A 115343-nucleotide genomic window follows, 5' to 3' on the forward strand; every position below is an offset into this window, starting at 1 on the left:
CCGCCTGCACCCGCGCATCGGCAACCGCTACATCGACCTGGAAGAGCTGGCCGCCGAGAATGCGCAGTGATCCAGCCTGGGCAACCACAATAAAAAGGCATGCAGGAGCGCTCCATGATTCGGCTCACCGCTGAACTCACCCCGGCCGGCACCAGCTACCTGGCAACCGGCCAAGGCCAACCCGTGGTCTTGATCCATGGCGTGGGCCTGAACAAAGAAATGTGGGGTGGCCAGGTCGTTGGCCTGGCCACGCAATACCGGGTGATTGCCTACGACATGCTCGGCCATGGCGCCAGCCCCCGTCCGCAAAGCGGTACCGCGCTGCTGGGCTACGCCGACCAGTTGCTGGAGCTGCTCGACCATTTGCAACTGCCCCAGGCAACGGTGATCGGCTTTTCCATGGGTGGCCTGGTGGCCCGTGCGTTTGCCTTGCATTACCCGCAGCGCCTGCAAGGCCTGGTAGTGCTCAACAGCGTGTTCAACCGCAGCGCCGAACAGCGCGCCGGGGTCATCGCCCGCACCGCCCAGGCCGCCGAGCATGGGCCGGACGCCAATGCCGAGGCGGCGTTGTCACGCTGGTTCAGCCGTGAATACCAGGCCGCCAACCCGGCACAGATTGCCGCGTTGCGCCAGACCCTGGCGCAGAATGATCCCCAGGGCTACCTGACCACCTATGAATTGTTCGCCACCCAGGACATGTACCGCGCCGATGACCTGGGCAATATCCAGGTGCCGACGCTGATCGCCACCGGCGAACTGGACCCTGGCTCGACACCGGAAATGGCCCGGCAATTGGCCGAGCGCATTCCCGGCGCCAGCGTTGCCGTGCTCGCCGAACAACGGCATATGATGCCAGTAGAGTCGCCGCGCCTGGTCAACCAGCTGTTGCTGGAGTTTCTCGACACCGCAAACGCCCGGCAAAACCAAATAAAGGGGATCGTTGCATGACACTCGCACGTTTTTCGATGTGCATCGGCGGTGAATGGGTAGATGCGCTCTCCGGCAAGACCTTCGAAAGCCTGAACCCGGCCCTGGCTCAACCCTGGGCCGAATTGCCCGACGCCGACGAAGCCGATGTCGAGCGCGCCGTCCAGGCGGCACAGAGCGCTTTCGAAAACCCGGCCTGGCGCGGCTTGACGGCCACCGCACGGGGCAAGTTGCTGCGTCGACTCGGAGACCTGATCGCCGAGAACAAGGAACAATTGGCCCAATTGGAAAGCCGCGACAACGGCAAACTGATTCGCGAAACCCGCGGCCAGGTCGGCTACCTGCCGGAGTTCTTCCACTACACCGCAGGCCTGGCCGACAAGCTCGAAGGCGGCACCCTGCCCCTCGATAAGCCGGACCTGTTCGCCTATACCGTGCACGAAGCCATGGGCGTGGTCGCGGCGATCATTCCCTGGAACAGCCCGCTGTACCTGACCGCGATCAAGCTTGCCCCGGCCCTGGCGGCTGGCAACACCATCGTGATCAAACCGTCCGAGCACGCCTCGGCCACGGTCCTGGAGCTGGCCCGTCTCGCCTTGGAAGCCGGCATTCCACCGGGGGTGGTCAACGTCGTCACCGGTTACGGCCCCAGTACCGGCGCGGCCCTTACCCGCCATCCGCTGGTGCGCAAGATCGCCTTCACCGGCGGCGCTGCCACGGCGCGACATGTGGTGCGCAGCAGCGCCGAAAACTTCGCCAAGCTGTCACTGGAACTGGGTGGCAAGTCACCGAACATTATCTTTGCCGACGCCGACCTGGACAGTGCGATCAACGGGGCGATTGCCGGGATTTATGCGGCATCCGGCCAAAGCTGCGTGTCCGGTTCGCGCTTGCTGGTGCAGGACGAAATCTATGACGAATTCGTCTCGCGCCTGGTCGAACGGGCCCAACGCATCCGCATCGGCAACCCACAGGAAGACGCCAGCGAAATGGGCCCCATGGCCACCGCGCAGCAACTGGCCGTGGTCGAAGGCCTGGTGGCCGACGCCATCGCCGAAGGGGCGCGCCTGCGCCTGGGTGGCAAGCGTCCACAGAACCTGGGCGACGGCTGGTTCTATGAACCGACCCTGTTCGAATGCGACCGCAACTCGATGAAGATCATGCAGGAAGAAGTCTTCGGCCCAGTGGCCTCGGTGATTCGATTCAAGGACGAAGCCGAAGCCCTGGCGATCGCCAACGACTCGCAGTTCGGCCTCGCCGCCGGCATCTGGACCCGCGACCTGGGCCGTGCCCATCGACTGGCCCGGGATGTGCGCTCCGGGATCATCTGGGTCAACACTTACCGTGCGGTGTCGGCCATGGCACCCATCGGTGGTTTCAAGAACAGCGGCTATGGACGCGAGAGCGGCATCGACTCGGTGCTGGCCTATACCGAACTGAAAACGGTGTGGATCAACCTGTCCCAGGCGCCCATGCCTGATCCGTTCGTGATGCGCTAGGAGTCCTGAGAAATGATCGAACCCGGCATCTACAAAGAAGTCATGAGCTCCTTCCCATCCGGCGTCACGGTGGTCACCACCTTGGACCCGGACGGCAATATCGTCGGCATCACCGCCAGTGCGTTCAGCGCGCTGTCGATCGACCCGGCGCTGGTGCTGTTCTGCCCCAACTACGGCTCCGACACCTACCCGGTCCTGCGCGACAGCAAACAGTTCGCGATCCACCTGCTATCCGCCGACCAGACCGCCGAAGCCTATGCCTTTGCCGGTAAAGGCAAGGACAAGGCCAAGGGCATCGATTGGCACCTGAGCGAACGGGGCAATCCGTTGCTGAGCAAAGCCACGGCGATCATCGAGTGCGAACTGTGGCGCGAATACGACGGCGGCGACCACGCGATCATCGTCGGCGCAGTGAAAAACCTGATCCTGCCCGAGCAGCCGGTGACGCCGATGATCTACCACAAAGGCAAGCTGGGCCCGCTGCCCACGCTGGCCTGATGGCCATACCCTCTCCTGTGGGAGCGAGCTTGCTCGCGATAGCGGTGTATCAGTCACAGCCTTGTTGGAGGTGCTGCCGCCATCGCGAGCAAGCTCGCTCCCACAGGTCCATCAACTTTTCAGGGAGCCCCCATGAGCAATGAAAAATACGAACAAGGCCTGAAGATCCGCACCCAGGTACTGGGCCAGGACTACGTCAACCGTTCCATCGAGAACGCCGACGATTTCACCCGGCCACTGCAGGAAATGGTCACCGAGTATTGCTGGGGCCACGTCTGGAGTCGCGAGGGCTTGTCGCTCAAGGAGCGCAGCATGATCAACCTGGCAATGATCTCGGCGCTCAATCGCCCGCATGAACTCAAGCTGCATGTGCGCGGCGCCTTGCGTAACGGCCTGAGTCGTGAGCAAATACGCGAAATTCTGCTTCAGGTCGGTATCTATTGTGGCGTCCCCGCTGCCGTGGACAGTTTCCGGCTTGCCCGTGAAGCCTTCGCCGAAGCCGATGCCGATGCCGAGGCCCCCAGTCAACCCTCGGCTGTTTGATCTGAACGTGCACGGATGTTGCCCGTTTGGCATGGACAGCCATATTACAGAGCGGACCCCATGAAACGCCTGCCACTCGACGACAGCTTCAAGGTCAATCGCAACCCCGTTACCCTGCGCGAGATCGTGCTGGATAAACTGCGAAGCGCCATCATGAACTTCCAGCTTCTGCCGGGCGATCGCCTGGTCGAACGCGATCTGTGCGATCGCCTGGGTGTGAGCCGCACGTCGGTACGCGAAGCGCTGCGCCACCTGGAATCCGAAGGCCTGGTGGAGTTTGCCGATGCCAAGGGGCCGCGGGTCGCCATTATCACTTTGGCCGACGCCGTCGATATCTATGAGCTGCGTTGCGTGCTCGAAGGCCTGATCGTCCAGCTGTTCACCCTGCGCGCCAAGGCCAAGGACATCAAGGCCCTGGAAAAAGCCCTCGCGGAGAACCGCAAGGCCCTCAAGGAAGGCGAACTGCAACAAGTCATCGATTCGGTACAAGGCTTCTACGACGTGCTGCTCGAAGGCTCCGGCAACCATGTCGCCGCCACCCAGCTGCGCCAGTTGCAGGCACGCATCAGCTATTTGCGGGCGACCTCGGTGTCCCAGGAAAACCGTCGCGGCGACAGCAACCAGGAGATGGAACGCATGGTCGAGGCGATCAAGAGCGGCGATCCCCTGGCGGCCCACCAGGCCTGCGTCGATCACGTGCGCGCCGCGGCCAAGGTCGCCCTGGAATACCTCAAGCGCAAACAGGAAGAGACCGGTGAAATCCCCGAGATCATCCCGCCCATCGCCCTCAAAGAACCGCGCATAGGTCGCTAGCCATGTTCAGCCCGAGCTTTTGTCCAAAGTGCGGCGGCAGTGACCTCGATCACCGCCTGCCAGCGGGCGATACCCATGAGCGACTGATGTGTGGCGGTTGCGGCTACATCCACTACGTCAACCCGAAGATCATTGCCGGCTGCATCATCGAGCAGGACGGCAAGTACCTGCTGTGCCAGCGCGCCATCCCGCCACGCCCGGGCACCTGGACTCTGCCGGCCGGCTTCATGGAAGGCGGTGAAACCACCGAACAGGCGGCGCTGCGCGAAGTCTGGGAAGAAACCGGCGTACGCGCTGAAATCGTCTCGCCCTACTCGATCTTCAGCGTGCCGAAGATCAGCGAGGTGTACATCATCTTCCGCGCCACCGCGGTGGAGATCACCGGTCAGTTCGGCCCGGAAACCCTCGCCTGCCAGTTCTTCGCCCCCGAGGATATTCCTTGGGACAGCATCTACTACCCGGCCATCCGGCAGATCCTCGAACGTTATATCGAGGAACGCCAGGCCGGGGTCTATGGCATCTACATGGGCAACGACGACAGCGGCAAGATTCACTTCATCCGCTGACGGGCGCCACGCCCTCGACAATGATCACCTCGGCCCGGGCCACGCCTTCGCGATGATGCCTGGCCGCCTGATACTGCGCCGAGTGATAGCAGGCCAGCGCCTGTTCGTAAGAGTCGAACTCGATCACCACGCTGCGCTGCGGCGTGGCCCGGCCTTCCATCGCTTCGCTGCGCCCGCCCCTGGCCAGTATTCGTCCGCCATATAACGCGAAGGCCGCCGGTGCCCGCTGGGTGTATTGGCTGTATTGATCGGGGTCGGTGACATCCACGTGTGCAATCCAGTACGCCTTCATAGTGACCTCTCGGTTTATTTTGTATTATGGTATACCACAATAGATCTCCAGCAAGCCTTCATCAAAACACAGAGAGCCCGTCATGGCCTTTAACAGCATTCAGGAAATCATCGAAGACTACCGCCAGGGCAAGATGGTATTGCTGGTGGATGACGAAGACCGGGAAAACGAAGGCGATCTGCTGCTGGCCGCCGACTGCTGCGACGCCCAAACGATCAGCTTCATGGCCCGCGAAGCCCGTGGGTTGATCTGTCTGACGTTGACTGACGAGCACTGCCAGCGCCTGGGGCTTGAGCAGATGGTGCCGAGCAATGGCAGCGTGTTCAGCACCGCGTTCACGGTTTCCATCGAGGCCGCCACTGGCGTGACCACCGGTATTTCCGCCGCCGACCGGGCTCGCACCGTCGCCGCCGCCGTGGCCATCGATGCGGGGCCCAACGACATTGTGCAGCCGGGGCATATCTTCCCGCTGCGGGCCAAGGAAGGCGGTGTCCTGACCCGTGCCGGGCACACCGAAGCCGGTTGCGACCTGGCGCGCCTGGCAGGTTTCACGCCGGCGTCGGTGATCGTCGAAGTGATGAACGATGACGGCACCATGGCCCGCCGGCCGGACCTGGAGATTTTCGCCCGCAAGCACGGGATCAAGATCGGCACCATCGCCGACCTGATCCACTATCGCCTGAGTACCGAGCACACCGTGGTGCGTATCGGCGAACGGGAACTGCCCACGGTACACGGCACCTTCCGCCTGTTCACCTTCGAAGATCGCATCGAAGGCGGCGTGCACATGGCGATGGTGATGGGCGACATTCGCCGGGAAGAACCGACCCTGGTGCGGGTGCATGTGATCGATCCGTTGCGGGACCTGGTGGGTGCCGAATACAACGGCCCGTCCAATTGGACGTTGTGGGCGGCCTTGCAGCGGGTGGCCGAGGAAGGTCGCGGCGTGGTGGTCGTGCTGGCCAACCACGAATCCTCCCAGGCGCTGCTCGAGCGCGTACCGCAACTGACCCAGCCGCCACGACAATTCAGCCGCTCCCAGTCGCGCATCTATTCTGAAGTGGGCACCGGCGCGCAGATTCTCCAGGACCTGGGCGTCGGCAAATTGCGGCACTTGGGACCACCACTCAAGTACGCGGGGCTGACGGGGTATGACTTGGAAGTGGTGGAGAGCATTCCCTTCACCGGATAAGCCTGAGGCCCACCCAAATCTCCTGTGGGAGCGAGCTTGCTCGCGATAGCAATGGACCTGCCAGCCTGAATGTTGACTGACACACCGCTATCGCGGGCAAGCTCGCACCCACAGGGTTCGCCCCAGCAATGACAAGGAAAAATCTGCCCTCGGACAGATAGCCGGTACGGCAAAATGCTTGCAGAAAGTTTGGAATACCATAATATGATATTCCATAGACCGAATGATTCAGCCAAGTGCGCCCACAAGGGAAAGCACCAATAACAGCCCTTGGCACGGTCGCCTTTAGAGGCCAGATGGACCTACTGCTCCCGATAGGCGGGCATTACCAAGCCCGCTCAAAAACACAACAAATGAGGGCGTGAAAATGGTGTTGAAGAAAAGTGCAGCCGCAATTCTTTTTGCCGGCTTGCTGAGTGTCACCAGCCAGGCGACGATGGCCGCTGAAAGCGTCAACTTCGTCAGTTGGGGCGGCAGCACCCAGGACGCGCAGAAGCAGGCTTGGGCCGACCCGTTCAGCAAGGCCAGCGGCATCACCGTGGTCCAGGACGGCCCCACCGACTACGGCAAGCTCAAGGCCATGGTCGAAAGCGGTAACGTGCAGTGGGACGTGGTCGACGTCGAGGCGGACTTCGCTCTGCGTGCCGCGGCCGAAGGCCTGCTCGAACCCCTCGATTTCTCAGTGGTGCAGCGCGACAAGATCGACCCACGCTTTGTCTCTGACCATGGCGTCGGCTCGTTCTACTTCTCTTTCGTCCTCGGTTACAACGAAGGCAAGCTCGGCGCCGGCAAGCCGACGGACTGGTCCGCGCTGTTCGACACCAAGACCTATCCCGGCAAACGCGCCCTGTACAAATGGCCAAGCCCAGGCGTGCTGGAGCTGGCGTTGCTGGCCGACGGCGTCGCGGCAGACAAGCTCTATCCGCTGGACCTGGACCGCGCCTTCAAGAAACTCGACACCATCAAGAAAGACATCGTCTGGTGGGGCGGCGGCGCTCAGTCCCAACAGTTGCTCGCGTCCGGCGAAGCCAGCATCGGGCAGTTCTGGAACGGCCGGATCTATGCCTTGCAACAAGACGGCGCTCCGGTCGGCGTAAGCTGGAAGCAGAACCTGGTCATGGCCGACATCCTGGTCATCCCGAAGGGTTCGAAAAACAAGGCCGCCGCCATGAAATTCCTGGCCAACGCCAGCAGCGCCAAGGGCCAGGCCGACTTTTCCAACCTGACCGCCTACGCCCCGGTCAACGTCGACAGCGTTGCACGCCTGGATTCGGTGCTCGCCCCCAACTTGCCGACCGCCTACGCCAAGGATCAGATCACGCTTGATTTCGCGTATTGGGCCAAGAACGGTCAGGACATCGCGACACGGTGGAACGAATGGCTGGTCAAATGAAAATGTCGGCAACGACCTCCCCTCGCACCGGGAGCGCCATTGGCGCTGCCGGTGCGGTACAGGCCAAGGCGGCGACGCAAACCCCGTCGCTGGCACAGCGCTGGCGCGGGGCCGGTAACCTGGTCCCTGCCCTGCTGTTCCTCGGTCTGTTCTTCTTGGCGCCGTTGATCGGCCTGCTGCTGCGCGGTGTGCTGGAGCCGGTGCCCGGGCTGGGCAACTACGAGCAATTGTTCGCCAACTCGGCCTATGCCCGAGTGCTGTTCAACACCTTTTCGGTGGCCGGGCTGGTCACACTGTTCAGCCTTCTGCTGGGTTTTCCCCTGGCCTGGGCCATCACCCTGGTGCCCCGTGGCTGGGGGCGCTGGATGCTGAACATCGTGCTGCTGTCGATGTGGACCAGCCTGCTGGCCCGCACCTACTCCTGGCTGGTGCTGCTGCAAGCCTCCGGAGTGGTGAACAAGGCGTTGATGGCGCTGGGCATCATCGACCAGCCGCTGGAGATGGTGCACAACCTCACCGGCGTGGTGATCGGCATGAGCTACATCATGATCCCGTTCATCGTCCTGCCGCTGCAGGCAACCATGCAGGCCATCGACCCGATGATCCTGCAGGCCGGCTCCATCTGCGGCGCCAGTCCCTGGACCAACTTCTTCCGGGTATTCCTGCCACTGTGCCGGCCGGGGCTGTTCTCCGGCGGGCTGATGGTGTTCGTGATGTCCCTCGGTTACTACGTGACCCCGGCACTGCTGGGCGGTGCGCAGAACATGATGCTGCCGGAATTCATCATCCAGCAGGTGCAATCGTTCCTCAACTGGGGCCTGGCCAGTGCCGGCGCCGCCTTGTTGGTGGCGATCACCCTGGTGCTGTTCTACTTCTACCTGAAGCTCCAGCCGGAATCCCCGGTGGGCGCCAGCAACTCGAGGTAAGCCGCCATGCTCCTGACTCCCAATGCCATGAGCCGGCGCATGCGGTTCGGCCTGTATTTCACCACCGGCCTGATCGCGCTGTTCCTGCTGTTGCCCATCGTGTTCATCGTGCTGCTGTCGTTCGGTTCGTCCCAATGGCTGGTCTTCCCACCGCCGGGCTGGACACTCAAATGGTACGGCCAGTTCTTTTCCAACCCTGACTGGATGAACGCGGCACTGACCAGCCTCAAGGTCGCGGTGCTGACCACCGTCTGCGCCGTGGCACTGGGCCTGCCGACAGCGTTTGCCCTGGTGCGCGGGCGCTTCCCGGGCCGGGAAATGCTCTATGGCCTGTTCACCCTGCCGATGATCGTGCCGCTGGTGATCATCGCCGTGGCGGTGTATGCGCTGTTCCTCAAGCTCGGCTACACCGGGACGATGTTCGCGTTCGTGGTCAGCCACGTCATCGTCGCACTGCCGTTCACCATCATCTCGATCATCAACTCGCTCAAGCTGTTCGACCAATCCATCGAGGACGCTGCAGTGATCTGCGGCGCCTCACGCCTGCAAGCGGTGTTCAAGGTGACCTTCCCGGCCATTCGCCCGGGCATGGTCGCCGGTGCCCTGTTTGCGTTCCTGGTGTCGTGGGACGAAGTGGTGCTGAGCGTAATGATGGCCAGCCCGACCCTGCAAACCTTGCCCGTCAAGATGTGGACCACCCTGCGCCAGGACCTGACGCCTGTGATCGCCGTCGCTTCGACGTTGCTGATCGGCCTCTCGGTCTTGGTGATGGTGATCGCCGCCGCCTTGCGTCGGCGCAATGAAATCAGCGCCTGAGCGCCTAGGAGAACACGATGAGTGCCGTCAAAGACCCCGCACAACAGAACAACAAGACCCTGGTCAGCCTGCGCAACCTGAACAAACACTACGGCGACTTTGCCGCCGTGGACGATATTTCCCTGGAGATTCAGGACGGCGAATTCCTGACGTTCCTCGGTTCCAGCGGCTCGGGCAAGAGCACCACGCTGTCGATGCTGGCCGGGTTCGAAACCCCCAGCAGCGGCGAGATCCTGGTGGGCGGCAAATCCCTGGTCAACGTACCGCCGCACAAACGCGACATCGGCATGGTGTTCCAGCGCTACTCACTGTTCCCGCACCTGTCGGTGCGCGACAACATTGCCTTCCCTCTGGCGATCCGCAAACTGGCCAGCGCCGAGCGCGAACGCCGGGTCGACGCCATGCTCAAGCTGGTGCAACTGGGAGAGTTCGCTCATCGTCGCCCTTCGCAACTGTCCGGCGGTCAGCAGCAGCGCGTGGCGATTGCCCGGGCACTGGTCTATGAACCCCGCATCCTGCTGATGGACGAACCCCTTGGAGCCCTGGATAAAAAGCTCCGTGAAGACTTGCAGGATGAACTGCGCCAATTGCATCGGCGCCTGGGCATCACCATCGTCTACGTCACCCATGACCAGGAAGAGGCCATGCGCCTGTCCCAGCGCATCGCGATTTTCAGCCACGGCAAGATCGTCGGTCTGGGCAGCGGCTACGACCTCTACCAGAATCCACCGAACGCTTTCGTCGCCTCGTTCCTGGGCAACTCCAATTTCCTCAAGCTCAAGGCCCGGGGCAACGCAGTGGCGACCTTCGAAGGCCAGTCGCTGTCGATCCGCCTGACTGCCGGCCTGCAAACGGACCAGGACGTGCTGCTGATGGTGCGCCCGGAAAAAGCCCTCGCCCTGAGCGTCGAGCAAGCGGCCCAGGAACCCTTGGCGGCCGGTTGGAATGAGGTGTCGGCCAAGGTCGTCGAAGTGCTGTTCCTCGGTGAAAGCCAGACTTGCAGCGTGGTGACGTCCGGCGGCACGGCCATGACCGTCAAGGCGCTGTCCGCCGCCGGCATGCCGCTCAAGGCCAGCGACCCGGTGCGCGTGCGTTGGGCCACCGCCGACGCCTGTGTCTACACCCAATGGGCCGAGAGCGACCTGAACAAGGCCGCGGGAGCTCATTGATGAACATTGCGCGCCCACAACCGATAAAACCCGAGGATCGTCCGATGATCGATGCCAGCGTCTACAAACAAGTCATGGGCTCGTTCCCGTCCGGCGTGACGGTGATCACCACCCTCGATGACGACGGCCAGGTAGTCGGCCTCACCGCCAGTGCCTTCAGCTCCCTGTCGATGGACCCGGCCCTGGTGCTGTTCTGCCCCAACTACAGCTCCGACTCCTATCCTGTGCTGATCAAGAACAAGCGCTTCGCCATCCACCTCCTCTCCGGCGGCCAGCAGAACGAAGCCTACGCCTTCGCCCGCAAAGGCAAGGACAAGGCCCAGGGCATCGCATGGACTTTGAGCGAACGGGGTAACCCGTTGCTGAGCAACGCCACCGCCATCATCGAGTGCGAACTGTGGCGCGAATACGAAGGCGGCGACCACGCCATCATGGTCGGCGCCGTGAAGAACCTGATCGTTGCGCAGCACACACCGGGGCCGCTGGTTTATTGCCACGGCAAGATGGGCGCCCTGCCCGTCCTCGCCTGAACCGATCGTCAACAATAAAGAGAAAGCGCCATGAAATTTTCCCTGTTCGTACACATGGAGCGCTGGGACGAAAGCGTCAGCCATCGCCAGTTGTTCGAAGACCTGAGCGAGTTGACCCTGTTGGCCGAGGCCGGCGGCTTCAGCACCGTGTGGATCGGCGAACACCACGCCATGGAATACACCATTTCGCCAAGCCCGATGCCGCTGCTGGCGTACCTGGCCGGCAAGACCACCACCATCCACCTGGGCGCCGGCACCATCATCGCGCCGTTCTGGCACCCGCTGCGGGTCGCCGGTGAATGCGCGCTGCTGGACGTGATCAGCAATGGCCGCATGGAAGTCGGCCTGGCCCGGGGCGCCTACCAGGTGGAGTTCGACCGCATGGCCGGCGGCATGCCAGCCTCCTCCGGCGGCCAGGCCCTGCGGGAAATGGTCCCGGTGGTGCGCGCCCTATGGCAAGGCGACTACGCCCATGATGGCGAGATCTGGAAATTCCCCACCTCCACCTGCGTGCCCAAGCCAATCCGCAAGCCTCACCCGCCAATGTGGATCGCCGCCCGCGACCCGGACTCCCACAACTTCGCCGTCGCTAACGGCTGCAACGTAATGGTCACGCCGCTGATGAAAGGCGATGAGGAAGTCCTCGACCTGAAGAACAAGTTCCAGGCCGCCCTGGACAACAACCCCGACGTGCCACGCCCGCAACTGATGGTGCTGCGGCACACCCATGTCCATGCGGTGGACGATCCCGAAGGCTGGAAAGTCGGCGCCCAGGCCATCTCGAAGTTCTATCGCACTTTCGATGCCTGGTTCGGCAACAAGCAGGTGCCGGTCAACGGCTTCCTGGCGCCAAGCCCGGAAGAGAAATTCGCCGAGCGTCCGGAGTTCCAATTGGAGAACATCCGCAAGAACACCATGATTGGTACACCGCAGGAAATCATCGAGCGGATCAAGTACTACCAGGAACTGGGCGTGGATGAATTCAGCTTCTGGTGCGACAACAGTTTGCCCCATACCGAGAAGAAAAAATCCCTGGAGCTGTTTATCCAACAGGTGGTGCCGGCGTTTCGGTGATCCGTTGCACCGCCATCGCAAGTTTGCTCGCGATGGCGGTGTGTTTGTCAAAAAGATTGGGCATGTATTGGCCCAATCGCGAGCAAGCTCGCTCCCACAAGGCTTTCGTTCACCTGAAACATATGTGTCAAATGTGTCAAATGTGTCAAATGTGACAATTGCCCCCACTACCTCGCCGCTGCCCCGCAAACCACTATTAACGGCTCGCAAAGCCGCATAACGTACCGCGCAAAAGGATCAACTCTGATTAAGGATGATGCGCGTGGGGGTTTATCGGTTGCTGCTGGCCATGTTGGTGGCAGTTTCTCATATGGGTGTGACGTTCATGGGTTTGAACCCCGGCGTCGTTGCCGTGGTGTCCTTTTTGATCATCAGCGGCTTCGTGATGACCTCGCTGATCGAGAGGACCTACAACACCCCGGGCCAGATCGGCCTGTTCTACATCGATCGACTGTTGAGGCTGTACCCGCAGTTCCTGGTGTATTTCGTCATGTCCTGCGCGGTGATCCATTTCCTCTTGCCTGGAACGCCCCAGGCAGCCGCCCTGACCCTGGAAAACATCGCCACCAGCCTGCCGATCGTGCCGTTGGGCTTCTACATGTTCGGCATCACCGTGCCCGAGATCCTGCCTCCCGGTTGGTCCCTGGGACTGGAAATGTGCTTTTACCTGCTGATCCCGTTCCTGATCCTCTACAAGACAAGGGGTGTCGCCTTTGCCGTGTCCGTGACGGTGTTCATGGTCGCTTCCCTGGGCTACCTCGACACGGACATCTACGGCTATCGCCTGCTGCCGGGCGTGCTGTTCATTTTCCTCTGCGGCAGCTACCTGTATCGGGCGCAGGCCAAAGGGCTGTGGATCGTGTCCATCACCCTGTTCGTTGCCGCCTTGATGTTCCTGGCCATTGTCGTCGGGATCATTCCCCGTCGGCCGTTCAACGCCGAGGTAACCCTGGGCATCGCCCTGGGCCTGCCGGCGGTGTTTCTGCTCGGCAGAATGAAGCATCACCGGCTCGATGAGTTCCTGGGCAACATCAGCTATGGCGTGTTCCTCAACCATTTTGTGGTGATGTATGTGTTGCGTGCGTTCTGGCCGGTGGAGTACAGCGCCCTGATCATCACAGCAGTGCTGGTACTGTCGTTCGCGTTGAGTGGCGTTTCGTACTATGGGTCGAGCGACCGGCGCTGAAGCTTCGTCATGCCCTCAGGGCGGGCGTTAAGTACGGTGCCACGGCTCCCGTTGGCAGCACGGTGGCTTAGCCTCTGGCTGCCGTACAAAAAATGCCCGGGACGCAGGTCCCGGGCATTTTGTATTCCAGCGCAGCCGAATTAGAACGTCACGCTGGCGCTCAGCTTGGCGGTACGCGGCTCGCCGACGTTGACCTGCAACTGGCTACCGGTGGAGGACGGGTAGTACTGCTTGTCGAACAGGTTGTCGACGTTCAACTGCAACGAGGTCTTGTGCCCCATCACCGGCGCCTCCCAGCGCAGGAAGGCGTCGGCGACGGTGTAGCTGCTGAGCCAGAATTCGTTGGCCTTGTTGGCGGCGCGTTCGCCGACGTAACGCGCACCGGCACCGGCGTGCCAGGCGCCGAATTCGGCTGGAATGTTCAGGTGGTGAGTGAGGTACAGGCTCGCGGTGTGTTTGGGAGCGTCGGGTAGGCGATGACCTTCGTCGTCCGGATCGTCCAATATTTCTGTGTGGGTGTAGGCGTAAGTGCCGATCAAGTCCCAACGGTCGGCCAGGCGGCCAGTGATGTCGAGCTCCAGGCCTTGGGAACCCACCTTGCCAGCGGCTTCTGCGATGTTCTTTCCGCCGACTACAGTGGTTGTTACTACATTCTTTTTGACGATATCGAACAAGGCGAGGTTGATATTCAGCCCAGGCATCGGGTCGTATTTGGCACCCACTTCATAGCTACGCCCTTCTTCCGGTTTGAAGGTGCTGAGGTTGTCGTCGACGGTATCGTTGGGCTTGAATGAACGGCTGTAATTACCATAAAGAGAAAGGGTCTCGGCAGCTTTATAAACCAATCCGAGGAATGGAACGAAGGCGTCGCCATTATCGTCGCGAACCCCCTCTCGCTTGATCATGCCTTGTTCGGCGAATTGGTCGTAATGCTGGTAGCGACCACCGAAGACCAGTATCCAGCGATCATCCAGATGCCAGTTGTCCTTGAGATAAATGGAGCTGGAGGTCAGTTGGTTACTCAGGTTGCTCTGTTTTGCATTCAGCTTGCTGGGTTCTGCCAACCCACCATAAACCGGCGCAGTGATGTCGAACCCTCCTTGCGCATCCCCACGGTAGGTCTTGCCACGAAACTGATCGGACACTTGATTATCGACGCCAACCAACAGGTCATGGCGCTGGCCGAACAACTCCTGCTTGCCGATGAAATCCCAACTGGCGTAGCGCGTTTCGTCATCGTAATGAGCGCCGTTGGATTTTCTGCTCAGTTGATTTCCCGTCAAATCATCGGGCTGCGCAATCGAAAGACTGTACCGATCATTGTTCCAACCATAGGTAACCCGCGTTTTCCACGCATCGCTCAACTCATACTCGAACCGCGCCGTCGCCGTTTCGCGAATCCCCACGCTCTTGGCCCAAGGCTCATCAAGACGCTTGTCGTAATCGATGTCAGCCGGATGCCCGTTGGTGAACACCGTACCCCGGTCAAACGGATTGGAGTATTCGTTGTACTCATAACTCAGGTTCAACGAGGCCCGCTCACCCGTCCAAGCCAGGGACGGCGCCACCAGCGTGCTCTCATTGACCCCATAGTTGCGCCAGTAGTCCTCGTGGCCGCGCTCGGCGATCAGGCGATAGGCCAGGCCGGTATCGCCCAGCGGCCCGGTGGTGTCCAGGGCCATGGTGCCGCCACCTTCGCTGTAGGCCGAGCCGCTCAGCGTGGTGCTTTGGGTGTATTCCGGTTTCTTGCTGATGACGTTGATCAGGCCGCCGGGCTCCAGCGCGCCATACAGCATCGAGGCCGGGCCCTTGAGCACTTCGACGCGGTCGGTGGTGGCGCTGAAGTTGTGGCCCAGGTTCGAACGCACGCCGTCGCGCAGGATCGAGCCGTCGTCGTTGGTGCCGAACCCGCGTTTGACCAACGAGTCCCTCGAGCCGCCCAGGGTATTGCCCTGGCTGACGCCGCTGACAAACTTCATCGCGTCGTTCAACGAGCGCACCTGGTAGTCCGCCAGGGTCTGCTGGGTCACCACGTTGATCGACTGCGCCTCTTCCTTGATCGGTACATCGCTCTTGCTCGCCGTGCTGGCTTGCGACGTCGTATAGCCCTCGTCCTGAGTGACACGACTGCCCTGGATATCCGTGGCCGGCAGTTCGACAGTGTCCTGTGCCCACAACGGGCTTGCAATGAAGCAGCAGGACAGGGTTGGCAACACACACTTGATGAAGACGTTGCGATTTGCGAGGGGGGTGGAACGATTCAAGACGCGCACTCATGGAAGGGACGTTAATGAGAGCAAATATACTTTGAGAATCATTCCCAGTAAATCTTTTGATCCAGTGATGATCACCCCAAACCTCTGTGGGGCTTGCTCCCAAAGGTGATATCAAATCGCCCCGCCGCCCTAAAGCTTTGCCGCTCGCGGTCGAATGTATTCCATTAAGAGATTTTTTTGCCCAGGAGCAGCGGCATGCAGACGTTAAAGGACTTGTACGAGTCTATCGAGATGCAGTTTTTCGATACCCTCACCAAAAAGCTCTCGAGTCTTTTCCTGTTGGTGCTGGTCAGTGGCTTGTTGTACTGGGTGGCCGTCAGCGCCCGCGCCGAGATCCTGCTGCTGTTGCGCAACGCGCAGTTGGACGGTGCCTTGCTGGGGCAGATCGAAGGCCGGCTCGACAGCCTTACCCATGCCCTGCTCTTCGGTGCGGTCCTGACGCTGGGCATGATCAGTTTCATGGTCTGGTATTTCCGCCACCTCATCGTGCGCCCCGTCACCGCCATGACCAAGGCCCTGGAAGAGATCGCCAACGGCGAAGGCGACCTGTCCAAGGACCTGCCACTGGTGACCCACGACGAGATCCGCGTGCTGGCCGGCACCTGCAACCGTTTCCTGGCCAAGCAGCGGGAGATCATCAGCAATGTCCAGGCGCTGACTGTGCACATCGCCGTCGAGTCGGCCCGCTCGCTGAAGAACATCAGCGACTCCAGCGACAGTGCCACCCACCAGGCCCGCTTCGCCAAGGAAGTGATGGACCAGAGCAACACCGCCGTGGGCCGCATCGAAGAAGTCTCGCGCCAGACCCAGGGCATCTCCAGCACCACCGCCCAGAACCTGAGCATGGCCCGCGACTCCTACGCCGAGCTACTGGAAGTAACCGGCAACATCAGTGAGATTTCCAGCAACCTCGGTGAATTTGCCACCTTGGTGAGCGCCTTGAACCAACGTTCCTCGAGCATCAAGTCGATTGTCGGGTTGATCCAGCAGATCTCTGCCCAGACCAACCTGCTGGCCCTCAATGCCGCCATCGAAGCCGCCCGGGCCGGCGAAAGTGGCCGCGGCTTCGCGGTAGTGGCCGATGAAGTGCGCACCTTGGCACAGAATGTCAGCCGGGCCACCGACGATATCTCGCGCAACATCGACGCCATGCTCGAGGAAGTCAGCTCCACCCACGAGCAGACCACGCAGATCAGCCACAGCGCCCGGGAAACCCAGAAAGTGGTGGAACGCGCTTCCGGCCATTTCGAAAGCATGATCGTCGACTTCGAATCCACCAACGGCAAGCTGGCCGACATCGCGACCCACATCCAGCAGTTCGCCGACAGCAACACCGGGATCAACGACCGGGTGACCCAGATTCACGCCGACAGCCAGTTGATCGACCAGCGCATGCAGCATTCGGCAACGGCCACCCGCGACCTGTCCGGCGTGGCCGAAAAGGTCCAGACGCTGCTGGGCCGGTTCGTGCTCGGCCACGGCAAGCTGGACGCCGCCATCACCCGTGCCAGCGAGTGCCGCGACACGCTCCAGGTCCGCCTGGAGGCGCTGCAACGCGAAGGCCTGAACCTGTTCGATCAGAATTACCAACTGATTCCCGGTACCGATCCCAAGCAGTACATGGCCAGCTACACCGAACGCTTTGCCCAGGTCTGCCAGGAAGAATGCGACAAACTCACCCGCAGCACGCCGGGGGCAAGGTGTCGTTCATTGTCGACAGCAAGGGCTACTGCCCGGTGAACAACAGCTGGGTCTCCAAGCCGCCAACCGGCGACCGGGCGGTGGATTTGCCGGTGTGCCGCAACAAGCGAATCTTCAACGACCCGATCGGCCTGCGCGCGGCGGGCAACGTCCAGCGCTTCCTGCTGCAGACCTACCTGCGCGATACCGGGGAAATCATGACCGAGATTGACGTACCGTTCTTCTTCGGCGGTCGCCATTGGGGCAACTTGCGGGTGGGCTTCGATGCGGCGGTGTTGTTGGCGGAGTGATCAACAGCGGAATCAAGCCAGACAACTACCCTGTGGCGAGGGAGCTTGCTCCCGCTCGGCTGCGCAGCAGTCGCAAAACCGGCTGATACGGTCGGCCTGAAGAACCGCCGGGGCCTGCTTCGCACGCCAGCGGGAGCAAGCTCCCTCGCCACAAGGGATTTTGTGGCGCATACAAATTCTGAGCCCCCCAAAAACAACTGTGGGAGCGAGCTTGCTCGCGATGGCGGTGGATCAGCGACATCATCGTCAACTGACCCACCACCATCGCGAGCAAGCTCGCTCCCACAGGACTACCTCAACCCAAGCGGTGCTTCAACAGCACTTGGGCCCACCCTTGCCGCCGTAACGGGCCTCCTGGCGTTCGCGAAAGAACGCCTCGTAGTCCATCATCGGTTTGTCCGGGTGCTTGGTTTGCATGTGCTCGACGTAGTTGTCGTAGTCGGGCATGCCGACCATCAGGCGGGCGGCCTGACCGAGGTATTTACCCAGGCGACTCAAGTCATTGAACATCGTTGCAATCCTCTATCAAGCGTCCGGCAGGGCCTGGAATGGCGCTTCTTTGTCCGTGCGTTCCTTGGTGCCCCAGGCGGCGATGCCGACCTTGAGCGCGTAGAACAGGATGCTGAAGACCACGAACAGGAACAACACCGTCAGCGTCGCGTTGGTGTAGGCGTTGAACACCACGTGCTGCATCTGCTCGATGCTCTTGGCCGGGGCCAGGATCTGGCCGGCGGCCAGGGCATCGTTGTATTTGCGCGCCAGGGCCAGGAAGCCGATCGCCGGGTTGGCGTCGAATAGCTTGATCAGGCCCGCGGTGGTGGTGCAGATCAGCAGCCAGGACGCCGGCAGCAGCGTGACCCAGACGTAGCGCTGGCGCTTCATCTTGATCAGCACCACGGTGGCGAGCATCAGGGCGATACCGGCCAGCATCTGGTTGGAGATGCCGAACAGCGGCCACAAGGTGTTGATGCCGCCCAGCGGATCGATCACGCCTTGGTACAGCAGGTAACCCCACAGTGCCACGCAACCGGCGGTGGCGATCAGGTTGGCGGTCCACGATTCGGTGCGCTTGAGGGCCGGCACGAACGAGCCGAGCAGGTCCTGGAGCATGAACCGCCCGGCACGGGTGCCGGCGTCCACGGCGGTGAGGATGAACAACGCTTCGAACAGGATCGCGAAGTGGTACCAGAACGCCATGGTGTTCTCACCCGGCAGCACCGAGTGCAGGATCTGCGCGATCCCCACCGCCAGGGTCGGCGCACCGCCGGCACGGGCCAGCACGGTGGTCTCGCCGATGTCCTTGGCCACCGCTTGCAGCGCCTCGGGCGTGATGGCAAACCCCCAACTGCTGACGGTCTGGGCCACGGCCACCACGTCACCGCCGACGATGGCCGCCGGGCTGTTCATGGCGAAGTACACGCCCGGCTCGATCACCGAAGCGGCGACCATGGCCATGATCGCCACGAAGGACTCCATCAGCATGCCGCCGTAACCGATGTAGCGGGCGTTGGTTTCATTATCCAAAAGCTTGGGCGTGGTGCCCGAGGAGATCAGCGCATGGAAGCCCGAGACCGCGCCGCAGGCGATGGTGATGAACAGGAACGGGAACAGCCCGCCCTTCCACACCGGCCCGGTGCCGTCGGTGAACTGGGTCAGCGCCGGCATTTTCAGCTCGGGCATGGTGACCAGGATGCCGATCGCCAGGGCGACGATGGTGCCGATCTTGAGGAAGGTCGACAGGTAGTCCCGCGGGGCCAGGATCAGCCACACCGGCAGTACCGCCGCGACGAAACCATAACCGATCAGCATCCAGGTGATCTGGATCCCGGTGAAGGTGAAAGCCTTGGCCCAGACCGGGTCGGCGGCGATTTGCCCGCCCAGCCAGATCGACCCCAGCAGCAACAGCACGCCGATGATCGAGATTTCACCGATGCGGCCCGGGCGGATGTAGCGCATGTAGATGCCCATGAACATCGCGATCGGGATGGTCGCCATCACCGTGAAGATGCCCCACGGGCTCTCGGCCAGGGCCTTGACCACGATCAGCGCCAGCACCGCGAGGATGATGATCATGATCAGGAAGCAGCCGAACAGCGCGATAGTGCCGGGGATGCGGCCCATTTCCTCGCGCACCATGTCACCCAGGGAGCGACCGTTGCGGCGGGTGGACAGGAACAGGACCATGAAATCCTGCACCGCACCGGCCAGCACCACGCCGGCGATCAGCCAGAGCGTGCCGGGCAGGTAGCCCATCTGCGCCGCCAGCACCGGCCCGACCAGCGGCCCCGCACCGGCAATGGCCGCGAAGTGGTGGCCGAAGAGGATGTGTTTGTTGGTCGGGACGTAGTCCAGGCCATCGTTGTTGAGCACGGCGGGGGTGGCCCGGCGCGCATCGAGTTGCATCACGTTGTTGGCGATGAAGAGGCTGTAGTAGCGGTAGGCGACCAGGTAGATGGCCACGGCGGCGACGACGATCCAGAGGGCGTTGATGGGTTCGCCGCGGCGCAAGGCCACGACACTCAACGCACAAGCTCCCAGAACAGCCACGGCAAACCAGGCGAGGTGTTTAACCAGACGGGTTGTCATTGCGTGTCTCCTGCCGATATCCAGTGGATTGCGGCGATTGTTTTTATAGTGTGCCCCGGCTATTCGGAGCCGGCCCAATATCCCTGCAAGTCGTCAATAAATAAATGCGCAGTACTACGTACGGGCCATCTACGTAGTTCTACGTAGACACCCATCCCCTGTGGGAGCGAGCTTGCTCGCGATGGCATTGTGTCAGGCGACATCCCCGCTGGCTGATCCGACGTCATCGCGAGCAAGCTCGCTCCCACAGGTTTTATGCCTCACCCATGGGTTTGGCATATGATGCCGCCATTCGCCTCCCCGCCGAGCCCGGACAGGAGTACAGATGCTGCTCAAACACAAAATCGTCGCCCTCGGGATTTTGCCGCTGGTCCTGGCCATCGCCGTCATCTGCGCCCTGGTGATCTCGCTCAACCGCCAGCTGGGCGATCAACAGGCACAACTGATCGAAGACAGCATCCTGGCGAGCAAGCGCGCCGAGTTGAAGAACTATGTCGAGATGGCGCAGAGCCTGATCGCCCCGCTGTATGACAACGGCCAGGGAGACGCGCGGGCGCAACAGCAGGTCCTGGAAGAACTGCGCAAACTCAGCTTCGGCATCAACGGTTACTTCTTCGTCTACGACCGCCAGGGCCGCAGCCTCATGCATGCCCGCCAGTCGGAGTTGGTGGGGCAATACCTCTGGGACATGAAGGACCCCCACGGCCTGCCGGTCATCCAGGCGCTGATCAAAAGCGCCGAGTCAGGCGAAGGGTTCCAGCGCTATGCCTGGAACAAGCCCTCCTCCGGCCAGGTGACCGACAAGCTGGCCTATGTCGTGATGCTGGACAAATGGGGCTGGATGCTCGGCACCGGGATTTACCTGGAAGATGTCGAGCGCGCCACCCAGCAGGCCCGTGACGAGGTCGCCCATGGCATCCACACCACCATGCAAGCCATCGCCGCGATCGCGTTGGTGGCGGTCCTGTTGGTGTTTGCCGGCGGCATGACCCTCAATGTCAGCGAACATCGCCTGGCCGACAAAAAACTGCAGCGCTTGAACCAGCGCATCGTCAGCTTGCAGGAAGAAGAACGCTCGCGGGTTTCGCGCGAGCTGCATGACGGCATCAGCCAACTGCTGGTGTCGATAAAATTCCAGTTCGAGCTGGCCAGCCACGTGTTGGAGAATGGCCAGGAAAACGGCCTGGGCATCCTGAAGAACGCCACTGACCGGCTCGGCGAAGCCATCGGCGAGATCCGTAATATCTCCCACGACTTGCGCTCGTCCCTGCTCGACACCTTGGGCCTGCCCGCCGCCATCGGCCAGCTCGCCACCGAATTCCAGCAGCGCAGCGGGCTGGAAGTGTCCTATCGAAGCAACGAATTCGATTGCCGCCTCGAAAATGGCGCCCCTGTCTCGCTGTTTCGCATTGCCCAGGAAGCCCTGACCAATATCGAGCGCCATGCCGGGGCGAAAAGCGTCGGCATTACCCTGTTCGGTTCCAGCCAGTCCTTGCGACTGACGGTGGTCGACGACGGGATGGGGTTCAACGTCCCGCAAGTGGAACGCGGCCATGCCGGCATCGGCCTGCGTAATATCCGCGAACGGGTCGAGCATTTCGGCGGACGCCTGGAAGTGACGTCCGTACCGGGCCGCAGCGAACTGGACATCCTGCTGCCCATGAACCTCTCGGTCACGGAAAACTGATGCACGCCCACGCCAACAAGAGCACTCGTCGATGAACCTGCCTCCCGTGATTCGCGTCGCACTGGTCGATGACCATTCCCTGGTCCGCGACGGCATCAGGGCCCTGCTGTCAGTGATGCCGCAACTGGATGTGGTGGGTGAAGCCGAGAACGGTGCGCAAGCGATCGAAATGGTCGGTCGCTGCCAACCGGACCTGCTGCTGATGGACATCGGCCTCAAGGATAAGAACGGGCTCGAGCTGACCCGGCTGCTGGGCAAGCAATACCCCAGCCTCAAGATCCTGATCCTCAGCATGTACGACAATTATGAGTACGTGAGCGAGTCCGTGCGTTCCGGCGCCAGCGGCTACGTGCTCAAGAACGCGCCATCGCGGGAGATCATCGCGGCCATCGAAGCCATCATCAGCGGCGGCACCTTCTACAGTGCCGAGATCGCCCAGCGGCTCGCCACCGACCCACACACCGACAACGAGCTGACGCCACGGGAAAGCCAGGTGCTGTACAAAATGGTCCAGGGCCTGAACAACAAGGAAATGGCCCGTGAACTGGACATCAGCGTACGCACCGTCGAAACCCATCGCCTGAGCATCCGCCGCAAGCTGAACATCGACAAGCCCGCAGCCCTGGTGAAATACGCGATCGACCACGGGATCATTTCCCGCTAGAGAAACCATTGTGGCGAGGGAGTTTGCTCCCTCGCCACAGGTGCCCCTTATCCAGCGTAATAACCAGGGTGTTCAAGGTCATCCAACAATCCCGGGCCGCTTGGCGTCCAGCCCAGCAAGGCACGGGTGTATTCGCTGGACACCGCCATGTTCGCCCCCGCCATGTGGGCGAACCAGCCGAAATGCTCGCGCTCCCGGGATTCGACCGGCAACCCCAGGCCACGACCGATCGCCTGGGCAATGTCCTTGAACGGCACGGCCTCGTCGGCGACGGCGTGGTAGACGGATTGCGTCACCCCCTGCTCCAAGGCAAGCCGATAAACCCGCGCGGCATCCTGTCGACACACACCCGACCAGCAATGGCTGCCGTCGCCTGGGTAAGCCGATACGCCGCTTTCCCGGGCAAGGCGAATCAGGATCGGCACGAAGCCATGGTCGCCGAGGCCATGGACCGAGGGCGCCAGTCGCACCGTCGCCACACGTACTCCACGCTCGGCCAGGTCCCGGGCGGCGGCTTCGGACTTGCGGGGCGAAGCCGGGCTCACCACTTCCAGTTCACTCGCGCCCCGCGTCAATCCAAACAGGCCCGACGTCACCAGCAACGGCCGGTCGGAGCCGCGCAACGCATCGCCCAACGTTTCGATGGCGCGGCGGTCCTGCTGGGCATTTTCGGCAAATCGCGAGAAGTCATGATTGAACGCCGTGTGGATCACCGCGTCCGCCGCCGAGGCTGCGCTGTGCAAGATCTCGAGATCATCCAACGTGCCTGGAATCACCTTCGCGCCTGTCGCAGCCAGTGTCGCGCCTTTTTCTTCGCAGCGGGCCAGGCCCGTGACCCGATGCCCGGCGGCGATCAGATCCTGTACCACGGACGCCCCAACCCAGCCCGTGGCACCGGTAACGAATACGTGCATATGCAACGCTCCTGTTCTAAAAAACCGAGACCAAAAATCTTCTATAACCCAGCGAAGACTCAGGATTTGTATTGAACTTGTGCTTGCCGTCCTCTGAGCAGCATCAAGGCCACTCCGAAAGACAGCCCAACGGCAATGGCGCCGCCCAGGTAAACCGCACCGATGCCCCAGCCACTGGCCAACAAACCGGCCAGCGGACTGGTGATGCCCAGGGAAATATCAAGAAACGCGACGTAGGCCCCCATGGCGAGACCGCGTGCCTGCGGTGGCGCACGCCGTACCGCTTCCACGCCGAAGCCGGGAAACGCCAGGGAGTAACCGAAGCCGGTGAAAGCCGCGCCCACATAAGCCATGGTCGCGGTGTCGGCGCTCCAGATCAGCAGCAACCCAACGGTTTCGATCAATACGCAGACCAGGGCGACGCGAGCGCCGCCAATCTTGTCCGGAAGGTGCCCGAAAAGCAGGCGCGCAGCGATGAAAGCCACACCGAACGCCGTGAACGCCAAGGAAGCGTTGCCCCAATCCCTGGCCGCGAACAACAGGGCAATGAACGCCGTGAGGACACCAAAGCCGACGCTGCAAAACGCCAACCCCATGCCGGGAACCCATACAGCACCGAGCATCGTGTAGAACGGTGTACGCCGGGTCGCCGTAGGGGCGACAGCGCGCACGCCCGCGACAATCGGCAAGGCCAGCAGCGGAATGAACATCGAGGCCATGGCAATGCCGGTGAACCCCCAGGCGCCGTTGAGCACCACGCCGAGCGGAGCACCCAGTGCGTAGGCCCCGTACATGGCGATGCCGTTCCAGGCCATGACCTTGCCGGCATGCTGCGCACCCACCAGGCCGATGCCCCACCCCAGCGCACCGGTGACAATGAGGCTTTCGCCAATTGCCAGCAGTACCCGACCGCCGGACAAGAGCCAGACCGACATGACCGGCGCGGCAACGAACGCCAGGGAAAGCAGATAAACCAGCCCTGAAACCGCGGCGGTCACCAACCCGGTCATGACCGCGCGTTTGCCACCGCGCATATCGGCAAAATTGCCGGCCCAGGCCCGTGACAACAGCGCCGCGGCGAACTGTGCCCCGATCACCAGGCCAATCACCAGCGTGCCCATGCCCAGCGTGTCATGCAGATGGAGGGGCAAGACGGGCAGTTGCATGCCGATCGTGAGAAAACCGATGAATACGGTCAATGTGAGCGGCAACAGCTTGAGTGCCGGATGGGCCTCGACGGCTGCCTGAGGCGCCGAAGAAGCGCCGAGATGAATATTGTCTTGTGTCATAACCCTACCCACGGAAAGGATGCGATGTGACGTTGAACGCTGCCTGCGGAGGCGACTAGAATGCGATCAATTCGTCGCATTCAAGATACGAATAATCCGTCGCATTTCCTATTCGCATTCCCTGCCGAGGTTCAAGCCCACATGTCCGAACGCCCAAGCCCGCAGATTTCCTCGCGTAAACAGCCGAAACAGGCACGCTCCACCGAGCTCGTCGCCGCGGTTCTGGAAGCGGCTGTTCAGGTTCTGGCGACCCAGGGCGCGGCACGTTTCACGGTGGCCCGGGTTGCCGAGCGGGCGGGCGTCAGCGTCGGTTCGGTGTATCAATACTTTCCGAACAAAGCGGCGATCCTGTTCCGCCTGCAAAGTGATGAATGGCGGCAAACCAGCGACATGCTGCGCGAGATTCTTGAAGACACCCTCAAGCCGCCCTTCGAGCGCCTGCGTACCCTGGTGCAGGCGTTCATCCAGTCCGAATGTGACGAAGCCCAGATACGCGTCGCCCTCAACGACGCCGCCCCGCTCTACCGCGACGCTCCCGAGCACCAGGCCGCGCGGATGTCGGTGCAACAGTCGGTGGACGCTTTCATGCTGCAAGCATTGCCAGACGCACCGGCCCAAACCCGTACCCTGGCAGGTGACCTGGTCATCAGCACGCTCAGTGCCGTGGGTAAGCGCTTTTCATCAGCGCCCCGCTCTCCCGTGGACGTTGCCATCTACAGCGACGCCATGGCCGATATGTTCTGCGCCTACCTGGGAAGTTTGCAGCGACGCCCCTTTGAGACCGCTGTCTGCTGACGGTTCGTCAGCCATGCTCCAGTGACAGCCTGCCAACACTTTTACTACACTCCCCGATCTTGTTTCCCTCCGCTACGAGACGTCCCCTCACAATGAAAACCATAACAAGCTCGATGACGTTCTGTGGCCTGTTGGCGCTCTCTTGCGGCGCCTTGGCCGAACCGGCACCTTCGCTGCTGGACCAGGTCCTGCAACGCGGCGAACTGAAGGTGTGCACCACCGGCGACTACAAGCCCTATACCTTTAAAACCGAAGCAGGCGAATACGAAGGCATCGACATCGACATGGCGCGCTCCCTGGCCGCCAGCCTCGGCGTCAAGGTGCAATGGGTGCAGACCACCTGGAAAACCCTGATGCCGGATATGGTTGCAGGCCAATGCGACATCGGCATGGGTGGGATTTCGGTGACGCTGGAGCGTCAGAAGAAAGCCTATTTCAGCACCACCCTGGACGTGGACGGCAAGATCCCCCTGGTGCGTTGCGAAGACAAGGAGCGTTACCAGACCCTCGAGCAGATGAACCAGCCTTCGGTACGCCTTGTCGAGCCGGCCGGCGGCACCAACGAAGCCTTCGTCCGGGCATTCCTGCCCAACGGCCAGCTCAGCTTCCATGACAACGTGACCATCTTCCAGCAACTGCTGGACAAGAAAGCCGACGTGATGATTACCGACGCCTCGGAAGCGCTCTACCAGCAAAAACTCAAGCCCGGCCTGTGCGCCGTCAACCCGACCCGCTACCTGCAATATGGCGAGAAGGCCTACCTGCTGCCACGGGATGACAACACCTGGAAGATGTACGTGGATCAGTGGCTGCACCTGAGCAAGGCCAATGGCAGCTACCAGAAGGTGATTGGCCAATGGCTGGCCGTTCCAGCCGCCCAGTAACCATTGGCTGAAACACCCCCCCTGTGGGAGCGAGCTTGCTCGCGATGGCGTCAAGTCAGCCGCATCGATGTTGACTGACCCACTGCAATCGCGAGCAAGCTCGCTCCCACAGGGGAGTTGTGGCGTATGCGCATCCTGGGACCACCCCAAAACAACTGTGGGAGCGAGCTTGCTCGCGATGGCGTCAAGTCAGCCGCATCGATGTTGACTGACCCACTGCATTCGCGAGCAAGCTCGCTCCCACAGGGGAGTTGTGGCGTATGCGCATCCTGGGGCTACCCAAAACAACTGTGGGAGCGAGCTTGCTCGCGATGGCGTCAGGTCAGCCGCATTGAGGTTGGCTGACACACAGCAATCGCGAGCAAGCTCGCTCCCACAGGGGAGTTGTGGCGTATGCGCATCCTGGGGCTACCCCAAAACAACTGTGGGAGCGAGCCTGCTCGCGATGGCGTCAGGTCAACCGCATTGAGGTTGGCTGACACACCGCCATCGCGAGCAGGCTCGCTCCCACGGAGGACCTCCTGTGACGGGGTCTGTTCCGGACAGACCCATTCACCTCACTGTGCCGCGCGCACCTTGGCGATTTCCTCGTACATCGTCTTCACCAGGTCGCCATCCAAGGATTTGGCGAACTTGTCGACCACCGGTTTCACCCGCTCACGCAAGCGATCTTTCTCGGCTGGGGTGATTTCATTGACGGTCATCGCGGCGGCCAACGTGGCCTTGGCCTTGTCCATGCTCGCCGCCGTGACTTCACGCTGGAATGCTTGCGCCTCGGCCGCGGCCGCGCGAATCATCGCTTTTTCATCGTCGTTGAGGCGGTTCCAGGTTTTCTGGCTGATGATCAACGATTGCGGATTGAAGATGTGCCCCGTGACGGAAAGGTACTTCTGCACTTCGTAGAACTTGTTGCCCTCAATCACCGTGAAAGGGTTTTCCTGGCCGTCGATGGTGTGCTGCTCAAGGCCGGTGTAGACCTCGGGGAACGCCATCGGCACGGGGTTGGCGCCCAGGGCGGAGAAGGTCTCCAAGTAGATCGGCGACTGGATCACGCGAATCTTCAGGCCCTGCATGTCTTCAAGCTTGGTCACCGGATGCTTGCTGTTGGTCAGGTTGCGAAAGCCCAGGTCCCAATAACCCAGCCCTACCAGCCCTTTGCTGTCCAGTTGCGCCGCCAGCTTCTGCCCGACCGGCCCATCGATGACCGCATGGGCTTCCTCGACGTTGTTGAACAGGAACGGGAAATCGAGCATGGCGTAATCCGGTGCCTGGGCGGCCAGGATGCCGGAGTTGAGCACCGTGATGTCCAGTGTGCCGCCCTGCAACGCCGACACCGTTTGCACATCACCGCCCAACGTACCGCCGGGGAACAGGCGGACCTTGATCTTGCCGCCGCTCTTCTCGCTGAGCAGGTCGGCGAACTTCTGCGCGCCCTGGCCCTGGGGGTGTTCCTTGACGTTCTGGAAGGCGAATCGCAAGGTCCGTTCGCGGATTTCGTCCGCGTGGCTGGCCACGCCGGTCAACAGCAAGCCCGTCGCGCACGCCCCGGCCAGCAGGGTTTTCATCAGTTTTCCCATGTCACTCTCCGATCGTTATTGTTTTTAAGGTCGAGCTAACAGCACCGGTGTTAGCCGGTGAAGAATTTCAACGGCCCCAGGACCAATTGCGGGAACAGGACCAACAGGAACAGCACCACAAACTGCGCAAACATGAACGGCCACACCCCGCGCACGATTTCCTCGAAGTCCAGCTTGGCCACTCCGCAAACCACATTGAGCACCGTGCCCACGGGCGGCGTGATCAGGCCGATGGCCGTGTTGATCAGGAACAGCACGCCAAAGTACACCGGGTCGATCCCCGCCTGGATGACGGCCGGCATCAGTACCGGGGTGAGGATCAGGATGGTCGGGGTCATGTCCATCACCGTCCCTACCAGGATGATCAGCACCATCATCACCAGCAACAGAACGGTCTGGTTGTCCATGAACGGCGCCAGCAGCTCCGCCAGTTGGCCCGGCAGGTCGGCGATGGTCACCAGCCACGATGAAACCATGGCCGCCGCCACCAGCAGCATCACCACCGAAGTGGTCTTGGCCGAGGACAGGATCACTTCGTACAACTGGCTGACCTTCATTTCCCGGTAGATCACCAGGGACACAAACAGCGAATAGACCGCCGCGACCACCGCCGCTTCCGTGGGCGTGAAGATGCCGAATTTGAGGCCCAGGATAATGATCAAGGGCAGGCCCATCGCCCAACTGCCATCGAGCAACGTGCGCAGCACTTCGGCACGGGAGCGCTTGGGCGGCGTCTCGACGTTCTCGCTGCGGGAGATGTACCACCAGGCAACGGCCAGCGAAGCCCCCAGCATCAAACCCGGTACGATCCCGGCCAGGAACAGCTTGGAAATCGACACCCCGGATGCCACACCAAAGACGATGAAGCCAATGCTCGGCGGAATGACCGGCGCAATGATGCTACCGGCGGCGATCAGCCCGGCCGAGCGCCCTCGGTTGTGCCCAGCCAAGACCATCATTGGTACCAACAACGCCGCCAGCGCCGCCGCATCGGCCACGGCCGAACCGGACAACGATGCCAGCAGGCAGGAAGCGATGATCGCCACGTAACCGAGGCCACCGCGCTTGTGCCCTACCAGCGCCATGGCGATGTTGACGATGCGCTTGGACAGGCCACCGACGTTCATGATTTCGCCGGCCAGCATGAAGAACGGCACGGCCATCAGCGGAAAACTGTCCGCGCCGTTGAGCAGGTTCTGGGCAATAATTTGCGCATCGAACAGATCCAGGTAAACCATCAACGCCACACTGACCACCAGCAAGGCAAACGCGATGGGCATGCCCAGTGCCATGCTGCCGATCAAGGACCCGAGGAAAATAACCAGCGTCATGGGCGGGTACTCTTGATGGAATCAGGGGTGCCGGGGTGATGAGTGATCGCCTCGGCGTCGTTGTCCTTGACCATCACCAGCTCGTCATCCCCGAGCTTGCCGAACAACGCCAGGTAGAGCTCGTAGAGCAGGATCGGTGCGGCACTGGCGCCGAACACCAGGCCGGCGCCATAGAACAGCGCCATGGACAATCCCGATGCCGGGGCGACTACGTTCAGGTTGATCGCCGCCTGTTGCCAACTGCCACTGAAGATCAGCCAGCAAATGTACAACATCAGCAGATGCCCGATGACCAGGCAGATCCGCTTGCCTGCCGACGGCAAGCGCTTGACCAGGCTATCCATGCCCAGGTGGGCACGGTCCTTGAGCGCCACCAGGGCACCGAGAAAAATCATCCAGACGAAGAACCAGCGCGACAGCTCCTCCGACACACTGATGCCGGAGTTGAAGGCATAGCGCAGCACCACATTGCCGAACACCAGCACGATCATTGCGAGCATGCACAGCACGATCAGCAGCTTCAGCAGCTTGAAATACAAATCGACGATTTTTGCCATCTTGAAGACCTCTCGGGGTGTCGAGTGCCGGGTTCCAAACCGGAGCGATAGAACGGCGACGGTGTCCGCTATCGAATCCAAATGGAGGTGTTCCGAGGGGCTTCAGGCCAGGAGCGCCAGACCGAGGGAGAGGTGTCGGGCGTTTGCAGACAGGTTCGCATGAGGTGTTCCTCTATTTTTTATTATGGTCTTGGCAATGCGTCGCAAGACGTATGTGGCGCCTAAAATGTACCACCCGGTTAGTTCGGTCAATATCCCAGGCACGAACGTATTACAAAGCGTGCGATTATCGGCTAGAGGGACAATCGATTTCCGCGACACCCGATGGGTTTAAGGCAGGCCTCAAGGCGGGTGGCTTACTTAAGGATCGCGCTGTTTTGCGAAGACTAATAATACGTATCGCAGCCCCTGAACTACTTAAACAAAAACCCAAACTAAATTGAACTTTCATCAACTTGTAAGACTTGGCACTTAGGTACTAAAGCTTGCGCCAAACTTGACAATATACAGGCGTCATTCTAATGACGAACCCAAGGCTTACATAAACGTTGGCGCTTTCTGTCAAAAAATCGACAGCCGCGCGCATTGCTGTGACCACGGCAATTCACGAAGCCTTAAAAACCAATAAAATCCTTATTAATCAAATAGTAATAAACAAAATAAAATCGATGCCGAGCGCCTCCCTCCAGCCCTTAATGAACGCTTTAAAAAAAATCATCGAAACTTCACATATAAAACTTTGCGACAGCGATCTTTAATGTTATTAATTTGACGGTTCAGATCGCAAGATGCCACTACCGTCACGTCCTGTGCACGCAGGTATTTGCCTGACTTTCAGATTTACTAACTTAAACCGCTTGCCTGACCAGTCACCTACCGTGCCTGGATGGCTGTTGTGCGGCGCAGAAAACTGCGCGAGGAAGGCGTCATCGCAACTCAAGACTCACGGATCAAGATCCTTTCGATCTTCGGTACCCGTCCCGAAGCCATCAAGATGGCTCCTTTGGTCAAGGCCCTCGCCGCCGAACCAGGCATTGAATCGCTGATCTGCGTCACCGGCCAGCATCAAAGCATGCTCAAGCAGGTGTTGGATCTGTTCGATCTCAAGGCTGATTTCACCCTTGATGTGATGACGCCGCACCAGACGCTCAACTCCCTGACTGCCGCCCTCTATAGCGCCATCGACCCGGTGCTGGAACAGACCCGGCCGGATCGGGTGCTGGTCCATGGCGACACCACTTCGGCCATGGTGGCCTCGATGGCCGCCTTCCACCGGCGCATCCCCGTAGGCCATGTCGAAGCCGGGCTGCGCACCGGTGATATCTACAGCCCATGGCCGGAAGAAATGAACCGTCGCTGCATCGATCTCAGTGCCGACCTGCTGTTTGCCCCTACCGGCCAATCACGGGACAACCTGCTGGGCGAACGCCTGCAAGGCCGCTGCCTGGTGACCGGCAATACGGTGATCGATGCACTGCAACTGACTGCCCAACGTATCAATGACGATGCCCGGTTGCGCGGTGATCTGGACCAACAGTTCCCGTTCCTGCAAACCGGACGCAAGCTGCTACTGGTGACCGGTCATCGTCGGGAAAACTTCGGCGAGGGTTTCCTGGACATCTGCAAGGCCTTGCGCGAGCTGGCCCAGCGCACTGATATCCAGATCGTCTACCCGGTGCATCTCAATCCCAACGTACTGGGGCCGGTGACCGAACAACTGGGTGACCTGCTCAACGTGCACTTGATCAAGCCCCTGGATTACCTGGCGTTCGTGCGCCTGATGCAACATGCCCACGTCATCCTCACGGACTCCGGCGGTGTGCAGGAGGAGGCGCCGTCCCTGGGCAAACCCGTCCTGGTGATGCGCGACGTCACCGAGCGCCCCGAAGCCGTGGCCGCCGGTACCGTGCGCCTGGTGGGCACGTCCCCGGCCTCGATCATCGCTGGTGTGAACGCGCTGTTCGACGACGTGGCCTTGTGGCGTCGTACCTCTCAGGCGGTCAACCCCTACGGCGATGGCAAGGCCAGCCAGCGCATCGTCGACACCCTGATGGGGCGCGCGGTCGACGACTTTGTCGTGGGTCAGGTGCAACCGGCCCACGAGCCGTCACACACGCCGCTGTCCGAGCCACGCGAGTTGCTCGCCGATTTCACCTCATAACTGCTACCCACCCTTATCAGATCGAGATTTGCCTGAATGAAGCCTTCCGTTGCCATCCCTACGGGCGCGCTCAGCGCCCTTGCCTGTGGCCTGAGCCTGCTCGCGCTCATGCCAAACTTTGCCCTGGCTGCGGATAGCCCGCTCACCCAGGCAATCAACCGACTCAACGCCGATACCCGCCAGGAGCGTGAGATTCGCTTGAGCGACCTGGGCATCACCGCGCCAATCCTGCTGGGTGCCAGCGACGCTCGACGCGAACTGTATTTGCCGGTACCCGCCGGCGTGACCCTGAGCGATGCGACACTGCAACTGGACGCCAGCTATCTCAATGGCGAAGGCGGCCGCAATACCATGCTGCTGTCGCTCGATGGCTATCCGGTGCGCGCCGAAGGCCTCAGCGAGGCGCAGGGCGATGCCAGCGTCAAGCTGGGCGTAGACCAGGCCCCACGGGACAACGGCCTGGTACGCCTGGGCATTGCCTGGTCGTCGGTGGTCTCCCGGCCGCTGTGCGAAGAAGACCGGGTTATCGGCAACGTGCTGCGCATTCAGCCCGATACCCGCCTGAACTACAGCTACGATGCCAGCCAACTGAAGGATGTCGGCGCCGCCTGGGCGACACTGCCGGCCAACCCTGGCATTCTGGTCGCACCGGGCTCGTTGTCGGCCGGCAGCTATGATGCCGCCTGGCGATTGGGCGTGGCCCTGGAGCGGATCGGCAAGCATGCCCGTATCCTGCCCTTCCCTGCCCTGCAGGACAGCGTCGACCTGAGCAATCTGCGCGTCCCGGCCGAACTGTTGAACATTCCCGCCTTCGCCAGCCTCAATGGCAAGGGCCAGCATACCTTGGCCAACCCAGCCGAAATCGGTGCACTGCTGATGCTTGGCCAAGTGCCGAACCTGCAGGCCGACCTGGCCATCAGCGACCCGCAACTGCTCCAGGCCATCAACCAGTCCCTGGATGCCTTGCAGAACCAGGTCCAAGGCGTCGACGCCACGGCGGCAGCGGCCTTGACCCAATGGCGCAATGCGCACGTCAACGCTGCCCTGGTGGGCACCGGCACTGACAACGTGCGCCTGGCGCTGCTGGGCACTCGCCCGGTGCTGACGATCGCCCCGGATGCGACCGGCAAAGCCCTGTCCTTGCTCGGCTCTGCCTGGAACAAACTGGCACGCAGCCGCCAGTTGACCGTGAACGAAGCGCAAACGCCGTTGAGCGAAGATGGCCGCGTGGCCCTGTCGCGATTGGGCGGCGCTCCTGGTAACTTCGACGTGGCCTCGCGATTCGACTGGAGCACTTCGTTCCCTCTGGGCAGCGTGGCATATGACGGTCGCCTGCCCGTCACCGCAGTGGTCGACGTCTCCGCCGCACCCGGCGCTTCGGACACCGCGCCCGTGGCCTCGCTGTTTTTCAATGACTTCCTGATCGGTGCCCAGCAACTGACCACCGATGGCGAACCACAACGCATCCAGGCTCACATCCCACGCTACGCCCTGGGTTCGAAAAACGTACTGCGCGTCTCGTTCCAGCGCCAACCGGTCAGCGACCGTTGCCTCGAAACGCCTCAGGCGTTCCCGGTGTCCGTACTGCCTACCAGCCATATCGTGCTGGACAAAACCTCCCTGGGTGATGATTTCGCCGGCATCGCCGCACGCTTCGCCGTAGACACCCAAGTGCTCGTTCCCCAGGCATACCTTGACCATCCGGCCAGCAGCCTGGCCCAGGTGATCTCGGTGGCCGACGCCTCGGGTGTTTCGCCGCTGCGCGCGCAGTTGAAAGTCAGCACCGATCCGAAAGCCGCCGTCAGCCCGGACAAAGCGTTCCTGGCTTTCGAACTGCCGCTCAAGGACAGCAAGGAGTCGGTCCAGGTCGACGAGCAGGGTCACCTGCGGATCAACCACAAGGACCAGGTGATGCTGGATGTGCAGCGCCTCAACCAGTTGGCATCGTTGCAAGTGGTGCAGACCTCGGGCCAGCACGGCCTGGTCTATCGGGCCCTGGGCGACCAGCCCCCGAGCCTGGCCAAGCCGGTCGTACTGACTCGTGGCGATGTGGCGATCCTGGGCGACAACGGTGCCGTGGCGGTCTTCGATACCCAGGATCCCAACGGCAGCCAGTTGATCGGCGAGGAAGAACCCAAGGGCCTGGATGCCTGGCGCAAACCTTCGCTGCTTTGGCTGATCCCCGGTGGCATTGCCTTGTTCCTTATCTTGTTGCTGGCTGGCCGTAGCGCCCGTCGCAATCGCCAGTAACGGTAACCTTTGATGACGTCGCTTTATTGGCCCTATTGGCTGGCCCACTACTACAACTACCTGGAAGCCGCGACCATTGTGGTCGCGGTACTGATCCTGATCTCCAGCCTGGACGATCTGATCATTGACGTGTGGTACTGGTCTCGTCGCCTGTACCGCAAATTCACCGTGGATCGCCGCTATCGGCCGCTGACCGTCGAGCAATTGCTGGCCCGGGACGAACAGCCCCTGGCGATCATGGTCCCGGCCTGGCTGGAATACGACGTCATCGCGCCGATGATCGAAAACATGGTGTCGACGCTTGATTACCAGAACTACGTGGTCTTCGTCGGCACCTATGTCAACGACCAGCGCACCATCGACGAAGTCGAGCGGATGCGCCGGCGTTACAAGCAGTTGCACCGCGTGGAAGTGCCCCATGCCGGGCCGACCTGCAAGGCTGACTGTTTGAACTGGGTGATCCAGGCGATTTTCCTGCACGAGAAAACCCATGGCATGACCTTCGCCGGCGTCGTGCTGCACGACAGCGAAGACGTGCTGCATCCGCTGGAGTTGCGCCTGTTCAACTACCTGTTGCCACGCAAGGACATGATCCAGTTGCCGGTGGTCTCGCTGGAACGCAACTGGTACGAATGGGTGGCGGGCGTCTACATGGACGAGTTCGCCGAGTGGCACGGCAAGGACCTGGTGGTGCGTGAAAGCATGACCGACACTGTGCCCTCCGCCGGCGTCGGCACCTGTTTTTCCCATCGTGCCCTGCGGGTGCTGGCCGGTGAAACCGAAAACCAACCGTTCAACACCGACAGCCTGACCGAGGACTACGACGTTGGCGCACGATTGGCCAAGGTCGGCATGAACGCGATCTTCGTACGCTTCCCGGTGCAGTTCCGGGTGCTGCGCAAATCCTGGTTCCGCAAACCCTATGAATCGACCCTGACGATGCCGTTGTGCGTGCGTGAGTTCTTCCCCGACACCTTCCGCACCGCCTTCCGGCAAAAGGCCCGCTGGACCCTGGGCATCGGCCTGCAAGGCTGGGAACAGATGGGCTGGAATGGCTCGCTGGCCAACCGATACCTGCTGTTTCGCGACCGCAAGGGCGTGGTGACAGCGTTCATCAGCATCATTGCCTATGTGATCCTGGTGCAACTGCTGGGCCTGATTATCCTGCGCAACAGCGGCTTGTGGGACGTCAGCTTCCCTACGCCCTTTGAAACCAATGGCGTGATCAAATACCTGTTGCTGGCCAACGGCGTTGCCTTGGCCTGGCGGATCGTGCACCGCTATTACTTCACCACGGTACTGTACGGCTGGCAGCACGGTTTGCTGTCGATCCCGCGCATGCTGGTGGGCAACTTCGTCAACTTCATGGCCGCCTCTCGCGCCTGGCGCATGTTCCTGGTGGGCAAGGTCATGAACCGCAAGCTGGTCTGGGACAAGACTATGCATGACTTCCCGTCCACCGACCTGGTCGCCACCGCACCACGCCGCCTGGGCAGTGTATTGCTGTCCTGGCAAGCCATTACCGACACCCACCTGCAAAGCGCACTCGACGAACAGCAGTCGCGCAATGTACCGCTGGGTCGGATTCTGCTCAATAACGGCTGGCTGGACGACGAAACTCTGGCCGAAGCCATTGCGTTCCAAAATGACCTGCCGCGGGTCTTTGAAGTGGCCCAGAAAGCAGCGGCCTCGACGTCGTCGCTGGCCAGCGAGTTTGCCTTGCGCTGGCGCGTCATTCCCTTGGGGCGCAACGGCGAAGGACGTGAACAGATCGCCGTCGCCAACCCACTTTCCGCTGAAGGTCTGCAACAGATCAGTGCCGAATTGGGCAGCGAGCCGGTGCAATTGATCGCCCGGGAGAGTGAAATTCTCGCGTTGTTGCGCCGATTGCCAGCGAACAACGGCCATGCCGTACCGAATGCCCGCGCGCCGCTGCTGGGCGACCTGCTGATCGAAATGGGCCTGCTCGATCGCGATCAGTTCAGCCACGCCATGCTGCAGTATCGTCCGCAGCATCACGGTCGGATCGGCGACTACCTGGTCGACAGCGGTGTATTGCCCCGGGCAACGATCGAACAGGTGGTGGCACGCCAGCACAGCCTCTACCCAATGGAGCTTCCGGCATGAACCGCCCCCTTCTGACCCTCTTGGCCGCGGGGCTGAGCCTGATTCCCGTGCTGGCGCCTGCCGAGACATTGCCGCTGCCGTTGACAGGGCCGGCCTACACCGCCGCCAACGAGGCCTACAGCGCCTACGAGCGCAAGGACTACGACCTGGCCATCGCCAAGGCACGCGAAGCCCTGCGCCAGCGCGCCGACGTGACGCGCTTGAACACACTGATCGAGCTGGCCGAACGGGACAAGAAACTGCGCGACCAGCCGCAGACCGCCCGGTCATCCCGCGCCGCGCCGGCAGCACCGGGCTTCGCCGCCGCGTCCCAAGGCTTCAAAGCCTATGATCGCGAACAATTCGGCCTGGCCGCGCAATCGGCCCGCAAGGCCATCACCCAGGCACCCCGTCGTCGCGAGTATCGATTGCTGCTGATCGATTCCTTGCAGCGCCAGCAACACTTGGAAGAAGCCGACCAGGCCACCACGGATGCCCTCCGGACCTTCGCCAACGACAACACATTGCTGCTGCGTCGCCAAGCGATCCGCCGTCAACTGGCGGTGCCGGTGGCGACCCAGGGCTACCGCGCCCTGGAGCAAGGCAAGGCGGCCATGGCCGTGGACCAGGCCCGTAAAGCGGTGACCTTGGCTCCGGAAGTTTCCGCCAACCAGCAACTGCTCATCAGCGCCCTGCTCGCGGCCAAGGACTACCCCGCCGCCGAACAGGCCGCGACAAACGCCCTGGCACTGGACGACAGCAAGACCGCCCCGTGGGTCCTGCGCAGCTATGCTCGCGAGCGCCAAGGCAAGACACCGGCGGCCGAGGCCGACCTGAACCGCGCCCTGGCCCTGCCCGGATTGACGGCCGGTGAACGCCGTGACCTGCGCCTCTTTGCCGTCGACGCTACGCTGGCCCGAGGCGAACCTCAGCAAGCCCTGAACCAGTTGCACGCCTTGGGCGGTGACGACAGTGATGAAGTGACCCGCCGGCGTACCGCCGCAAGCATGGCACTGCGCCAGAAAAACAAAGGGTTCGCCACCGTCGTGCAATTTGCGCCACCACCCCTGGAATGCCAGGAAAGCACTTTCGGCCTGACCTGCGCCATCTGGCCTGGCAGCGCCCACGATGCAGGCACGGCGCTGGCCTCCCAGGCCTATGCCGCCCTCGGTCGCAAAGACCCGGCAACCGCGGTCGGCTTGACGAACCAGGCCATTGCCCGTGCGCCACGGAATCCGTCCTATCGCTACCTGCTGGTCAGCGCACTGACGGATCAGAAACGCTTGCCCGAAGCCATCGCGGCGGCCAGCCAAGGCCTGCAGGCCAATGGCGACGACGCCCGACTGTTGGTCATGCGTGGACGCCTGCGCCAACAAACCGGGGACGATGCCGGCGCCCGCGACGACTTTACCCATGCCCTCGCGCTGGGCACCCTGCCGGCCTATGAAGAAGCCGGGCTGTATGCCGCCATCGGCCAGCGCCGCACGGCTCGTGAGCGTCTGCAAGAGGCACGCAGCAGCGGCGAGCTGGCCTCGGTCAGTGACCTGCAGCTCGCTTACCTCTCGATGCAGGCCGGCGACGATGAAGCCGCCCACGATGCGTTCCGCAAGGCCGATGCGGCCACGCCACTGAAGCCGGCGGCAGCCCAGGACGCCGCCTACAACGCCATGCGTGTCCATGAGGACGACGAATCCGTCGCATACTTCAAGCGCGTGATCGATGGGCAAAAAACTGCAGAAACGCCCATGTCCGCGCAACAACTGTTCGATACCCGTCGCACCGTGGGTGACGTTTCGCGCAGGATGGGCCTGACCAGTACCACCAGCTATCGCGGCTCCAGTGGCCTGAGCGGAGCGCCGAGCACCAATAACAGCGGCGGCAGAGAAAGCAACGACCTGCTGCAAAACAGCACCGAACTGTCCTGGCGCCCATTGGGTTATCGCAACGCCCGCTTTGTCGAACTCTACGGGCGTATCACCGACACCCTGTGGAGCAAGAACAGCGACTCGGACACCGGTGCCGATGCCCTGCAGGGCGCCGTTGGCGTACGGGTCAAACCCTTCAGTTCGGTCAACATCATGGCCGCCCTTGAACGCACGTTCCCGCTCGGCTCTTCTAATGTCGACGGCGACTGGCTGGTGCGCCTGGGCTACGGTTCGAGCATCGGTACCGACCTGCGGGTCGATGTGCCGAGCTGGTGGACCTCGCAGTTGTATGCCGAGGTCGGCCATTACATCAATGACTCGCGCAATTACTTCAACAGCGAATGGCAAGTGGGCCGCAGCTACGCCATCGGCGGGACCGGTTCGCGTTGGGTGACCTTCCCCCATGTCGTCGCGGCGATCGACTACGATTCGAAGATGAAGAGCGAAACCGGTGGCGGCTTTTCTTCCGGCGACGCCGGAGGCATCGGGATAGGAAACAACGTACGCTACTGGTTCCGGGAAGATGCCTACAACGCGCCACGTTCCTATGTGGATTTTTCCCTGCAATACCGCGCCAGGGTGTTCGGCGAGGATCGCGCCAAAGGGGTGTTCGCGCGCTTGACCTACTCCTACTGATCCGCTGGGTGTGCCAGTCGGTCCATCGCTACGAAAAGCGGCTCGTCTTGCCGAGCCGCGACTACACTGCATCCAGAAGGAACTTGTTTGAAAAGCTTCGCAACGTTCATCCATCGCAAGACTGTCGCGGCACTGTTACTGGCCGCGCTCCTCGCCGCAGGTACAGGGACGTACTACATGACCACCCGCACGGCACCGAACATCGTCGGCATCGTCTGGCAGCCGGACAACCAGACCGTCGGCATCAGCGGCAATTGGGAAAAACTGGGCGTGCATGAACTGCTGGTGCAATGGACGGTGGTGGACGACCAGGCCTTCGTGCCCGGCACCGGCCTGACCAGCGTGCCGGTACTGCCGGATTGGGCGCGCATCGCCAAAGCGCCCTGGGCCCAGGATGTCATCCTCGGGCTGGCGGGTTATTTCAGCGAGAACCGCTCTCGGGACGATATCGAGCAACTGGCGGCGCTGTCGGAGCGCATCGCTGGGCTGCCCACGCCATTGCATGTCACCGGTTGGTATTTTCCGGCTGAAGTCGACCCCAGTTGGTCAGGCGCCACGGAGTTGCCGGCCCTGCTCGCCAAGCTGCCGCGGCCGCTGTGGATCAGCGTCTACGACGGTGCCAACATCGGCCCCGCCGCCACCGCTGACTGGCTCAAGCAATGGCTGCCAAACGACATCGGCGTGTTTTTCCAGGACGGCGTCGGCGTCTACGCCCGCACCGCCCCGGTGGCCCGAAACTACGCCGATGCCCTGCGCGATCGGCTTGGCAAGGATCGTGTGCGGATCATCGTCGAAGCCTTCCGCCCCCAATACGGCGGTGGTTTCCGTGCCGCCACCGTCGCCGAGCTCAAGCCACAACTGGCGGCCTATTCGGGCTACCCACTCTACCTGTTCGATGGCCCGCACTACATGGCGCCTGCGTTAGTGGAGCAACTGAAGCAAGCCCTGGCCACGCCTTGATCAAGGCTTGATGTTTTTCAGCTCATTGAGCAAGGCGAGCAGTTGCTGCATCTTTTCCTCGCCGAACTGTTCTTCGATCCGCCGGTAGTTGCCTTCCATGCCCTCGCTCATCGACACGAAGCACTGCTGGCCGCGTTCGGTCAGGCCGACGAAAACCCGGCGCTGGTCCTGGCTGGACTTCTGCCGACGCACCAGGCCGTCACGCTCCAGGCGACTGAGCACACCGGTCATGCTCGGCTTGAGAATGCAGGCCTGATGGGCGAGCTGATGGCTTTCCAACTCACCTTGCTGGTGCAGGATCCGGATCACTCGCCACTGCTGTTCCGTGAGGTCATGCTGGTTCAGCGCCGGGCGGAAAAAAGCCATCGCCGCTTCGCGGGCTTGCAACAGGGTCAGGGTCAAAGAAGGTCTGGGGTTAGCCATGTTCGAACTGTGTGGATGGGCGAGTCGGCAGCTTAGTGTCGCTGTCACAGGGCTGCAAGCGCTCAACGCAACCCCGATTGCCGTTGGCGATACTCCCCCGGCGTGAGTTGGGCGTAACGCTGGAAAAACCGACTGAAATACGCCGGGTCCTTGAACCCGAGCTGGTAGCAGATTTCATTGGCCGAGCTGCCGGTGAACAACAGCAGTCGCTTGGCCTCCTGCATCAGCCGCTCCATGATCAGGCGCTTGGAAGGCAGGTCGGCGATGCGTCGGCACACGTCGTTGAGGCGCGCCTCGGTCACGCCGATGCCCTCGGCGTAGCGTGACAGCGGCCAATGTTGCAGGTAGTGGGCTTCGATCAGCTCGTTGAAGCGATGAAAGATCTTCAGGTCTTCATGCCGTGCCGGCCTGGCTTCCAGGGAGTTGGAACACAGCCGCAACAGGCTGATCATGATCAACCGCGTCAACCCATCCAGCGCCGCGCTACGCCCCGGACGCCCCGCCACGACCTCCTCGCTCAGCGCCTCGAACAAGTATTCCAACCGTCGCACCTCCCCCGAGTGCCCGGGCCCCAGTTGCGCCAAGGCCACGCAGGCGGCCGGCATTTGCACGCCAGCCGGCGCCAGGCTCGGGTCGGCGTCGATCAACTGCCACACCAATTGCTGGCGCACCGTCAGCACATGCCCGTCACTGTCGGCTTCGGTCACGAAGGCATGGGGAATGGTCGGCGGAGTGAGGAAGAACATCGGGCCGGATTCGACGTACTGCTGGTCATCGAGGTACACGCGCACGGTGCCGCTCTTGACGTAGTGCACCTGGAAGAACCGGTCGTGACGATGCACCGGCATGTTGCGGCCGAAAAAACCCGCCAGGTTGGCGAGCCGGTCGTAATGCACTTCGGCGTCGCTGTAGCGCTGGTCATACACCTGACCAATGTTGATGTTCGGGATCGGCTGGCGGTCGGTCATCACGCAGGGCTCGTTTTTATTCTGATTCAGGTACCTGTCGCACTCATCCTGCACCGAATCCGACGAGGCAACCAGTGCCGGTCATTCTGTCACGCTTGACGATAGTTAACATCTTAATTATAACTGTTAACACATTAACAATAATCGCAGAGCCTCATCACTCTGCCATCGCCAGGAGACAAGCATGAGCCGTGCCCTGCATGACGTCGCGACCGGCACCCTGTTCGGGGTCGCATTGAACTACCAGGGGCTGCTGAAGCAGCGCCTCGCCGAGTTCGAGCAACCGCCCTACCAGAAGCCGCCGCTCAAGCCCGTGCTGTTCATCAAGACGCCCAATACCCGCAACCGGCACGGCGCCGCATTGGTTCATCCGGGTCATGGCGAAAGGCTGCAACCCGGACCGGCCCTGGGCGTGGTGATGGGCAAGTCGGCCAGCCGCGTCAGTGCCGCCGAAGCCTTGGACTACGTGGCCGGCTACACCGTCGTCAATGAATTCAGCCTCCCGGAAGACAGCTATTACCGCCCCGCCGTCAAGGCCAAGTGCCGGGACGGCTTCTGCGCCATCGGCCCGGAACTGGTGCCGCTAGCCCAGGTGGCTGACCCCCACAGCCTGGCGATCACGCTGTACGTCAATGGCGAGGTGTGCCAGCAAAACAGCACGGCCAATTTCGTTCGCAACATTCCCCAGTTGATTGCCGAAATCAGCGAGTTCATGACCCTGCATGCCGGCGACGTCTTGATCACCGGCACGCCTGAGGGCCGGGTCGACGTATTGCCCGGTGACCGTGTCGAAGTGGACATCAGCGGCCTGGGCCGTCTGGTCAATACCGTCGTGGCCGAGGAAACAGGAGCAGGTTCATGAAGCACGCGCGCATTCGTTTTGAAGGCCAGGATCACGCCGTCACCGTTGAAGCCCACAACGCCGTACGCCTGGCGGACGGTCGCCTGCTGGCCGAGGACCAGGTCCAGTGGCTGCCCCCGGCCACCGGCAGCATGTTCGCCCTGGGCCTGAACTATGCCGATCACGCCGCCGAGCTGGCGTTCAAGCCGCCGACCGAACCCCTGGCGTTCATCAAGTCGCCCGGCACCTACACCGGCCATAACCAGGTGACGTGGCGTCCCGACAACGTCGCCTACATGCATTACGAGTGCGAGCTGGTGGCGGTCATCGGCAAAGCCGCGCGCAACGTCAAGCGCGAGGATGCACTGGGCTACCTGGCCGGCTACACCGTGTGCAACGACTATGCGATCCGCGACTTCCTGGAAAACTACTACCGCCCCAACCTGCGGGTGAAGAACCGTGACGCGACGACGCCCGTCGGCCCCTGGATCGTCGACGTGGCCGATGTGCCGGACCCGGGCAACCTGAAGCTGCGCACCTGGATCAACGGCCAGTTGCGCCAGGAAGGCAGCACGAAGGACATGATTTTCGACATCCCCTACCTGATCGAATACCTGTCCAGCTTCATGACCCTGCAGCCCGGCGACATGATCGCCACCGGCACGCCGGAAGGCCTGGCGGACGTGGTGCCCGGCGATGAAGTGGTAGTGGAAGTGGAAGGCGTCGGTCGCCTGGTCAATCGAATTGTCAGCGAAGCCGAGTTCTTCGCATCCCGTAAAGAGGCGTGAGCAGCATGATCAAACACTGGATCGATGGCCGTGAGGTCGAAAGCAAAGACGTCTTCGTCAACTACAACCCGGCCACCGGCGAGGCCATCGGCGAAGTCGCCAGCGGCGGCGCCGAGGAAGTGGCCCAGGCGGTCGCGGCGGCCAAGGAAGCGTTTCCGAAATGGGCCAACACCCCGGCCAAGGAGCGCGCCCGGCTGATGCGCAAGCTCGGTGAACTGATCGAGCAGAACGTGCCGAAGCTGGCCGAACTGGAAACCCTCGACACCGGTTTGCCGATCCACCAGACCAAGAACGTGCTGATCCCCCGGGCCTCCCACAACTTCGATTTCTTTGCTGAAGTCTGCACACGAATGGACGGCCATACCTACCCGGTCGACGACCAGATGCTCAACTACACCCTGTACCAACCGGTGGGTGTCTGCGCGCTGGTATCCCCTGGAACGTGCCATTCATGACCGCGACCTGGAAGACCGCGCCGTGCCTGGCCCTGGGCAACACGGCCGTGCTGAAGATGTCCGAACTGTCGCCGTTGACCGCCAACGAGCTGGGACGCCTGGCGGTCGAGGCCGGCATTCCCAATGGCGTGTTGAACGTGATCCAGGGTTACGGCGCCACCGCCGGCGATGCGCTGGTGCGCCACCCGGATGTGCGGGCGATCTCCTTCACCGGCGGCACCGCCACCGGCAAGAAAATCATGCAGACCGCCGGGTTGAAAAAGTACTCGATGGAACTGGGCGGCAAGTCGCCGGTGCTGATTTTCGAAGACGCCGACCTGGAACGGGCACTCGATGCCGCGCTGTTCACCATTTTTTCCCTCAATGGCGAACGCTGCACCGCCGGCAGCCGCATCTTCATCCAGGAAAGCGTCTACCCACAATTCGTGGCCGAGTTTGCCGCCCGCGCCAAACGCCTGATCGTCGGCGACCCGCAAGACCCGAAAACCCAGGTCGGTTCGATGATCACCCAGGCCCATTACGACAAGGTCACCGGCTACATCAAGATCGGCCTCGAAGAAGGCGCCACCCTCCTGGCCGGTGGCCTGGAACGCCCGGCCAACCTGCCGGCGCACTTGAGCCGCGGCCAGTTCATCCAGCCGACGGTGTTCGCCGATGTGAACAACAAGATGCGCATCGCCCAGGAAGAAATCTTCGGCCCGGTGGTCTGCCTGATCCCGTTCAAGGATGAAGCCGAAGCCTTGCAACTGGCCAACGACACCGAATATGGCCTGGCTTCGTACATCTGGACCCAGGACATTGGCAAGGCCCATCGCCTGGCCCACGGCATCGAGGCCGGCATGGTGTTCATCAACAGCCAGAACGTGCGCGACCTGCGCCAGCCTTTCGGCGGCGTGAAGGGTTCCGGAACCGGCCGCGAAGGCGGACAGTACAGCTTTGAAGTGTTTGCCGAGATCAAGAACGTTTGCATCTCCATGGGCAGTCATCACATACCGCGGTGGGGGTATGACCCGCACCGATTGATACCCCGTGCACCTATGGCAAGTGATACACCCTGTGGCGAGGGAGCGTGCTCCCGCTGGGCTGCGAAGCGGCCCCCGCTGTTCCTGGCGAGTGCTGCGCAATCGAGCGGGAGCAAGCTCCCTCGCCACAAGGTTCGTCATCGATACTTGATTCACCCGCTGTCCCGAGATCCAACAAGAACAATTTTTCAGGAGAATCATCATGGGCGAAGTCGTCCTGGCGGCGAAAATCTGCCACGTTCCCTCGATGTACCTGTCGGAGCTGCCCGGCAAGCACCACGGTTGCCGCGCCGCCGCGATTGCCGGCCACAAGGAAATCGGCCGTCGCGCCCGTGAGCTGGGGGCCGATACCGCCGTGGTGTTCGACGTGCACTGGCTGGTCAACAGCGCCTATCACGTCAACAGCGGCGAGCACTTCAAGGGCGTCTACACCAGCAACGAGCTGCCGCACTTCATCAAGAACATGGAGTACGAATACTCGGGCGCCCCGGAACTGGGCGAACTGATCGCCGCCGAGGCCAATGCCGTCGATGTGCGCACACTGGCCCACAACATCCCAAGCCTTGAACTGGAATACGGCACGCTGGTGCCCATGCGCTACATGCACATGGATATCGCGCAAGACCAGAAATTCAATGTCGTGTCGATTGCCGCCTGGTGCGCCTGGCATCGCCTGCAAGACAGCTTCACCTTCGGCGCCGCCGTGCGCCGGGCCATCGAGAAAAGCGATCGCAAGGTGCTGGTGCTGGCGTCCGGTTCGCTGTCGCACCGTTTCTCCGATGATCGCAACGCGGAAGCCAACATCCACAACTGGACACGGGAATTCGACAAGCAGGTCGACCTGCACGTCGTCGAGATGTGGCGCCAGGGCCGCTGGAAAGAGTTCTGCGCGATGCTCCCGGACTACGCCGAACACTGCTTCGGCGAAGGCAAGATGCATGACACGGCGATGCTGCTGGGGTTGCTCGGCGGACCGGACTACGACAAGCCCGCCGAAATCATCACCGAACCTTTCGGCAGCTCCGGCACCGGCCAGATCAACGCCATTTTCCCAGTCTGAGAAACAGCCACACGTTGCAAGCGGATCGCTTGCAACGTGCCGCTTGTAGCTCACCCCTCGAAGCTGCCGACGCAGGAGGCTCCCATGCCGCATTTCATCGCTGAATACACCGACAACATCGAACGACAAGCCGATCTGCCCGGCCTGTTTGAAAAGGTCCACGCCTTGCTGGGCGACAGCGGCGTGTTCCCCCTGGGCGGTATCCGCAGCCGTGGCGTGCGCCTGGACACCTGGCGCATGGCCGACGGCAAGCATGACTACGCCTTCGTGCACATGACCTTGAAAGTCGGCCATGGTCGCGACCTGGCCACCCGCCAGAACGTCGCGGAAAAACTCTTCGAGGTGATCACCGCGCACTTCGCCGAACTCCAGGCCCAACGCCTGCTGGCCCTGTCGTTCGAGATGATCGAGCTGCACGAGCAACTCAACTTCAAGGCCAACAACGTCCACGCCTTTCTCAAGGCCCAAGCCACCTGAATCCGCCTACCCCGCACTCCCCATCGGCCTCTCTGACAAAAAGTACAAGATCATGAGCACAGCCAATACCGCCAACACTGCCGGCACCGTCGCCCACGACCGCACCCATGCCACCATCACCTGGCGGCTGATGCCGTTGCTGCTGGTCTGTTACCTCTTCGCCCACCTGGATCGCATCAACATCGGCTTCGCGAAGATGCAGATGAGCGCCGACCTGCAATTCAGCGATACGGTCTACGGCTTCGGCGCCGGCCTGTTTTTCATCGCGTACGCGCTGTTTGGCGTACCCAGCAACATGGCCCTGGACCGGGTCGGTCCGCGGCGCTGGATCGCCACCCTGATGGTGGTCTGGGGCGCCCTGTCCACGGGCATGTTCCTCATCGAGAACGCCGCTGGTTTCTACGTGTTGCGCTTCCTGCTCGGCGTGGCCGAGGCCGGTTTCTTTCCTGGCATCCTGGTCTTTCTTAACCGCTGGTATCCGGCCCGGCGCCGGGCCCAGGTGACCGCCTTGTTTGCCATCGCCGTGCCGATGGCCGGAGTGATCGGCGGGCCATTGTCCGGTGGCATTCTCGAGCACTTCCATGACCTTGGCGGCCTGCGCGGCTGGCAGTGGATGTTCGTCATTGAAGGGCTGCCGGTGATCCTGCTCGGCCTCGTGGTGCTCAAGTGCCTGCCGGACAGTTTCGAGACGGTCAACTGGCTCACACCGCACGCCAAGCAGCAATTGCGTGAACAACTGAGCCTTGAAGAACAGCGCAAATCCATTACGTCGTTCTCGGCGATCCTCAACAACCCACAGGTCTGGCTGCTGGTGGCGGTGTATTTCGCGGTGATGCTGGCGGTGAACACCCTGGCCTTCTGGATGCCGACCCTGATCCACGGCGCCGGCATCGGCAGCGACGGCAAGGTCGGGCTACTCAGCGCGGTGCCCTACCTGGCTGGCTGCTTTTTCATGATCGGTTGCGGGCGCTCTTCCGACCGCCATCGCGAACGCCGTTGGCATCTGTGCGTGCCGCTGCTGATGGCAGCGGCAGGCATTGCCGTCGCCGGGCTCTCGCCCACCGACCCGACCCTGGTGCTGACTGGCCTGATCGTCGCCGGCATGGGCGCCAGTGCGGCGCTGCCGATGTTCTGGCAATTGCCGCCGGCCTTCCTGTCCAACGGCACCCAGGCCGCCGGCATCGCCCTGATCAGTTCCTTCGGCAGCATCGCCTCGTTCTTCGCGCCCTACCTGATCGGCTGGATGCGCGACACCACCCAGAGCGCCAGCCTCGCCCTGTACGTACTGGCACTGTTCATTACCCTTGGCGGCTTGCTGGTGCTGCGCACCCGGGCGGCCATCGTCAATCCTCAATAAGAGACCCTTGCCATGCTTGACCAGACTTTCATCCAACAAGCCGCTGCTCGCCTCGACCGTGCCGAACGTTCCCGCGAACAGGTACGGCAGTTTTCCCTCGATCACCCGGACATCACCATTGAAGATGCCTACGCCATCCAGCGTGCCTGGGTGGCACAAAAAATCCAGGACGGACGCAAGCTGGTCGGCCACAAGATCGGCCTGACCTCCCGCGCCATGCAGGTGTCGTCGAACATCACCGAACCGGACTACGGCGCGCTGCTGGACGACATGTTCTTCGACGAAGGCACCGACATCCCCTTCGAGCGCTTCATCGTGCCGCGGGTGGAAGTCGAGCTGGCGTTCATCCTCGGCAAGCCCTTGAAAGGCCCCAACGTGACGGTGTTCGACGTGCTCGATGCCACCGAATGGGTGATCCCGGCACTGGAAATCATCGATGCGCGTATCCAGCAGATCGACCCGCAGACCAAGGCGACCCGCAAGGTGTTCGACACCATTTCCGACAACGCCGCCAATGCCGGGGTGGTCATGGGCGGTCGCGCCGTACGCCCGACCGAGATCGACCTGCGCAAAGTGCCGGCGGTGCTTTACCGCAACGGTGTGATCGAAGAGTCCGGCGTCTCGGCGGCGGTGCTCAATCACCCGGCCAAAGGCGTGGCCTGGCTGGCGAACAAGCTGGCGGCCTACGACGTCACCCTGCAACCGGGACAGATCATCCTCGGCGGCTCCTTCACCCGCCCCGTGGCCGCCAACCCCGGCGATACCTTCCATGTCGACTACGACATGCTCGGTTCCATCGCCTGCCGTTTCGTCTGATCGGAGACCGCCTCATGGACATGCCCATCAATACCTTCAAGCAACGCCTGCGCAGCGGCGAGGCACAGATCGGCCTGTGGCTGGGTTTGGCCGATGCCTACTGTGCGGAACTGGCGGCCAATGCCGGCTTCGATTGGCTGCTGATCGACGGTGAACACGCGCCGAACGACTTGCGCACCTTGCTCGGCCAACTCCAGGCCGTGGCGCCCTACCCCGGCCAGCCGGTGATACGCCCGGTGGTCGGTGACACGGCGCTGATCAAGCAGGTGCTCGACATCGGCGTGCAAACCCTGCTGGTGCCCATGGTGGAAAGCGCCGACCAGGCGCGTGAACTGGTGCGCGCCATCCACTACCCGCCCCAGGGTGTACGTGGCGTCGGCAGCGCGCTGGCCCGGGCGTCACGCTGGAACAGCATCCCCGGCTACCTCGACAAGGCCGATGAACAGATGTGCCTGCTGGTGCAGATCGAGAGCCGCGAAGGCCTGGCCAACCTGGATGCCATTGCCGCGGTGGAAGGTGTGGATGGGGTCTTTATCGGCCCGGCGGACCTGAGCGCGTCCATGGGATTTCGCGGCAACCCCGGCCACCCGCAGGTGCAAGCGGCCATCGAGGACGCCATCGCCCGCATCCGCCAGGCCGGCAAGGCCGCCGGGATTCTCAGCGCCGATGAAAAACTGGCCCGGCGCTACATCGAACTCGGCGCGGCGTTTGTCGCGGTGGGCGTGGATACGACGGTGTTGATACGGGGCTTGCAGACATTGGCGGCGACGTTCAAGGACACGCCAAAGCCTGCGGCTGGCGGCGTGTACTGATCGTTATCAAATACCTTGTGGCAAGGGGATCTGTGGGAGCAAAGCTTGCTCGCGAAACAGGCACCTCGGTCTCTGAAAGACCGCAGCGTCTTCATCGCGGGCAAGCCTTGCTCCCACAGAAAACAACCAGCCCGGGATCTCAGCGCCTGATCATCTTCAGCTCATTGAGCAACCCCAGCAACGTCTGCAGTTTTTCCTCCCCTAGCTGGTCCTGCAAACGCTGGTAATTCTCTTCCATGCTCTGGCTCATCGAATCGAAGCTCGCCTGCCCTTGCGGCGCCAGGCGCACCAGCACCCGCCGCTGATCCTGTTCGGCCTTGCGCCGCACCACCATGCCCGCCGCTTCCATGCGCACCAACACGCCGGTCATGCTGGGCTTGAGGATGCAGGCCAGTTCGGCCAGGCGATTGATCTCCAGCTCGTCGTGCTGGCTGAGAATCCGGATGACCCGCCATTGCTGCTCGGTCAAGCCGTGCTGATTGAGGGAAGGCCGGAAAAACCCCATGGCCGCTTCACGGGCCTGTAGCAGGGTCAGGGTCAAGGATTGGCGCGGCTTGGGCATGGAGTGGGTTCGCGAGAATATTTAGTTAATGAGTTAACTAAATCTTAACAGCTTCCACCCATGCCGGACCATCCGTTCACAGAATCTGGATCCAGCGATGGCCCTTGCTCCCGCTGGACTGCGCACATAACCCTGTGGGAGCGAGCTTGCTCGCGATAGGGGCCTGTCAGTCAACATCAGTATCGACGGGGCCACCGCCATCGCGAGCAAGCTCGCTCCCACAGAAATGCATCGGCTTGACCAGGGGTGGATGCCAGTCATGTCGCTCAAGCGCCCTTGATCACCCCCTTGAGCACTTGTTTGAAATGCTCGACCTGTTCCTCGCTGAACTGGCCGAACACCTTGTCCTGCTGTTCCTTGGCGATGGCCCAGAGCCCTTCGGTCTCATCGATGCCCTTGACGGTCAGGCGTACCCGCTCGCCTTCATCGCTCACCAGCCCCTTGCGCTTGAGGTTGGCTACGGCTTCTTCGATCTCGCGCACCGGCATCGCCACCTCCCGCTGCAGGTCGCACAGGTTCAGCCCGGCGTCGTTCTCCAGCACCATCAACATCCGTGCTTCGCTGGTGCGCAGCCCAGTGGACAACTGACGTGGCTGGTAACTGGCCTGATAGGCCCGCAGCGCCTGGGTCATCAGGTAATACAAGTTATGGCTCAAGCGGCCCTGGAAATGACTGCTGGGGGACTGGCCCTCTTCTCGCTTGGTCATGCGAGTGTGGGGCAGCACCATCGAGTAGGCGCCCTGGTGATAGAGCAAGGGCGAGCGTCCGAAATCGTCAAAGGCCACGACCTTGCCGATCATGATCCAGTGATCGCCTCCGTCGACCTGCTGGAATTTTTCACAGTGAAAACGCGCCGAGCAATCGACAAACACCGGAGCGCCACCTTCACCGGTCTCGAACTGGATGTCAGCGAAGCGGTCCTCCTTGGGTCGAGCGAAGTTGTTCGACAGGTCGATCTGGTCGGCGGCCAGCACGCTCACCGCGAAATGGCTGGCGGCTTCGAACACTTCGTGGCTGCTGGAGCGCTTGTCGATGCTCCACAAAATCAGCGGCGGGTCCAGGGACACCGAGTTGAAACTGTTGGCCGTCACACCGACCTTGCGGCCATCTTCAGTGGCGGCGGTGACCACGGTCACGCCGGTGGCGAAGTTACCCAGGGCCCGGCGGAACGCGCGGGTGTCGAAAGCGGTATCACAAAGACTGGACATGCAAGACTCCCGGCCGCCTCAAGGGACGGCCTCGATTATTGTTCTAGGGTTCAGCGAACAGGCGGTCAAACCATGGACGGATCGGGTTCGAGCCCCATCAGCTCACGACCGAGGATCTGCGCGCAGACGTCGTAGTCGGTGTAGGCATGGGCGCCGGTCAGGTGGGCATCGCGGAACAGCCGTTGCAACTCGTTGTTCTCGAACCAGGAGCCGCCGCCGGCCGCCTCCATCAAGCGGTCGACGGCCTGGATGCACATCTTGGTGGCATACCCCTGGTTGGTCCGCCAGAACGCCAGGGTTTCCCGGCAGGGGTACTCGTGGCGCTCGCCATGTTCGGCGTGCTCCTGCCAGGTTTTCTCGAGGAAGGCACGGGCCGCCGCCACCTGGTGGGTGGACTCGGCCAGGCGCATCAACGCCGGGGTGGCGGCACCGACGGCCGCGCCGGTGTAGGCCCGCACACGGTTCCTGGTTTTCTCGCGAAAGACCTCCAGCATGCGTTCGGCCACGCCCAGGCTGACCGTGGAGAAACCACTGGCGAAGTACGGCCGGTACGGCGAGTAGAAAATCTTGCTGTCGGGATACAAGCCGAATCCACCGGACTTGCCTTCCATCATGTCCTTGGCCTTCTGGATCCGGTGTTCCGGCACGAAAGCGTTGTCGATGATCAGCGTCTTGCTGCCACTGCCGCGCATGCCCACCGCGAACCAGTCATCGCGAATTTCATAGTCGCTGCGCGGCAGCACCGCGAAGCAATAGTCCTGGGTGCCTTCGGCGTTTTTCCGGCGAAACCCCACGATCGCCCATTCGGCGTGATCGCAGCCGCTGCTCCAACCCATTTCACCGCTGAACATCACACCGCCGTCGACTTCCTCGGTGCGGCCAAACGGTGCGATGCTGCTGCTGGCGGTGGCATCCGGGTCATCGCCCCAGACCTCTTGCTGGGCCTTGGCCGGGAACATCGCCAACTGATGGCTGTGGGTGCACAACAGGCTCATGGCCCAGGCCGTGCTGGCGCAGGCACCGGCCAGCAGCGCGATGCAATCGGCGAACTGCGGCAGGGAAATCTCCAGGCCACCGTAAGGTTTCGGCTGGAAGGCCCGGTGCATGCCGATGCTTTTGAGCAAGGCGATATTCTCGGCAGGCACGCTACGGTCTTTCTCCGCCTGGAAGGCGTTGGCGGCGATGGCCGGCAGGAGGGGCTTGAGGTCTTCGAGCAGCGGGTTTGGCTTTTTCATGGACGGGCTCTTTTATTATTGGCATCTGCCGATCCCGCCTTTGCCCGGCAACCTCAGGTTGCACAAACAGCGGGATCCGTGATTAAGGCCGGTCCAGTATGGGCAATCGCGGGCAGGTGAAAAATGCACCTTCCAGATCCAAGATTGTACTTTTCATGGGGCAGGTTTCGACGCCATGGCGCGCTCGGTCAAATCCCCCGGCACGGATGATCAAGACAAGCGCCCCGCCAAGGCTCTTAATAGGGCCATCCCCTGCAATGCCTTGCGTAGGCGTGGCATCGGAGTTTCCTTTCACTTTGTCAGGTTGCGTCATGATCAATATCGAAACGCCCACCTATTACACGGCCACCAAGAAATACAACCTCAGCTTCCCCACGCTGGAACAGGACGTGGAAGCCGACGTCGTGGTCATTGGCGGTGGTTTTTCCGGCATCAATACCGCGCTGGAGCTCGCTGAAAAAGGCATCACCAACATCGTGGTGCTGGAGGCGCGTTACCTTGGGTTCGGCGGCACCGGGCGCAATGGCGGGCAGATCATGGCCGGCATCGGCCATGACCTGGAAAAGATCAAGAAGGACGTCGGTGAAGACGGCCTGCGCCAGGTCTTCGAGATCAGCGACCTGGGCGCCGACATCATCAAGGACCGTATCGCCAAGTACGCTATCGATGCCGACTTCTGCCACGGCTACGGCTACATGGGTTTCAACGCCCGCCAGGAAAAAACCCTGCGGGCCTGGGAAAAAGACTTCAAGTCGATCAACAGCAAACATGAGATCCGCTTCCTCGGCGGCTCCGACGTGCAGCAGATCATTGGCTCCAAGGCCTACAGCAGTGCATTGCTGCACATGGGCGGCGGGCATGTGCACTCGCTGAACCTGCTGCTGGGTGAAGCCAAGGCGGTAGTCAGCCACGGCGTACGGATCTTCGAAAACAGCCCGGCGCTGGAAGTCAGCTATGGCGAACGCATCACTGTGCGCACCGGACGCGGCTCGGTCAGGGCCAGCAAGCTGCTCTGGGCCTGCGACAGTTTCCTCAACAAACTGGAACCGGAACTGCACCGCTCGACCATCAACACCTACGCCTTCCAGATGATGACCGAGCCACTGTCGGACGAACTGATCCAGCGCATCAGCCCGATTCGCGGTGCCTACAGCGACATTCGCCCGGTGATCGACTACTACCGCGTCACCAACGAAAACCGCCTGCTGTTCGGTGCCGCCACGCCATTGGTGGAGCACATTCCCCAGGATCTCAAGGCCTGGAACCGGCGCCTGATGCTGAAGATCTTCCCGTACCTCAAGGACGTGAAGATCGACCTGGCCTGGGGCGGCCCGATGGCCTGCAGCCCGAACCTGTTCCCGCAGATCGGCACCCTGCCCGGGCGCAGCAACGCGTTTTTCGTCCAGGGTTACTCAGGCTTTGGCGTCACCCCGAGCCACATCATCTGCAAGGTGCTGGCCGAAGGCATGAGCGAAGGCTCGGCGCGCTACGACCTGGTCAGTTCGATCCACCGCCCGACCATCATCGGCAAAGACGCCATTCGCCCATTGCTGCTGACCGCCGGCAAGTCCTGGCATCAGCTGTCGGGCTACTGGAACGGCCGTCGCTGACGGCCAACCTCCTTCTTCCTTTCAATCATCAGGAGTCACCTGCCATGCCCCTCATCACCCTCGAAAAAGACATCCAGCTGTCCGACCTGGACGCCTGGGGCACCGTCGCCGACCTGGGTTCGCAGATTCTCGAAGGCGAAGTCAAGGCCTTCGGCAAGATGACCTTCGGCGCCCCCACCGACCCGGTCAGCAGCGCCTACTTCGGCACCACTCAAGGCAAGTTCCGGATGGTCTACCCCTTCGCCGAACAAGCCACCGTGGTCACCGGTGAAGTGGTCCTCACCGACGAAGCCACCGGCCAGAGCACCCGCTACAAGGCCGGCGACAGCTGGTTCGTGACCAAGGGCACACCGGTGTTGTGGGAAGTGGTCAGCGAAAGTTTCGTCAAGCACTACTTCGCGGTAGTCTGACCGGACAGGGCTGCCGGCCCACCCGGCAGCCCGCTTGCGAAGGTTGCGACCATGAACGTCATCGCCCAGGACATCGCCGGCCATTGCCTGCACGCCTTCACCCAACTGGTTCCCGTCAGCCGGGCGGCGTTCTACTGCGTGGATCGGCAGTTGCAAGCCCACGACTTCAGCCTCCATGGGATGAGCGGCGAGATGCACCGCGACTACCTGGACAATTACCGCCAGTTCGACCCCCTGCAGCCGCGCCACTGCGCGTCCAGCGAACTGGCCGTGGTGCCGCTTGGTATGGCGATGGCCCGCCAACCGTTGCGTGACAACCATCGTTATCGCGACTTCCTGCAACGCTATGGCGTGGTCGACGTGGTGGAAGTCTTCGCCCATCGCGATGGTCAGCCCCAAGCCGCGGTTTCGTTGTTGCGCACCGCCGAGCAAGGCGTCTTCACCCATCAGCAGTTGAGCCAGCTCAGTGCGTTGCAGGCCTTGTTGCAATTGGCCGTGGCCCATTTGCCGGCCCATGAGGATGCACTGGGCGATTTGACGCCCAAGGAGCGCCAGATCGCCTGGCTGTTACGTCAAGGCGTCAGCAACAAGCAACTGGCCCGGGAACTGGGGGTGGGCTTGCCGACCATCAAGACTCACCTGATCCACCTGTTCCGCAAAGTCGGTGTGAGCAGTCGCACCGAGCTGGTCAGCGCACTGTTCCTCTGATCAACCATCTGGTTGATAGGCCGCCGCTGCGCGGCGCCGCATGATCCGAGTGGCTAATTCAACCACCGGAGCCTTGCAAATGAGCACATCTACAGACTGGATCACCGTCGGCGCCCTGGCCGATGGCTTTGCCCCCGAAGCCTTCATCCTGCCAAACCTGGCCGACCTGGACGGCAAGACGTTCACCCTGCACTTCGCCAACGGCTGGCAGATCGAGCACCGATTCGAGCAGGACACCCTGACCTGGAACGCCGCCGATGGGCATTCCAGCGGCACCGCCACCTACCGGGCCACATCCGTACGACCGGGCCTGTACCTGGTGGACTTCATCAAGCGCGAAGGCGAGCTGACCTCATCGATAAGCCTCGTGCTCGATACCGCCAGCGCCGCCTTCACCGCCGTGATCGGCCGCATGCCAAGCCAGCCGGAAACCGGCGAAGGCCTCTACAGCCGGGCATTGGCCGGCAAACCATTGACCTCGGTTCAAGCGCAGTTCCTGCACGGCAGCCTCGACCGTCCCTGGCAGCCTGGCCTGTGCCCGCACGCACCGACCACCGAGCTGGTGGGGCTGCGCAACCTGTATCGCTACAGCCCGAGTGAAGTCTACGAACACATTTACCTCAACGACCGGTTCTACTCCTGGCAGTGCCTCAAAGGCGTTGAGCAAGGCCTGTGCGACACCGATCGCTGCGACACCTACAAGATCGCCGATCAGCTTTACCTGTTCGTGTGGCGAGAAAAGATCATCCCGACCCTGGGGTTGGTGCTGATCGACCTGCAGCAGCACCGCAGTGACGGCAAGATCTTCGGCTATGCCGGTGAGTCCTTCGATGAGTTTTCCAATTTCCCGGTCAGTTCCTACTGCCAGGTGCTCAATCAGACGGAGTATCCCGATGCCTGAATCACGCACCGTAGTGATCACCGGTGCCGGTACCGGCATCGGCGCCGCCTGCGCTCGCCTGTATGCCGCCGAAGGCGCCAACCTGGTGCTGATCGGCCGCCGTCGCGAGCCCCTGGAAGCACTCGCCGCGGACATCGGCGGCCTGGTGCTGGTGGGCGACGCGGCCTGTCCAGACACCTGGGACGGCTTCGTCGAGCAGATTCGCGCGCGTCATGGCCGACTCGACGTGCTGCTCGCCTGTGCCGGTGGCTTGGGAATGGGCAGCGCCACTGAGACTCAGCCATCGGCCTGGGAAGCGGCCCTGCGCAGCAACCTCGACAGCGCCTTCTACAGCGCCCGGGCATGCCTGCCACTGCTGCAGGAAAACGCCGGCAATATTGTGCTGATCGCCTCCATCGCTTCATTGGCTGCAGGCCCCCACGTGTGCGGCTACACCACCGCCAAACACGCCCTGCTGGGCCTCAACCGCTCCCTGGCAAGGGATTACGGGCCTCATGGCGTGCGAGTCAATGCGGTCTGCCCTGGCTGGGTCCGCACGCCTATGGCCGATGAAGAAATGCAGGCATTGATGCAGTTCCATGGCGAAACGTTGCAGCAGGCCTATGACCGGGTCTGCGCCGACGTGCCGTTGCGCAGGGCTGCCAGTGCGGAGGAAATCGCCAACGTCTGCCGCTTCCTGGCCTCGCCCGATGCATCGATCATCACCGGGGCGACGCTGGTGGCCGATGGCGGCTCCAGCATCGTCGACGTGCCGACACTGGCCTTCAGCCGGATGGAGGCCAGCGATGTCTGAGGATCTGGATTTCAGCGGCCAGACCGTACTGGTCACGGGCGGCGCCCAGGGCATCGGCCGGGCCATCGTCGAAGCGTTTGCCCTGCGCGGGGCACGCGTGGTCATCGCCGACCTGGGCCTGGCCCGCGCCGAGGCGGTAGCCGACGAACTGACGGCCGTGGGTTGTCAGGTGCAGGCGGTGGGCGTTGACCTGGCCGACGCGACGGCGATCTTCGAAATGATGAGCGCGCTGGAACAGCGCTTGGGGAGGCTGGATACCCTGGTGCACAACGCCGGGTATTTTCCGTTGACGCCGTTCGCCGAGATCACCCCGGCGATGCTCGAGCGAACGCTGGCGGTGAACCTGTCGGCGCTGTTCTGGCTGACCCAGGCGGCGCTGCCGATGTTCCGGCGCCAGGGCCGAGGCTGCGTGCTGGTGACCTCCTCGGTCACCGGCCCGCGGGTGGCGTATCCGGGGCTCAGCCACTACGCGGCCTCCAAGGCCGGGGTCAATGGTTTCATTCGCAACGCCGCGCTGGAACTGGCGGCCGAGAATGTCCGCGTCAACGGGGTCGAGCCGGGCATGATCGCGACACCGGCCATGGCCAACCTGGGCGACGATGAAGTCAACCAGGACATTGCCCGCCGGGTGCCGCTGGGTCGATTGGGTCAACCGAGCGACATCGCCGGCGCCATGCTGTTCCTGGCGTCGAGCCTGGCCAGTTATGTGACCGGGCAGACGTTGGTGGTCGATGGGGGTTCGACGTTGCCGGAGGTTTGAGCCTGAGTGGGAGAGTCAGCTTGCGGTGAGGGTGGATGGACCACCGTCATCGCGAGCAAGCTCGCTCCCACACTTTCCAGTGTCACCCGCAAAACTCATGTTCAGCACAAATCCCTTTGTGGGAGCGAGCTTGCTCGCGATAGCGACCGTCCAGTCAACGACGACCTCATTCAAGCCACCCCCTGCCCCACCTGCAAACGGCTGGAACGAAACTCCTTGGGCGACAGTTCGAACTGCTTCTTGAACGAACGGCTGAAATGCGCCGAATCGGTAAAGCCCCACTTGTAGGCGATCGAAGTAATGGACTCGTCCCGCAGGAACGGGTTGGTCAGGTCATCGGCGCTGCGCTTGAGGCGGGCCCGCTGGATGTAGCGGCAAACGCTGTCATCCTGCTCTTCGAACAAGCGATACAGATGCCGCACCGAGATATTCAGTCGATTGGCCAGGCCCACCGGGCTGAGGCCGGGCTGGGTGAGTGATTCGTCGATGACCTTCTGCACGTAGCTGCGCAAGTGACTGCCCTGCAAGGCCACCCCTTCGTCACGGCCATCGCTCCCCTGTTCCAGGGCCGAGCCCAACAGTGAAACGAAGGCATTCTGCAAGGCTTCACCCTCGCCCGCCGCGCCCTCGCCGTCCGGTGTGTCCTTGCACAGTTGGTCCATCAACACATGCAGCATCCGTCCGCACGCCTTGCTGGACGAAACCTTGCCGAAGGTCTTGGTTTCCCCGCCCAATTGTCGCGACACGTCCTGGCGAGACAAGGACAGCACCGCGTGCTCGATCAGGCCGAACGGGGTGATCTCAAGCGCCCCAACGGAATCCATCAACAACAATTCACCGGGCGCCAACTGGATGCTCCGACCGTTCTGGGTAATGCGGCAGTAGCCACTGCGCTGGCTGACCAAAAGGCAATCCTGGTCATCATCGTGATCGGCGCTGGGTGAGTGACGCTTGATGCTGCCGGCATTCGTGCGCAGGTTCGCCAGGGCAAGGCCACCCCGATGGAAGTTCGACACCTCACCAATGAACAAGGCGCGATTGAAGGCCAGCTCGGTATCGAAGTGGCCGCAAGTCGCCCGCAGATCCCGGTTCCAGATGTCCAGACCGTCCTGCCCAACCTGTTGCATGCTCATGGCATTCTCCGCAGTGGCTTTTTGTTTTTGTGCGGCAATAGTTAACATGTTATCTATATGCACGCAACAAGTACCTGATCGCCAGAGCAGTAGCAGGAATGATGCCAGGACAGCACAACAGCATCAGAGCGTTGCCAGCACCCGCTGCAGGCCGCTCAAGGCTGCCAGCAAGGCGCCGCGCTGCTCGCGGCTCAACGGGATGTAACGTCGAAAGGCCGGCATGCGATTGACCACTTCGCTACCGCCCATGTGTTCCAGGCGCACGCACCACTGGCGCCCCTGCAGATCGATGCGCAGCCGCTTGAAATCCAGCGGCATGAGAGCCTGATACAACGCAGGATCCGTCTCCACGGCCGCCTGCAACCGAGTCGCCAGGTCACTGCGCCCGTCCCGCTGCCGGCAACGAATGCCACTGCGCCGCAAAGCCCCGCCGTGGTGCAGTTCCAGGCATGCCGTGCCCTCTCGGGAAGCAGGCACGCGCAGGACGAACTCGGTCATCACCAAGTGCATCAACAACTGCGACTCGGTGCGTTCGACGATCTCCAAGTGCAAGCTGCCGTCGTCAGTGACCGCAGTGGCCATGGCCGGGCCCGCGACCTCGAATCGTGCCAATGCGAGGTTGCGCCGCAGGTGCTCCAGGGTCACCCCGGGCCGATAACCGGCCGGGGCGCGCTGGGAGCTGAACAACTCAGACAGCTTTTGCAGCAGGGTCGATAAACTCGCCCGCAGATTGCCCTGGCTCATGGGAAAACTCCTTGGCCAGCACGTCTTCCACCGACGCTGGCTTGAATGGATTGACCTTCTGCACCACCAGGGTCCAGAACAAGGCGTATGCCGCGGTGCCGCCTAGCATCACCGCGAAGGGCACGTAGATGTCCGCCGGATTCATGCCGGGTGGGGTGATGAACCACATGCCCAACACAATGCCGACACTGGACAGGATCTGTGGCAACGGGAACCACGGCGAGCGATAGGCCCGCGGCAGATCAGGGCGACGAATCCGCAGGCTGACCACCGACACGGTCACCAACAGGTAGGCAAAACTCCAGGCGCACACCGCAGCCAACACCAGGTGCATGATGTTGTCGGGATTGCCGCCCAGCCACAGCGCATGCAGGCAAGGAATCAGCATCGCCACCAGGATGCACACCAGCGGCGTCTTGAAGCGTGGATGCAGATAAGTGAAGACCTTCGGCAACGCGCCGTCCACCGCCATGCCATAGAGAATCCGCGGCACGCCGGCCATCAGGGTGTTAATGGTCGCCGCACCGGCAAACAGAAAACCGATGCCCAGCCACATCGGGCCGATATCGCCCATGACCTGTTCGGCGAACCGTGGAATCGCCATGGGGGTGTCCAGCAGATGCACGCCGCTGGTGGCATCGAGCAACACGTTTTCCACCTGGCGCTTCATCGCCGCGCCGTAGATGAACATGCAGGTGGCAACGCTGAACAAGCCCAGCATCATCGCCCGGGGCATGGTCCGGGCGGAGTGGCGCAGGTCCGGCGCCAGCGGCGTGACGAATTCGCAGCCGACAAACATGAACATGGCCATGCCCACCAGTGACAGCACCGTGACCAGATCGGTGCCCACCACGGACGCGCCGAACCAGCCCTCCAGCTCCACCGCCGGCGCGGCGATCAGGCCCAACACGCCGAACACCATCAAGGTGGTCCACATGCCGAACGTCAGGATGATTTCGGCCCGGCCAAAGGCACTGACACCGAACGCATTGAGCACCCCGAACACCACCACGAACCCCACGCCCAGCAACCAGGAACCGCCGGCCGATTCGGCCAGGGTGTTAAGGTGTTCGAAGTTCACCAGGGCCATGACGCCGGCCAGGATGGTTTCGGCGGTACCGGCAAACACATGGACAATCAGATAGGCCGACAAGGTGCCGGTGATCGCGAAGAAACGCCCCATGCCACAGTTGATGTAGTCATAGACCGAGCCAGTGGTCGGAAGAATCGACGCTGCCTCAGCGAACGTCGTCGCCTGGGCCAGCATCATCACCACGGCGATCAGCATCGCCACGGCAAAGGCGCTGCCGCCGATGCCAAAGCCCATGGTCGCGGTGAGAATCACGGGGCTTGCCATGATCAGGCCAATGGTGCTGGCCAACGCGGTGGGAAACCCCACCGAACCCCGGTTCAAGTGCTCGGTGAGCCTGTCATTGATCGACATCGTGCAGATCCTCGAAAGCGGATTTTTAGTATGGATGCCACAGCCGTCCAGGAGCCGGCGATCATGCCTTCCCCAACCGGTCCCTGATCGAAACGGCGTTGCGTGCAGCCTTACTCTGCGCCGCCCCGCCCCGGGCGTCTTGCCCGTGTCTGCCGCCGGTTTTGTTGCTGCCTGCCAACGCTGCCACGCTGGCGGCCTGGATCAACTCCATGGCAGGCAGGTGAAAGACTTCCCCGGGTGCCGCTCCCTTTAATGCGCGCTCTGCTGTCCTATCACACTGGGGAATCCACCATGGAGCACACACGCCGTACACCTTTGCTGCGCAATGCCATCGGCTTGGGCATCGCCCTGCTGGTCGCCGATTCATCGGCTCACGCTTATGAGCTCTACGCCGACGAAGACACCACCGTCACCGGCAACTTCCTGGCAGTCTACGGACTGTTCAACAGCCGCAAGAACTACGACGGCACCGCCGGTGGTTCGAGCTGGCGCGAAGGCTTCATCAAGTATGGCCTGAGTATCGACCAGACACTCGGCAGCCTGGGCAGTGTCTACGGCACGGCCAACCTGGTCAGTTCCGGGACCTGGGGCGACGGCGATGCGGCCGGCCTGAGCGATGGCTCCGAACGCACCACGAAGTTCGACGAAGCCTTTGCCGGCTGGCGCTCGGGGATCTGTTCCCGGCACTGGGCAAGGACGGGGTCGACCTGTCCTACGGCCGCCAAGTGATTACCCTCGGCGATGGTTTCATCATCAACGACGATGGCTTGAACCTGGGCAAAGGCGTGGCCGATGGCGAGCTCAATCGCGGCGGCGCCTATTACCTGGCGGCCCGGCATGCCTTCGACGAGACCGCTGTGCTGCGCCTGGGCGGCAAGGAAGGCGTGCATGGCAGCCTGATGTGGCTCAAGTCCGACAACCGCGCCCAGGCCAACACCGAAATGGCTGCCGGCACCCTGGAATACACCGCGGCGCCTGGTACCCTGGGGCTGACCTATATCCATGGCATCGATGTCGATGACCGCTACGCCAGCGATTTCCAGAAGCAACGCGAAGGCATGGATATCTACAGCCTGCGCGGCGCCGGCAATGCTGGCATCGAAAATGCTCACTTCGCCTTCGAGTACGCCTGGCAGGACAAGGACGCGAGCCCGGAGAAAGCCTGGTACGCCGAAGCCGGCTACACCTTCGCCGACCTGCCCTGGACGCCTGACCTGACTTATCGCTACAGCCGCTATTCCAAAGACTGGGACTCGATGTTCAACGGCCAGAGCCGCGGCTATGGCACCTGGTTCCAGGGTGAAGTGGCGGGTAACTATGCCGGCCCGTTCAACAGCAACACCGCCATCCAGCACGTCGGCCTCAAGCTCAAACCCGCAGAAACCGTGACCCTTGGTGCGCTGTTCTTCGACTACCAGACCCTGCACGGCCGCCAAGCGTTGAACCTCGACGCGCGGGAACTGGACCTGTACGTGGAATGGGCGGTGAACGAACACCTGATCGTCACGCCGCTGGTAGGTTTGTACAAGCCGCAGAAGGATGCGGACAACGGTGGCAATCAGGTCGGCGGCAACGGCACCAACGTCTACAGCCAGTTGGTGGTGGCGGTTCCGTTCTGACAGCCAACTGCCGCAGGCTGTGATCCTTTGATCTTTCCCTTGGGACTCAAGTGTTGGGGGAAAGATCGCAGCCTCGCTCCGCTCGTCAGCTCCTACGGGGTAGCGATCACCTTGTTTACCTGTGCTGGTGCAACATGGTCTGGATCTGATGGGTCGCCTGCCGGGTGCTTTGCGCCAGCTTGCGCACCTCATCGGCCACCACCGAGAAACCGCGTCCGACCTCACCGGCCCGGGCCGCCTCAATCGCGGCGTTCAAGGCGAGCAGATTGGTCTGGTCGGCGATGCCCTTGATCACCCCTACCACCGTGGCAATCTGGGCGTAGGTCACCTGGTTCTGCTCCAGCATGCGCTGATGGGTGGACTGGGCCGAGCGCTCATCGCTGATATCACGCACCGCACCGATGACCCGGACCAGTTGCCCGTGCGAATCGCGTACCGCCCGCCCGCGCTCGCGGCACCAGATGTAATCCCGGCGCTTGTGGCGCATGCGGTATTCGAAGACATATTCACCGCTGCCCTGGGGACCGAGGATCTCCCGCTCGAATATGGCCATGATCTTTGGCAAGTCATCCGGGTGAGTGATGCCAACCTGGGCATCCCAGCCATCGGGCAAGTCGTCGGGCCCGTAACCCAGCAGCGACCGGAACTGACTGGAAAAGCGCATGGCACTGGCCGGGTGCTGGAGATCACCGTCGACCACGGTAATGTCCCAGCAACCTTCCGTCAGGGTCGACTGCAGCAGCTCCCAGATCTGCGCATCCTGGCGATGTTGCTGCAGTTGCTGGTCGTGTTCGCCCAGACGACGCTCAAGCACCTGCTCGCGCTCGTGGGCTTGCTCCAGTTGCTGGCGAGCCTGGTGCAACGCCTGCTCGCTGTGCTGCCAGCGCAGGGTTTGCGCCTCTACCTGTGCCTCGGCCTGGTGCAACTGCGCAGTGGTGTTCGCCATCTGCCGCGCATGCTGCTCAAGGACGGTCCGCAGGGGCGCATAGGCGTCGAGCGTCGGCGTGCCCTCCGTTTCACCGGCCAGCACACGCTGCACCTGTACGATCAACGCCAGTTTCTGTTTGTTGGTCTGGAGAAACATCGCCCGCCCCTTTGCCTATCAAGTCGAAACCGGATCTGATCGCAAACCGGCCAGGCTGGCTTGTCCCTGCCTGCACGGACCTTGCTCCTGGCTGCCAGCCCCTCGGGCTGGCAGCCACAGACATAGCGCGCGGCAGGCACAGTCAAGCCGGGCGGTCGTGCCGGGATTACTCTCGGGCTTTCCCTTGTTCGCGATCAGGAAACCCTCATGAGCGATATTGCCCTGCTGCCTCAGGTCGAAGCCTTTCTCGGTCGACGCCACGCCCTGTTCATCGACGGAGGTTATGTCGAAAGCCAGAGCCGCCAGACGCTGGACGTGGTCAACCCCGCCACCGGCCAGGTCATCGCCCAGGTCAGCGACGCCAGCCCCAGCGATATCGATGCGGCGGTGGAGTCGTCCCGTCGCGGCTTCAAGCAGTGGTCCCAAACCGCGCCGGCGGTGCGCGGCCATGTGCTGCTCAAGCTGGCGGACCTGTTGGAGCGCAACCGCGAAGAGCTGGCGCAGATCGAAACCTGCCAGTCAGGGAAGATCATCCACATCTCGCGGGCCTTCGAAGTCGACCAGGCCGCGCACTTCCTGCGTTACTACGCCGGCTGGGCGACCAAGATCAATGGCGAGACGATCACGCCCTCGTTGCCCTCCTTCGCTGGCGAACGCTACACCGCGTTCACCTTGCGCGAACCGGTTGGGGTGGTGGTCGGTATCGTGCCGTGGAATTTTTCCACCATGATCGCCATCTGGAAACTGGCCTCAGCCCTGGTGACCGGTTGCAGCGTCATCATCAAGCCCAGCGAGTTCACCCCCCTGACCATTCTGCGCATCGCCGAACTGGCCATGGAGGCCGGCCTGCCGGCCGGTGCCCTGAATGTGTTGACGGGTGGCGGCCAGGTGGGCAAGGGGCTGATCGAACACCCGGGCACCAACAAGGTTTCATTCACCGGTTCCGTGCCCACCGGCCTGGCGGTGGGCCAGGCGGCCATGGGTGCCGGGTTGACCCGGGCGACCCTGGAGCTGGGCGGAAAGAATGCGGCGGGGTTCCTGCGTGACATCGACCCTGAGGTGGCGGTCAACGGCATCATCGAGGCGGGTTTTCTGCATTCGGGACAAATCTGCGCGGCGGCGGAACGGTTCTTCGTCCACCGCTCGCAGATCGAGTCGATCATGGACAAACTGGCCCAGCGCCTGAACAAACTCACCATCGGCTCGCCCCTGGACGAACGCACCGAATTCGGCCCGGTAACCAACCGCCAGCACCAGCACAAACTCGCGGAGTTCTTCGCCAAGGCCCGTGCGCAGAACAACACCATCATCCACGGCGGCAAGCTGATCGATGGACCGGGTTGCTACGTCGAGCCGACCATCATCCTCGCCAATCGCCGCGACGACGCCTTGCTCAACGAAGAAACCTTCGGCCCGATCGCCACGTTCTTTCCTTACGACACTGAGGAGGAACTGCTGGAACTGATGAACGACACGCCCTATGGCCTGAGCGCCAGTCTCTGGACCAACGACCTGGGCAAGGCCCTGCGTATGGTCCCCGCCATCGAAGCCGGCACGGTATGGGTGAACATGCACACCCTGCTCGACCCGGCCGTGCCTTTTGGTGGCAGCAAGTCTTCCGGGGTGGGCCGTGAATTCGGCAGTGCATTCATCGACGACTACACCGAACTGAAATCGGTGATGATCCGCTACTGAGCAACAAAAGGGCTCTGGAGCGACACCCCAGAGCCCTACCCAGCCAAAATCCCCTTTGTGGGAGCGAGCTTGCTCGCGATAGCGGACCGTCAGTTAATGATGATGTCGACTGACACTACGCCATCGCGAGCAAGCTCGCTCCCACCGTTTTTTCCGAGTCGTCCAAGCCATCCGCGACCACTACAAAATCCCCTGTGGGAGCGAGCTTGCTCGCGATAGCGGAGCGTCAGCAATGATGATGCCGACTGACCCAACGCCTTCGCGAGCAAGCTCGCTCCTACAGTTTTCACCGCCGGCAGGCGTTGACCGCTGGAACTCGGCCACGCCAGGGCTGGGCGCGTTCCAGTTGGGCGGCCAGGGCCAGCAAGGTGTTTTCCTCGCCAAAACGCCCGGCAAAATGCGCCCCCATCGGCAACCCATTGGCACTCCAGGACAACGGCACTGACATCGCCGGCTGGCCGCTGGCATTGAACAGCGCGGTGAACGGCGAATAGCTGTGGTAGCGATCGATCAGTTGATCCAGGCTCATGCACACATCCTGCAAATCCAGCTCGCCAATCAGCACCGGTTCGCGAGTCAGGACCGGGGTCAGGATCACGTCGTAATCCTGCATGAACACCGCCAACTGCCGGCCGAGGGCATGAATCCATTCCACCGCCGCGGCATATTGGGCGCCGCTGACGTTGCCCTTGTCCCGCAAGATGATCCGGGTACGCACCTCCAGTTCTTCGGCCTGCACGGCAAACCCACGAATCTGGCCCAGCAGGTCGACATAGTGACGAGAGCTGGCGCCAATGATGGTGAACACGTGGTCGAGAAACTCCAGCAACCCCACCGGCAGGTTCACCGGTTCGACACGATGCCCCAGGGCCTCGCACAACCGGGCCGCCTCGCCCACGGCCTGGAGACTTTGCGGCGCGGTGGGCCAAGGGCCGAGCTGTTCGACCAGGGCAATGCGCAACGGCTTGGGATCAGCCTGCACCGCCATCGCATACGGCAGCGCCTGGATCGGTGCGGCATAGGGCGCGCCCAGGTCCATGCCGGCGGTGGCGTCCAGCAGCGCCGCACTGTCACGCACCGACAAGGTAATCGCATGGGGCGTGCCCATCCCCGCCCAGCCCTCGCCCACTATCGGCCCCGACGGCATCAGGCCACGGCTGGGCTTGAACCCGAACACACCACAGCAAGACGCCGGCACCCGCAATGAACCACCGCCGTCGTTGCCATGGGCGAACGGCACCACCCGGGCCGCCACCAACGCCGCCGCGCCGCCACTGGAGCCACCGGCACTGTGCTCGCTGCTCCAAGGGTTGCGGGTGGCACCGAAACGCGCGGACTCGGTGGAGTACGACGTGCCGAACTCCGGCGAAGTGCTGGTGCCCATCACTTGGCATCCGGCACGGCGCAGGCGCGTCACGACTTCCGATTCGAAATCCGCCCGGAAGTCGCCCAGTGCACGCGAGCCGTTGGTCATCGCCGCACCGTGGACCGGCGAAAACAGGTCTTTGATCAAGGTCGGCACACCGGCCAACAGGCCCTGGCCAACCTGTGGCGTGCGCGCTGCTTGTCGGGCCGAATCGTACAGCCGCTCGGCCACCGCATTGAGCTGCGGCTCGACCCGCTCCAGGCGCTCGATGGCGGTTTCCAGCAGTTCGCCGGGCTGGACTTCGCCACGCCTGACCCACTCGGCCAGCGCCGTGGCGTCTTCACTGTCCATCAGATGGTGGATGTCTTGCATACCCATGTTTCAGATTCCTTATGTCACGACGATTGATGTGATCCGACGGTGCTCGCCTGCCCCTGGCCCCGTGCGCGCAGGCCGGCAATGACCCAGAGCAGTGCCAAGGCAAAACTGGCCAGGGCCAGCCACTGGATGGCGTGACGCAGGTCACCGGCGAAGACAACCACCAACGCCACCACCAGCGGACTGACGAATTGGCCGATGTACAGGCACGAGGTAAACCCGCCCAAGCCCCGGCCGCGGGTGCTGGCGGTCAAGGCATTCATCACCGGCGCCATCACGTTGGGCACCAGCAACCCGGCCCCCAGGCCCTGGATGAACACCGCCACCAGCACAGCGTTGTAGCTTTGCCCGCGCATCAGCAACCACAGCCCCAGGCCCATCAGGCCGAGCAACAATGCGTTGCAACCGGCGATGCCGAAGCGACGGCGCAGCAACGGCCACATCAGCGAGCCGCCCAAGGTCGCCAACAGGCTCAGTCCCGCCGCCAGGCCGATCATCGTGCTGGAGGTGATGCCCAAGCTGACCAACAGTGTCGGCGCCTGGATCGGCATGATGAACGTCAGGACCATGCCGCCCAGGATCATCAGGTAGCCGACCAGCAGTGGCAGCACGGCGACCTTGGCCGGAGCCGACTCATCGACGCGCTGCTCGACCCTCCGGCGCTTCGCCACCGGCGGTTCCCAGAGCACTTTCATCATGGCCGGCACCAGCAGCAGTGGCAGCAGATACAACAGGAATGGCGCCCGCCACGAGTGCTCCCCGAGCACACCGCCCACCACGAAAAACAGCGCCCCCACCAGGCCGATGGTCACCACCTGCCGGTTGACGTAGCGCAGTCGCTCCTCGCCCTGCCAATAGTCGGCGATCAACGTCGCGCAGCAGGTCATCACCGCCGCCTCCGTGCACCCGAACAACAGCCGCACACCGACAATCGAAGGCAGGCTATCGAGCAGGGCCGGCAAGGCGCCGAGCAAGGCGTAGAGCACCGTGGCAATCACCAGCAACGCCTTGCGTCCCACCCGGTCGGCCAACCAGCCAGCCAACGGCGCACACACGGCAATCGCCAGGGCCGGACCGGTAATCGCCAACGGCACCAGCAGATCGGCGCGCGGTTCCAAGGGACCGAATTCGGCACCCAACCGGGGCAGGATGGGCGTGACCATCACCGCGCCCATGATCGTCAGGCTGCTGCCCAGCATCAGCACCCCGCCTTCGCGCCAACTGGCTTGGCGCGACGGGGTGGCCGCCGTTGAAACGGAACTTGATTGGTTCATGACGAGCCCCTTCTAGAAACTGTGGGAAATACGCAGCGCCGCGGTATAGCCCTCGGCGCGGTTGCGCGCATCGAGCTCCTTGTAGACATGCAGCCACACCGGTGGAATGCCGGGCTTGAAGTAGCTCACCGCCGGCCCGACGGCCAGCACCCGGGCGCGATTGCCGGTTTCCAGCCCCGGCGCGTCGTCATCGGTGAACTGACGGTAGTAGTACCCGCCCACGCCCAAGGTCCATGGCCCGACGTGCTGGCCCACGGCAAATTCGTGACGGTACTCGACGCCGTTCTTGTAGTCGGTGGCGTGGTTGCGGGTGTTGATGTCGGCTTCAAAGCTCGAAGACACCTCGAAGCCGCTGTCGGAGATGTACGTGGCGTTGAGGATCGGCGAGAAGGTCCAGTGGTTGAGACCCGGCGAGATCAAGCGATCCTTGTCGTAGTCGCCGGTGGGGGCCTGGATCTGGAACTGGGCATTGACGAACAGGTTCGGCGAAAGGGTCCACTGCAGGATCACCGGCAGCACCTGCATGTCGGCCATGCGAAACGGATCGGCCTCCAGGTTCAGTGGGCCGACAGGGGTCTGCACCTGCAGCGACGCGTCCATCTGGAAGAACGGTACGACGGCACCGAAGCCATACTTGGCGCCCAGCACGGTGTAATCGGTCATGCGCATGTAGGCGACGCCGATGGACAAGACATCCAGGGAGAAATTGTTGTCCACGGACTTGCCGTGGCGATCCTTCTGCACGTTGGCCGAATAGAACGCAGTACGCAGGCCGACGGTGCCAAAGGGCGTGGCCGGCGGCATCATGCCCGCGCCGAAATCATAGACCCCGACCGCCGTGGTCGGCGCGCCGTTTTCGGTGCCATGGGCAGCGGTGCAGGCACCGATCAGCCCCAGGGTTAACCACGTACAGTGCCAGACGTTTGTTTTTTTGTTTTGGTACATCGAATGCCCCTCCGACCATGTGGTGTTGGGGTCATCCTAGGGAGCCGGCCGGTCAGCCGTTATCCGTTTTCAGCACAGATGCGTGCGACGCAAGGTGTGTGACGGGGTTTCGCCAAACAGGGTCCGGTAATCACTGGAAAACCGGCTCAAATGCCAGAACCCCCAGCGTGCCGCCACCTCCTGCACACCCAGCACCAGATCGCCATTGCGCAGCTCACGGCGCACCGCATTGAGGCGCAACGCCCGCAGATAAGCCACCGGATTGATGCCTAGGGTTTCTTGGAAGCAATACTGCAGTTTGCGTCGGCTGGCACCGATGTGATTGCACAGGTCGAGGATCGACAGCGGCTCATCGACATGAGCCAAGGCGTACTCCCGGGCGCGGTCGACCATGCGTTTGCGCGCCGTGGGACTGAGCGGTGGCGCTTCGTCCGGCGCCACCAGTTCCAGTATGTGCAGCATCACCGTGTCACGCAGGCCCCGGCGAATCGACTCGTACCCCAGCAACGAGTCACGCCCCTGCTCGCCCCCTTCAAGCTCATCGAACAACGCCGCAAGCTCGGTGGGCAGCGTCGAGTTGCCAAGACGGTAACACTTGGGAAGATCTGTAATTCGAAAGCGACTGCCTTGTCGCTCCAGCACATGCTCCAACGCCTGCTCGTCGATGGCGACACCGAGCAGATCCAGATGCTGGGGCGTGCGCAACTCAGGCAGGTTATGCCCATGGGCGACCAATAGGCTGGGTTCGACAATCGGGTGCCCGGAGCAAAAGACCGGCCCATCCGCACTCAGCGGTACGCTGAAGGTGATGGCGCCCTCCCAGGCCATGCCTTGCTTGGTCAGGGCCTGATTAGAGCGGTCGCGCACCAACTGCATCCAATCCGAGCGGAACTCGATCAACTCGCCGTCGAAGCGACCGGGGGTCAACTGGTCATAGCAGACCTGCCAGCCTCCCATGTTGCGGGCGTGCTCGTCGATGTCCGTGGTACGAAACCGATTGATCGGCAGCATCGGCAACCCATCCGACGAGACCGCTGGCTGCGCCATGTTGTCATTGTTCATTGACCCGACCTTTGATGATTCCAGGGCTTATGGGTCAAAGCTCAGGCAAGTTCCATTCCGCCCCGTGGACCGGTCGTACAATTGTGCCGAAAACGGATAACCGGCCCGGATTCAGCTGCCGGCGTCGGCATGGGCCTCTTCGAAGAAATAGTCCTTCCAGCTATCGGCCTTGTTTTTCAACACGCCCAGTTCATGCAGTTTTTCGGCATAGATGTAGGTGCGTTGCGGAACGACGGTGAAGTCGATTTCGGGGTCGGTGACGATTTTTTCCACCAGCGCCAGCGGCAACTTGGACTGTTCTACGCGGATGTAGGTCTGGGCAGCGGCCGGCTTGTCGGCCTTGATGATGCCTTGCGCCTCCACCAAGGCATCGTAGAACGCCTTGTAGGTCTTGGGATTTTCGTCGTGGAATTTTTCCGTGGTGTACAGCACGTTGAACGTCGCCGGGCCGCCCAGCACATCATAGGAACTGAGCACCTTGTGCACATTGGGGCTTTGCAGGGCCTGGTACTGGAACGGTGGGCTGGAGAAGTGCGAGTTGATCTCCGACTGGCCGGCGATCAGCGCCGCCGTCGCATCCGGGTGCGGAAGGCTGACCGAGATGTCGTCGAATTTCTTGAAGTGATCGTTGCCGAACACCTTGGCGGTTTCGATCTGCAACGTGCGCGACTGGAATCCGACACCCGCCGCCGGGACAGCGATCCGGTCCTTGTCGGTGAAGTCCTTGAGGCTCTTCACGTTCGGGTTGTTGGTCAGCAGGTAATTGGGCATCGACCCCAGCGAGGCGATGGCCTTGACGTTCTGCTTGCCGCGGGTCCGATCCCAGATCGTCAGCATCGGCGGAACGCCCGCCGACACCACATCCAGGGCGCCGGTCAGCAAGGCCTCGTTCATCGCCGTCGCGCCGGAGATGCTGTTCCAGTCCACTTTGATATCCAGGCCCTGGGCCTTGCCATGCTTCTCGATGAGCTGCTGGTCACGCACCACATCCAGGATCAGGTAGCCGATACCGAATTGCTGGGCGATGCTGATCTTGCCCTCGGCGTGGGCCAAGGGATTGAGCAGCGCAGTGGCCGCCAGGGAAACCAACAAGGTGCGCGCAGAACGCTTGAAAGCCATGGCCTGATGAACCTCACAGTAGGTGAAAGACTGAAGGCCACGACTTTAAAGCTATAAGAATATTAATTTAAATACCTTAATAGCATATCAATAGCACCTAAATGTTCGGCATCCAAGCCCATGAAATCGCCCTCACCGGCACGTTCCCTTGATAACCTTGCAGACCTCCCCTGACGAACACCTGCGCGAAGCGAACATGAACGAGATGAGCCTGGATATCGGCGTCGCCGCCGAGTCCGTTTCCCAACCGCGCACCCTGGTATTCCTGGCCTACCCGCAGATGGGTTTGCTGGACCTGACCGGGGCCCAGACCGTGTTCTGGGCCGCCACCAAAGCCATGACCGAACGCGGCCTGCCCGGCTACGCCATGCACACCGCGAGCCTGGCTGGCGGGTTGATGCAAAGCGCCGAAGGCCTGGTCGTGGATACCCGTGCCCTGCATGAGCTCGACGGGACGCTCATCGACACGCTGATCGTCCCCGGCGCACCGGACATTCGGCAGGCGATGATCGACTGTGTCGACCTGGTGCACTGGCTGCGCAAGGCCTCGGTCCAGGCCAGGCGCACGGCATCGGTGTGCAGCGGCACCTTCCTCATGGCCCAGGCCGGCTTGCTGGACGGACGCCGGGCCGCCACCCATTGGGCCATGTGCGAGATGCTCAAGAGCGGTTTCCCAGCGGTTGAGGTGGACCTCGATGCGATCTTCATCCAGCAGGGCAACGTGTGGACCTCGGCCGGTGTCAGCGCCGGCATCGACATGGCCCTGGCATTGGTCGAAGCCGACTGTGGTCGCGATGTGGCCTTGCAGGTGGCCCGTGAGCTGGTGGTGTTTCTCAAGCGCCCCGGCGGGCAGGCGCAGTTCAGCCAACTGTTGCAATTGCAGATGCAAGAGAGCGCCGGCTTCGATGAACTGCACGTGTGGATTTCCGAGCACCTGGACGACAACAAACTCACCGTCGAACGGCTGGCCCGCCAGGCCAGGATGAGCCCGCGCAATTTTGCCCGGGTCTATAAACGCCAGACCGGCCGAACACCGGCCAAAGCCATCGAGATGTTCCGCCTTGAAGCGGCGCGTCGAATGCTCGAAGACTCCCCGCGCAACATCGACCAGATCGCCCGATCCTGCGGTTTCGGTGACGAGGAACGAATGCGCCACACGTTTCAGCGCCATCTCTCGATATCCCCCGGGAGTACCGCAGCCGGTTTTCTCGCTGAGTGCGAAACCCTTGCGCAACTGTCCGTCAGGCCACTCGCCTGGATTGCTCCTGAGGGTCGGCCTGTTCGGCCAGCAGCGCGCAGCAACGGGAACGCAACCAACGCTCCCCCGGATCATTGTGCGAAGCGCCGCGCCAGACCATGGAAAGCTCGTGCCGGGGCAAGCAGATCGGCGCCGCTTGCGCCCGCATGCCGGTCACCCCGGCCATCGCCTGGGCAACGTAATCCGGCACGATGGCAATCATGTCGCTCTGGGCCAACAGCACGGGCAATGCGCTGAACTGCGGCACGGTCAACACCACCCGGCGCTGTCGGCCCATCAGGCATAACGCGCGGTCCGAATCATCGATGACATTGCCCATGGACGACACGACGGCATGGGGCCGACGGCAGAATTCGTCCAGGGTCAGCTCGCCGGGCTGCGAATCGGCGCGCAACAGCATCGGTCGAATCGGCCGCAGGGTCTTGCGCCGGGCATTGGCCGGCAACTCCAGCGTCGGGCTGATGCCCAGGGAAATCTCGCCACTGGCCAACAGTTGGGAGACCTGCCATTGATCGGTCCGGCGCACCACCAAGGTGGTGCCCGGGCCTCGACCCGCAGGCGTCGCAACAGCTCCGGCAGCAGGGCGTACTCGACGTCATCGCAAAGGCCGATATGGAAGGTCGCCTCGCTGGTGGCCGGCTCGAACGCCTGGCAGCGACTCAAGGCGGCGGCGATGCCGTCCAGGGCCGGTGACAGATTGGAGAAGATTTCCCGCGCCCGGGAGGTCGGTTCCATCAACCGCCCCGAACGGATGAACAAGGGATCATCGAACATCAACCGCAAGCGCGCCAGGGCACTGCTGATCGTTGGCTGGCCGAGAAACAGCTTTTCGCTGACACGGGTCACGTTTCGCTCGTGCATCATGGTTTCGAAGACCACCAGCAGATTGATGTCAGCACGACGCAGGTCATTTCTGTTCATCATAGTCGTCGCCTCAGGCGCCAGGCCATTGAGTCGGGAGTGGACAAGAACATCGCCTGCGTCCTCCATCAAGGCCTGCGGCGACGAGGTGTTGAAAGCGTAATCCCCGAGGCGCGCCAGGTCTGTTGTACGTGGGGACACTCGACTCACCCTTTGGGCAACGTCATCGATACTTCGGTATATATCCAGGCCCAGGCAAACACCGCCTTTGTGGCGAGGGAGCTTGCTCCCGCCGGGCTGCGCAGCGGCCCCCTCTGCTTGGCACGGCTTGGCGGGATTTCAGGGTTTTATGTCCTACCTCAGGCAAAGCGGCGCTTCTAAGATACGAACCGATGCTCTGTCGCCCCGACATCCCAGAGCGAGACCACGTAAAAAACCAAAGGTCTGCCAGCGTGCCCCTACCCTCCGCGATGCTCAAGAACGTCTATGACAGCCTTCGATACAGCCCAAGCCAGAGCGGGCCTTTGCCGTCGATGGGAATCAGCACCCACCCACTGGTCAACGCCCTCGGCTGGGCGGTGGGCCTGGTGGTGGCCTGCGGCATTGTCATCATCAACTCCGAAACCCATTCCGACCTGGCGCCGACCCTGCTGTACATCACCTTGTTGTTGATGGCGGCCAACCTGTTCTCCATCAATCTGGTGATCACCGTCGCGCTGATGTGCATGGGCTTGCTCACCGCGATGTTCTTGTACAACGGCGGCTATCACCGCTGGGAATCGACCACCGGCTTCTTCCGCTGCCTGACCGCACTGTCCGCCATTGCTTTCCTGGCCCTGCGCAGCAAGCAGGCTTCCGACAGCCTGCGGCGCAACGAGGCTTACCTGACCGGCGCCCAGCGTCTGAGCCAGACCGGCAGCATGGGCTTTCGCGGTGATCGACAAGCGTTGTCCTGGTCGGAGGAGTCGGCACGGATTTTCGAGTACCCGCCCAGCAAGACGCCAACGGTGTCGATGATGCTGGAGCGCACCCATCCTGAAGACCTGGAGTTGGCACGCGGGATTTTCCAACAGGCCGCCGCTGGCGAACCGCAGATCGAGGTCAAGCTGCGGCTGCTGATGCCTGATGGGCGCATCAAGCACATCCATATGATCGCCAGCCCCCTGCTCGTCCAGCATGGCCGTTTCCAGTATCTCGGCGCGCTCATGGACGTGACTGCCAGCAAGCAGGCCGAAGAAGCGTTGTTTCGCGCCCAGAGCCAACTGGCCCACGTCACTCGCTTGACCTCCCTGGGGGAAATGGCCGCGTCCATTGCCCACGAAGTCAACCAGCCACTGACGGCCATCACCAGCAGCGGCGAGGCCTGTCGCCGCTGGCTCAAACGCCCGCAACCCGATCTCGGGGAAGCCCTGGATTGCCTCGACCGAATCGTCGCCAACGGCTGTCGCGCCAGCGAGGTCATCAGCGGTATCAGGGCGCTGTCGCGCAAGTGCGACCCGTTGCGCCAGCCCGAGCGACTGGACGACATCGTCCGCGAGACCCTGAACCTGGTCCAGCAGCAACTGGCTCATCATAAAGTCCGGGCCAAGGTGGACCTGGCAGCGACCGAGGGCCAGATCAGCGCAGACCGGGTGCAACTGCAGCAAGTGATCATCAACCTGATCATCAATGCCTGTCACGCCATGGACGGGGTCAAGGTACACGCACGATCCCTGCGCATACGCACCTGGACCGAGAGTGACGAAGTGCTGCTGGAGGTGACTGACCACGGAACCGGCATTGCCCCCGAGATCCTGCCGTCCTTGTTCAATGCGTTTTTCACCACCAAGGAAAACGGCCTGGGCATGGGCCTTTCCATCTGCCGGTCCATCATCGACTTCCATGCCGGCAGGATCTGGGCAACCAGCGAGGTCGATCAAGGCACCTCGTTCAGGTTCGCGCTGCCGCGGCTCACGGGCACCGCTCTGTCGGGGAGCGGGCAATGACCTCCATACCGCCCTCAAGCCCGATCATCGACAACGCCCCCATCGTCTATATCGTTGATGACGACGCACCACTGTGCCAATCCCTCGGCAGCCTGCTGCGCTCCATCGGCTTGCAGGTCCATCTGTTCGGTTCGGTCGCGCAGTTCATGAACCATCCCAGGCCCGAGCAGCCCAGTTGCCTGGTCCTGGATGTACGGCTACAAGGCACCAGCGGCCTGGATTGCCAACGGGAGCTGGCAGCGGCCAACGTTCAACTGCCGATTGTGTTCATGACCGGTCACGGTGACATCGCCATGACCGTGCGGGCGATGAAGGCCGGTGCCGTGGACTTCCTCGCCAAACCGTTCCGCGAACAAGACCTGATCGACGCCGTGACCGCCGCCCATCACCAGGACCGCCAGCGGCGCGACGCCGAACGCGGCCATCAGCAAGTACTTGACCGCTACACCACCTTGACGCCCCGGGAGCGGCAGGTCATGGCGCTGGCGGTGTCAGGCCTGATGAACAAGCAGATCGCCGGGGAACTGGGCTTGAGTGAAATCACGGTCAAGATTCACCGTGGCCAGGCCATGCGCAAGATGTGCGCACACTCGTTTGCCGATCTGGTGCGCATGGCCCAGGTGCTGGAATGGTGTCTGGCTGACACAGGCCGATAGTCAATCGAGCATTTCGGCACCTTGGCCGAGCGTTTCGGCACAGTAACCACTCTTCGTTCAACCTAGACTCGAGCTTCACTTCAAGCCCCAGATGGAATCACGATGAAAATCAGGTCAATCCTGCCTGCACTCACCATGGCCGTAGCATTCAGTGGATACGCTGCCGACTTCTCACTGACCAGCCGGGATATTGCTGACAACCGTCCGCTGACCAGCCGCGAAGTGTTCCAAGGCTTCGGTTGCGAAGGTGGCAACACGTCCCCTGAGCTTTCCTGGAAAAACGCTCCCGCTGGGACTAAAAGCTACGCGATCACGGTCTATGATCCCGATGCCCCGACGGGTAGCGGTTGGTGGCATTGGACGGTGGTTAACTTACCCACTTCGACCCATAGCTTGCCAAGCGGAGTGGGAGCGAACCTGCCTGCCGGTGCCGTACAAGGGCGAACCGATTATGGCCAGCCAGGATTTGGCGGGGCTTGCCCACCTGTAGGGGATAAACCCCATCGCTATCAATTCACCGTATGGGCATTGAAAGTCGATAAGCTACCACTCGACGGCGAGGCCAGTGGCGCCTTGGTTGGGTACATGCTCAATGCCAACGTCCTGGCCAAAGCGACGATCACTTCAACTTACGGACGTTAAAAACGATGCGCCCTTGTGACGGCATACAGCACCGGGAAAACATTATCGATGCGTGTGTCATACAGGCGCGACAGCCCCTTACCTTATCAAGGGTACCGGTGTTCGTGACCACCCTGTGTCGAGTGCGACAGGGGGAGAAACTGTTGCAATGGGATGACCGGGAGATGCGCGCGGGGCCGCAACATCTGATTCTGATGCCGGCCGGACGCGAGCTTGGTATCTCGAACTTCCCCGGCCCTCACGGTCACTACATCGCCGATGCGGTCACCTTTCCCCTCTCGACACTGCGTAACTTCAGCAGCCGATACAGCCAACAGATCATGAGCCGTCGCGGTGCAATGAAGACCGATCTATGCGTCCCTCTGGACAAGCACACAACACAGGCATGGAATCAGCTGCTGGCCGCTATCAATGGGAACGCGCCGGACGCGTTATGCACGCTCTATGGGGAAGCGGTTCTTCTGAGCCTGTGCCTTGGTGGCCAGATCGGCCCCCTGCTGATGGGTCGCAACGATCCAATTTGCGAACGTGTGCAGCAGATGGTGATGGGCAGCCCGGAGAGAGACTGGACGGTGGCGAGCGTTGCCCAGCAACTTAACCTGGGTGAGTCGACGTTGCGTCGCCAACTGGCGAATGAGGGAGACAGTTTCCGGAGCATTCTGGAGGGCGTTCGACTGGCGACAGCATTGCAATGGTTGCAAACAACGTCTCGTCCCATCGGTGAAATTGCCGGTGCCTGCGGTTACGCCTCGGCCTCACGTTTTGCGGTGCGCTTTCGCTCACACTATGGCCTGTCGCCACGTGAATTGCGGGCAGCGATTTAAGCATTCCGGGGAGGTCCCCTCCCTGTCGTTGCCCCGCGACGCGGTGGAAAGTTCATACACACGTATACTTGGCGGGGCCATTGGACAGCGTATCTTGCAGTGACACGGGCGCCTTTATGGCTACCTGATATCAAACTCCAGGTATCGACATGTCCAGCACTGCAATCATTTCAATCATTGATGACGATGAGTCAGTTCGAATTGCATTGGATGGTTTGTTACGTTCCCACGGATATCGGGTTAAAACATATGCCAGCGCCCTGGATTTTTTATCTTCCTGCGAACTTGAAAACACGGCGTGCCTGATATCGGATATTCAAATGCCTGGCATGACGGGCATTCAGATGTACGATCGACTATCGACCCTGGGCATTCATCCCCCGATCATCTTCATCACCGGATACCCTGGCGTGCCCCCCCGTATCAGCGCCGGTACGCCCGAGCCGGTGGCGTTTTTCCCGAAACCCTTCGACTGCGCCGAATTGATCGCCTGCATCGAATCGGTACTGGCCCGGTCTGCTTGACTGCGTCGCGCCCTCATACCTTCGTATAGATCTCCCCTACCCAGGCATAGGCGCGATGACCTTATGTAGAAGTGTCAAACACAGGTCCTGCCAATAAGCTTCCCTACAGCGAACCGAAACTGAATGTGCTCGATGGCAACTCATTGCAGCCAGGCGCTTTTGGAGTACTTCGCGACACGGTCACGCTGAAACAGTTAAACAATTCAACGTATCGATTTTGTCTTCGGGAGCTCATCATGAAACAACATATTCTGGTTGTTGGCGCAGGTTTCGGCGGGGTCTGGAGCGCATTGAGCGCGGCCCGGCTGCTGGACCAACACGATCGTCATGACGTGCAGATCAGCGTCCTGGCCCCCAGGCTGAACTGCGCATTCGTCCTCGTTTCTACGAGCCGGACGTCCATACCATGGCTGCGCCGCTGGGTAGTCTGTTCGACGCAGTGGGCGTGAACTTCGTACAAGGCTCGGCGAGCAGTATCGATGTCGACAACAAACGGGTGGGCTACGTGGATGCGTTCGGTACCCAGGGCACCCTGGGCTATGACCGCCTGGTGCTCGCGGCGGGCAGCCAACTGGTTCGCCCCGACCTTGAGGGCATGATGGAGCATGCCTTCGACGTTGATGAAATCGAACAGGCAAGCCGTCTCGAAGCCCATATCAAGTCGCTGAAAAATCTGCCGGACAGCCCGGCCCGCAACACCGTGGTGGTGGCCGGTGGCGGCTTTACCGGGATCGAAACCGCCACCGAAATGCCCGCACGCCTGCGCGCCGTCCTCGGCGAGGATGCGGACATCCGGGTTATCGTGGTGGATCGCGGGCCGCAGATTGGTGCAGCGTTGGGCGACGGCATAAGCCCATCCATTGTCGAAGCGTCCGAACACCTGGGTATCGAGTGGATTCTCAACGCCTCGGTCGAATCGGTGGATGCCGGTGGCGTCACCCTGTCGAGCGGCCAGCGTATCGAGTCCCATACCGTGATCTGGACCGTGGGGTTCCGCGCCAGTCCGTTGACCCAGCAGGTACCCGCTACCCGCGATCGCCAGGGGCGCCTGCACGTCGATGCCAACCTGAAAGTCCTGGGCCAGAACGACATATTCGCCAGCGGTGACGTGGCCTACGCCGCCACCGACACGCTGGGCAACTATGCGGCGATGTCCTGCCAGCACGCCATCGCCCTGGGCCGCTATGCCGGCAACAACGTCGCGGCCGACTTGCTGGGCGTGGCGCCAATGGCCTACAGCCAACCCAAGTATGTGACCTGCCTGGACCTGGGTGCCTGGGGCGCGGTGTACACCGAAGGCTGGGATCGCCAGCTCAAGTTGGTCGGGCAGGAAGCCAAGGAGCTCAAGACCCAGATCAACACAGTGTGGATCTACCCGCCCGCGGCTGATCGCGCAACCGCCCTGGCCGCCGCCGACCCGTTGATCCCGGTAGCCTGAAAGCCGTTTCCACCCCCGGCCAGTCCCTCCTTTCTGCGCCGGTCTTTCCCAGACGCCTGCCAACGATCCTTGGGCAGGCGTTTTTTTCCGGCGCTCTTCACCAAGCCAGCCTGAATATCGTCACTGCCCAGCAAAATCCGTATCAATGCCCGCCCACCGCCCTCCGTGCACAAGGTAAGGTAGGCAGAAATCATCCGGATCGAGGTGTGCCGTGGCGTCCTATTCCTTGCGTCAGCTGAAGTACTTCGTCACCACCGTCGAATGTGGCAGCGTCGCCGAAGCCTCCCGCAAGCTGTACATCGCCCAGCCGTCGATCGCCTCCGCCATCAAGGGCTTGGAAGACAGTTTCGGTGTGCAATTGCTCATTCGGCATCACGCCCAGGGGGTATCGCTGACGCCCGGTGGCGCGCGCTTCTATCGCAAGGCCCAGGAGCTGTTGCGCATGGCCCGGGAGTTCGAGCAGAACGCGCTGGCCGATAACGATGTGGTCAGCGGGCAGATCGACATCGGCTGCTTCGAAACCGTCGCCCCGCTCTACCTGCCGCGGCTGATCGCGGGCTTTCGCGAGCGCTTCCCGGGGGTGGAAATCCGCGTGCAGGATGGCGAGCAACAGGAGCTGGTGCAAGGCCTCACGGGAGGGCGTTTCGACCTGGCGATTTTCTATGAACACGACCTCGACAGTACCATCGAGACCGAAGCGCTGACGGCGCCGCAACGCCCCTACGCGTTGTTGCCGGCGGGGCATCGCTTCGCCGACCAGGCCCAGGTGTCGCTGCGCGACCTGGCCCTCGAACCGATGATCCTGCTGGACGTGCAGCCCAGTCGCACCTATTTCGTGAGCATCTTCGAGGAGCTGGGCCTGACGCCCAACATTGTCTTCAGCTCGCCGTCCATCGAGATGGTGCGAGGCATGGTCGGCCAGTCCTTTGGTTTTGCCGTACTGGTGACCCGCCCGCACTCCACCTGCACCTACGATGGGCAACACCTGGTGTGCGTCGACATCGCCGAGGACGTGACCGGTTCGGCACTGGTGGCAGGCTGGCTCAAGCGCGCGCACCTCACCAAACCGGCGCAGTTGTTTGTGAACTATTGCAAGGAGCAGTTCAGGCAATGGCTGCCTTGAGCCACGGCAGGCCAGGCACAACTGCCCGCCCCGGCCTGTAAGTAAAACACCAACCCCGTGGCGAGGGAGCTTGCTCCCGCTGGGTTGCGCAGCGACCCCATGCAAGCCGAACGCGGTCAGGCTGATACACCGAGGCGCCTGGTGTCGGGGCTGCTGCGCAGCCCAGCGGGAGCAAGCTCCCTCGCCACAAGGGATATGTCTAGCGAGCGGCCCAGGCGTTGAAGCGTTGTTCCAGTTCCTCGCCATGGTCGACCCAGAACTCCGCGTCCACGGCTTGGGCTTCAGCCAGGTTGGCCTCGGCGGTGGGCAACTGTTCCTGTACCGCCGTCGGCAACAGCGCCAGTGTCTTGCGGTGCACCGGCCCATAAGGGATGTTTTCCGAAAACACTTTCTGGGTCTGCGGCTGGCTGGCAAAGGCAATGAACTGCTCGGCCAGGGCCTTGTTCGGCGTGCCCTTGACCACCGCCCAGTACTCCGGATCGTACAGGCTCTGCGGCCAGACAATGCTCAGCTTCATGCCTTCCTTTTGCGCCGAAGCGATGCGGCCGTTGTAGGCGGCGCTCATCGCCACATCCCCCGCCACCAGCCACTGCGCCGGTTGCGCGCCGGCCTCCCACCACTGGATATTCGTCTTGATCTGGTCGAGTTTGGCGAAGGCCCGGGACACACCTTCGGGCGTGTTCAACACCTTGTACAAGTCTTGCGCCTTGACCCCATCGGCTAGCAACGCGATTTCCAAGGTGTACTTGGCACCCTTGCGCAGGCCGCGCTTGCCCGGGTACTCGGCCACGTTCCAGAAGTCCGCCCAGGACTTGGGTGCCTTGGCGAGCTTGCTCTGGTCATAGGCCAGGACCATCGACCACACGTAGGTGGCGACCCCACACTCATTGAGCGCTCCCGGCACATAGTTCGCCGGGTCGCCCAGGCGCCCCAGGTCAAGCTTCTCGAACAGCCCCTCTTCACAACCACGCAACAGCTCGGGGCTCTCCACTTCGACCACGTCCCAGCTGGTATGGCCGGCTGCGACCATGGCCTTGATCTTCGACAACTCACCGTTGTATTCGCCGGCCACGATGTTTCCCGCACCGCTGGCATTGAAAGGTTGGAAGTAGGCCTTGTCCTGGGCCTGCTTGGTGGCGCCGCCGAAGGAAATCACGGTCAGGCTTTGAGGCGCGGCGATAGCACTGGTACTCAACAACGCCAGGGCACACGCAATATTGCAACGCAAGGATCTGGACATGGAGCGGTTCCTCGAAAGGCCGACTCGCCCGCACGAGCCGGCGACGGGACTCAGAGGCGACCGTAAGCGCGGGCGGTGCGATCTACAGCAATACGGGTCTTGTCGACCAGTTCGTTGATGTCGGCGTGGCTGGCGACCAACGCCGGAGCCATGATCATCCGGCCCAGGGTAGAGCGGATGATCAGGCCTTCCTCAAAACCAAAGGTGCGGCATTGCCAAGCCATTTCGTTCTCATTGGCAAAGCGTTTGCGGCTGTCCTTGTCCTCGGCCAGTTGCAGGGCGGCCACCAGCCCGGCACCCTGAATCTCGCCAATAAGAGGATGACCTTCGAAGGTTTCTCGCAGGCAACGCTGCAGGTACGGCCCGGTGTCCTCCTTGACTTGGGTGACAATGCCCTCGTCACGCAACGCCTTGAGGTTGGCGACCGCCACCGCCGCCGCCACCGGATGTCCGGAGTAGGTCAGGCCATGGGCGAACACACCGCCCTGTTCCACCAACACCTCAGCCATGCGTTTGGACAGGACCAGGCCCCCATGGGGATGTAGCCGCTGGTCAGGCCCTTGGCGATGGACAGGGTGTCGGGCTCGAAGCCGAAATACTCGTGGGCAAACCATTCCCCGGTACGACCGAAGCCGCCGATGACTTCGTCGGCGCACAGCAGCACGTCGTACTGGCGGCAGATGCGCTGGATTTCCGGCCAGTAGCTCTCGGGCGGGAAGATCATGCCGCCGGCGCCCTGGAACGGTTCGGCGACGAACGCCGCGACATTGTCCGCCCCCAGCTCGAGAATTTTTTCCTCCAACTGCCGAGCGGCGCGCAGGCCGAACTCGGCAGGCTTCAGGTTTCCTTCGTGGGCGAACCAATAAGGCTCATCGATGTGCGCCACGTCAGGAATGATCCCGCCCATTTCATGCATGAACTTCATGCCACCCAGGGCCGAGGCCCCCAGGGTCGAACCATGGTAGCCATTCCAGCGACCGATCATGATTTTCTTCTGCGGCTTGCCGAGGATCTGCCAGTAACGGCGCGCGGTGCGAATCAGCACCTCATTGGCCTCGGAGCCGGAGTTGGTGTAGATGGCGTGGCTGTAGTGATCCGGCAACAGGCTGAACAGCAGCTCGGACAGCTCCACCACGGCCGGGTGAGTGGTGTGGAAAAACATGTTGTAGTACGGCAGCTGTTCCAACTGACGACTGGCCGCGGCAGCCAGGTCCTGGCGGCCGTAACCCAGGTTCGTGCACCACAGGCCGGACATACCATCCAGGTAACGCTTGCCGTCGTTATCCCACAACGCCAAGCCCTCGCCGCGAACGATCACCCGAGGTCCCTCTGCATTGAGCGCCTTCTGGTCGAGAAACGCATGGATATGGTGCGCCGCGTCCAGCGCCTGGTATTCGCGGGTGCTGCGGGTTGGCTTGGGTGATGCGTTCATTGCAGATCTCCTTGTTTGTTGAGCTTGTTGGTAGGGGTGGCCTGGACGGGTGCCAGCGGCTCGGGCTTGAACAGCGATTTGCCCATCACGCATTTGACCCAAACCACCGCAATCAGCGAAACGATGCCCAGTACCGCGCCGGCGCTGGCGAAGATCGGAAAGGTCATTTCAGGGCTGGGGGACACATGCCATATGGCAAAGAGCATGCCGGCGATACCAAACACTTGGGGCAACGGGTAGAACGGCGTGCGGAACGGCCGGTGCACATGCGGGTAACGCCGACGCAGGGCGATCACGTTGATGTGAGTGATGATGTAGGCCAGCAACCAGGCTAGTGCCGCGGCCAATAACAGAAGGTTGATGGCATCAGGATTGTCGTGCATCAACAGCAGCGGCAGGCCGGTGACCAGGGCCACGAACAGCACCGCGACCCAAGGCGCACCGCTGCGTTTACCCTCGCGCCGGAATATCCCAAATGCCTGGCCGCTGCGGGCCATGCCCTGCAACATGCGCGGGATGGCGGCGAGCGAACTGTTGAGCGTGCTGCACGTTGCAGTGATGGCCGCCGTCACCAGGAGCGCCTGCCCCGCCTCGCCGAACACCGTGGTGGCGAACAAATAATGCGGCAGCCCATCGCTGGCCAGATCTGCCTGGGGAACGGTGAGCAAGGCCCCCAGGCAATAGAGGCAAATGATGGCGAAGATCACCGTCAGCCCGATCATCATCGAAGCCGGAATGTTGCGCTCCGGACGCCGCGTTTCCTCCACCAGTGGGCAAACGAACTCCGCGCCTACGAACCCCCACACGGCCATTGCCGCCAGCGCGATCACACCCAGCCCCATGGGGTTCCAGCCGGAGGTCGTCACCAGCGTCGAGACACTGCTGGCCCCATCGCTTGTCAGGGCGCCTAGGCCCATCGTCAGCAACATGACGGTCATCACCAAGGCCAACACGGTTTGCAGACGCGAGAAAATATCGATATTGAACAGATTGAGCGCAGTGAACAGGCAGAGCACGCCCAGGGCCACGCTGAGCGGCGGCATCGAGTGGGGATAGACCTTCTCGATGATGAACTCCATCAGCAACAACTCCGCCGACAAGGCGAACATCGCCACCACCACATAACCGGAGAATGTCGCCAGGATCGCCGGGAACTGGCCGATGGCGACTTCGGTGTAGCTGCTCAGGCTGCCGGCGCGAGGGATCATCAATGCCAGTTCGGAGAAGGAACAGGCGTAGCTCAGGGCCAACAGCCAGGCCAGGGCCAGCGGTATGACGAAACCCATGCCGGCGATCCCGGCGCCTTGCAGCATCAGCACCATGACGCCCTGGGAAACGACGAGGCCCACGGCCACCGCCAACAGAGCACTCAAGCCCAGGCGTCGGCGTGGACCAGTCACAGCGGGAGTCACGTTTTGAAGCGGCACGCTTGAGGAACTGTCCATCGGTTGCTCCGTTTTCTTTTTTTAGGGAGAACAAATCGATTGCGGGTGAAGACGCTGCTGTGGCCGTCAGCTGCGCAGCTGAATCCAGGTGGTTTTGAGTTGCGTGTATTTGTCGAACGAATGCAGTGACAGGTCGCGCCCGAAGCCCGACTGTTTGCCCCCCCGAAGGGCACGGTGACGTCCAACGCATCCACGGTATTGACCGAGACCGTGCCGGCATTCAGGCGTCGTGCCACGCGGTGGGCACGGTTCAGGTCATCGGTCCACAGTGATGCCGCCAGCCCATAGATGTGCTCATTGGCCATGGCGATGGCTTGCTCCTCATCCTCGAATGCACTGATCGCCAGTACCGGCCCGAACACCTCTTCCCGGGTCAACTGCATACTGGGGTGCACGTGGGTGAAAATCGTCGGCTCAATGAAATTGCTGGAGCCATCAATGCTCAACTGCCGGCCACCGCAGACCAGCCTCGCGCCTTCGGCCTGGGCCTGCTGGATGTACTGCATGATCCGCGCGGCCTGGCGGATATCGACGATGGCCCCGGCGCGACTCGAGGGATCCAGTGGGTTGCCCGGCTGCCACAACCGCGCCTGGGCGATCAGACGCTCGACGAATTCATCGTGAATCGAACGCTGCACCAGCAGCCTTGAATTGGCCGAACACACTTCCCCCTGGTTGAAGAAGATCCCGAACGCCGCTTTTTGCGCCGCCAGATCCAGGTCCTGGCAGTCGGCGAAGACCAGGTTCGGACTCTTGCCACCGCACTCCAGCCAGACCTGCTTGAGGTTCGATTGCGCCGAGTACTGCATGAAGTATTTGCCGACCTCGGTAGAGCCGGTGAACACCAGGGAATCGACATCGGGGTGCAGGCCCAGCGCCCGGCCCGCCTGCTCGCCCAGGCCTGGTACGACATTGAGCACACCCGGTGGCAGTCCCGCCTCAAGGGCCAGTTCGGCCAGTCGCAGGGCCGAGAATGGCGACTGTTCGGCGGGTTTGAGCACCACACTGTTGCCGGCGGCCAGTGCCGGGGCGAGCTTCCAGGCGGCCATGTCCAAAGGGAAATTCCACGGCACCACCGCGGCGATCACCCCCAGCGGAACGCGGGTAATGGTGGCGAGGACGTTCGCCGCCGAAGGGGCGACCTGATCGTAGATTTTGTCCAGGCTTTCACCGTACCAGGCGAACACATGGGCGGCGCCCGGCACATCGATACTCCAGGCGTCCATCACTGGCTTACCCATGCTCAGGGAATCCAGCAGCGCCAACTCTTCGCGATGGGCCAGCATCAGTTGCGACAGACGCAACAGCACGGCCTTGCGCTCAGTGGGTGCCATTCTCGCCCAAGGGCCTTGTTCAAAAGCCTTGCGGGCGCTGGACACCGCGAGGTCGATGTCTTGTTCGCCGCAGGCCGTCACATTCGCCAACCGCTGTCCATTGGCGGGATTGATGACCTCCAGCCGGGCTCCGTCAGCAGCCTCCCGAGGTTCGCCGTCAATCAGCGCGCTATCTCTCAAGCGCAGTTGTGCGGCCCGGTTTTTCCAAGCATTGAAATCGTTCACTGCACACTCCTTGGCTCAGAAGTCGTCGGATTCGCTGAGGTGCCGCGCCAACCGATCCATCAAGCGGTCGCAGGCGGCCATTTGTTCAACGCTCACGTATTCGTCGGGCTTGTGCCCCTGGTCCATGCTGCCGGGGCCACAGACCACCGTCGGCACCCCGGCCTGATGGAACAGGCCGCCTTCGGTGCCAAAGGCGACGGTCCTGAACGCGGCGCTGCCGCACAGACGGGCAATCAGTCGCGCAGCGGCGCTGTCAGGCGAAGTCGCCAGGCCCGGGTAGGCGGACAACTGTTCAAAACGGATCGCGGTGTCGCCTTGCACCGCACGCATCGACGGCAACAACACCTGTTCGGCGTAGTCCTGCAACTGCTCGACAACCGCCTCTGGGCTGAAATCCGGCAAGGCGCGCACTTCAAAATCGAAACGGCAATCGGCCGGGACAATGTTCAATGCCGTCCCGCCCTGGATCACCCCGACCTGCACCGTCGAATACGCCGGGTCGAAGCGCGCGTCCTGCAACGCAGGGTCGGCCAGGTCTGCGCCAATCTCGCCCAGGCATCCAATCAAGCGCGCCGCCTGCTCGATGGCGTTCACGCCATAAGGTGCGTAGGCCGAATGGCAAGCCGCCCCTTTGACGTGGCAACGCATCGCCAACTTGCCCTTATGGCCCAACACCGGTTGGAGTTGGGTGGGCTCGCCGATCAGGCACAACGCCGGCTGGGGGACGCGTTGAGGCAGCACTTCCAGCAGACTGCGCACGCCCAGGCAACCGACCTCTTCGTCATAGGAAAACGCCAAGTGCACAGGGCGGCGAAGCGGGCTGGCGAGAAATGTCGGCACCGCTGCCAGCACTGATGCCAGATAGCCCTTCATGTCCGCCGTGCCGCGCCCGAACAGCTTGCCGTCCAACTCGCTCAGGCAGAACGGATCGACCGTCCAGGCCTGCCCGTCCACCGGCACCACATCGGTGTGCCCGGACAACACCACGCCACCGGGCAGCGCCGGGCCAATGCTCGCCAGCAGGTTGGCCTTGGTTCGCTCGGCGTTGTAGATCAGCTCGCTGTTTACGCCCAGCCCTTGCAAGTAGTCGCGCACGAACTCGATCAAGGCCAGGTTCGAATCGCGACTGACCGTGGCAAAGCTCACCAGTTCGGCAAGCAGAGCGCGACTGCGCAGCTCACTCATCACCCGGCACTCCATAACTCGGCGCCAGGGTCGGGTTGAGCGCGCGGGTCAGGTAATCCTGCAATTGCGGCTGATAGGCGAGCCAGAGTTTTTCCAGCTCGCCGATGGGATTTTCCTCGGCCCAATCCACCCGCAGATCGACGATGGGCCAGGTCAGGTCATCGACCACCGAGAGCGCCGCCGAATGCACCGCCCCGGCCTCCCCGCCCGTCGCCTGCCCGGCCCGCAACGCGCTCATCAAGCGTGACGCAAGACAACCACCGCCCTGCTCGAAGGCCGTGACCATGGCCTCGATCACCCCAGCGTTGGCCAACAGATTGCCGGCCGCCACGCATTGCTCACCGGCCACGGCGTTGTGGGTGCCCAGGGTATGCTCGCCGCTGAAAATCGCCGTGCGGCCCTCGGCATCGATCACCGCCACTTGCCGGTATTGGCTGTAGCCGTTGCGCGCCAGGGTCCGCTCCAGCGCCGCTTGCGCCGCCAGGCCGCCCGCCAGTTCATCGAGAACCTGCGGGCCCAGGGCCGGCAGGGTAATGTTCTGGCTCGACACCGCGCCGACGCCCGCGCGCAACCAGGGGCAACGGGCGCCGACGGCAATGCTCGAGGAACTGATGGCGATGCCCAACTGGCCGGTTTCGGCACAGCGTCCAACGATGGAAAAGGTCATGTTCCGTTCCTTATTCAGGGATCACCGCGATCACGTCGATTTCCATCAGCCACTGCGGCTGGCCCAGTGCACTGACCACCAAGCCGGTGGAGATCGGAAACACGCCCTTGAGCCACTTGCCGACCTCCTGGTACACCGGCTCGCGATAGCGCGGGTCGATCAGGTACGTCGTGGTCTTGACGATGTGGCTCAGGTCGCTGCCGGCCTCTTCCAGCAATTGCTTGACGTTGCGCATGGCCTGCTCGGCCTGGGCGCGAGGATCGCCGAGGCCCACCAATTGACCGTTGAAGTCGGTGCCGACCTGGCCGCGCACGTAGACGGTGTTGCCGGCCCGTACGGCCTGGCACAGGTCGTTGTCCAGCGTCTGGTTCGGGTAGGTGTCCTTGGTATTGAACATGCGAATACGCGTGTGAGTAGGCATCAACGAACTCCCGTGAGACTGGTTTTCGAACGGTGTGAATCGCTGTCGAGTGCCGGGGCCTGGCGCTGGGCAGCATCTTGATAGGCGAGGTAAATGCGTTGCTTCACGATGTGATCGGCAATATGCCGGGCGTCATGCCAGACACCCCAGATGAACGCCGAGCCTCGTCGCGACAGCCAGGGCAAGCCGACGAAATACAGGCCCGGTTCACTGGAAACGCCACGCTGATGTCGAGGCTTGCCATTGGCGCCGAGGGTGTCGACCTTCAGCCAGCTGTAATCCACCGAGTAGCCGGTGGCCCAGATGACACTGGTCACGCCGGCGGCGACCAGGTCCAGTTCCAGGATCGGTTGGGTCAGGCATTGCGGATCAGGCAGCCGGTGGCGAGCCTCCGGTTCGAGCGGCAGATCCAGGCCGTTGCGGGCGATGTAGGCGTCGGCGGCATCCAGCAGCGCCAGGTAGTTTTCGTCGCCGCGGGCGATGTTTTCGGCCAGATTCGGTTCAAAGGTCACCACGCTGCCATTGAACGATTTCGTCAGCCCCACCAGGGTGATGCCCTCGTGGGCCAACCGGCGAAAATCCACGGTATGGCCACCACGGGCACCGCTCACCGCGATGGTGACGTGCTCCTTGCCCGGCTGGACCGCCTCCGCATCCCACTCGCCCAGCACGCCCAGCCACCAGCAGAAATCGCGGTTGCGATAGGCCCGGGGCGGACGATCGTGGGCCCCCACCGAGAGATAGACCTGCTTGCCGGCGCGCTGCAGTTCATCGGCGATCTGCACCCCCGATGACCCGGCGCCCACCACTAACACAGCCCCCTCGGGCAATTGCCCGGGGTTGCGATACTGAGCCGAGTGAAGCTGGGTGACCGTTGCCATGTCCGGCGCAATCGATGGAATCACCGGCCGCTGGAAGGGCCCGGTGGCGACGACCACGTGGATCGCTTCGATCAGGCCGTCGGAGGTTTCCACGGTGAAGCCCGGACGGCCGATATTGCGCTCGACGCCCCGGACCTCCAAGCCCGTACGGATCGGTGCGTTGAACTGGCGGGCATAGGCTTCGAAGTAATCGGCCACCTGGTCCTTCGTCGCAAAGGCATCCGGGTCGAGCCCTTCGAATTCCAACCCCGGAAAGCGGTCGTGCCAGGCCGGCCCGTTGGCCACCAGCGAATCCCAACGCGCCGTGCGCCAGGCCTCGGCAATGCGGCTGCGCTCCACGACAAGATGAGGCACGCCTTGTCGGCTCAAGTGCTCACTCATGGCCACGCCGGCCTGGCCGGCGCCTATAACAAGCGTATCGATGCGTAGGGTTTCAACGGGCATGTCTGTGCACTTCCGGCATTAGGTTTGATTCAGGCCGGCATGGCGCCGCCTCGGGTTCGGTTTTCTTGTTGTTCTGCGGTTGCGGTTATCGGGATGAGGTGTCGAGGCGATTGTGTTGGCAGGCGGGGATTTGCGAAACGAGGGTTTTTGTCGTTGCTGGGAAGGAAAAAAATGGGCTACTGCCCGAGCGTGATGCCCAAGGGAACAAGGCGAGTCTTGTTTGGACCTGAGGTATGCGAAACCTGTGGCGAGAGGGAATACCTTCGTGGCGAGGGAGCTTGCTCCCGCTGGGCTGCGCAGCGGCCCCAGCCCCGTCACCGAGGTCTCTCAGGCAGATTGCGCTCAGCTTTTAGGCTGCTGCGCAGCCAGCAGGAGCAAGCTCCCTCGCCACAAGAGCGGTTTAGCGGTGTGGCAAGAAGGTCGATGCATGCGGCAGGCGCCACCCCTGACATCCACACCCTGGAGAGGGAATGCCTTTGTGGCGAGGGAGCTTGCTCCCGCTGGGCTGCGCAGCGGCCCCAGACCCGTTACCGAGATCTCTCAGGCTGATTGCGTTCAGCTTTTTGGCTGCTGCGCAGCCAGCGGGAGCAAGCTCCCTCGCCACAAGAGCGGTTTAGCGGTGCGGCAAGAAGGTCGATGCACGCGGTAGGCGCCACCCCTGACATCCACATCCTGGAGAGGGAATACCTTCGTGGCGAGGGAGCTTGCTCCCGCTGGGCTGCGCAGCGGCCCCAGCCCCGTCACCGAGGTCTCTCAGGCGGATTGCGCTGAGCTTTTAGGCTGCTGCGCAGCCAGCGGGAGCAAGCTCCCTCGCCACAAAAGCGGTTTAGCGGTGTGGCAAGAAGGTCGATGCTCGCGGTAGGCGCCACCCCTGACATCCACACCCTGGAGAAGGAATGCCTTTGTGGCGAGGTTCGACACAACAGGCTTATTCCGCCACGACACCGGCCTGGAAATCGGCGATCTGTTGCCACATCGCCACGGGGTTGGAGTACATCGGGAAATGCCCGCAATCGGCGATCGACGCCAGCCGGATGCCTTCGGCCTGGAGGTGCGACAGGTAGGACAGCGAGGCATTCTGCTCGCCGAACATGAACATCCTCGGGCACGGCAAGCCGAGAAACTTGCCCATCAGGTCGGCATTGTCGGAGAGTTCGACCATGGAGTGGAAAATCCCCGGCACGGCACCGGCGCGGACCTTATGCCTGAGACTCGCCGAATAAAGACCACTGGCGTAGGCCGGCGCGTGGCGGGCACGCTCGATGAAGGCGGTGAAAAACGCCTCGGGATCGCCGCTCGGATAGTCCACGATCTGTCGACTGAGGAAACAGTCTTCCGGGGCCACGTTGCCTTCGATATCGACAAAGCTGAGCACCCGGCCAGGGAAGTGATGGGCCAGCATCAGTGCGGTCAACCCGCCCATGGAATGGCCCACCAGATGGAAGCGTTCGATGTCGAAATGCGCCAGTACCTGCAAGGCCGTTTCCAGCAGGAACGCAATGCTGATCCGGGAAAGGTCGGCGCACTGGGTTTCGCCGCAACCCGGTGCGTCATAGGCGACAAACGGATGACCATTGAATGCCGGGTGCAGCACGATGTCGGCATAGTCTTCCTTGGTCGAACCAAATCCATGCAGGAACAGGATAGGGGCACGCTCGCCCTCACGCCGCAGAGTGGCGACGTTCAGCGCAACACCCTCCACGGTCAGAGGGAGTTTCAGTTCAGAGAACATTTCGACTGGGGGCACGTGAGTCATTCCTTGAGTGAACAGAGTATGCCAGGACGCATTGCCGGCAATCAGGCTCGCAATGTCGGGGCAATCCAGGGTTGTGTAAATTCCTGATTCGGGATTGCCTTGATATGCCAAACCTATCGATCAACCCTCTGTTCGTCCCCGCCCCTGCAAACGTGCCACCACCTCCTCCACCAGCGGATTGAGCCGTCCGGCATTCCAGGCCACGGCGGTGGTCACGACGTTGAGCTTCTGGCTGAGTGGTCGGAACACCACGTTCTGCGGCGCCATTTTCTTCAACGACGCCGGCACCAGCGCAATGCCCTGGCCATAGCTGACGAAGGCAATTTGCGAGGCAACGGAGCGCACTTCATGCAGTACCCGAGGCGAAAAGCCGCTGGCCCGGCAGGTCGCGATCAGGTTATCGAAGTACACCGGGCTGACCTTGCGGGAAAACATCACCAAGGGCTCGGTGGACAGGCTCGACAGGCTGACCCGTGTTCGCGAAGCCAGGGGATGATCGCTGGGCAAGGCCACCACCAGGCGATCTTCCCTCAACGGCAATGACCTGATCGAATGCCCCAGGTCCCCGTCCAGCCGGGCGAAGGCCAGGTCGATGTCTCCGGCTTCCAATGCCGGCACGGCTTCGACACTGTCGATCTCCCGGACAGACACGGTGAGGTGCGGATGCTCGGCCTTCAGTTGCTCGATCAACCCTGGCAACACATCGAACATGGCGGTGGAGATCGCACCGATGGTCAGCATGCCCGACTGCCCCGCCACGGCTTCTTCCACGGCCAGTTCCAGGCGCTCCAGTTGATCGGCGAATTTACGCACCGCCGGCAGGATCGCCGCCCCCACGGGGGTCAGTTGCGCCCCACGTCGTGAACGCTCGAACAACTTGACCTTGAGCGCCTGCTCAAGCACTTGGATCTGCTCGCTCAGCGGTGGCTGGGACATGCCCAGGCGCTTGGCCGCGCGCCCGAAATTCTGTTCCTCGGCAACCGCCAGGAACAGCCAGAGATGACGAATCAAACGGAAATTGATCATGGGCGATCCATAGGTTCAGCGTATCTGTGGGTTACGTGATCAGTAATATACCTATGAAACTTCCTCCTCGACACTGGGCCCCTCCGCCACCTTTGGGATTTGCCCATGAATGCTATGAGTTTGCTGGACCGCTTGGCGGCGCTGGACACCAACACGGTGTCCGACGCCCTGGATTTCCTCGGGTTGCCGGGAGCCACCGTTGGGCTGCGCCCACTATGGAATTGCCCGAAGATCGTCGGCCGCGCCAGCACCGTGCTGCTGGCCGCTAAATCCGACAACGTCCCCACGGTCCATCTGATCACCCCGGTGGTGGAGCAGATCGACAGCGATGATCGCGTCTTGGTGATCGCAGGTGGAATCGAAGGCGTCTCTTGCTGGGGCGACATTCTCGCCAACGCCGCGGTCGGCAAGCAGGTGCGCGGTACGGTGATCGACGGTTTCAGCCGCGACATCGACGGCAGCGAAGCCATTGGCTATCCGGTGTTTGGCCGCGGCGTGACCATGGTCAGTGCCCGCAACCGCGTCATTCAAATCGACGCGGCAGTGACCATCCCCGTCGCTGGCGTCGATGTCAGCGAAGACGACTTTGTCATTGCCGACAACTGCGGGACCGTCTTCATTCCCCAGACCCACATCGACAAGGTGCTCGACCTGGGCGAGCGCATCGCCCGCCGCCAGGACGGCATGGTCGAGGCGGTGCGCAGCGGTCGCTCGGTCGCCGAAGTGATGCATGACACCCAGTTCGAAGCCATCCACGTGGAGCACTCCTGATGAACCTTGAAGATAAAAGCCTGGTCGCCTTGTTCGAAGGCCTGGACACCCCAGGCATCTCCGACGCACTGGATAAACTCGGCCTGCCCGGCCAATGCCTCGGCGTAGCGCCCCTGGACAACTACAACCAAGTCATCGTCGGGCCGGCATTTACCGTGCAATACGTCTCGGCCAGCACTCCGCCGGGCACGGTGGGCGACTTCATCGAAGACGTGGCTGCTGGCGACGTGGTGGTCATCGACAATGGCGGCCGCACCGACTGCACCGTGTGGGGCGACATCATGACCCAGTACGCAGGCTCGCGGCAGATCGCCGCCACAGTCATCGACGGTGTCTGCCGTGACGTGAACAAGGCCCTGGGCGACGGCTATCCGATCTTCAGCAAAGGCCGCTTCATGCGCACCGGCAAGGACCGCGTGCAGGTGCAGTCGGTGAACCAGCCGGTGTCCATCGGCACCGCCCGGGTCTGTGCCCGTGACATCGTGGTCGCCGACGCCAACGGCGTGGTGGTCGTCCCCGTGACCGGGCCGCGGAAGTGGCGGCCTGCGCCCGGCAGATCGAATCGGTCGAAGCCGACATCCGTGCCCTGATCGCCCAAGGCAAGACCTTGAAAGAAGCCCGCGCCGCACTGGGCTACCACAGCCTGCAGAGGAAAGTCTGATGACCACGCTCCTGTTCCCCAAGGATTTTCACGCCCGGGCCAAGGTTTTGGGCAGCTCGACCCTGTATGAAGCCTGCCACCAGCCCTGCGCGGTCGACAGCGCGATCCGCCCGGTCTGGGACGGTGCCTTCATCGCTGCACCCGCTTACCCACTGGAATGCTCGCCGGGTGACAACCTGGCCCTGCACCTGGCCATGGAACGCGTACCCCGTGGCAGCGTGCTGGTCGTGGGCACGGGTAGTTTCATCGCCGGCTACTGGGGCGAAGTGCTCACCGTGGCGGCTGAAACAGCGGGCGTGGTCGGTCTGGTCATCGATGGTGGCGTGCGCGATATCGCGGCGCTGAAAAGACGCCGGTTCCCGGTGTTTGCCCGCGGCATTTCGGTCAAAGGCACGGTCAAGGCCAGCGCGCCGTCGGTGGGCCAGCCGTTCAATTTCAACGGTGCCCATGTTGCCCAAGGCGACCTGGTGGTGGCCGACGAAGACGGTGTGATCATCATTCCCAAGGCGGATGTCGCTCGAACCCTGGCCGAAGGCGAAGCCCGCGCCAACAAGGAAGCCCAGATGATGCAAGCGTTGACCGAAGGCCGCTCAACCTTGGAACTGATGAACCTGACCGAGTGGAGAACCCGCGCATGAGCGTCGACATCCAACGACTGAATCGGCGCCTGGCGCGTGCGCAATCCTCGGCGACCTATCGGATCATGGACCGGGTGGCCGAACGTCACGCACAGGGGGCGAAGATCATTTCGCTGTGCGCCGGCGAGCCTGATTTCGATACGCCCAAGCACATTCGCGAGGCGGCGATCGAGGCCATCGGACAGGGTCACACCCGCTACACCCAGGTCGCCGGCGTACGGTCCCTGCGTGAAGCCGTGGCCGCCAAGTTCCGCCAGGAAAACGGCCTTGACGTCACCTGGCAGGACACCCTGGTCTGCAACGGTGGCAAGCAAGTCATCTACAACGCCCTGGCCGCGACCCTTGACGAGGGGGATCAGGTCATCGTGCCGGCGCCCTATTGGGTCAGTTATCCGGAGATGGTCCAGCTCTGTGGCGGCGAGTCCCGGATTGTCACCTGCGATGCCGACAGCGGCTTCAAGTTGACGCCCGCCGCGCTGGATGCGGCGATCACCCCGCAGACCCGCTGGTTGATCCTCAACTCGCCGTCCAACCCGACCGGTGCGGTGTATAGCCGGGAAGAACTGCAAGCCCTGGCCGACGTGTTGCTGGCCCATCCTCACGTGCTGATCCTGGCGGACGACATCTACGAGCATTTGATCTTCGATGATCAGGTGTTCTATACCCTTGCCCAAGTCGAACCACGGCTGGCTTCGCGCACCCTGACCATGAACGGGGTTTCCAAGGCCTATGCCATGACGGGCTGGCGCATCGGTTTTGCCACCGGGCCACGCTGGCTGCTGGAGGCCATGGAAAAACTCCAAGGGCAGCAGACTTCGGGCGCCAGCTCAATCTCCCAACAAGCAGCCTTGGCTGCATTGGACGGCCCCAAGGACTTCATTCGCGCAAGCCGTGCCGTGTTTCAGCGTCGTCGCGACTTGATGGTGGCGCTGCTGAATGCCACGCCGGGTCTTGCCTGCGCAAGCCCGGGTGGCGCCTTCTATGCGTTCGCCTCCTGTGCCGGCTTGATCGGCCGGACCTCATCCGGAGGACGGGTGCTGCACACCGATGAAGATGTCGCTCACGCGCTGCTCGATGAAGCAGACGTGGCAGTGGTACACGGCAGCGCGTTCGGACTTGGCCCTTACATTCGCATTGCCTACGCCCTGGATGATGCGTCCTTGCGCCAGGCCTGCGAAGCGATTCGCGGATTCTGCGATGCACTTCGCTGAACCAGGATCAAACGGTGGGCACAGACTCGGATCGTAATGGCCAGCTCAGTTCAACCGCGCCGGAAACGCCTTGAGCTCCAGCTTTTCCATCACCAACGCAATGAACGCCGAGACCGCCAGCGGCAATTGGCGCCGGCTCGGATAGAGCACATTGAGGCCGAAGCCAATACGCTGGTACTGCGGCAACACACGTACCAGCCTTCCAGCGTCCAGGTCCACGCTGCTCAGCGCCGAGGGCAGCACGGCGATGCCCAGGCCCGCCACGGCAGCCTTGCGCAACGCTTGAGCGGTGTTGGCGTTGAAGCGGCTGGGAACCTGCACCTCTTCCTCGGTGCCGTCCGGGCCGATGAGCCGCCAGTGACTCAAGCCGCTGGGATGGGCAAAGGCCACGCTGTCGTGGTGAGCCAACTCCTGCAGCGAACTCGGCGCACCGCGCTTGGCGATGTAGGCGGGGCTGGCGACCATCCCATCACCTTCGTTCTTGATGAGTTGGCGCCCGACATACCCGGAGTCCTGTAGCGCACCGCCGCGAAAGGCCACGTCGATGCGGTCGGCAATCAGATCGACTTTGGCATCGCTGAGCACGAAATCAAGCTGCACCCGAGGATGCGCGACGAGAAAGTCGGCCACCCATTGCATCGGGAAAAAATCGAAGAAATCCGCCATCGCCGCGATACGCACCAGGCCACTGGGTTCATCGCTGCCCTTCATCAGTTCCTGCCCCGCCTCGGTCAGCCCATCCACGGCGCTGACGCAGCGTTCATAGAACCCCTGCCCCACCTGAGTCAGCGTGAGTTTGCGAGTGGAGCGTTGCAACAGTCGCTTCCCCAATTGCGCCTCCAACTGCTGGACCCGCCGGCTCACGGTATTGGAAGGCATGCCCAGTCGCCTGGCTGCTTCGGCAAAGCTGCCGCTGCGCACCACCTGGACAAACAGTGCGACATCATTCAGATCGAGCATCAGGTCGCGATTCCTTCATTTTTTGGATGAGTTCAATCCGATTGTATCGACTAATCAATCTATTGCCAGGCACTTATCCTTCTCGCATCGAGGCCACCAACGCTCAAGAATCCGAGGTCATCCATGAACAGCATCGTCGCAGCGCCACCGCGTACCATCGTCCACCGCACCCGGGGCAACCGCCACGGGCCGATCACGCGCCTCATGAGCCCGGGCGACCTCGGCCAACTCTGCAAGCCCTTTGTGTTTCTCGACCTCTTCGCTTTCACGGACAACGTCATGCCAAAAGGTTTCGGCATGCACCCCCACTCCGGTATCGCCACGCTGACCTACATGATCGACGGCCAGGTGACTTACGAAGACACCACCGGTCAATCGGGCGTGTTGCCCTCCGGCGGCATGGAATGGATGCACGCAGGCAATGGCGTATGGCATGACGGCAGGCCAGTGGAGGGCTCGCCGATCAAAGGCTTCCAGCTTTGGGTCGCGCTGCCGGCCGATGAAGAGAATGCCCCGGCCCACAGTGTCTACCTGGCGCCCTCCGCTATCCGCCGGGAGGGTCCGGCGCTGGTGTTGCTCGGCCAACATGGCGCGGCTCGCAGCAGCGTTGCAGCCCCGGCGGGCATGAACTACTTGGCTGTGCAATTGAAAGACCAGGAACGCTGGCGCTATACGCCACCGGCTGGGCACACCGTTGCCTGGCTGGCGGTCAACGACGGCAGCCTCGACGCTGGCGGCAACGTCAATGCCGGGGAAATGGTGGTGTTCGAAGAATCCGGCGCAGCCATCGACATCGTTGCCCAGGGCGCGACCTCCTTCGTGCTCGGTTCGGCGGTCAAGCATCCCCACGACCTGGTGATGGGCTACTACTCCGTGCACACCAGCAAAGCCGCACTGGAAAAAGGCGAGAAGGAAATCCAGCGCATCGGCACCGTTTTGCAGCAAGAGGGTCGGCTGGCCTAGCCGCTCCTCGACTCAACCCTGATCCACTGTCCGAATCCCATAGAGGTGAACATCATGACCAACATCGGTCTCGACCTTCTGCTGTCCCGCGCCCAGGTCGGCAAGCTGTCCCTGAAAAACCGCATGATCATGGCGCCGATGACCCGCAGCCGCGCAGGAACAGGCGATGCGGCCACTGCCCTGATGGCCGAGTACTACAGCCAACGCGCCAGCGCCGGCTTGATCATCAGCGAAGGCTCCCAGGTGTCGGCCCAGGGCAAGGGTTACCTGAGAACGCCGGGGATTTTTACCCCTGAGCAAATCACCGGCTGGAAACAGGTGACCGACGCGGTCCATGCCGAGGGTGGGCAAATCTTTTTGCAGCTCTGGCACGTGGGCCGTCTGTCCCATCCCCTGGTGCAAGTCAACGGCGCCCAACCGGTAGCACCCTCGGCGATCAAGGCCGATGGCGAGATCTACACCCCCGAAGGCCTCAAGCCTTATGAACTGCCACGGGCGCTGGAACTCGACGAGATCCCGGGCGTGGTCGCCGACTTCCGCCAGGCCGCTGTCAACGCGAAGCTGGCTGGCTTCGACGGCGTAGAGATCCACGGTGCCAATGGCTACCTGATCGACCAGTTCCTGCGTGACGGCACCAACCAACGCACCGATGCCTACGGCGGCTCGATCGAGAACCGCGCGCGTTTCCTCAAGGAGGTGGTCGAGTCGGTGATCGAAGTCTTCGGGGCCAGCCGGGTGGGCGTGCGCCTGTCGCCGATCTTCAGTTATTTCTCGATGAGCGACAGCAACCCGCAGGCGACATTCGAATACGCAGCCCGGATGCTCAGCCGTTATGGCCTGGCCTACCTGCACATCGTGGAACTGGGTGAAGGCCCGTTCGACTTCCTCGAACTCAAGCGCCGCTTCGGTGGCCCCTACATTGCCAACGGCGGTTACAGCGCGGAACGTGCGGGCAATGCCATCGGTCGTGGCGAAGCGGACCTGGTGGCGTTCGGAACGCCATTCCTGGCGAACCCGGACCTGGTGGAGCGCTTCAAACAGGGTGAGGCGTTGAACACACCCGACGCAGCGACCTTCTACCAAGGCGAAGAACGGGGCTACACGGATTATCCGACCCTGGCCGAAGCCCGGGCGCAATGATCCAGGAGACGTGAGCCAGCAAGACGCAAAGCAGGGCTTGCGACGCCCTGCTCTTGCCTCGACTAAAATTGTACAAATTCACATTTTCTTGTACAAAAAACTTTCAAATGTATAACTCCTGAAGTAGGCTTCAAAACTTGTACAGAAACAGTTTTCTGTACAATATTTCGGAGCCTAGCATGTCCGCCTATCTCCAGCGTTTCGCCCAGGCTTTCGCCAAGCTGGACGCCAGTCGCCTCGGCGAGCTCGATGAGCTCTACAGCGTCGACATCCATTTCCAGGACCCGTTGCACCGGATCGAAGGCCTGACCGCCTTGCGCGAGTACTTTGCGCAGTTGTATGCCAACGCCCATGACGTGCGCTACGACTTCCACGCGTTCGATGAGGTCGCTCCCGGTGAAGGTTATCTGCGCTGGACCTTGCACTTTCGGCACCCACGCCTGGCAGGCGGCGCCCCCATTGCCTTGCAGGGTTGCAGCCATTTGCGCTGGACCGACCGTGTCTACCATCACCAGGATTTCTTCGACGCCGGCGCCCTGCTCTACGAACACCTGCCGTTGCTGGGACCGGCGGTCCGCTGGCTCAAGCGGAGGCTGGCATGAGCCGCATCTGGCTGACCGGGGCCAGCAGCGGCATTGGCGCGGCCCTCGCGGCACAGTTGCTGGAACAAGGCCATCACCTGGCATTGAGCGCACGCCAGGCAGAACCCTTGCAGGCGTTGGCGGCCCGCTATCCAGACCAGGTGCTGGCACTGCCGGGCGACCTGACCGACCCGCGCCAGGTCGCCCTGGTCTGCCAGCAGATCGAGCATGAATGGTTGGCGCTGGACGTGGTGATCCTCAATGCCGGGACCTGTGAATACCTGGAATCCGGGCATTTCGACACCCACCTCGTCGAGCGTGTCATCACCACCAACCTGCTCGGTACCAGCCATTGCCTGGAGGCGGCCTTGCCCTTGCTGCGCCGGGGCCAACGCCCGCATCTGGTGGTGGTGGGCAGCGCGGTCACCTGGCTGGCCCTGCCGCGTGCCGGGGCTTACGGAGCCTCGAAGGCGGCATTGCGCTACCTGGTGGAATCCCTGCGTATCGACCTGGCCGCCGAAGGCATCGACGTCACTCTGGTGAGCCCCGGTTTCGTCGATACCCCGCTGACCCGGCGCAACGACTTCCCCATGCCCATGCGCTGGTCAGCGCAACAGGCGGCACGGCATATCGCCCGGTGCTTGCCGGCACGGCCGCTGGACATCGCATTTCCCTGGGCCTTCACCGCCGTTCTACGCCTGCTCGGACAGTTGCCCGCCCGCTGGCGGCTGGCCCTGGGCCGGCGCCTGGCACGCCCCAACAAGGAATCTTGAGACATGCGCATCGCAATCATCGGCAGTGGCATTTCCGGGTTGACCTGCGCCTACCTGTTGAACCGTCGCCATCAGATCACCCTCTTCGAGGCCGACGACCGGATCGGGGGCCACACCCATACCGTGGAGGTCGATTGGCAAGGCCGACGCTATGGCGTGGATACCGGTTTCATCGTGTACAACGACTGGACCTACCCGAACTTCATTCGCCTGCTGGACCAATTGGGTGTCGCTTCGCGCCCTACGGAAATGAGTTTCTCGGTGCATGAACCGGCCACCGGGCAAGAATACAAGGGCCACACCTTGCGCAGCCTGTTCGCCCGCCGGCGCAACCTGCTGTCACCCGGTTTCTGGGGCATGCTGCGAGACATCCTGCGGTTCAACCGGCAGGCGACAGCCGATCTGCAGGCGCAACGCATCGACGCTGCCACGCGGCTCGGTGACTACCTGCACAGCCACGGTTACGGCCAGCGTTTCATCGATCACTACATCGTGCCTATGGGTTCGGCGATCTGGTCGATGTCGCCGGCCAGGATGCTGGAGTTTCCGCTGCAGTTCTTCGTGCGCTTCTGCCACAACCACGGTCTGCTGTCAGTCAACCACCGTCCGCAATGGCGCGTGATCGAAGGCGGCTCTTGCGGTTATATCACCCCGTTGTGCGCCGGGTTCCGCCAGCACATCCGACTCGACTGCCCGGTGCAACGCGTCAGCCGGGACGCCAGCGGGGTCAGCGTGACCAGCGCAGTTGGCATCGAGCACTTCGATAAAGTGGTGTTCGCCTGCCACAGCGACCAGGCCCTCGCCCTGCTCGAGGCTCCCAGCGCCGAAGAGACCGAGGTCCTCGGTGCCTTGGCCTACGCCAGCAACGAAGTGCTGCTGCACACCGATACCCGACTACTGCCACGGCGGCGCCAGGCCTGGGCAAGCTGGAACTACCGCCTCGGTGGACCACCCCAGGCACCGGCCGCGCTGACGTACAACATGAACATCCTCCAGGGCCTGGACGCGCCGGTGACCTTTTGCGTGAGCCTGAACCAGAGCGATGCGGTCGACCCGGCCCTGGTGCTTGCACGCTTCGATTACGCCCATCCCCAGTACAGCCTCGCCGGCGTCGCCGCACAGGCCCGCCAGGGTGAGTTGCAAGGGCAGCGGCACAGCTATTTCTGCGGAGCCTATTGGGCCAACGGTTTTCATGAAGACGGTGTGGTCAGCGCACTCCACGTCGCGGAGCATTTCGGAGAGCACCTGTGAACAGCAGCCTGTGTCGCGGCTGGATCGACCATCGGCGTCATGCCCCACGCGTCCACGCCTTTCGTTATCCGATCGGCATGCTGTACCTGGACCTCGCCGAACAGCAGCACGTGCTGGGCCTGTCGCGCCTGCTGCGGCCATGGACCCTGGCGCCGCTGTGCTGGCGCGAGCGCGATTACCTGCCGGCGCGCACCCATCTGGGCGTGCCCCTGGTCGACGCCGTGCGCGAGATCCTCGCCGAAAGCCTGGGCACGGCTCCGCAAGGTGCGATCCACCTGCTGACCCAGCCACGCAGTTGGGGCCTGTCGTTCAACCCGGTGAGTTTTTATTTCTGCCACGAAACCGACGGACGCCTGTCGGCGATCCTCTGCGAAGTGCGTAATACCCCATGGCGCGAACGTTACCACTATGTGCTGCCCGTGCGTCCGGGCGAACCCCAGGCGTTCCGGGTGGCCAAGGCGTTCCATGTTTCACCGTTCCTGCCCCGGGACATGGACTATCGCATGCGTTTCCTGGTCCAGGACGCCAGTATCCGTGTGCACATGGAGAACTGGCGCGCCGGGCACAAAGTGTTCGAGGCCCACCTCGCGCTCGAGCGCCAGCCTCTCGATGGCCGGTCGCTGCGCCGTCATGTCCTGGCCTTCCCATGGATGAGCCTGCGCACTGTCAGCGCCATCTACTGGCAGGCCCTGCGCCTGCTGTTCAAACGCACACCCCTGCACGCACACCAGGCCAGCCAAGGCGACCTGAGTATTGGCGAAACCGCCCACAAGGACTCCGACCATGCCCGAACCCACCCTGAGCGTCACTAAGGCCAGCAGCTCCTGCCTGTTCAACGGCGGCTTCTTCAAGCAGGCCGTGCTCGGCCAATTGCGCCGCCTGCGTCACGGCCACCTGTGCCTGACGGTCGATGGCGCGCCGTTGAGCTTCGGCGACCTCGCCAGCCCGTTGGTGGCCGAGGTCGAGATTCTCGACGACGCGGCCTGGGGCATGGTCGCCGGCAACGGTTCCATCGGTGCTGGAGAGGCTTATATCCGCGGCTACTGGCGCAGCACCGACCTGACCGCCGTGACACGCCTGTTCGTGGCCAACCTGGAAGTGCTCGACGCCATGGACAGCGGCCTGGCTCGCCTCAGCCGCCCGCTGATGCGTGGCTTGCACTGGCTCAACCGCAACAATCGCAAAGGCTCGCGGCGCAATATCATGGCTCACTACGACTTGGGCAATGAGCTGTTCGAGCGACTGCTCGATCCCACCATGATGTATTCCGCCGCGCTGTTCGAAAGCCCCGAACAGAGCCTGGAAGACGCCCAGCGCAACAAACTGGAACGCATTTGTCGCAAGCTTGACCTGCGCCCCGGCGACCACTTGCTGGAAATCGGTACGGGCTGGGGCAGCCTCGCCATCCATGCGGCGACACACTACGGTTGCCAGGTCACCACCACGACCTTGTCCGACGAGCAGTACCGCCATACGCTGCAGCGTGTCGAGGCGCTGGGCCTGCAAGCGCGTGTCCAGGTGCTGCGCCAGGACTACCGCGACTTGCAGGGACGCTACGACAAGCTGGTGTCCATCGAAATGATCGAGGCGGTCGGGCATCGCTACCTGCCTGAGTATTTCCGCTGCTGCGCCGCACGACTCAAGGATGATGGTTTGATGTTGCTGCAATCGATCACCATCCGTGACCAGCGCTATGCCCAAGCCCGGCGCTCGGTGGATTTTATCCAACGCCATGTCTTTCCCGGCGGCGCCCTGCCATCGCTGTCGATCCTGTTGAACACCGCCAGCACACAGACGTCACTCAACCTGCTGCACCTCGAGGATTTCGGTGCACACTACGCCCGTACGCTGCGGCACTGGCACGAGAACTTCCGCCAATCGCGCCAGGCTTTGTCGGAGTTGGGCTATGACGAAACCTTCCAGCGCCTGTGGGAGTTCTACCTGTGCTACTGCGAAGGGGGATTCCAGGAGCGTGCCATCGGCGTTGCCCAGTTGTTGTTCGCCGGTCCCGCCGCCCGCCCGTCGTTCCTGCCGGAACAACGGTAAGTCCGATGAGCCGCAGCGGCCTGCTGATCAACGCGCTCTGGCTGCAACTGGGCTGGTGGGGCTGCGTGGCCGGTGCCCATCAGCCGGGCTGGCTGCTGGCGGTAGCCGGCGGCCTGCTCGCCCACCTGGCATTCAGCCCGGCGCCCAGGGCCGAGTGCCATGCGGTGATCAGCGTCGGCCTCTGCGGCATGTTGCTCGACTGGAGCCTGGGTGCGCTGGGCGTGTTCGTGTTCGAGCAAGGTCCGTTGCCACTTTGGCTGGCGCTGCTCTGGCTGGTCTTCGCCACTGGTTTGCGCCATAGCCTGGCCTGGGCCACAAGACCGGCCTGGCGCGGTGTGCTGGCGGGGATGGCTGGCGGGCCGCTGGCCTATTGCGCGGGCGCACCGCTGGCCGGGGTGACGCTCCCCCTCGGCTCACTCGCAACCGCGCTGCTCCTGGCGCCACTGTGGGGCTTATGGCTGCCGCTGGCGTTGCGCCTGGCCGAATCGCGCTGACCGCAGGACGCCAGCGAGACGCTACCAGGGCTCGTCCAGAAACAGCGGGATGCGCAACGGCTCGACGACGCCCTCACGCTGACCACACATCTCATCATGAACCACCTGCTGCACCAACATGCACGGCAGGCGCGGCACGAAACGCAGCAGTTCCCGCAGGTGGGTGGTGGAGCGTACCGGCAATGTCTTGTCCGATGCGTCGAGCAGCGTATGCCATCCGTTGTCCAGCCGAGCGCGCAATACGTAGAGCCCGCCTTCCAGGGACAAGAGTTCCAGTTCGTGGATCCGGCCATCAACGGCCAGGTCGGTCAAGTCCTGCAAAGTCATGGCATGCCCCCGGCCTGACGCCGGAAAAACAACGTGACCTGGCCCAGTTCGACACCCAGCTTGCTCATGCTCGAACGGTTGATCAGCGTGTCGTCATCCATCAGGTACATCCAATCATCGAAGGTCACTTCATAGGTCGAACCGTCCACCGGCAGGTTCAACCGATACTGCCAGCGCAGTGCATTGCCGGCCACTTCTCCCCGGGCTTCGCCGATCACGTCGTCGGCACGCCCGCGCCAGCGTCCGGCCCCCTCGGGGGTCAACGTCCAGACCCGCCGCTGACGCGTGCCGTCGCTGTAGAGGAAACGCTCATCCAGGATCAATCGATCACCCTCGTGGCGGCTGGAGATGTCCACCTCGAAACGCTTGATCACTTCACCCGAGCGTTTTTGATAAATGCCCCAGGCCTTGACGGGCTGACTGAAAAAACGCTCCAGGTCCAACCGGGGTTGCTGGTCGGCGTAGTGGTCGACATCGACATTACCGCAACTGGTCAGACCCAATATCACCAGCAACGCCAATAGAAAACGGCTCATGGGCGAACTCCTGCATCACGTGAACTTTTAAGCCCAAGCAGTTGATTCCTGAGTTTTTTATCCTTGGTTCCCGGGTCCAGCCAGATGGCGAAGAAGGCTCGGGCGAATGCCGGGTCCATCACCTCGTGGGACAGCTGCCCATTCACATAGAAACGACAACCACGCCCCGGCAGGTTGACGCCGGTAATGCGACTTCCCGGCTTTACGTCGACAAAGGCCTGCTGCATGTGACCTCGCCACGCATCCAGACGCCCAGCGTCCAAGGGCGCTCCCCTGATGCGTTGCATTTCTGCAAGGCTGGTCTCGACCAGGGTTTGCGCGCTGATGGCGCGCCGGTAATCGAGTTCCAAGGCAAACGCCGTTTCAAGGCCGGGTAGCAAGGCTGCGCTCCATAATCGCGCCTGATACACCTCGAACCCGAACCAGGTGAAATCGGCCTGCCCGACCAGCCGTGTGCCCGGCAGTGCGAGTCGCCAATCGGACCAGACGTGGGCGCAATACAGTACAAGCAGGCCAACCATGCATCGGGCCAGGCTTTTCCTGAACGCGAACGACCTGATCATGGACACGCCACCGGTTTCTCAAGGACGCCCCAATAATTGTACAGAGATATGTATTTGTACAGCTTTTCTATGCCAACGAGAAAAGACGAGGGCTACACGCCGGTCATTCCAGCAACTGAACGATCCGCGGCTCGATCACTGCGGCCTCCACCTCAACCAACGCCAGTGTCACCGGCAGCTTGAAACGCCGCCGACCAGCGCTGCCGGGGTTGAGGTAAAGCCGTTCGCCGCGCCATTCGATGCTCGGCTTGTGGGAATGGCCGGTGATCACCCACTTCACGGCCGGGTCCAGCGCAGCCTGGACATCGGCGATGTCATGCACCAACAGGACTGGCCAGCCGTCCAGGTCGAATTGCAGGCGATCGGCAAGCTCCGCCGCCCACTCGGCACCCAGGTCGTTATTGCCCCGTACCACGTACAACGGAGCAAGGCATGCCAATTGCGCCAGGATATCGGGGCTGCCGATGTCGCCGGCATGAATGATCCGCTCACAGCCTTGCAGCGCGGCAAGTGCTTCGGGACGCAACAGGCCGTGGGTATCGGAAATGACGCCGACTTTCATGAAACCTTTCTCTCCAATCGTGTGTCGCCGCTCGTACCTGCCTCGTCGCAGTCAGCTAACATGCTGAATTCGAATAGGATAGGCTGCGCCGTGAAAAGTGCAGACCCGTCATGGAAAGGATACGTCAATGCTCGGACGCAAGCAGCCGGAGCCCAAGATCGAAAGCCCCGACGAGACCCAGCAAGCTGGGCGGGCCGGTGCGGCATTCCGGCTGACCGTGAGTTTCATGCTCGTGGTCGTCATCGCCTTCCTGGCCGTCGAAGGCTGGCGGACCTGGCGCGACTACCGCGCCGCTTTTGCGTCTGCCCGGGATTCGGTGACGAACCTGGCGCGGGCGACGGCCCAACACGCTGAAGATACCATTCGACAAGTGGATGTGGTCACCGCCGCCCTCGCCGAACGGGTGGAAGGCGATGGCCTGCAGAACATGGACATCCCACGCATCCATAAGCTATTGGTGCAGCAGGCTGCCATCATGCCGCAACTGCACGGGTTGTTTATCTATGGCCCGGATGGCCAATGGCTGGTGACGGACAAGGAGGCGATCCCGGAAATGGCGAACAACGCCGACCGCGACTACTTCCAATACCACCGTACCCACGAGGATCAAGGCGTGCGCATCGGTGACGTCGTCAATAGCCGCTCCACCAACGACCTGATCATTCCCATTTCCCGCCGCCTGAACAACCCTGATGGCTCGTTTGCCGGCGTATTGCTGGGGACCGTGAAGGTGAGCTATTTCGTCGACTACTACGGCGACTTCAAAATCGATGGCAAAGGCGCACTGGTCCTGGCCAAGCGCAGCGGAACGATCCTGGTCCGACGCCCCTTCGTCGCTTCGGTGATTGGCAAGAGCCTCGTCAACAGCGTGATTTTCAGGGAACATTTACCCACCTCCAACCAAGGGGTTGCCGAGGCCAAGGCCGTCGTCGACGACACCGAGCGCCTGTACGGCTACCGGGCCCTGACCACTTACCCGCTGGTGGTGGAAGCCGGCCTGTCCCGCGAATCGATCATCGCGCCCTGGCGCCGCGACCTGTTCAAGACCGGTTTGGTGCTGATTTTCCTGATCGCGATCCTGGTGGGCTTCGGGCTCATCGTGTTGAGCCAGCTGCGTTACCGCATGGCCATGGAGAAGCAGATTCGCAGCGCCCACCAGGCCATGCGCGACATGGCGCTGACCGACAGCCTGACCGGGCTGGGCAACCGCAGGCGGCTGGATATCGCCCTGGCCGATGAGATCCGCCTGGCCAGGCGCCAGGGTTCGTCCCTGGCCCTGATCATGCTCGACGTCGATTACTTCAAGCGTTTCAACGACAAATACGGCCATGCCGCCGGGGACGATTGCCTGCGGGCGATTGCAACCGCGCTCGGGCAGACCATCAAAAGGCCGGGCGACCTGGCGGTCCGCTATGGCGGTGAAGAGTTCACCGTGCTGCTGCCAAACACCGACAGCGCCGGCGCCACCAAGGTCGCGCAGCAAATCCTCGAAGCGGTCAGGGCCTTGAACATTGAACATGGCGACCACCCCTTGGGCATTGTGACCATCAGCGCGGGCATCACCACCTGCCAGCCGAGCGGCGAGGACGTCACCCCGGCCATGCTGATCAGGGCCGCCGATGCCTTCTTGTACCTGGCCAAGAACACCGGGCGGAACCGCTGGTGCAGCGCCGACTCGACGCCGGGGTGAACCCGCGGGAGTGCCGCGCATCGGTCAGAATCGTGCAAACCCAAGTCCACAGGTGCCGGCGAGGCGCCTGGCGGCTACAATGCGCGCTTCGACCGTGACCAGCCTGACTAAAAACAAATGTCCTTGCCCAAACATCATCTGGAATTGCTCAGCCCCGCCCGCGACGTGACCATCGCCCGCGAGGCCATCCTGCATGGCGCAGACGCCGTGTACATCGGTGGCCCGAGTTTCGGCGCGCGTCACAACGCCTGCAACGAGGTGGGCGATATTGCCCGGCTGGTGGAGTTCGCCCACCGCTACCACGCCCGTGTGTTCACGACCATCAACACCATCCTGCACGACAACGAACTGGAGCCGGCCCGCCAGCTGATCCACCAGTTGTACGACGCTGGCGTCGACGCGTTGATTGTCCAGGACCTGGGGGTGATGGAGCTGGATATCCCGCCCATCGAGTTGCACGCCAGCACCCAGACCGACATCCGCACCCTGGCCCGGGCAAAGTTTCTCGACCAGGCCGGTTTCTCGCAACTGGTCCTGGCCCGTGAGCTGAACCTGCAGGAAATCCGTGCCATCGCCGACGAGACCGATGCGGCCATCGAGTTCTTCATCCACGGTGCGCTGTGCGTGGCGTTTTCCGGCCAGTGCAACATCTCCCACGCCCAGAACGGCCGCAGCGCCAACCGTGGCGACTGCTCCCAGGCCTGCCGCCTGCCCTACACCCTCAAGGATGACCAGGGTCGGGTGGTCGCCTATGAAAAACACCTGCTGTCGATGAAAGACAACAACCAGAGCGCCAACATCCGTGCCCTGGTCGAAGCCGGCGTGCGTTCGTTCAAGATCGAAGGGCGCTACAAGGACATGGGCTATGTGAAGAACATCACCGCCTATTACCGCCAGCGCCTGGACGATGTCCTCGAAGACCGCCCGGACCTGGCCCGCGCGTCCAGCGGCCGTACCGCACACTTCTTCGTCCCCGACCCGGACAAGACCTTCCACCGTGGCAGCACCGACTATTTCGTCAGCGAGCGCAAGATCGACATCGGCGCCTTTGATTCGCCAACCTTTACCGGCGTGCCGGTGGGCGTGGTGGAAAAAGTCGGCAAGCGCGACCTGCAAGTGGTGACCTTCGATCCGCTGTCCAACGGCGACGGTCTCAACGTACTGGTCAAGCGCGAAGTCGTCGGTTTCCGCGCCAACATCGCCGAGCCCAAGGGTGAATTCGAAGAGGACGGCCAGAAGCGCTACCGTTACCGCGTCGAACCCAACGAAATGCCGGCCGGCATGTACCAGTTGCGTCCCAACCACCCGTTGAGCCGCAACCTGGATCACAACTGGCAGCAAGCGTTGCTCAAGACCTCCTCCGAGCGCCGCGTCGGCCTGGCCTGGGTCGCGCGCCTGCGCGAAGAGCACCTGGAGCTGACCGCCACCAGCGAGGAAGGCATCAGCGCCAGCATCACCCTGGACGGGCCGTTCGGCCTGGCCAACAAGCCGGAACAGGCCCTGGAGCAACTGCACGACCTGCTCGGCCAATTGGGCACCACCGAATACCACGCCACCGCCATCGAGCTGGATGCGCCCCAGGCGTTCTTCATCCCCAACTCGCAGCTCAAGGCGTTGCGCCGCGAAGCCATCGAGGCCCTGACCGCTGCTCGTGTGGCGGCTCATCCACGGGGTGGCCGCAAGGCCGAGACCAGCCCGCCGCCGGTGTACCCGGAGTCGCACCTGTCGTTCCTGGCCAACGTCTACAACCAGAAGGCCCGGGACTTCTATCATCGCCACGGGGTCAAGCTGATCGATGCGGCGTTCGAGGCCCACGAGGAAACCGGTGAAGTGCCGGTGATGATCACCAAGCACTGCCTGCGCTTCTCGTTCAACCTCTGCCCCAAGCAGGCCAAGGGTGTCACCGGCGTGCGCACCAAGGTCGCGCCGATGCAACTGATACACGGCGATGAAGTGCTGACGCTGAAGTTCGACTGCAAACCCTGCGAGATGCATGTGGTCGGCAAGATCAAGGGGCACATCCTTGACCTGCCATTGCCCGGCAGCACGGCGCAGCCTGTGGTAGGTCATATCAGCCCTGAAGACCTGCTCAAGACGATTCCACGCGCGCCACATTAAACAATATCCACCCGCATCCCCTGTGGGAGTGGGTGTTCACAAAGCGTGTGTCCACCACAGTTCCCCTGTGGGAGCGAGCTTGCTCGCGATGGCGTCAACAGGATCAGCATGGATGCAAGCTGACCCACCGCTATCGCGAGCAAGCTCGCTCCCACATTGGGTTGCGGGCGTTCACAAAGCGTGTGCCCCGCTCCCACACTGAGTGTCGGCTGGTTGGAATGGATTTTTCATTTCTGCGCCGTTTTCGCTTTTCCGGGCGACAAATTCTGTTCAAGGGCTCCCCCGCCGCGGGTTCATGGTGTTAGGTTGTAAGTGATTGTTTCATCACACGACACTTCTCCCCTGCAAAGGAATGCCTGCCACCATGAACTTCCCGTTCAAGCGTCTTGCCGTCGCCACCCTCGTACTGTCCAGCCTGTCGTCATTCGCGATGTCGGCCAACGCCAATATCACCGCACAACAAAGCGCGACCCTCGTCAAAACCTTTTCCGACACCTCCGTCACCGATTTCCGGCAGTTCCTCGCGGAAGTAGCCAAAAACGACCTCGCCAAAACCGCGAACCTCGGCCCGGCCATCAGCGCCTTCCAGGACAACAAAACCCTGTCGGCTGAACAACAGAACGAAATCCATCGCCTGCTGGGCCTCTACGCCCGAGTGAAATACGGCACAGCCGCCACCGAGACGCTGAAGGAACTGGTCGCCATCCCGACCTTTCGCAAGGACGGTGTAGCCCAGCACGAGAATCCGGAATTTCTCAAGATCGCCGACAAGATCAAAAGCCTGGCCGAAGCGTTCAAGCTGAACTTCCGCAACATCGACAACCGCGTCTATGAGATTTCCCTCGAAGGCAGCGGTGACGAAGTCGTCGGTATCCATGCCCATGCCGACGTGGTGCCGGTCACGCCGCAAAACTGGGTGTTGAAAGACGGCACCCGCCTCGATCCGTTCAAGGTCACCCTGGTGGGCGACCGCATGTATGGCCGGGGCACCGAGGACGACAAGAACGGCATCGTCGTGGCGCTCTACGCCATGAAGATCATCAAGGAAGAAAAACTGCCACTGGCGCGCAACTTCAAGCTGCTGGTCGACACCACCGAGGAAACCACCGGTGACGCCATCCCCTATTATTTCGAACGCAACCCGACGCCCAACTACAACCTGGCGCTGGATGGCGGCTACCCGGTGGTGATTGCCGAGAAAGGCTACGGCACCGTCATGGCGAACTTCGCCCGGCGTACCGCACAGGGCAAGGGCGCGCAAATCACCGCATTGACCGGCGGCCTGGCGACCAATCAGATTCCGTCGACCTCCGTGGCCACCTTTACCGGCGACAAGCCTGCCGAACTGGCCGCCGACCTGCTCAAGGCCGCTACCGACTATGCCAAGCGCAACGGCGGCAATTTCGAAGTGGGCACCCAAGTCGTCGGCAAGGACGTGCAACTGACCTTCACCGGCGTATCCGCCCACTCCTCCGAGCCCGAGTCAGGCGTCAACCCGGTCGCGCGGATGCTGGACTTCATCAATGGCCTGGACGGCAAGGTCGCGCTCAAGCACAACCACATCACCGACGCCGCCCGCTACGCCGCCGACAACTGGGGCCTGGACTATCTGGGCAGCAAACTGGGGATTGGCTTTTCCGATGCCTTCATGGGCCCGCTGACCGCGTCCCTGACGTTCGTCGGGATGGATGAGAAGACCTTCAAGCTTGCGGTCAACCTGCGGGTACCGGTCGGCAAGCCCACCGAAGCGATCAAGACTGACATTGCCGATAAATTGGCCGCCTGGAGCAAGAAATCCAAGGTCGCCGTGGCCTTCGATTACTCCATCGACGAGCCGATGTACCGCAACCCCGAGGGTGAATGGGTCAAGGCGCTGCTGGCCGTGGCCAGTGAGAACCTGGGCATGGAACACAAATACGGCACCTCCGCCGGCGCCACCTCGGTCCATGACTTGCCCAATGGCGTGCAATTCGGCCTGGCGATGCCCGACGTCAAGTACACCGGCCATAACGACAACGAGTTCAAGACGGTGGAGCAGTTCCTGCTGGACTTGCAGATCGTGACCGAGATGATGGGGCGGATCGGGCAGTTGCCGAAGTTGTGATTGTCCGAGCCACACCGTTCACTTGAAACTTGCTTGCCCCTGAGGCTTGCTTGGCTCCTGTGGCGAGGGAGTTTGCTCCCGCTGGGTCGCGCAGCGGCCCCAAGATTTTGCGGGCGCTGCGCACCCGAGCGGGAGCAAGCTCCCTCGCCACAGGGTTGCTTCATTCCTTCATGTGAGTGGCGCTGGGATCGATGACCTTGGCGGTAATATCGACCAGCTCCAGCCCCCAATCACCATGCAGGTACCAATCGTCCCCAATCATCTCGGCCGGGTGCATGGTTCGATCGGCACCATTCCCACAGGCCAACGCAGTGGTCGGACAGTAACGATCACAGCCCCAGCAAATGCGCTCGGGATGTTTGGGACTGATGGGAAAAGGCTTTGCCATGGCGCCCCCGCATAACAGATGGGTGTGCCCGTACCCTACCCCGTCGGGACAGCGCCACCCTTGATGCCGATCAAGAACAGCCGCGCGCGAGCAACAAATGCTCCCCGAGCAAAATTTCGCGTTGAAAATTGACAAGAATCATTATTATTCGCAGCGAAGCTTCCTAGACTCGGCGCCATCATTTAGCCAACCAGGAAGTCATCATGCGCCCCGCTGCTCCGTTGTCCCTCGCCCTGCTGTTACTCGCACCGCTGGCCCAAGCCAAGGAATACCCCATCGGCGAACCGCAACTGTGCCCGGGGCTGGAAGTCGGTGCGGTGTACCTACAACCGATCGAAATGGCCCCCGCCGGCATGATGCGCGCCACCGCAGATTCGGATGTGCACCTGGAAGCCGACATCCGCGCCACGGCGGACAACCAGCAAGGCTTTCAGGAAGGCAGTTTCGTACCCTATCTCAACGTGTCGTTCCAGCTGAAGAAACAAGGCAACGACACCGAGCTCAAGGGCGACTTCCACGCCATGGTCGCCAATGACGGGCCGCACTACGGCGACAACGTCAAGCTGCTCGGCCCTGGCAAATACCAATTGACCTTCACCGTCCTGCCACCGGGTGGCCACGGGTCCCTCGGTCGTCATACCGACAAGGAAACCGGCGTGGCGCCGTGGTTCGAACGCTGCGAGCTGCATTACGAATTCGTCTACGCCGGGATCGGTAAAAAAGGCGGGTACTGAACATGCGCCGCCGATCCTGGCCGTCATGCCTGGCCTGGCTGATGCTGGCCGGTCTGCTGCTGCCGTCAATCGCCCAGGCCGAACTGCCCACCTATGAGTTGAGCATGCGCGACGGGCATTTCACGCCGTCGCAGCTGGAAGTGCCGGCCGGGCAACGCTTCAAGATCGTGCTGAAGAATGTCGGCCAGGGTCCGGCGGAATTCGAAAGCACGCCATTGCGCGTCGAAAAAGTGCTCTCGCCCGGCGTCACGACCTTCGTGGTCATCCATCCGCTGCGCCCCGGGCACTATCCGTTTTTCGATGAATTCAACCCGCAACTGCCCGAGGGCGGGATTCTCGCCCAATGATCGGCCTGCAGGAGGCATTTGCATGACTCAATCGATGTTTATTGTCTGGCGCGAAAGCGTCGAGGCGTTGTTGGTGATCGGTATCCTCCAGGCCTGGGTCAGCCGGCAACAACAGGCCAGCCATCTGTTGCGGTACCTATGGAGCGGCGCACTGCTCGGCTTGCTGTTGTCGGGCGTATTGGCCGGTTTGATCCTGCTGGCTGGCGAAGCCATGAGCGGCAGCGCCAATGAATGGTTCCAGGCTTCGCTGGCGTTGATCGCGAGTCTGTTGATCGTGCAAATGGTCGGCTGGATGCATCGCAACGCGGGGACACTGAAGCAGGACCTGTCGCGCCAAGCCGACCAGCGCCTGAACCGCCAGGGTGGCCTGGGCCTGATGGTGCTGGCGTTACTGGCGGTCAGCCGCGAAGGCAGTGAAACCGTGGTCTTCCTGTACGGCGCCGGCGCCCGCTTGCAAGGGCCGTCACTGGGCCTGTTCGCCGTGGGTGCAATCGCTGGCCTGGTGCTGGCGCTGTTGAGCGTTTCCTTGCTCCACGGCAGTCGCCGGTTCATCTCCTGGCGGCGTTTCTTCGCCATCAGCGAAGCGATCCTGCTGCTGTTGGGTGCGGCGTTGCTGGTCAGCGGCATCGAGCGGATCGGCGGGCAATTGCTCGCGATGGATTGGCCCGAGCCGGTGTACCGTGGCATTGGCGATGCACTGTGGAACAGTAGCGCGATACTGGACGACGGCCATGGCCTGGGCGGATTCCTCGCCGATTTCGCCGGGTATCGCGCCAGTCCCAGCGCGCTGACCTTGCTGGTATGGCTTGGCTATTGGCTGGCCGTCGCAGGATGGTTGCGGACACCCAAGGAGGAAAACCTGCCATGCCCCACCTGAACCCCTGGCTCCAGCGCCTGGGCGACGGCATGCGGCGCCACGGCGCGACCATTCGTGCCGTGCAATGGGCGGTGGTGCTGTTCTACGCGGTGCTGCTGGTGATACCCGCCCTGTTGCCATTGCCCAGCAGTCAGGCGCACCTGTTCGACAACCTCACGCTGTTGGCGCAGTTCCTGTTCTGGGGCCTGTGGTGGCCGTTCGTATTGCTCTCGATCGTCTTGTTCGGTCGGCTCTGGTGTGGCGTGCTGTGCCCCGAAGGCGCCTTGAGTGAATGGGCCAGTCGCTACGGCAAAGGCCTGGGTGTGCCGAGAAGCGTCCGCTGGGCCGGCTGGCCGACCCTGGCGTTCTGCCTGACGACGATTTATGGCCAACTCATCAGCGTCTACGACTATGCCCAGGCGGCGCTGCTGATCCTGGGTGGCTCGACCGTCGCGGCAGTGATCGTTGGCCTGCTGTTCGCCCGTGGCAAGCGAGTGTGGTGCCGTTACCTGTGTCCGGTCAGTGGCGTCTTCGCCCTCCTCGCCCGCCTGGCACCGATGCACTTTCAAGTAGACGAACAACGCTGGCTGGAAAACCCTGCGCCGCGTCGCCCCGCACCCAACTGCGCGCCCTTGCTGGACATCCGCCGAATGCGCGGCGCCACCGATTGCCACGCCTGTGGTCGCTGCAGCGGCCAGCGCGATGCGGTGCGCCTGATCGCCCGCTCCAGCAACCAGGAAATCCTTCAGTCAACGCCCACCACGCTCTCGCCCTGGGATGTGCGCTTGCTGCTGTTCGGCGTCATCGGCCTGGCCATGGGGGCCTTTCAATGGACCGTCAGCCCCTGGTTCATCACCCTGAAGCAGGCACTGGCGCAATGGCTGGTGGCACACGACCGGTTCTGGCCGCTGCAAGACAACGCGCCCTGGTGGCTGCTGACGCACTATCCGCAACTCAACGACAGCTTCAGCTGGCTCGATGGCTTCTGCATCGTCGCGTATCTGGGCATGAGTGCCCTGTTGCTGGGGACTTCGCTGATGCTGCTGATGCGCCTGGCGGCACGACTCGCCGGCGATTGCGCAGAGTATTTGCCCCTAGCCGTCACCCTGACGCCCCTTGGCGGCGCAGGCCTGTTCCTCGGCCTGTCGGCCACCACCGTCAAGTTACTGCGCTATGAAGG

97 protein-coding genes and 12 pseudogenes (2 of these 109 cut by a window edge) are annotated in these 115343 nt (G+C 62.3%); 68 read left to right on the top strand and 41 right to left on the bottom strand.

The window, feature by feature from the left end:
- From ACZ5M5_RS16420 to ACZ5M5_RS16450, 7 genes are all read left to right on the top strand, one after another.
- Nucleotides 1–70, top strand: the final stretch of a protein-coding gene (locus tag ACZ5M5_RS16420; RefSeq protein WP_464737626.1) for an amino acid synthesis family protein. 521 nt of this gene lie to the left of the window's left edge; only the last 70 of its 591 coding nucleotides appear in the window; its start codon lies beyond the left edge, outside the window; the stop codon is at nt 68–70.
- Between the two features lie 44 nt (nt 71–114).
- Entirely contained in the window at nt 115–948 is an 834-nt protein-coding gene (locus tag ACZ5M5_RS16425) for an alpha/beta fold hydrolase (protein WP_060742198.1), read from the top strand.
- Complete coding sequence (locus ACZ5M5_RS16430; protein ID WP_464737627.1) at nt 945–2426, top strand: aldehyde dehydrogenase; 1482 nt, start codon at nt 945–947, stop codon at nt 2424–2426. Before ACZ5M5_RS16425 ends, ACZ5M5_RS16430 begins: the two co-directional genes overlap by 4 nt.
- Nucleotides 2427–2438: 12 nt before the next feature.
- Entirely contained in the window at nt 2439–2924 is a 486-nt protein-coding gene (locus tag ACZ5M5_RS16435; protein ID WP_060742196.1) for a flavin reductase family protein, read from the top strand.
- Nucleotides 2925–3056: 132 nt separating this feature from the next.
- On the top strand, nt 3057–3467 hold the full coding sequence (locus ACZ5M5_RS16440) for a carboxymuconolactone decarboxylase family protein (RefSeq protein WP_464737628.1): 411 nt from the start codon (nt 3057–3059) through the stop codon (nt 3465–3467).
- A 60-nt stretch (nt 3468–3527) separates the two neighbouring features.
- The gene (locus ACZ5M5_RS16445; RefSeq protein ID WP_103309674.1) at nt 3528–4280 is read left to right on the top strand and encodes a GntR family transcriptional regulator; all 753 of its coding nucleotides are present in this window, start codon (nt 3528–3530) and stop codon (nt 4278–4280) included.
- Nucleotides 4281–4282: 2 nt separating this feature from the next.
- The gene (locus ACZ5M5_RS16450) at nt 4283–4846 is read left to right on the top strand and encodes an NUDIX hydrolase (RefSeq protein WP_060742194.1); all 564 of its coding nucleotides are present in this window, start codon (nt 4283–4285) and stop codon (nt 4844–4846) included.
- Here ACZ5M5_RS16450 and ACZ5M5_RS16455 read toward each other — a convergent pair.
- Complete coding sequence (locus ACZ5M5_RS16455; RefSeq protein WP_464737629.1) at nt 4836–5138, bottom strand: DUF1330 domain-containing protein; 303 nt, start codon at nt 5136–5138, stop codon at nt 4836–4838. The genes ACZ5M5_RS16450 and ACZ5M5_RS16455 overlap by 11 nt on opposite strands.
- An 82-nt stretch (nt 5139–5220) precedes the next feature.
- On the opposite strand from ACZ5M5_RS16455, the gene ribBA reads away from it, so the two are divergent.
- From ribBA to ACZ5M5_RS16495, 8 genes and pseudogenes are all read left to right on the top strand, one after another.
- The gene (gene ribBA / locus ACZ5M5_RS16460; RefSeq protein WP_060742192.1) at nt 5221–6330 is read left to right on the top strand and encodes a bifunctional 3,4-dihydroxy-2-butanone-4-phosphate synthase/GTP cyclohydrolase II; all 1110 of its coding nucleotides are present in this window, start codon (nt 5221–5223) and stop codon (nt 6328–6330) included.
- Nucleotides 6331–6697: 367 nt separating this feature from the next.
- A complete protein-coding gene (locus ACZ5M5_RS16465) occupies nt 6698–7723 on the top strand; it encodes an ABC transporter substrate-binding protein (protein ID WP_060742191.1) in 1026 nt (341 codons plus the stop codon).
- Nucleotides 7720–8649, top strand: coding sequence for an ABC transporter permease (locus ACZ5M5_RS16470; protein WP_464737630.1), 930 nt, complete (start codon nt 7720–7722; stop codon nt 8647–8649). The genes ACZ5M5_RS16465 and ACZ5M5_RS16470 overlap by 4 nt, the downstream gene beginning before the upstream one ends.
- 6 nt (nt 8650–8655) lie before the next feature.
- Complete coding sequence (locus tag ACZ5M5_RS16475) at nt 8656–9465, top strand: ABC transporter permease (RefSeq protein WP_003201669.1); 810 nt, start codon at nt 8656–8658, stop codon at nt 9463–9465.
- Between the two features lie 17 nt (nt 9466–9482).
- Entirely contained in the window at nt 9483–10634 is a 1152-nt protein-coding gene (locus ACZ5M5_RS16480; protein WP_464737631.1) for an ABC transporter ATP-binding protein, read from the top strand.
- Between the two features lie 44 nt (nt 10635–10678).
- Complete coding sequence (locus tag ACZ5M5_RS16485; protein ID WP_192260512.1) at nt 10679–11164, top strand: flavin reductase family protein; 486 nt, start codon at nt 10679–10681, stop codon at nt 11162–11164.
- 30 nt (nt 11165–11194) lie between these two features.
- On the top strand, nt 11195–12238 hold the full coding sequence (locus tag ACZ5M5_RS16490; protein ID WP_060742189.1) for an LLM class flavin-dependent oxidoreductase: 1044 nt from the start codon (nt 11195–11197) through the stop codon (nt 12236–12238).
- Nucleotides 12239–12491: 253 nt separating this feature from the next.
- Nucleotides 12492–13495, top strand: a pseudogene (locus ACZ5M5_RS16495) (acyltransferase family protein).
- Nucleotides 13496–13564: 69 nt separating this feature from the next.
- Here ACZ5M5_RS16495 and ACZ5M5_RS16500 read toward each other — a convergent pair.
- Entirely contained in the window at nt 13565–15640 is a 2076-nt protein-coding gene (locus tag ACZ5M5_RS16500) for a TonB-dependent siderophore receptor (protein ID WP_464739400.1), read from the bottom strand.
- 255 nt (nt 15641–15895) lie between these two features.
- Here ACZ5M5_RS16500 and ACZ5M5_RS16505 point away from each other — a divergent pair.
- Nucleotides 15896–17691: pseudogene (locus ACZ5M5_RS16505) on the top strand (methyl-accepting chemotaxis protein).
- A 312-nt stretch (nt 17692–18003) separates the two neighbouring features.
- Here the strand turns inward: ACZ5M5_RS16505 and ACZ5M5_RS16510 are convergent.
- Both ACZ5M5_RS16510 and ACZ5M5_RS16515 read right to left on the bottom strand, forming a co-directional pair.
- Complete coding sequence (locus ACZ5M5_RS16510) at nt 18004–18201, bottom strand: YbdD/YjiX family protein (protein ID WP_003182142.1); 198 nt, start codon at nt 18199–18201, stop codon at nt 18004–18006.
- Nucleotides 18202–18216: 15 nt separating this feature from the next.
- Nucleotides 18217–20277 carry a carbon starvation CstA family protein gene (locus ACZ5M5_RS16515; protein ID WP_060742186.1) on the bottom strand — a complete coding sequence of 687 codons (2061 nt, stop codon included), beginning with the start codon at nt 20275–20277 and terminating at the stop codon, nt 18217–18219.
- Nucleotides 20278–20602: 325 nt separating this feature from the next.
- Between ACZ5M5_RS16515 and ACZ5M5_RS16520 the strand changes: the two genes are divergently transcribed.
- A complete protein-coding gene (locus ACZ5M5_RS16520) occupies nt 20603–21964 on the top strand; it encodes a cache domain-containing protein (RefSeq protein ID WP_060742185.1) in 1362 nt (453 codons plus the stop codon).
- Nucleotides 21965–21995: 31 nt separating this feature from the next.
- Entirely contained in the window at nt 21996–22628 is a 633-nt protein-coding gene (locus ACZ5M5_RS16525) for a response regulator (protein WP_024619432.1), read from the top strand.
- Between the two features lie 47 nt (nt 22629–22675).
- Here the strand turns inward: ACZ5M5_RS16525 and ACZ5M5_RS16530 are convergent, their stop codons facing one another.
- A complete protein-coding gene (locus tag ACZ5M5_RS16530; protein ID WP_464737632.1) occupies nt 22676–23542 on the bottom strand; it encodes an SDR family oxidoreductase in 867 nt (288 codons plus the stop codon).
- Between the two features lie 59 nt (nt 23543–23601).
- Complete coding sequence (locus tag ACZ5M5_RS16535) at nt 23602–24831, bottom strand: arabinose transporter (protein ID WP_103311257.1); 1230 nt, start codon at nt 24829–24831, stop codon at nt 23602–23604.
- A 141-nt stretch (nt 24832–24972) separates the two neighbouring features.
- Here ACZ5M5_RS16535 and ACZ5M5_RS16540 point away from each other — a divergent pair, with 141 nt between their 5' ends.
- Both ACZ5M5_RS16540 and ACZ5M5_RS16545 read left to right on the top strand, forming a co-directional pair.
- Nucleotides 24973–25626: a TetR/AcrR family transcriptional regulator gene (locus tag ACZ5M5_RS16540; protein ID WP_103311259.1), complete on the top strand. Its 654-nt coding sequence runs from the start codon at nt 24973–24975 to the stop codon at nt 25624–25626.
- Between the two features lie 92 nt (nt 25627–25718).
- The gene (locus ACZ5M5_RS16545; protein ID WP_192263848.1) at nt 25719–26510 is read left to right on the top strand and encodes a transporter substrate-binding domain-containing protein; all 792 of its coding nucleotides are present in this window, start codon (nt 25719–25721) and stop codon (nt 26508–26510) included.
- A 557-nt stretch (nt 26511–27067) separates the two neighbouring features.
- Here ACZ5M5_RS16545 and ACZ5M5_RS16550 read toward each other — a convergent pair.
- Genes ACZ5M5_RS16550 through ACZ5M5_RS16560 form a run of 3 tightly spaced genes read right to left on the bottom strand, consistent with a single transcriptional unit; the run spans nt 27068 to nt 29975 of the window.
- The gene (locus ACZ5M5_RS16550) at nt 27068–28087 is read right to left on the bottom strand and encodes a TRAP transporter substrate-binding protein (RefSeq protein ID WP_060742181.1); all 1020 of its coding nucleotides are present in this window, start codon (nt 28085–28087) and stop codon (nt 27068–27070) included.
- 50 nt (nt 28088–28137) lie between these two features.
- Nucleotides 28138–29418 carry a TRAP transporter large permease subunit gene (locus ACZ5M5_RS16555; protein ID WP_060742180.1) on the bottom strand — a complete coding sequence of 427 codons (1281 nt, stop codon included), beginning with the start codon at nt 29416–29418 and terminating at the stop codon, nt 28138–28140.
- A complete protein-coding gene (locus tag ACZ5M5_RS16560) occupies nt 29415–29975 on the bottom strand; it encodes a TRAP transporter small permease (RefSeq protein WP_464737633.1) in 561 nt (186 codons plus the stop codon). Before ACZ5M5_RS16560 ends, ACZ5M5_RS16555 begins: the two co-directional genes overlap by 4 nt.
- Before the next feature lie 928 nt (nt 29976–30903).
- Between ACZ5M5_RS16560 and wecB the strand changes: the two genes are divergently transcribed.
- From wecB to ACZ5M5_RS16585, 5 genes are all read left to right on the top strand, one after another.
- Nucleotides 30904–32136, top strand: a complete 1233-nt coding sequence (gene wecB, locus ACZ5M5_RS16565; RefSeq protein ID WP_464739402.1) for a non-hydrolyzing UDP-N-acetylglucosamine 2-epimerase — start codon at nt 30904–30906, stop codon at nt 32134–32136.
- Nucleotides 32137–32172: 36 nt separating this feature from the next.
- Nucleotides 32173–34386, top strand: a complete 2214-nt coding sequence (locus tag ACZ5M5_RS16570; RefSeq protein ID WP_464737634.1) for a hypothetical protein — start codon at nt 32173–32175, stop codon at nt 34384–34386.
- A gap of 12 nt (nt 34387–34398) precedes the next feature.
- Nucleotides 34399–36513 (top strand): glycosyl transferase family protein, encoded by a 2115-nt coding sequence (locus tag ACZ5M5_RS16575; protein WP_060742177.1) that lies wholly within the window; start codon nt 34399–34401, stop codon nt 36511–36513.
- A complete protein-coding gene (locus tag ACZ5M5_RS16580; protein WP_464737635.1) occupies nt 36510–39053 on the top strand; it encodes an NfrA family protein in 2544 nt (847 codons plus the stop codon). The genes ACZ5M5_RS16575 and ACZ5M5_RS16580 overlap by 4 nt, the downstream gene beginning before the upstream one ends.
- A gap of 177 nt (nt 39054–39230) precedes the next feature.
- Nucleotides 39231–40013 carry an alpha-amylase family protein gene (locus ACZ5M5_RS16585; RefSeq protein ID WP_103310181.1) on the top strand — a complete coding sequence of 261 codons (783 nt, stop codon included), beginning with the start codon at nt 39231–39233 and terminating at the stop codon, nt 40011–40013.
- Here the strand turns inward: ACZ5M5_RS16585 and hpaR (ACZ5M5_RS16590) are convergent, their stop codons facing one another.
- Nucleotides 40014–40436 carry a homoprotocatechuate degradation operon regulator HpaR gene (gene hpaR / locus ACZ5M5_RS16590; RefSeq protein ID WP_060742174.1) on the bottom strand — a complete coding sequence of 141 codons (423 nt, stop codon included), beginning with the start codon at nt 40434–40436 and terminating at the stop codon, nt 40014–40016. It abuts the gene before it with no gap.
- 62 nt (nt 40437–40498) lie between these two features.
- Nucleotides 40499–41404 (bottom strand): 4-hydroxyphenylacetate catabolism regulatory protein HpaA, encoded by a 906-nt coding sequence (gene hpaA, locus ACZ5M5_RS16595; protein ID WP_464737636.1) that lies wholly within the window; start codon nt 41402–41404, stop codon nt 40499–40501.
- Nucleotides 41405–41588: 184 nt separating this feature from the next.
- On the opposite strand from hpaA, the gene ACZ5M5_RS16600 reads away from it, so the two are divergent.
- The 8 genes and pseudogenes from ACZ5M5_RS16600 to hpaI all read left to right on the top strand — a co-directional run bounded on the left by ACZ5M5_RS16600 (nt 41589) and on the right by hpaI (nt 49032).
- Complete coding sequence (locus ACZ5M5_RS16600) at nt 41589–42266, top strand: fumarylacetoacetate hydrolase family protein (RefSeq protein WP_464737637.1); 678 nt, start codon at nt 41589–41591, stop codon at nt 42264–42266.
- Nucleotides 42263–43033: a fumarylacetoacetate hydrolase family protein gene (locus ACZ5M5_RS16605; protein WP_060742171.1), complete on the top strand. Its 771-nt coding sequence runs from the start codon at nt 42263–42265 to the stop codon at nt 43031–43033. Before ACZ5M5_RS16600 ends, ACZ5M5_RS16605 begins: the two co-directional genes overlap by 4 nt.
- A 5-nt stretch (nt 43034–43038) precedes the next feature.
- Nucleotides 43039–44846 (top strand): annotated as a pseudogene (hpaE, locus tag ACZ5M5_RS16610) (5-carboxymethyl-2-hydroxymuconate semialdehyde dehydrogenase).
- Entirely contained in the window at nt 44758–45570 is an 813-nt protein-coding gene (hpaD, locus tag ACZ5M5_RS16615; RefSeq protein WP_464739404.1) for a 3,4-dihydroxyphenylacetate 2,3-dioxygenase, read from the top strand. Before hpaE ends, hpaD begins: the two are co-directional and overlap by 89 nt.
- An 84-nt stretch (nt 45571–45654) precedes the next feature.
- The gene (locus ACZ5M5_RS16620) at nt 45655–46047 is read left to right on the top strand and encodes a tautomerase family protein (RefSeq protein ID WP_060742168.1); all 393 of its coding nucleotides are present in this window, start codon (nt 45655–45657) and stop codon (nt 46045–46047) included.
- A gap of 52 nt (nt 46048–46099) precedes the next feature.
- Entirely contained in the window at nt 46100–47404 is a 1305-nt protein-coding gene (locus ACZ5M5_RS16625) for an MFS transporter (RefSeq protein WP_464737638.1), read from the top strand.
- A 12-nt stretch (nt 47405–47416) separates the two neighbouring features.
- A complete protein-coding gene (gene hpaH, locus ACZ5M5_RS16630; protein ID WP_060742166.1) occupies nt 47417–48220 on the top strand; it encodes a 2-oxo-hept-4-ene-1,7-dioate hydratase in 804 nt (267 codons plus the stop codon).
- Nucleotides 48221–48234: 14 nt separating this feature from the next.
- The gene (gene hpaI, locus ACZ5M5_RS16635; RefSeq protein WP_464737639.1) at nt 48235–49032 is read left to right on the top strand and encodes a 4-hydroxy-2-oxoheptanedioate aldolase; all 798 of its coding nucleotides are present in this window, start codon (nt 48235–48237) and stop codon (nt 49030–49032) included.
- Between the two features lie 139 nt (nt 49033–49171).
- On the opposite strand, the gene hpaR (ACZ5M5_RS16640) is transcribed toward hpaI, so the two are convergent.
- From hpaR (ACZ5M5_RS16640) to ACZ5M5_RS16650, 3 genes are all read right to left on the bottom strand, one after another.
- Entirely contained in the window at nt 49172–49594 is a 423-nt protein-coding gene (gene hpaR, locus ACZ5M5_RS16640) for a homoprotocatechuate degradation operon regulator HpaR (RefSeq protein ID WP_060742164.1), read from the bottom strand.
- A gap of 266 nt (nt 49595–49860) precedes the next feature.
- Nucleotides 49861–50802, bottom strand: coding sequence for a p-hydroxyphenylacetate 3-hydroxylase reductase component (locus ACZ5M5_RS16645; RefSeq protein ID WP_464737640.1), 942 nt, complete (start codon nt 50800–50802; stop codon nt 49861–49863).
- A 65-nt stretch (nt 50803–50867) separates the two neighbouring features.
- Nucleotides 50868–52037 carry a p-hydroxyphenylacetate 3-hydroxylase oxygenase component gene (locus ACZ5M5_RS16650; protein ID WP_103308677.1) on the bottom strand — a complete coding sequence of 390 codons (1170 nt, stop codon included), beginning with the start codon at nt 52035–52037 and terminating at the stop codon, nt 50868–50870.
- 311 nt (nt 52038–52348) lie between these two features.
- Here ACZ5M5_RS16650 and ACZ5M5_RS16655 point away from each other — a divergent pair, with 311 nt between their 5' ends.
- From ACZ5M5_RS16655 to ACZ5M5_RS16680, 6 genes are all read left to right on the top strand, one after another.
- Nucleotides 52349–53647, top strand: a complete 1299-nt coding sequence (locus ACZ5M5_RS16655) for an NAD(P)/FAD-dependent oxidoreductase (protein WP_060742161.1) — start codon at nt 52349–52351, stop codon at nt 53645–53647.
- Nucleotides 53648–53691: 44 nt separating this feature from the next.
- A complete protein-coding gene (locus ACZ5M5_RS16660) occupies nt 53692–54057 on the top strand; it encodes a cupin domain-containing protein (protein WP_053122428.1) in 366 nt (121 codons plus the stop codon).
- Nucleotides 54058–54108: 51 nt separating this feature from the next.
- On the top strand, nt 54109–54765 hold the full coding sequence (locus ACZ5M5_RS16665; protein ID WP_103308678.1) for a helix-turn-helix transcriptional regulator: 657 nt from the start codon (nt 54109–54111) through the stop codon (nt 54763–54765).
- Between the two features lie 79 nt (nt 54766–54844).
- Nucleotides 54845–55666, top strand: a complete 822-nt coding sequence (locus tag ACZ5M5_RS16670; protein WP_464737641.1) for a molybdenum cofactor biosynthesis F family protein — start codon at nt 54845–54847, stop codon at nt 55664–55666.
- Nucleotides 55659–56459, top strand: a complete 801-nt coding sequence (locus ACZ5M5_RS16675; protein ID WP_103308680.1) for an SDR family NAD(P)-dependent oxidoreductase — start codon at nt 55659–55661, stop codon at nt 56457–56459. The genes ACZ5M5_RS16670 and ACZ5M5_RS16675 overlap by 8 nt, the downstream gene beginning before the upstream one ends.
- Entirely contained in the window at nt 56452–57219 is a 768-nt protein-coding gene (locus ACZ5M5_RS16680) for an SDR family oxidoreductase (RefSeq protein WP_060742157.1), read from the top strand. The genes ACZ5M5_RS16675 and ACZ5M5_RS16680 overlap by 8 nt, the downstream gene beginning before the upstream one ends.
- A 170-nt stretch (nt 57220–57389) precedes the next feature.
- Here the strand turns inward: ACZ5M5_RS16680 and feaR are convergent, their stop codons facing one another.
- From feaR to ACZ5M5_RS16695, 3 genes are all read right to left on the bottom strand, one after another.
- Nucleotides 57390–58352: a transcriptional regulator FeaR gene (feaR, locus tag ACZ5M5_RS16685; protein ID WP_464737642.1), complete on the bottom strand. Its 963-nt coding sequence runs from the start codon at nt 58350–58352 to the stop codon at nt 57390–57392.
- A gap of 123 nt (nt 58353–58475) precedes the next feature.
- The gene (locus tag ACZ5M5_RS16690) at nt 58476–59096 is read right to left on the bottom strand and encodes a DUF3156 family protein (RefSeq protein WP_464737643.1); all 621 of its coding nucleotides are present in this window, start codon (nt 59094–59096) and stop codon (nt 58476–58478) included.
- The gene (locus ACZ5M5_RS16695) at nt 59041–60540 is read right to left on the bottom strand and encodes an APC family permease (protein ID WP_060742154.1); all 1500 of its coding nucleotides are present in this window, start codon (nt 60538–60540) and stop codon (nt 59041–59043) included. Before ACZ5M5_RS16695 ends, ACZ5M5_RS16690 begins: the two co-directional genes overlap by 56 nt.
- A 291-nt stretch (nt 60541–60831) precedes the next feature.
- Between ACZ5M5_RS16695 and ACZ5M5_RS16700 the strand changes: the two are divergent.
- Nucleotides 60832–62159: pseudogene (locus ACZ5M5_RS16700) on the top strand (alginate export family protein).
- 124 nt (nt 62160–62283) lie between these two features.
- Here the strand turns inward: ACZ5M5_RS16700 and ACZ5M5_RS16705 are convergent.
- Nucleotides 62284–62511, bottom strand: a pseudogene (locus ACZ5M5_RS16705) (methyl-accepting chemotaxis protein); the annotation flags it as partial.
- Between the two features lie 69 nt (nt 62512–62580).
- Nucleotides 62581–63243, bottom strand: a pseudogene (locus tag ACZ5M5_RS16710) (PAS domain-containing protein); the annotation flags it as partial.
- A 207-nt stretch (nt 63244–63450) separates the two neighbouring features.
- On the opposite strand from ACZ5M5_RS16710, the gene ACZ5M5_RS16715 reads away from it, so the two are divergent.
- Nucleotides 63451–64938, top strand: coding sequence for an aldehyde dehydrogenase family protein (locus tag ACZ5M5_RS16715; RefSeq protein ID WP_464737644.1), 1488 nt, complete (start codon nt 63451–63453; stop codon nt 64936–64938).
- A gap of 286 nt (nt 64939–65224) precedes the next feature.
- On the opposite strand, the gene ACZ5M5_RS16720 is transcribed toward ACZ5M5_RS16715, so the two are convergent.
- From ACZ5M5_RS16720 to ACZ5M5_RS16740, 5 genes are all read right to left on the bottom strand, one after another.
- Entirely contained in the window at nt 65225–66682 is a 1458-nt protein-coding gene (locus ACZ5M5_RS16720) for an amidase (RefSeq protein WP_464737645.1), read from the bottom strand.
- Between the two features lie 17 nt (nt 66683–66699).
- On the bottom strand, nt 66700–67956 hold the full coding sequence (locus ACZ5M5_RS16725; protein WP_464737646.1) for an MFS transporter: 1257 nt from the start codon (nt 67954–67956) through the stop codon (nt 66700–66702).
- Between the two features lie 12 nt (nt 67957–67968).
- Nucleotides 67969–68901 (bottom strand): SphA family protein, encoded by a 933-nt coding sequence (locus ACZ5M5_RS16730; protein ID WP_060742148.1) that lies wholly within the window; start codon nt 68899–68901, stop codon nt 67969–67971.
- Nucleotides 68902–68970: 69 nt separating this feature from the next.
- Complete coding sequence (locus ACZ5M5_RS16735; RefSeq protein ID WP_464737647.1) at nt 68971–69963, bottom strand: helix-turn-helix domain-containing protein; 993 nt, start codon at nt 69961–69963, stop codon at nt 68971–68973.
- A 111-nt stretch (nt 69964–70074) separates the two neighbouring features.
- On the bottom strand, nt 70075–71082 hold the full coding sequence (locus ACZ5M5_RS16740) for an ABC transporter substrate-binding protein (RefSeq protein ID WP_060742146.1): 1008 nt from the start codon (nt 71080–71082) through the stop codon (nt 70075–70077).
- A 205-nt stretch (nt 71083–71287) separates the two neighbouring features.
- Here ACZ5M5_RS16740 and ACZ5M5_RS16745 point away from each other — a divergent pair.
- Nucleotides 71288–72297 (top strand): annotated as a pseudogene (locus ACZ5M5_RS16745) (GlxA family transcriptional regulator).
- 26 nt (nt 72298–72323) lie between these two features.
- On the opposite strand, the pseudogene ACZ5M5_RS16750 reads toward ACZ5M5_RS16745, so the two are convergent.
- Nucleotides 72324–73261 (bottom strand): annotated as a pseudogene (locus ACZ5M5_RS16750) (LysR family transcriptional regulator).
- Nucleotides 73262–73734: 473 nt separating this feature from the next.
- On the opposite strand from ACZ5M5_RS16750, the gene ACZ5M5_RS16755 reads away from it, so the two are divergent.
- From ACZ5M5_RS16755 to ACZ5M5_RS16785, 7 genes and pseudogenes are all read left to right on the top strand, one after another.
- Nucleotides 73735–75186: a sensor histidine kinase gene (locus ACZ5M5_RS16755; RefSeq protein ID WP_464739406.1), complete on the top strand. Its 1452-nt coding sequence runs from the start codon at nt 73735–73737 to the stop codon at nt 75184–75186.
- Nucleotides 75183–75842, top strand: a complete 660-nt coding sequence (locus tag ACZ5M5_RS16760; protein WP_464737648.1) for a response regulator transcription factor — start codon at nt 75183–75185, stop codon at nt 75840–75842. Before ACZ5M5_RS16755 ends, ACZ5M5_RS16760 begins: the two co-directional genes overlap by 4 nt.
- 102 nt (nt 75843–75944) lie before the next feature.
- Nucleotides 75945–76484, top strand: coding sequence for a kinase inhibitor (locus tag ACZ5M5_RS16765; RefSeq protein WP_464737649.1), 540 nt, complete (start codon nt 75945–75947; stop codon nt 76482–76484).
- Between the two features lie 5 nt (nt 76485–76489).
- Nucleotides 76490–77308, top strand: a complete 819-nt coding sequence (locus ACZ5M5_RS16770; protein WP_464737650.1) for a helix-turn-helix transcriptional regulator — start codon at nt 76490–76492, stop codon at nt 77306–77308.
- 149 nt (nt 77309–77457) lie between these two features.
- Nucleotides 77458–77832 (top strand): response regulator transcription factor, encoded by a 375-nt coding sequence (locus ACZ5M5_RS16775; protein ID WP_060742139.1) that lies wholly within the window; start codon nt 77458–77460, stop codon nt 77830–77832.
- Nucleotides 77833–78068: 236 nt separating this feature from the next.
- A pseudogene (locus ACZ5M5_RS16780) lies at nt 78069–79270 on the top strand (NAD(P)/FAD-dependent oxidoreductase).
- Between the two features lie 211 nt (nt 79271–79481).
- A complete protein-coding gene (locus ACZ5M5_RS16785) occupies nt 79482–80393 on the top strand; it encodes a LysR substrate-binding domain-containing protein (RefSeq protein ID WP_464737651.1) in 912 nt (303 codons plus the stop codon).
- Between the two features lie 199 nt (nt 80394–80592).
- Here the strand turns inward: ACZ5M5_RS16785 and ACZ5M5_RS16790 are convergent, their stop codons facing one another.
- From ACZ5M5_RS16790 to ACZ5M5_RS16835, 10 genes and pseudogenes are all read right to left on the bottom strand, one after another.
- Nucleotides 80593–81633, bottom strand: coding sequence for an ABC transporter substrate-binding protein (locus tag ACZ5M5_RS16790; protein ID WP_103308694.1), 1041 nt, complete (start codon nt 81631–81633; stop codon nt 80593–80595).
- Between the two features lie 50 nt (nt 81634–81683).
- Nucleotides 81684–83065: pseudogene (locus ACZ5M5_RS16795) on the bottom strand (aspartate aminotransferase family protein).
- Nucleotides 83062–84510 (bottom strand): APC family permease, encoded by a 1449-nt coding sequence (locus ACZ5M5_RS16800; RefSeq protein ID WP_103308696.1) that lies wholly within the window; start codon nt 84508–84510, stop codon nt 83062–83064. Before ACZ5M5_RS16800 ends, ACZ5M5_RS16795 begins: the two are co-directional and overlap by 4 nt.
- Before the next feature lie 66 nt (nt 84511–84576).
- Nucleotides 84577–86069: pseudogene (locus ACZ5M5_RS16805) on the bottom strand (aldehyde dehydrogenase).
- Between the two features lie 15 nt (nt 86070–86084).
- A complete protein-coding gene (argE, locus tag ACZ5M5_RS16810; RefSeq protein WP_464737652.1) occupies nt 86085–87254 on the bottom strand; it encodes an acetylornithine deacetylase in 1170 nt (389 codons plus the stop codon).
- Nucleotides 87247–87921, bottom strand: a complete 675-nt coding sequence (locus ACZ5M5_RS16815; RefSeq protein ID WP_192263929.1) for a DUF1028 domain-containing protein — start codon at nt 87919–87921, stop codon at nt 87247–87249. The genes argE and ACZ5M5_RS16815 overlap by 8 nt, the downstream gene beginning before the upstream one ends.
- 10 nt (nt 87922–87931) lie before the next feature.
- Nucleotides 87932–88342, bottom strand: a complete 411-nt coding sequence (locus ACZ5M5_RS16820) for a RidA family protein (RefSeq protein ID WP_003201555.1) — start codon at nt 88340–88342, stop codon at nt 87932–87934.
- Entirely contained in the window at nt 88342–89667 is a 1326-nt protein-coding gene (locus ACZ5M5_RS16825; RefSeq protein ID WP_464737653.1) for a flavin-containing monooxygenase, read from the bottom strand. The genes ACZ5M5_RS16820 and ACZ5M5_RS16825 overlap by 1 nt, the downstream gene beginning before the upstream one ends.
- Nucleotides 89668–90595: 928 nt before the next feature.
- On the bottom strand, nt 90596–91399 hold the full coding sequence (locus ACZ5M5_RS16830; RefSeq protein ID WP_103308701.1) for an alpha/beta fold hydrolase: 804 nt from the start codon (nt 91397–91399) through the stop codon (nt 90596–90598).
- 144 nt (nt 91400–91543) lie between these two features.
- Nucleotides 91544–92449: a LysR family transcriptional regulator gene (locus tag ACZ5M5_RS16835; RefSeq protein ID WP_103308702.1), complete on the bottom strand. Its 906-nt coding sequence runs from the start codon at nt 92447–92449 to the stop codon at nt 91544–91546.
- Nucleotides 92450–92554: 105 nt separating this feature from the next.
- On the opposite strand from ACZ5M5_RS16835, the gene ACZ5M5_RS16840 reads away from it, so the two are divergent.
- From ACZ5M5_RS16840 to ACZ5M5_RS16855, 4 genes and pseudogenes are all read left to right on the top strand, one after another.
- A complete protein-coding gene (locus tag ACZ5M5_RS16840) occupies nt 92555–93220 on the top strand; it encodes an RraA family protein (protein WP_060742130.1) in 666 nt (221 codons plus the stop codon).
- Nucleotides 93220–93881 (top strand): annotated as a pseudogene (locus tag ACZ5M5_RS16845) (RraA family protein). Before ACZ5M5_RS16840 ends, ACZ5M5_RS16845 begins: the two are co-directional and overlap by 1 nt.
- Nucleotides 93881–94519 (top strand): RraA family protein, encoded by a 639-nt coding sequence (locus tag ACZ5M5_RS16850; protein ID WP_060742128.1) that lies wholly within the window; start codon nt 93881–93883, stop codon nt 94517–94519. The pseudogene ACZ5M5_RS16845 and the gene ACZ5M5_RS16850 overlap by 1 nt, the downstream one beginning before the upstream one ends.
- Nucleotides 94516–95730, top strand: coding sequence for a pyridoxal phosphate-dependent aminotransferase (locus tag ACZ5M5_RS16855; RefSeq protein WP_464737654.1), 1215 nt, complete (start codon nt 94516–94518; stop codon nt 95728–95730). The genes ACZ5M5_RS16850 and ACZ5M5_RS16855 overlap by 4 nt, the downstream gene beginning before the upstream one ends.
- 45 nt (nt 95731–95775) lie before the next feature.
- Here ACZ5M5_RS16855 and ACZ5M5_RS16860 read toward each other — a convergent pair whose 3' ends face one another.
- Nucleotides 95776–96690 (bottom strand): LysR family transcriptional regulator, encoded by a 915-nt coding sequence (locus tag ACZ5M5_RS16860; protein WP_060742126.1) that lies wholly within the window; start codon nt 96688–96690, stop codon nt 95776–95778.
- Nucleotides 96691–96813: 123 nt separating this feature from the next.
- Here ACZ5M5_RS16860 and ACZ5M5_RS16865 point away from each other — a divergent pair, with 123 nt between their 5' ends.
- From ACZ5M5_RS16865 to ACZ5M5_RS16900, 8 genes are all read left to right on the top strand, one after another.
- Complete coding sequence (locus ACZ5M5_RS16865; RefSeq protein WP_207282107.1) at nt 96814–97653, top strand: pirin family protein; 840 nt, start codon at nt 96814–96816, stop codon at nt 97651–97653.
- A 54-nt stretch (nt 97654–97707) separates the two neighbouring features.
- On the top strand, nt 97708–98793 hold the full coding sequence (locus tag ACZ5M5_RS16870; protein WP_060742124.1) for an alkene reductase: 1086 nt from the start codon (nt 97708–97710) through the stop codon (nt 98791–98793).
- Between the two features lie 179 nt (nt 98794–98972).
- Entirely contained in the window at nt 98973–99395 is a 423-nt protein-coding gene (locus ACZ5M5_RS16875) for a nuclear transport factor 2 family protein (RefSeq protein ID WP_060742123.1), read from the top strand.
- Nucleotides 99392–100147 carry an SDR family NAD(P)-dependent oxidoreductase gene (locus ACZ5M5_RS16880; protein WP_464737655.1) on the top strand — a complete coding sequence of 252 codons (756 nt, stop codon included), beginning with the start codon at nt 99392–99394 and terminating at the stop codon, nt 100145–100147. The genes ACZ5M5_RS16875 and ACZ5M5_RS16880 overlap by 4 nt, the downstream gene beginning before the upstream one ends.
- 3 nt (nt 100148–100150) lie before the next feature.
- On the top strand, nt 100151–101398 hold the full coding sequence (locus tag ACZ5M5_RS16885) for an NAD(P)/FAD-dependent oxidoreductase (protein ID WP_060742121.1): 1248 nt from the start codon (nt 100151–100153) through the stop codon (nt 101396–101398).
- A complete protein-coding gene (locus tag ACZ5M5_RS16890) occupies nt 101395–102210 on the top strand; it encodes a DUF1365 domain-containing protein (RefSeq protein ID WP_060742120.1) in 816 nt (271 codons plus the stop codon). The genes ACZ5M5_RS16885 and ACZ5M5_RS16890 overlap by 4 nt, the downstream gene beginning before the upstream one ends.
- Entirely contained in the window at nt 102182–103444 is a 1263-nt protein-coding gene (locus tag ACZ5M5_RS16895; RefSeq protein ID WP_060742119.1) for an SAM-dependent methyltransferase, read from the top strand. The genes ACZ5M5_RS16890 and ACZ5M5_RS16895 overlap by 29 nt, the downstream gene beginning before the upstream one ends.
- A 5-nt stretch (nt 103445–103449) precedes the next feature.
- Nucleotides 103450–103938: a DUF2878 domain-containing protein gene (locus tag ACZ5M5_RS16900; protein ID WP_060742118.1), complete on the top strand. Its 489-nt coding sequence runs from the start codon at nt 103450–103452 to the stop codon at nt 103936–103938.
- Nucleotides 103939–103959: 21 nt separating this feature from the next.
- On the opposite strand, the gene ACZ5M5_RS16905 is transcribed toward ACZ5M5_RS16900, so the two are convergent.
- The 4 genes from ACZ5M5_RS16905 to ACZ5M5_RS16920 form a co-directional block, all read right to left on the bottom strand.
- Complete coding sequence (locus ACZ5M5_RS16905; protein ID WP_060742117.1) at nt 103960–104265, bottom strand: DUF6482 family protein; 306 nt, start codon at nt 104263–104265, stop codon at nt 103960–103962.
- A complete protein-coding gene (locus ACZ5M5_RS16910; protein ID WP_060742116.1) occupies nt 104262–104801 on the bottom strand; it encodes a DUF3833 domain-containing protein in 540 nt (179 codons plus the stop codon). The genes ACZ5M5_RS16905 and ACZ5M5_RS16910 overlap by 4 nt, the downstream gene beginning before the upstream one ends.
- A complete protein-coding gene (locus ACZ5M5_RS16915; RefSeq protein WP_464737656.1) occupies nt 104798–105322 on the bottom strand; it encodes a chalcone isomerase family protein in 525 nt (174 codons plus the stop codon). The genes ACZ5M5_RS16910 and ACZ5M5_RS16915 overlap by 4 nt, the downstream gene beginning before the upstream one ends.
- 145 nt (nt 105323–105467) lie before the next feature.
- The gene (locus ACZ5M5_RS16920) at nt 105468–105926 is read right to left on the bottom strand and encodes a metallophosphoesterase family protein (protein ID WP_060742114.1); all 459 of its coding nucleotides are present in this window, start codon (nt 105924–105926) and stop codon (nt 105468–105470) included.
- A gap of 127 nt (nt 105927–106053) precedes the next feature.
- Between ACZ5M5_RS16920 and ACZ5M5_RS16925 the strand changes: the two genes are divergently transcribed.
- From ACZ5M5_RS16925 to ACZ5M5_RS16935, 3 genes are all read left to right on the top strand, one after another.
- The gene (locus ACZ5M5_RS16925) at nt 106054–107616 is read left to right on the top strand and encodes a sensor domain-containing diguanylate cyclase (RefSeq protein WP_103310251.1); all 1563 of its coding nucleotides are present in this window, start codon (nt 106054–106056) and stop codon (nt 107614–107616) included.
- Nucleotides 107617–107733: 117 nt separating this feature from the next.
- The gene (locus ACZ5M5_RS16930; RefSeq protein ID WP_060742112.1) at nt 107734–109734 is read left to right on the top strand and encodes a peptidase U32 family protein; all 2001 of its coding nucleotides are present in this window, start codon (nt 107734–107736) and stop codon (nt 109732–109734) included.
- Nucleotides 109735–110098: 364 nt separating this feature from the next.
- Entirely contained in the window at nt 110099–111838 is a 1740-nt protein-coding gene (locus tag ACZ5M5_RS16935) for a dipeptidase (protein WP_060742111.1), read from the top strand.
- Nucleotides 111839–111998: 160 nt separating this feature from the next.
- Here the strand turns inward: ACZ5M5_RS16935 and ACZ5M5_RS16940 are convergent, their stop codons facing one another.
- Nucleotides 111999–112226, bottom strand: a complete 228-nt coding sequence (locus ACZ5M5_RS16940; protein ID WP_060742110.1) for a DUF3079 domain-containing protein — start codon at nt 112224–112226, stop codon at nt 111999–112001.
- Nucleotides 112227–112429: 203 nt separating this feature from the next.
- Between ACZ5M5_RS16940 and ACZ5M5_RS16945 the strand changes: the two genes are divergently transcribed.
- The 4 genes in view from ACZ5M5_RS16945 to ACZ5M5_RS16960 are tightly spaced (at most 22 nt apart) and all read left to right on the top strand, a layout consistent with a single transcriptional unit that may run on beyond the window.
- Complete coding sequence (locus ACZ5M5_RS16945; RefSeq protein ID WP_103310255.1) at nt 112430–112960, top strand: iron transporter; 531 nt, start codon at nt 112430–112432, stop codon at nt 112958–112960.
- Between the two features lie 2 nt (nt 112961–112962).
- Nucleotides 112963–113307, top strand: a complete 345-nt coding sequence (locus ACZ5M5_RS16950; RefSeq protein WP_060742108.1) for a cupredoxin domain-containing protein — start codon at nt 112963–112965, stop codon at nt 113305–113307.
- 22 nt (nt 113308–113329) lie between these two features.
- On the top strand, nt 113330–114184 hold the full coding sequence (locus ACZ5M5_RS16955) for an FTR1 family iron permease (RefSeq protein ID WP_103310257.1): 855 nt from the start codon (nt 113330–113332) through the stop codon (nt 114182–114184).
- Nucleotides 114172–115343, top strand: partial view of a 4Fe-4S binding protein gene (locus ACZ5M5_RS16960; protein ID WP_060742106.1) — the 5' portion only. Its footprint extends 196 nt past the window's final position; the window shows 1172 of its 1368 coding nt (coding positions 1–1172); the start codon lies at nt 114172–114174; the stop codon falls past the right edge of the window. Before ACZ5M5_RS16955 ends, ACZ5M5_RS16960 begins: the two co-directional genes overlap by 13 nt.

Source organism: Pseudomonas sp. Van50, assembly GCF_055390755.1.

Excerpts from the sequence above, each read along its gene's own strand:
- ACZ5M5_RS16430 (WP_464737627.1), top strand. The coding sequence starts at position 945 with ATGACACTCGCACGTTTTTCGATGTGCATCGGCGGTGAATGGGTAGAT.
- hpaA (WP_464737636.1), bottom strand. The coding sequence starts at position 41,404 with ATGACCGACCGCCAGCCGATCCCGAACATCAACATTGGTCAGGTGTAT.
- ACZ5M5_RS16885 (WP_060742121.1), top strand. The coding sequence starts at position 100,151 with ATGCGCATCGCAATCATCGGCAGTGGCATTTCCGGGTTGACCTGCGCC.
- ACZ5M5_RS16435 (WP_060742196.1), top strand. The coding sequence starts at position 2,439 with ATGATCGAACCCGGCATCTACAAAGAAGTCATGAGCTCCTTCCCATCC.
- ACZ5M5_RS16660 (WP_053122428.1), top strand. The coding sequence starts at position 53,692 with ATGCCCCTCATCACCCTCGAAAAAGACATCCAGCTGTCCGACCTGGAC.
- ACZ5M5_RS16720 (WP_464737645.1), bottom strand. The coding sequence starts at position 66,682 with ATGGGTATGCAAGACATCCACCATCTGATGGACAGTGAAGACGCCACG.
- ACZ5M5_RS16645 (WP_464737640.1), bottom strand. The coding sequence starts at position 50,802 with ATGTCCAGTCTTTGTGATACCGCTTTCGACACCCGCGCGTTCCGCCGG.
- ACZ5M5_RS16735 (WP_464737647.1), bottom strand. The coding sequence starts at position 69,963 with ATGAACAATGACAACATGGCGCAGCCAGCGGTCTCGTCGGATGGGTTG.
- ACZ5M5_RS16775 (WP_060742139.1), top strand. The coding sequence starts at position 77,458 with ATGTCCAGCACTGCAATCATTTCAATCATTGATGACGATGAGTCAGTT.
- ACZ5M5_RS16790 (WP_103308694.1), bottom strand. The coding sequence starts at position 81,633 with ATGTCCAGATCCTTGCGTTGCAATATTGCGTGTGCCCTGGCGTTGTTG.
- ACZ5M5_RS16830 (WP_103308701.1), bottom strand. The coding sequence starts at position 91,399 with ATGTTCTCTGAACTGAAACTCCCTCTGACCGTGGAGGGTGTTGCGCTG.
- ACZ5M5_RS16440 (WP_464737628.1), top strand. The coding sequence starts at position 3,057 with ATGAGCAATGAAAAATACGAACAAGGCCTGAAGATCCGCACCCAGGTA.
- ACZ5M5_RS16665 (WP_103308678.1), top strand. The coding sequence starts at position 54,109 with ATGAACGTCATCGCCCAGGACATCGCCGGCCATTGCCTGCACGCCTTC.
- ACZ5M5_RS16945 (WP_103310255.1), top strand. The coding sequence starts at position 112,430 with ATGCGCCCCGCTGCTCCGTTGTCCCTCGCCCTGCTGTTACTCGCACCG.
- ACZ5M5_RS16620 (WP_060742168.1), top strand. The coding sequence starts at position 45,655 with ATGCCGCATTTCATCGCTGAATACACCGACAACATCGAACGACAAGCC.
- ACZ5M5_RS16755 (WP_464739406.1), top strand. The coding sequence starts at position 73,735 with ATGGGAATCAGCACCCACCCACTGGTCAACGCCCTCGGCTGGGCGGTG.
- ACZ5M5_RS16870 (WP_060742124.1), top strand. The coding sequence starts at position 97,708 with ATGACCAACATCGGTCTCGACCTTCTGCTGTCCCGCGCCCAGGTCGGC.
- ACZ5M5_RS16905 (WP_060742117.1), bottom strand. The coding sequence starts at position 104,265 with ATGACTTTGCAGGACTTGACCGACCTGGCCGTTGATGGCCGGATCCAC.
- ACZ5M5_RS16550 (WP_060742181.1), bottom strand. The coding sequence starts at position 28,087 with ATGGGAAAACTGATGAAAACCCTGCTGGCCGGGGCGTGCGCGACGGGC.
- ACZ5M5_RS16540 (WP_103311259.1), top strand. The coding sequence starts at position 24,973 with ATGTCCGAACGCCCAAGCCCGCAGATTTCCTCGCGTAAACAGCCGAAA.
- ACZ5M5_RS16725 (WP_464737646.1), bottom strand. The coding sequence starts at position 67,956 with ATGAACCAATCAAGTTCCGTTTCAACGGCGGCCACCCCGTCGCGCCAA.
- ACZ5M5_RS16650 (WP_103308677.1), bottom strand. The coding sequence starts at position 52,037 with ATGAAAAAGCCAAACCCGCTGCTCGAAGACCTCAAGCCCCTCCTGCCG.
- ACZ5M5_RS16900 (WP_060742118.1), top strand. The coding sequence starts at position 103,450 with ATGAGCCGCAGCGGCCTGCTGATCAACGCGCTCTGGCTGCAACTGGGC.
- ACZ5M5_RS16835 (WP_103308702.1), bottom strand. The coding sequence starts at position 92,449 with ATGATCAATTTCCGTTTGATTCGTCATCTCTGGCTGTTCCTGGCGGTT.
- ACZ5M5_RS16950 (WP_060742108.1), top strand. The coding sequence starts at position 112,963 with ATGCGCCGCCGATCCTGGCCGTCATGCCTGGCCTGGCTGATGCTGGCC.
- ACZ5M5_RS16865 (WP_207282107.1), top strand. The coding sequence starts at position 96,814 with ATGAACAGCATCGTCGCAGCGCCACCGCGTACCATCGTCCACCGCACC.
- hpaD (WP_464739404.1), top strand. The coding sequence starts at position 44,758 with ATGTACCTGTCGGAGCTGCCCGGCAAGCACCACGGTTGCCGCGCCGCC.
- ACZ5M5_RS16515 (WP_060742186.1), bottom strand. The coding sequence starts at position 20,277 with ATGACAACCCGTCTGGTTAAACACCTCGCCTGGTTTGCCGTGGCTGTT.
- hpaH (WP_060742166.1), top strand. The coding sequence starts at position 47,417 with ATGCTTGACCAGACTTTCATCCAACAAGCCGCTGCTCGCCTCGACCGT.
- ACZ5M5_RS16570 (WP_464737634.1), top strand. The coding sequence starts at position 32,173 with ATGAAGCCTTCCGTTGCCATCCCTACGGGCGCGCTCAGCGCCCTTGCC.
- ACZ5M5_RS16625 (WP_464737638.1), top strand. The coding sequence starts at position 46,100 with ATGAGCACAGCCAATACCGCCAACACTGCCGGCACCGTCGCCCACGAC.
- ACZ5M5_RS16880 (WP_464737655.1), top strand. The coding sequence starts at position 99,392 with ATGAGCCGCATCTGGCTGACCGGGGCCAGCAGCGGCATTGGCGCGGCC.
- ACZ5M5_RS16470 (WP_464737630.1), top strand. The coding sequence starts at position 7,720 with ATGAAAATGTCGGCAACGACCTCCCCTCGCACCGGGAGCGCCATTGGC.
- ACZ5M5_RS16895 (WP_060742119.1), top strand. The coding sequence starts at position 102,182 with ATGCCCGAACCCACCCTGAGCGTCACTAAGGCCAGCAGCTCCTGCCTG.
- argE (WP_464737652.1), bottom strand. The coding sequence starts at position 87,254 with ATGAGTGAGCTGCGCAGTCGCGCTCTGCTTGCCGAACTGGTGAGCTTT.
- ACZ5M5_RS16425 (WP_060742198.1), top strand. The coding sequence starts at position 115 with ATGATTCGGCTCACCGCTGAACTCACCCCGGCCGGCACCAGCTACCTG.
- ACZ5M5_RS16875 (WP_060742123.1), top strand. The coding sequence starts at position 98,973 with ATGTCCGCCTATCTCCAGCGTTTCGCCCAGGCTTTCGCCAAGCTGGAC.
- ACZ5M5_RS16525 (WP_024619432.1), top strand. The coding sequence starts at position 21,996 with ATGAACCTGCCTCCCGTGATTCGCGTCGCACTGGTCGATGACCATTCC.
- ACZ5M5_RS16840 (WP_060742130.1), top strand. The coding sequence starts at position 92,555 with ATGAATGCTATGAGTTTGCTGGACCGCTTGGCGGCGCTGGACACCAAC.
- ACZ5M5_RS16485 (WP_192260512.1), top strand. The coding sequence starts at position 10,679 with ATGATCGATGCCAGCGTCTACAAACAAGTCATGGGCTCGTTCCCGTCC.
- ACZ5M5_RS16765 (WP_464737649.1), top strand. The coding sequence starts at position 75,945 with ATGAAAATCAGGTCAATCCTGCCTGCACTCACCATGGCCGTAGCATTC.
- hpaR (WP_060742174.1), bottom strand. The coding sequence starts at position 40,436 with ATGGCTAACCCCAGACCTTCTTTGACCCTGACCCTGTTGCAAGCCCGC.
- ACZ5M5_RS16465 (WP_060742191.1), top strand. The coding sequence starts at position 6,698 with ATGGTGTTGAAGAAAAGTGCAGCCGCAATTCTTTTTGCCGGCTTGCTG.
- ACZ5M5_RS16605 (WP_060742171.1), top strand. The coding sequence starts at position 42,263 with ATGAAGCACGCGCGCATTCGTTTTGAAGGCCAGGATCACGCCGTCACC.
- ACZ5M5_RS16825 (WP_464737653.1), bottom strand. The coding sequence starts at position 89,667 with ATGCCCGTTGAAACCCTACGCATCGATACGCTTGTTATAGGCGCCGGC.
- ACZ5M5_RS16480 (WP_464737631.1), top strand. The coding sequence starts at position 9,483 with ATGAGTGCCGTCAAAGACCCCGCACAACAGAACAACAAGACCCTGGTC.
- feaR (WP_464737642.1), bottom strand. The coding sequence starts at position 58,352 with ATGAGCATGCAACAGGTTGGGCAGGACGGTCTGGACATCTGGAACCGG.
- ACZ5M5_RS16930 (WP_060742112.1), top strand. The coding sequence starts at position 107,734 with ATGTCCTTGCCCAAACATCATCTGGAATTGCTCAGCCCCGCCCGCGAC.
- ACZ5M5_RS16855 (WP_464737654.1), top strand. The coding sequence starts at position 94,516 with ATGAGCGTCGACATCCAACGACTGAATCGGCGCCTGGCGCGTGCGCAA.
- hpaI (WP_464737639.1), top strand. The coding sequence starts at position 48,235 with ATGGACATGCCCATCAATACCTTCAAGCAACGCCTGCGCAGCGGCGAG.
- ACZ5M5_RS16740 (WP_060742146.1), bottom strand. The coding sequence starts at position 71,082 with ATGGCTTTCAAGCGTTCTGCGCGCACCTTGTTGGTTTCCCTGGCGGCC.
- ACZ5M5_RS16455 (WP_464737629.1), bottom strand. The coding sequence starts at position 5,138 with ATGAAGGCGTACTGGATTGCACACGTGGATGTCACCGACCCCGATCAA.
- ACZ5M5_RS16490 (WP_060742189.1), top strand. The coding sequence starts at position 11,195 with ATGAAATTTTCCCTGTTCGTACACATGGAGCGCTGGGACGAAAGCGTC.
- ACZ5M5_RS16575 (WP_060742177.1), top strand. The coding sequence starts at position 34,399 with ATGACGTCGCTTTATTGGCCCTATTGGCTGGCCCACTACTACAACTAC.
- ACZ5M5_RS16585 (WP_103310181.1), top strand. The coding sequence starts at position 39,231 with ATGACCACCCGCACGGCACCGAACATCGTCGGCATCGTCTGGCAGCCG.
- ACZ5M5_RS16545 (WP_192263848.1), top strand. The coding sequence starts at position 25,719 with ATGAAAACCATAACAAGCTCGATGACGTTCTGTGGCCTGTTGGCGCTC.
- ACZ5M5_RS16690 (WP_464737643.1), bottom strand. The coding sequence starts at position 59,096 with ATGAGCCAGGGCAATCTGCGGGCGAGTTTATCGACCCTGCTGCAAAAG.
- ACZ5M5_RS16520 (WP_060742185.1), top strand. The coding sequence starts at position 20,603 with ATGCTGCTCAAACACAAAATCGTCGCCCTCGGGATTTTGCCGCTGGTC.
- ACZ5M5_RS16535 (WP_103311257.1), bottom strand. The coding sequence starts at position 24,831 with ATGACACAAGACAATATTCATCTCGGCGCTTCTTCGGCGCCTCAGGCA.
- ACZ5M5_RS16815 (WP_192263929.1), bottom strand. The coding sequence starts at position 87,921 with ATGACCTTTTCCATCGTTGGACGCTGTGCCGAAACCGGCCAGTTGGGC.
- ACZ5M5_RS16770 (WP_464737650.1), top strand. The coding sequence starts at position 76,490 with ATGCGCCCTTGTGACGGCATACAGCACCGGGAAAACATTATCGATGCG.
- ACZ5M5_RS16820 (WP_003201555.1), bottom strand. The coding sequence starts at position 88,342 with ATGCCTACTCACACGCGTATTCGCATGTTCAATACCAAGGACACCTAC.
- ACZ5M5_RS16955 (WP_103310257.1), top strand. The coding sequence starts at position 113,330 with ATGACTCAATCGATGTTTATTGTCTGGCGCGAAAGCGTCGAGGCGTTG.
- ACZ5M5_RS16695 (WP_060742154.1), bottom strand. The coding sequence starts at position 60,540 with ATGTCGATCAATGACAGGCTCACCGAGCACTTGAACCGGGGTTCGGTG.
- ACZ5M5_RS16450 (WP_060742194.1), top strand. The coding sequence starts at position 4,283 with ATGTTCAGCCCGAGCTTTTGTCCAAAGTGCGGCGGCAGTGACCTCGAT.
- ACZ5M5_RS16600 (WP_464737637.1), top strand. The coding sequence starts at position 41,589 with ATGAGCCGTGCCCTGCATGACGTCGCGACCGGCACCCTGTTCGGGGTC.
- ACZ5M5_RS16915 (WP_464737656.1), bottom strand. The coding sequence starts at position 105,322 with ATGGTTGGCCTGCTTGTACTGTATTGCGCCCACGTCTGGTCCGATTGG.
- ACZ5M5_RS16580 (WP_464737635.1), top strand. The coding sequence starts at position 36,510 with ATGAACCGCCCCCTTCTGACCCTCTTGGCCGCGGGGCTGAGCCTGATT.
- ACZ5M5_RS16935 (WP_060742111.1), top strand. The coding sequence starts at position 110,099 with ATGAACTTCCCGTTCAAGCGTCTTGCCGTCGCCACCCTCGTACTGTCC.
- ACZ5M5_RS16925 (WP_103310251.1), top strand. The coding sequence starts at position 106,054 with ATGCTCGGACGCAAGCAGCCGGAGCCCAAGATCGAAAGCCCCGACGAG.
- ACZ5M5_RS16655 (WP_060742161.1), top strand. The coding sequence starts at position 52,349 with ATGATCAATATCGAAACGCCCACCTATTACACGGCCACCAAGAAATAC.
- ACZ5M5_RS16730 (WP_060742148.1), bottom strand. The coding sequence starts at position 68,901 with ATGTACCAAAACAAAAAAACAAACGTCTGGCACTGTACGTGGTTAACC.
- ACZ5M5_RS16530 (WP_464737632.1), bottom strand. The coding sequence starts at position 23,542 with ATGCACGTATTCGTTACCGGTGCCACGGGCTGGGTTGGGGCGTCCGTG.
- ACZ5M5_RS16910 (WP_060742116.1), bottom strand. The coding sequence starts at position 104,801 with ATGAGCCGTTTTCTATTGGCGTTGCTGGTGATATTGGGTCTGACCAGT.
- ACZ5M5_RS16475 (WP_003201669.1), top strand. The coding sequence starts at position 8,656 with ATGCTCCTGACTCCCAATGCCATGAGCCGGCGCATGCGGTTCGGCCTG.
- ACZ5M5_RS16510 (WP_003182142.1), bottom strand. The coding sequence starts at position 18,201 with ATGTTCAATGACTTGAGTCGCCTGGGTAAATACCTCGGTCAGGCCGCC.
- ACZ5M5_RS16760 (WP_464737648.1), top strand. The coding sequence starts at position 75,183 with ATGACCTCCATACCGCCCTCAAGCCCGATCATCGACAACGCCCCCATC.
- ACZ5M5_RS16560 (WP_464737633.1), bottom strand. The coding sequence starts at position 29,975 with ATGGCAAAAATCGTCGATTTGTATTTCAAGCTGCTGAAGCTGCTGATC.
- ACZ5M5_RS16675 (WP_103308680.1), top strand. The coding sequence starts at position 55,659 with ATGCCTGAATCACGCACCGTAGTGATCACCGGTGCCGGTACCGGCATC.
- ACZ5M5_RS16800 (WP_103308696.1), bottom strand. The coding sequence starts at position 84,510 with ATGGACAGTTCCTCAAGCGTGCCGCTTCAAAACGTGACTCCCGCTGTG.
- ACZ5M5_RS16680 (WP_060742157.1), top strand. The coding sequence starts at position 56,452 with ATGTCTGAGGATCTGGATTTCAGCGGCCAGACCGTACTGGTCACGGGC.
- ACZ5M5_RS16850 (WP_060742128.1), top strand. The coding sequence starts at position 93,881 with ATGACCACGCTCCTGTTCCCCAAGGATTTTCACGCCCGGGCCAAGGTT.
- ACZ5M5_RS16920 (WP_060742114.1), bottom strand. The coding sequence starts at position 105,926 with ATGAAAGTCGGCGTCATTTCCGATACCCACGGCCTGTTGCGTCCCGAA.
- hpaR (WP_060742164.1), bottom strand. The coding sequence starts at position 49,594 with ATGCCCAAGCCGCGCCAATCCTTGACCCTGACCCTGCTACAGGCCCGT.
- ACZ5M5_RS16715 (WP_464737644.1), top strand. The coding sequence starts at position 63,451 with ATGAGCGATATTGCCCTGCTGCCTCAGGTCGAAGCCTTTCTCGGTCGA.
- ACZ5M5_RS16445 (WP_103309674.1), top strand. The coding sequence starts at position 3,528 with ATGAAACGCCTGCCACTCGACGACAGCTTCAAGGTCAATCGCAACCCC.
- ACZ5M5_RS16860 (WP_060742126.1), bottom strand. The coding sequence starts at position 96,690 with ATGCTCGATCTGAATGATGTCGCACTGTTTGTCCAGGTGGTGCGCAGC.
- ACZ5M5_RS16940 (WP_060742110.1), bottom strand. The coding sequence starts at position 112,226 with ATGGCAAAGCCTTTTCCCATCAGTCCCAAACATCCCGAGCGCATTTGC.
- ACZ5M5_RS16670 (WP_464737641.1), top strand. The coding sequence starts at position 54,845 with ATGAGCACATCTACAGACTGGATCACCGTCGGCGCCCTGGCCGATGGC.
- ribBA (WP_060742192.1), top strand. The coding sequence starts at position 5,221 with ATGGCCTTTAACAGCATTCAGGAAATCATCGAAGACTACCGCCAGGGC.
- ACZ5M5_RS16555 (WP_060742180.1), bottom strand. The coding sequence starts at position 29,418 with ATGACGCTGGTTATTTTCCTCGGGTCCTTGATCGGCAGCATGGCACTG.